The 115,343-nt window shown below is 55.1% G+C and carries 101 protein-coding genes and 1 pseudogene (2 of these 102 cut by a window edge); 68 read left to right on the top strand and 34 right to left on the bottom strand.

Translation table 11 applies throughout. The features are described from left to right. The 10 genes from SERS4_RS0113165 to SERS4_RS0113115 all read left to right on the top strand — a co-directional run. Positions 1-875: the 3' portion of an NADH-quinone oxidoreductase subunit C gene (locus SERS4_RS0113165; protein WP_017892850.1), read on the top strand. Its footprint begins 829 nt before the window's first position; 875 of the gene's 1,704 nt are visible here — the last part of the coding sequence; its start codon lies off the left edge, out of view; its stop codon occupies positions 873-875. 12 nt (positions 876-887) lie between these two features. Further along, positions 888-1,433: a formate hydrogenlyase complex iron-sulfur subunit gene (locus SERS4_RS0113160; RefSeq protein ID WP_017892849.1), complete on the top strand. Its 546-nt coding sequence runs from the start codon at positions 888-890 to the stop codon at positions 1,431-1,433. Continuing rightward, positions 1,430-2,227, top strand: coding sequence for an NADH-quinone oxidoreductase subunit B family protein (locus SERS4_RS0113155; protein ID WP_017892848.1), 798 nt, complete (start codon positions 1,430-1,432; stop codon positions 2,225-2,227). The genes SERS4_RS0113160 and SERS4_RS0113155 overlap by 4 nt, the downstream gene beginning before the upstream one ends. Continuing rightward, positions 2,224-2,640 (top strand): formate hydrogenlyase maturation HycH family protein, encoded by a 417-nt coding sequence (locus tag SERS4_RS0113150; RefSeq protein ID WP_012145155.1) that lies wholly within the window; start codon positions 2,224-2,226, stop codon positions 2,638-2,640. The genes SERS4_RS0113155 and SERS4_RS0113150 overlap by 4 nt, the downstream gene beginning before the upstream one ends. After that, complete coding sequence (gene hycI / locus SERS4_RS0113145) at positions 2,633-3,103, top strand: hydrogenase maturation peptidase HycI (RefSeq protein WP_017892847.1); 471 nt, start codon at positions 2,633-2,635, stop codon at positions 3,101-3,103. Before SERS4_RS0113150 ends, hycI begins: the two co-directional genes overlap by 8 nt. Positions 3,104-3,265: 162 nt before the next feature. Beyond that, complete coding sequence (hydN, locus tag SERS4_RS0113140) at positions 3,266-3,808, top strand: electron transport protein HydN (protein ID WP_012145153.1); 543 nt, start codon at positions 3,266-3,268, stop codon at positions 3,806-3,808. A gap of 11 nt (positions 3,809-3,819) precedes the next feature. Further along, on the top strand, positions 3,820-5,976 hold the full coding sequence (gene fdhF / locus SERS4_RS0113135; protein ID WP_017892846.1) for a formate dehydrogenase subunit alpha: 2,157 nt from the start codon (positions 3,820-3,822) through the stop codon (positions 5,974-5,976). A 98-nt stretch (positions 5,977-6,074) separates the two neighbouring features. Continuing rightward, positions 6,075-8,372, top strand: coding sequence for a carbamoyltransferase HypF (gene hypF, locus SERS4_RS0113130; RefSeq protein WP_017892845.1), 2,298 nt, complete (start codon positions 6,075-6,077; stop codon positions 8,370-8,372). 1 nt (position 8,373) lies between these two features. Further along, entirely contained in the window at positions 8,374-9,405 is a 1,032-nt protein-coding gene (locus SERS4_RS0113125; RefSeq protein ID WP_017892844.1) for a HoxN/HupN/NixA family nickel/cobalt transporter, read from the top strand. A 368-nt stretch (positions 9,406-9,773) separates the two neighbouring features. Further along, a complete protein-coding gene (locus tag SERS4_RS0113115) occupies positions 9,774-10,280 on the top strand; it encodes a hypothetical protein (protein ID WP_017892842.1) in 507 nt (168 codons plus the stop codon). 77 nt (positions 10,281-10,357) lie between these two features. On the opposite strand, the gene SERS4_RS0113110 is transcribed toward SERS4_RS0113115, so the two are convergent. After that, positions 10,358-12,232, bottom strand: coding sequence for a PAS domain S-box protein (locus tag SERS4_RS0113110; protein ID WP_017892841.1), 1,875 nt, complete (start codon positions 12,230-12,232; stop codon positions 10,358-10,360). Between the two features lie 609 nt (positions 12,233-12,841). On the opposite strand from SERS4_RS0113110, the gene SERS4_RS0113105 reads away from it, so the two are divergent. The 3 genes from SERS4_RS0113105 to SERS4_RS0113095 all read left to right on the top strand — a co-directional run bounded on the left by SERS4_RS0113105 (position 12,842) and on the right by SERS4_RS0113095 (position 16,733). Further along, positions 12,842-14,233, top strand: a complete 1,392-nt coding sequence (locus SERS4_RS0113105; protein WP_017892840.1) for a diaminobutyrate--2-oxoglutarate transaminase — start codon at positions 12,842-12,844, stop codon at positions 14,231-14,233. Positions 14,234-14,238: 5 nt separating this feature from the next. Beyond that, positions 14,239-15,711, top strand: coding sequence for an aspartate aminotransferase family protein (locus SERS4_RS0113100; protein WP_017892839.1), 1,473 nt, complete (start codon positions 14,239-14,241; stop codon positions 15,709-15,711). A 101-nt stretch (positions 15,712-15,812) separates the two neighbouring features. Continuing rightward, on the top strand, positions 15,813-16,733 hold the full coding sequence (locus tag SERS4_RS0113095) for a LysR family transcriptional regulator (RefSeq protein ID WP_017892838.1): 921 nt from the start codon (positions 15,813-15,815) through the stop codon (positions 16,731-16,733). Positions 16,734-17,005: 272 nt separating this feature from the next. Here SERS4_RS0113095 and SERS4_RS0113090 read toward each other — a convergent pair whose 3' ends face one another. Both SERS4_RS0113090 and SERS4_RS0113085 read right to left on the bottom strand, forming a co-directional pair. Continuing rightward, a complete protein-coding gene (locus tag SERS4_RS0113090) occupies positions 17,006-18,523 on the bottom strand; it encodes an alpha/beta hydrolase (RefSeq protein WP_253275388.1) in 1,518 nt (505 codons plus the stop codon). A gap of 92 nt (positions 18,524-18,615) precedes the next feature. Continuing rightward, complete coding sequence (locus tag SERS4_RS0113085) at positions 18,616-18,933, bottom strand: hypothetical protein (protein WP_017892836.1); 318 nt, start codon at positions 18,931-18,933, stop codon at positions 18,616-18,618. Here SERS4_RS0113085 and SERS4_RS0113080 point away from each other — a divergent pair. The 4 genes from SERS4_RS0113080 (at position 18,921) to SERS4_RS0113065 (ending at position 27,386) form a co-directional block, all read left to right on the top strand. After that, entirely contained in the window at positions 18,921-21,356 is a 2,436-nt protein-coding gene (locus SERS4_RS0113080; protein ID WP_026142370.1) for a glucose/quinate/shikimate family membrane-bound PQQ-dependent dehydrogenase, read from the top strand. The genes SERS4_RS0113085 and SERS4_RS0113080 overlap by 13 nt on opposite strands. Positions 21,357-21,634: 278 nt before the next feature. Then, on the top strand, positions 21,635-23,728 hold the full coding sequence (locus SERS4_RS0113075; RefSeq protein WP_017892834.1) for an EAL domain-containing protein: 2,094 nt from the start codon (positions 21,635-21,637) through the stop codon (positions 23,726-23,728). Between the two features lie 59 nt (positions 23,729-23,787). Next, positions 23,788-26,310, top strand: a complete 2,523-nt coding sequence (locus SERS4_RS0113070) for a heavy metal translocating P-type ATPase (protein ID WP_017892833.1) — start codon at positions 23,788-23,790, stop codon at positions 26,308-26,310. 149 nt (positions 26,311-26,459) lie between these two features. After that, complete coding sequence (locus SERS4_RS0113065; protein WP_012145140.1) at positions 26,460-27,386, top strand: ABC transporter substrate-binding protein; 927 nt, start codon at positions 26,460-26,462, stop codon at positions 27,384-27,386. A 43-nt stretch (positions 27,387-27,429) separates the two neighbouring features. Here the strand turns inward: SERS4_RS0113065 and SERS4_RS0113060 are convergent, their stop codons facing one another. Further along, positions 27,430-29,217: a sigma-54-dependent Fis family transcriptional regulator gene (locus SERS4_RS0113060; RefSeq protein ID WP_017892832.1), complete on the bottom strand. Its 1,788-nt coding sequence runs from the start codon at positions 29,215-29,217 to the stop codon at positions 27,430-27,432. A 279-nt stretch (positions 29,218-29,496) separates the two neighbouring features. Here SERS4_RS0113060 and SERS4_RS0113055 point away from each other — a divergent pair, with 279 nt between their 5' ends. The 8 genes from SERS4_RS0113055 (at position 29,497) to SERS4_RS0113020 (ending at position 37,964) form a co-directional block, all read left to right on the top strand. Then, on the top strand, positions 29,497-31,017 hold the full coding sequence (locus tag SERS4_RS0113055; protein ID WP_012145138.1) for an aldehyde dehydrogenase family protein: 1,521 nt from the start codon (positions 29,497-29,499) through the stop codon (positions 31,015-31,017). A 130-nt stretch (positions 31,018-31,147) separates the two neighbouring features. Then, positions 31,148-31,741 carry a tyrosine-type DNA invertase gene (locus SERS4_RS0113050; protein WP_017891817.1) on the top strand — a complete coding sequence of 198 codons (594 nt, stop codon included), beginning with the start codon at positions 31,148-31,150 and terminating at the stop codon, positions 31,739-31,741. A gap of 419 nt (positions 31,742-32,160) precedes the next feature. Then, the gene (locus tag SERS4_RS0113045) at positions 32,161-32,877 is read left to right on the top strand and encodes a DUF1120 domain-containing protein (RefSeq protein ID WP_017892831.1); all 717 of its coding nucleotides are present in this window, start codon (positions 32,161-32,163) and stop codon (positions 32,875-32,877) included. Positions 32,878-33,008: 131 nt separating this feature from the next. Next, positions 33,009-33,719, top strand: a complete 711-nt coding sequence (locus tag SERS4_RS0113040; protein ID WP_017892830.1) for a DUF1120 domain-containing protein — start codon at positions 33,009-33,011, stop codon at positions 33,717-33,719. A gap of 68 nt (positions 33,720-33,787) precedes the next feature. After that, positions 33,788-34,393 carry a fimbria/pilus chaperone family protein gene (locus SERS4_RS0113035; RefSeq protein ID WP_017892829.1) on the top strand — a complete coding sequence of 202 codons (606 nt, stop codon included), beginning with the start codon at positions 33,788-33,790 and terminating at the stop codon, positions 34,391-34,393. A gap of 59 nt (positions 34,394-34,452) precedes the next feature. Next, the gene (locus tag SERS4_RS0113030) at positions 34,453-36,828 is read left to right on the top strand and encodes a fimbria/pilus outer membrane usher protein (protein WP_017892828.1); all 2,376 of its coding nucleotides are present in this window, start codon (positions 34,453-34,455) and stop codon (positions 36,826-36,828) included. Between the two features lie 14 nt (positions 36,829-36,842). Then, a complete protein-coding gene (locus SERS4_RS0113025) occupies positions 36,843-37,418 on the top strand; it encodes a hypothetical protein (RefSeq protein ID WP_017892827.1) in 576 nt (191 codons plus the stop codon). A gap of 63 nt (positions 37,419-37,481) precedes the next feature. Continuing rightward, positions 37,482-37,964 (top strand): helix-turn-helix transcriptional regulator, encoded by a 483-nt coding sequence (locus SERS4_RS0113020; protein ID WP_017892826.1) that lies wholly within the window; start codon positions 37,482-37,484, stop codon positions 37,962-37,964. A gap of 56 nt (positions 37,965-38,020) precedes the next feature. On the opposite strand, the gene adhP is transcribed toward SERS4_RS0113020, so the two are convergent. From adhP to SERS4_RS0113005, 3 genes are all read right to left on the bottom strand, one after another. Further along, positions 38,021-39,034, bottom strand: a complete 1,014-nt coding sequence (gene adhP, locus SERS4_RS0113015) for an alcohol dehydrogenase AdhP (protein ID WP_017892825.1) — start codon at positions 39,032-39,034, stop codon at positions 38,021-38,023. Positions 39,035-39,187: 153 nt separating this feature from the next. After that, positions 39,188-39,388 carry a hypothetical protein gene (locus tag SERS4_RS0113010; protein ID WP_017892824.1) on the bottom strand — a complete coding sequence of 67 codons (201 nt, stop codon included), beginning with the start codon at positions 39,386-39,388 and terminating at the stop codon, positions 39,188-39,190. A 167-nt stretch (positions 39,389-39,555) separates the two neighbouring features. Further along, entirely contained in the window at positions 39,556-40,662 is a 1,107-nt protein-coding gene (locus SERS4_RS0113005; protein WP_017892823.1) for a succinylglutamate desuccinylase/aspartoacylase family protein, read from the bottom strand. Positions 40,663-40,676: 14 nt separating this feature from the next. Between SERS4_RS0113005 and SERS4_RS0113000 the strand changes: the two genes are divergently transcribed. Beyond that, the gene (locus tag SERS4_RS0113000) at positions 40,677-41,132 is read left to right on the top strand and encodes an Lrp/AsnC family transcriptional regulator (protein WP_012145128.1); all 456 of its coding nucleotides are present in this window, start codon (positions 40,677-40,679) and stop codon (positions 41,130-41,132) included. Between the two features lie 6 nt (positions 41,133-41,138). On the opposite strand, the gene SERS4_RS0112995 is transcribed toward SERS4_RS0113000, so the two are convergent. The 8 genes from SERS4_RS0112995 to SERS4_RS0112960 form a co-directional block, all read right to left on the bottom strand. Beyond that, positions 41,139-41,861 carry an ABC transporter permease gene (locus tag SERS4_RS0112995; RefSeq protein WP_012145127.1) on the bottom strand — a complete coding sequence of 241 codons (723 nt, stop codon included), beginning with the start codon at positions 41,859-41,861 and terminating at the stop codon, positions 41,139-41,141. Then, a complete protein-coding gene (locus tag SERS4_RS0112990) occupies positions 41,861-42,553 on the bottom strand; it encodes an ABC transporter permease (RefSeq protein ID WP_017892822.1) in 693 nt (230 codons plus the stop codon). The genes SERS4_RS0112995 and SERS4_RS0112990 overlap by 1 nt, the downstream gene beginning before the upstream one ends. A 36-nt stretch (positions 42,554-42,589) precedes the next feature. Beyond that, positions 42,590-43,363, bottom strand: a complete 774-nt coding sequence (locus tag SERS4_RS0112985) for an ABC transporter substrate-binding protein (protein ID WP_017892821.1) — start codon at positions 43,361-43,363, stop codon at positions 42,590-42,592. Positions 43,364-43,390: 27 nt separating this feature from the next. Continuing rightward, positions 43,391-44,152: a dimethylarginine dimethylaminohydrolase family protein gene (locus SERS4_RS0112980; RefSeq protein WP_017892820.1), complete on the bottom strand. Its 762-nt coding sequence runs from the start codon at positions 44,150-44,152 to the stop codon at positions 43,391-43,393. Between the two features lie 138 nt (positions 44,153-44,290). Continuing rightward, positions 44,291-45,484, bottom strand: coding sequence for an MFS transporter (locus SERS4_RS0112975; RefSeq protein ID WP_017892819.1), 1,194 nt, complete (start codon positions 45,482-45,484; stop codon positions 44,291-44,293). A gap of 201 nt (positions 45,485-45,685) precedes the next feature. Beyond that, positions 45,686-46,609: a substrate-binding domain-containing protein gene (locus SERS4_RS0112970; RefSeq protein ID WP_017892818.1), complete on the bottom strand. Its 924-nt coding sequence runs from the start codon at positions 46,607-46,609 to the stop codon at positions 45,686-45,688. Between the two features lie 93 nt (positions 46,610-46,702). Further along, entirely contained in the window at positions 46,703-47,482 is a 780-nt protein-coding gene (locus tag SERS4_RS0112965; RefSeq protein ID WP_017892817.1) for a TIM barrel protein, read from the bottom strand. Next, entirely contained in the window at positions 47,482-48,498 is a 1,017-nt protein-coding gene (locus SERS4_RS0112960; RefSeq protein WP_017892816.1) for a Gfo/Idh/MocA family oxidoreductase, read from the bottom strand. The genes SERS4_RS0112965 and SERS4_RS0112960 overlap by 1 nt, the downstream gene beginning before the upstream one ends. 192 nt (positions 48,499-48,690) lie before the next feature. On the opposite strand from SERS4_RS0112960, the gene SERS4_RS0112955 reads away from it, so the two are divergent. Continuing rightward, on the top strand, positions 48,691-50,649 hold the full coding sequence (locus tag SERS4_RS0112955; RefSeq protein ID WP_017892815.1) for a sigma-54-dependent Fis family transcriptional regulator: 1,959 nt from the start codon (positions 48,691-48,693) through the stop codon (positions 50,647-50,649). A gap of 44 nt (positions 50,650-50,693) precedes the next feature. Here the strand turns inward: SERS4_RS0112955 and arsH are convergent, their stop codons facing one another. Next, entirely contained in the window at positions 50,694-51,392 is a 699-nt protein-coding gene (gene arsH / locus SERS4_RS0112950) for an arsenical resistance protein ArsH (RefSeq protein ID WP_017892814.1), read from the bottom strand. An 88-nt stretch (positions 51,393-51,480) separates the two neighbouring features. Here arsH and SERS4_RS26325 point away from each other — a divergent pair, with 88 nt between their 5' ends. From SERS4_RS26325 to arsC, 3 genes are read left to right on the top strand one after another with little or no spacing between them, the layout of a single operon-like run. Next, positions 51,481-51,801 (top strand): transcriptional regulator, encoded by a 321-nt coding sequence (locus SERS4_RS26325; RefSeq protein ID WP_071593013.1) that lies wholly within the window; start codon positions 51,481-51,483, stop codon positions 51,799-51,801. A gap of 45 nt (positions 51,802-51,846) precedes the next feature. Then, positions 51,847-53,136, top strand: coding sequence for an arsenic transporter (locus SERS4_RS0112945; RefSeq protein WP_017892813.1), 1,290 nt, complete (start codon positions 51,847-51,849; stop codon positions 53,134-53,136). A 12-nt stretch (positions 53,137-53,148) separates the two neighbouring features. Beyond that, positions 53,149-53,580 carry a glutaredoxin-dependent arsenate reductase gene (gene arsC, locus SERS4_RS0112940; RefSeq protein ID WP_017892812.1) on the top strand — a complete coding sequence of 144 codons (432 nt, stop codon included), beginning with the start codon at positions 53,149-53,151 and terminating at the stop codon, positions 53,578-53,580. A gap of 39 nt (positions 53,581-53,619) precedes the next feature. On the opposite strand, the gene SERS4_RS0112935 is transcribed toward arsC, so the two are convergent. Continuing rightward, on the bottom strand, positions 53,620-55,092 hold the full coding sequence (locus SERS4_RS0112935; protein WP_017892811.1) for a serralysin family metalloprotease: 1,473 nt from the start codon (positions 55,090-55,092) through the stop codon (positions 53,620-53,622). A 309-nt stretch (positions 55,093-55,401) separates the two neighbouring features. On the opposite strand from SERS4_RS0112935, the gene SERS4_RS0112930 reads away from it, so the two are divergent. From SERS4_RS0112930 to SERS4_RS0112870, 13 genes are all read left to right on the top strand, one after another. Next, the gene (locus SERS4_RS0112930; RefSeq protein WP_012145114.1) at positions 55,402-55,896 is read left to right on the top strand and encodes a TIGR00645 family protein; all 495 of its coding nucleotides are present in this window, start codon (positions 55,402-55,404) and stop codon (positions 55,894-55,896) included. Positions 55,897-56,149: 253 nt separating this feature from the next. Next, positions 56,150-56,605, top strand: a complete 456-nt coding sequence (gene fabZ, locus SERS4_RS0112925) for a 3-hydroxyacyl-ACP dehydratase FabZ (protein ID WP_012145113.1) — start codon at positions 56,150-56,152, stop codon at positions 56,603-56,605. 36 nt (positions 56,606-56,641) lie between these two features. After that, entirely contained in the window at positions 56,642-57,430 is a 789-nt protein-coding gene (locus SERS4_RS0112920) for a spermidine synthase (protein ID WP_012145112.1), read from the top strand. A gap of 56 nt (positions 57,431-57,486) precedes the next feature. Continuing rightward, on the top strand, positions 57,487-57,681 hold the full coding sequence (locus SERS4_RS0112915) for a ribbon-helix-helix protein, CopG family (protein WP_012145111.1): 195 nt from the start codon (positions 57,487-57,489) through the stop codon (positions 57,679-57,681). Between the two features lie 585 nt (positions 57,682-58,266). Next, positions 58,267-58,791: a hypothetical protein gene (locus tag SERS4_RS0112910; RefSeq protein ID WP_017892809.1), complete on the top strand. Its 525-nt coding sequence runs from the start codon at positions 58,267-58,269 to the stop codon at positions 58,789-58,791. A gap of 89 nt (positions 58,792-58,880) precedes the next feature. Beyond that, the gene (locus SERS4_RS0112905) at positions 58,881-60,482 is read left to right on the top strand and encodes a Hint domain-containing protein (protein WP_026142367.1); all 1,602 of its coding nucleotides are present in this window, start codon (positions 58,881-58,883) and stop codon (positions 60,480-60,482) included. Positions 60,483-60,485: 3 nt separating this feature from the next. Beyond that, positions 60,486-62,237 (top strand): hypothetical protein, encoded by a 1,752-nt coding sequence (locus tag SERS4_RS0112900; RefSeq protein ID WP_017892807.1) that lies wholly within the window; start codon positions 60,486-60,488, stop codon positions 62,235-62,237. Next, a complete protein-coding gene (locus SERS4_RS0112895; protein WP_017892806.1) occupies positions 62,234-63,658 on the top strand; it encodes a hypothetical protein in 1,425 nt (474 codons plus the stop codon). Before SERS4_RS0112900 ends, SERS4_RS0112895 begins: the two co-directional genes overlap by 4 nt. A 21-nt stretch (positions 63,659-63,679) precedes the next feature. Further along, the gene (locus tag SERS4_RS0112890) at positions 63,680-65,821 is read left to right on the top strand and encodes a hypothetical protein (RefSeq protein WP_017892805.1); all 2,142 of its coding nucleotides are present in this window, start codon (positions 63,680-63,682) and stop codon (positions 65,819-65,821) included. 65 nt (positions 65,822-65,886) lie between these two features. Next, positions 65,887-67,722: a hypothetical protein gene (locus SERS4_RS0112885; protein ID WP_017892804.1), complete on the top strand. Its 1,836-nt coding sequence runs from the start codon at positions 65,887-65,889 to the stop codon at positions 67,720-67,722. A 9-nt stretch (positions 67,723-67,731) separates the two neighbouring features. Then, entirely contained in the window at positions 67,732-69,396 is a 1,665-nt protein-coding gene (locus tag SERS4_RS0112880; RefSeq protein WP_017892803.1) for a hypothetical protein, read from the top strand. 10 nt (positions 69,397-69,406) lie between these two features. Continuing rightward, positions 69,407-71,323, top strand: a complete 1,917-nt coding sequence (locus SERS4_RS0112875) for a hypothetical protein (RefSeq protein ID WP_017892802.1) — start codon at positions 69,407-69,409, stop codon at positions 71,321-71,323. Next, entirely contained in the window at positions 71,304-72,725 is a 1,422-nt protein-coding gene (locus tag SERS4_RS0112870; protein WP_012145102.1) for a hypothetical protein, read from the top strand. Before SERS4_RS0112875 ends, SERS4_RS0112870 begins: the two co-directional genes overlap by 20 nt. 7 nt (positions 72,726-72,732) lie before the next feature. Here the strand turns inward: SERS4_RS0112870 and SERS4_RS0112865 are convergent, their stop codons facing one another. Beyond that, the gene (locus tag SERS4_RS0112865) at positions 72,733-73,350 is read right to left on the bottom strand and encodes a TetR/AcrR family transcriptional regulator (protein WP_017892801.1); all 618 of its coding nucleotides are present in this window, start codon (positions 73,348-73,350) and stop codon (positions 72,733-72,735) included. 124 nt (positions 73,351-73,474) lie between these two features. Between SERS4_RS0112865 and SERS4_RS0112860 the strand changes: the two genes are divergently transcribed. Beyond that, positions 73,475-74,494, top strand: a complete 1,020-nt coding sequence (locus SERS4_RS0112860; RefSeq protein WP_017892800.1) for an SDR family oxidoreductase — start codon at positions 73,475-73,477, stop codon at positions 74,492-74,494. Positions 74,495-74,536: 42 nt separating this feature from the next. Here SERS4_RS0112860 and SERS4_RS0112855 read toward each other — a convergent pair whose 3' ends face one another. Further along, positions 74,537-75,625 carry an oxidoreductase gene (locus SERS4_RS0112855; RefSeq protein WP_017892799.1) on the bottom strand — a complete coding sequence of 363 codons (1,089 nt, stop codon included), beginning with the start codon at positions 75,623-75,625 and terminating at the stop codon, positions 74,537-74,539. Positions 75,626-75,848: 223 nt separating this feature from the next. On the opposite strand from SERS4_RS0112855, the gene SERS4_RS0112850 reads away from it, so the two are divergent. Further along, entirely contained in the window at positions 75,849-76,922 is a 1,074-nt protein-coding gene (locus tag SERS4_RS0112850; RefSeq protein ID WP_017892798.1) for a sugar ABC transporter substrate-binding protein, read from the top strand. Positions 76,923-76,934: 12 nt separating this feature from the next. Beyond that, positions 76,935-78,182 (top strand): LVIVD repeat-containing protein, encoded by a 1,248-nt coding sequence (locus tag SERS4_RS0112845; protein WP_017892797.1) that lies wholly within the window; start codon positions 76,935-76,937, stop codon positions 78,180-78,182. 64 nt (positions 78,183-78,246) lie between these two features. Here SERS4_RS0112845 and SERS4_RS0112840 read toward each other — a convergent pair whose 3' ends face one another. Continuing rightward, positions 78,247-79,683, bottom strand: a complete 1,437-nt coding sequence (locus tag SERS4_RS0112840) for an MFS transporter (protein WP_017892796.1) — start codon at positions 79,681-79,683, stop codon at positions 78,247-78,249. 180 nt (positions 79,684-79,863) lie between these two features. Here SERS4_RS0112840 and SERS4_RS0112830 point away from each other — a divergent pair, with 180 nt between their 5' ends. From SERS4_RS0112830 to SERS4_RS0112805, 6 genes are all read left to right on the top strand, one after another. After that, positions 79,864-80,727 (top strand): alpha/beta hydrolase, encoded by an 864-nt coding sequence (locus tag SERS4_RS0112830; protein ID WP_017892794.1) that lies wholly within the window; start codon positions 79,864-79,866, stop codon positions 80,725-80,727. 264 nt (positions 80,728-80,991) lie between these two features. Continuing rightward, the gene (locus SERS4_RS0112825; RefSeq protein WP_017892793.1) at positions 80,992-82,311 is read left to right on the top strand and encodes an MmgE/PrpD family protein; all 1,320 of its coding nucleotides are present in this window, start codon (positions 80,992-80,994) and stop codon (positions 82,309-82,311) included. A gap of 17 nt (positions 82,312-82,328) precedes the next feature. Then, entirely contained in the window at positions 82,329-83,666 is a 1,338-nt protein-coding gene (locus SERS4_RS0112820; RefSeq protein ID WP_017892792.1) for an LLM class flavin-dependent oxidoreductase, read from the top strand. 16 nt (positions 83,667-83,682) lie between these two features. Further along, the gene (locus SERS4_RS0112815) at positions 83,683-84,597 is read left to right on the top strand and encodes an ABC transporter substrate-binding protein (protein WP_017892791.1); all 915 of its coding nucleotides are present in this window, start codon (positions 83,683-83,685) and stop codon (positions 84,595-84,597) included. After that, entirely contained in the window at positions 84,594-85,511 is a 918-nt protein-coding gene (locus SERS4_RS0112810) for an amino acid ABC transporter permease (RefSeq protein ID WP_017892790.1), read from the top strand. Before SERS4_RS0112815 ends, SERS4_RS0112810 begins: the two co-directional genes overlap by 4 nt. Next, complete coding sequence (locus SERS4_RS0112805; RefSeq protein WP_017892789.1) at positions 85,508-86,269, top strand: amino acid ABC transporter ATP-binding protein; 762 nt, start codon at positions 85,508-85,510, stop codon at positions 86,267-86,269. The genes SERS4_RS0112810 and SERS4_RS0112805 overlap by 4 nt, the downstream gene beginning before the upstream one ends. A 37-nt stretch (positions 86,270-86,306) precedes the next feature. Here SERS4_RS0112805 and SERS4_RS26320 read toward each other — a convergent pair whose 3' ends face one another. After that, a complete protein-coding gene (locus SERS4_RS26320) occupies positions 86,307-86,441 on the bottom strand; it encodes an AcrZ family multidrug efflux pump-associated protein (protein WP_017892788.1) in 135 nt (44 codons plus the stop codon). A 547-nt stretch (positions 86,442-86,988) separates the two neighbouring features. Between SERS4_RS26320 and SERS4_RS0112795 the strand changes: the two genes are divergently transcribed. The 3 genes from SERS4_RS0112795 (at position 86,989) to SERS4_RS0112785 (ending at position 89,621) form a co-directional block, all read left to right on the top strand. Then, on the top strand, positions 86,989-87,282 hold the full coding sequence (locus tag SERS4_RS0112795) for a hypothetical protein (RefSeq protein ID WP_017892787.1): 294 nt from the start codon (positions 86,989-86,991) through the stop codon (positions 87,280-87,282). 446 nt (positions 87,283-87,728) lie between these two features. Further along, the gene (osmB, locus tag SERS4_RS0112790) at positions 87,729-87,941 is read left to right on the top strand and encodes an osmotically-inducible lipoprotein OsmB (protein ID WP_017892786.1); all 213 of its coding nucleotides are present in this window, start codon (positions 87,729-87,731) and stop codon (positions 87,939-87,941) included. A 441-nt stretch (positions 87,942-88,382) separates the two neighbouring features. Then, entirely contained in the window at positions 88,383-89,621 is a 1,239-nt protein-coding gene (locus tag SERS4_RS0112785) for a hypothetical protein (protein ID WP_017892785.1), read from the top strand. A gap of 35 nt (positions 89,622-89,656) precedes the next feature. Here SERS4_RS0112785 and SERS4_RS0112780 read toward each other — a convergent pair whose 3' ends face one another. Continuing rightward, positions 89,657-91,375 carry a penicillin-binding transpeptidase domain-containing protein gene (locus SERS4_RS0112780; protein WP_017892784.1) on the bottom strand — a complete coding sequence of 573 codons (1,719 nt, stop codon included), beginning with the start codon at positions 91,373-91,375 and terminating at the stop codon, positions 89,657-89,659. Positions 91,376-91,477: 102 nt separating this feature from the next. After that, positions 91,478-93,403 carry a penicillin-binding protein 2 gene (gene mrdA, locus SERS4_RS0112775; protein WP_012145084.1) on the bottom strand — a complete coding sequence of 642 codons (1,926 nt, stop codon included), beginning with the start codon at positions 93,401-93,403 and terminating at the stop codon, positions 91,478-91,480. Positions 93,404-93,687: 284 nt separating this feature from the next. On the opposite strand from mrdA, the gene SERS4_RS0112770 reads away from it, so the two are divergent. Together SERS4_RS0112770 and lpxA are read left to right on the top strand one after the other, a co-directional pair. Continuing rightward, positions 93,688-93,969 carry a YjcB family protein gene (locus tag SERS4_RS0112770; RefSeq protein ID WP_012145083.1) on the top strand — a complete coding sequence of 94 codons (282 nt, stop codon included), beginning with the start codon at positions 93,688-93,690 and terminating at the stop codon, positions 93,967-93,969. A gap of 294 nt (positions 93,970-94,263) precedes the next feature. Next, a complete protein-coding gene (gene lpxA, locus SERS4_RS0112765; protein WP_017892783.1) occupies positions 94,264-95,052 on the top strand; it encodes an acyl-ACP--UDP-N-acetylglucosamine O-acyltransferase in 789 nt (262 codons plus the stop codon). Positions 95,053-95,064: 12 nt separating this feature from the next. Here lpxA and SERS4_RS0112760 read toward each other — a convergent pair whose 3' ends face one another. The 8 genes from SERS4_RS0112760 to SERS4_RS0112725 all read right to left on the bottom strand — a co-directional run bounded on the left by SERS4_RS0112760 (position 95,065) and on the right by SERS4_RS0112725 (position 103,114). Beyond that, complete coding sequence (locus tag SERS4_RS0112760; protein WP_017892782.1) at positions 95,065-96,012, bottom strand: ABC transporter ATP-binding protein; 948 nt, start codon at positions 96,010-96,012, stop codon at positions 95,065-95,067. After that, entirely contained in the window at positions 96,002-97,006 is a 1,005-nt protein-coding gene (locus SERS4_RS0112755; RefSeq protein WP_017892781.1) for an ABC transporter ATP-binding protein, read from the bottom strand. Before SERS4_RS0112755 ends, SERS4_RS0112760 begins: the two co-directional genes overlap by 11 nt. Beyond that, the gene (ddpC, locus tag SERS4_RS0112750; protein WP_017892780.1) at positions 97,006-97,893 is read right to left on the bottom strand and encodes a D,D-dipeptide ABC transporter permease; all 888 of its coding nucleotides are present in this window, start codon (positions 97,891-97,893) and stop codon (positions 97,006-97,008) included. Before ddpC ends, SERS4_RS0112755 begins: the two co-directional genes overlap by 1 nt. A 5-nt stretch (positions 97,894-97,898) precedes the next feature. After that, complete coding sequence (locus SERS4_RS0112745; RefSeq protein ID WP_012145076.1) at positions 97,899-98,915, bottom strand: ABC transporter permease; 1,017 nt, start codon at positions 98,913-98,915, stop codon at positions 97,899-97,901. A 48-nt stretch (positions 98,916-98,963) separates the two neighbouring features. Next, entirely contained in the window at positions 98,964-100,514 is a 1,551-nt protein-coding gene (locus SERS4_RS0112740) for an ABC transporter substrate-binding protein (protein ID WP_017892779.1), read from the bottom strand. Between the two features lie 35 nt (positions 100,515-100,549). Then, positions 100,550-101,113 carry a D-alanyl-D-alanine dipeptidase gene (gene ddpX, locus SERS4_RS0112735; protein ID WP_017892778.1) on the bottom strand — a complete coding sequence of 188 codons (564 nt, stop codon included), beginning with the start codon at positions 101,111-101,113 and terminating at the stop codon, positions 100,550-100,552. Between the two features lie 18 nt (positions 101,114-101,131). Beyond that, positions 101,132-102,004, bottom strand: a complete 873-nt coding sequence (locus SERS4_RS0112730; protein ID WP_012145073.1) for a MurR/RpiR family transcriptional regulator — start codon at positions 102,002-102,004, stop codon at positions 101,132-101,134. A gap of 246 nt (positions 102,005-102,250) precedes the next feature. Beyond that, positions 102,251-103,114, bottom strand: a complete 864-nt coding sequence (locus SERS4_RS0112725) for a GNAT family N-acetyltransferase (RefSeq protein ID WP_017892777.1) — start codon at positions 103,112-103,114, stop codon at positions 102,251-102,253. 131 nt (positions 103,115-103,245) lie between these two features. Here SERS4_RS0112725 and SERS4_RS0112720 point away from each other — a divergent pair, with 131 nt between their 5' ends. The 5 genes from SERS4_RS0112720 to SERS4_RS0112695 all read left to right on the top strand — a co-directional run bounded on the left by SERS4_RS0112720 (position 103,246) and on the right by SERS4_RS0112695 (position 107,448). Beyond that, positions 103,246-103,479 (top strand): type II toxin-antitoxin system Phd/YefM family antitoxin, encoded by a 234-nt coding sequence (locus SERS4_RS0112720; RefSeq protein ID WP_012145071.1) that lies wholly within the window; start codon positions 103,246-103,248, stop codon positions 103,477-103,479. Between the two features lie 22 nt (positions 103,480-103,501). Next, the gene (locus SERS4_RS0112715) at positions 103,502-103,834 is read left to right on the top strand and encodes a type II toxin-antitoxin system RelE/ParE family toxin (RefSeq protein ID WP_017892776.1); all 333 of its coding nucleotides are present in this window, start codon (positions 103,502-103,504) and stop codon (positions 103,832-103,834) included. A 231-nt stretch (positions 103,835-104,065) separates the two neighbouring features. Further along, on the top strand, positions 104,066-104,896 hold the full coding sequence (locus SERS4_RS0112710; RefSeq protein WP_017892774.1) for a mannosyl-3-phosphoglycerate phosphatase-related protein: 831 nt from the start codon (positions 104,066-104,068) through the stop codon (positions 104,894-104,896). Next, positions 104,889-106,103 carry a glycosyl transferase gene (locus SERS4_RS0112705; protein ID WP_017892773.1) on the top strand — a complete coding sequence of 405 codons (1,215 nt, stop codon included), beginning with the start codon at positions 104,889-104,891 and terminating at the stop codon, positions 106,101-106,103. The genes SERS4_RS0112710 and SERS4_RS0112705 overlap by 8 nt, the downstream gene beginning before the upstream one ends. Before the next feature lie 124 nt (positions 106,104-106,227). After that, positions 106,228-107,448, top strand: coding sequence for a multidrug efflux MFS transporter (locus SERS4_RS0112695; RefSeq protein ID WP_017892772.1), 1,221 nt, complete (start codon positions 106,228-106,230; stop codon positions 107,446-107,448). Between the two features lie 7 nt (positions 107,449-107,455). Here SERS4_RS0112695 and SERS4_RS0112690 read toward each other — a convergent pair whose 3' ends face one another. Beyond that, positions 107,456-107,893: a glyoxalase/bleomycin resistance/dioxygenase family protein gene (locus SERS4_RS0112690; RefSeq protein WP_017892771.1), complete on the bottom strand. Its 438-nt coding sequence runs from the start codon at positions 107,891-107,893 to the stop codon at positions 107,456-107,458. 18 nt (positions 107,894-107,911) lie between these two features. Further along, a complete protein-coding gene (locus tag SERS4_RS0112685) occupies positions 107,912-108,781 on the bottom strand; it encodes a helix-turn-helix domain-containing protein (protein ID WP_017892770.1) in 870 nt (289 codons plus the stop codon). A gap of 177 nt (positions 108,782-108,958) precedes the next feature. Between SERS4_RS0112685 and SERS4_RS0112680 the strand changes: the two genes are divergently transcribed. The 6 genes from SERS4_RS0112680 (at position 108,959) to SERS4_RS0112655 (ending at position 115,284) form a co-directional block, all read left to right on the top strand. Next, positions 108,959-109,864 (top strand): DMT family transporter, encoded by a 906-nt coding sequence (locus SERS4_RS0112680; RefSeq protein ID WP_017892769.1) that lies wholly within the window; start codon positions 108,959-108,961, stop codon positions 109,862-109,864. A 222-nt stretch (positions 109,865-110,086) separates the two neighbouring features. Continuing rightward, the gene (locus SERS4_RS0112675) at positions 110,087-111,367 is read left to right on the top strand and encodes a cytochrome c (RefSeq protein ID WP_026142365.1); all 1,281 of its coding nucleotides are present in this window, start codon (positions 110,087-110,089) and stop codon (positions 111,365-111,367) included. Positions 111,368-111,377: 10 nt separating this feature from the next. Next, positions 111,378-111,896: a sugar dehydrogenase complex small subunit gene (locus SERS4_RS0112670; protein ID WP_017892767.1), complete on the top strand. Its 519-nt coding sequence runs from the start codon at positions 111,378-111,380 to the stop codon at positions 111,894-111,896. A 20-nt stretch (positions 111,897-111,916) separates the two neighbouring features. Continuing rightward, the gene (locus SERS4_RS0112665) at positions 111,917-113,521 is read left to right on the top strand and encodes a GMC family oxidoreductase (protein WP_017892766.1); all 1,605 of its coding nucleotides are present in this window, start codon (positions 111,917-111,919) and stop codon (positions 113,519-113,521) included. Positions 113,522-113,747: 226 nt separating this feature from the next. After that, positions 113,748-114,755, top strand: a complete 1,008-nt coding sequence (locus SERS4_RS0112660; RefSeq protein WP_017892765.1) for an alpha/beta fold hydrolase — start codon at positions 113,748-113,750, stop codon at positions 114,753-114,755. Between the two features lie 28 nt (positions 114,756-114,783). Next, the gene (locus SERS4_RS0112655; protein ID WP_012145059.1) at positions 114,784-115,284 is read left to right on the top strand and encodes a GNAT family N-acetyltransferase; all 501 of its coding nucleotides are present in this window, start codon (positions 114,784-114,786) and stop codon (positions 115,282-115,284) included. Here the strand turns inward: SERS4_RS0112655 and SERS4_RS25765 are convergent. Continuing rightward, positions 115,268-115,343 (bottom strand): annotated as a pseudogene (locus tag SERS4_RS25765) (2-phosphosulfolactate phosphatase) (it continues 647 nt past the right edge of the window). The gene SERS4_RS0112655 and the pseudogene SERS4_RS25765 overlap by 17 nt on opposite strands.

Below are 115,343 nucleotides of genomic sequence, written 5' to 3'. Positions count from 1 at the left end.
TGGAACGCCTGCACAGCCATCTGCTGAATCTGGGGCTGGCCTGCCATTTCGTCGGTTTCGACTCTGGTTTTATGCAGTTCTTCCGGGTGCGTGAACAGTCGATGAAGATGGCGGAGATCCTGACCGGTGCACGCAAAACCTATGGTTTGAACCTGATTGGCGGCATCCGTCGCGACATTATGAAAGACGACATGCTGCAAACCCTGCGGCTGGCGGCGCAAATGCGCAGTGAGTTGGTGGATCTGGTCGATATCTTGCTCAGCACGCCGAATACCGAACAGCGCAGCGTCGGGGTTGGCCGGCTCGATCCGCAGGTGGCTCGCGACTACAGCAACGTCGGCCCGATGATCCGCGGCAGCGGCCACCGCCGCGATACCCGTATCGACCATCCCTTTGCCGGTTACGCCAAACTGCCGGTGGAACTGTGCGTAGAGGACGGCTGCGACGTCTACTCCCGGCTTAAAGTGCGCATTCATGAAGTGTTCAACTCGCTCGGCATCATCGAGTTCGGCCTGCAAAGCCTGCCGAGCGGGCCGCTGGCGGTGGATGGGTTCACCTATATCCCACACCGCTTTGCCCTGGGCTTTGCCGAAGCCCCGCGCGGTGACGATATTCACTGGAGCATGACCGGCGACAACCAAAAACTGTTCCGCTGGCGCTGCCGTGCCGCGACCTACGCCAATTGGCCAACCCTGCGTTACATGCTGCGCGGCAACACGGTTTCCGACGCCCCGCTGATCATCGGCAGCCTGGATCCCTGTTATTCCTGTACCGATCGCATGACCATCGTCGACGTGCGCAAGCGCCAGTCCATCATAGTGCCGTACAAAGAGATTGAGCGTTATGGCATCGAACGGAAAAACAAACCGTTCTAACCGGAGCCCATCATGCTGAAACTGATTAAAAAAGTGCTGAAAACCGGCCCGGCCACCGTCGCCTATCCGAGCCAGCCGTTGGTTGTCGACCCGAACTTTCGTGGCAAGCCCGAATACAACCCGCAGCAATGTATTGCCTGCGGGGCCTGCGCCAACGCTTGCCCATCCAATGCGTTGAGTATGACCACCGATCTGGCCCGCGGCACGGTGCGCTGGCAGCTGTTTCTCGGGCGCTGCATCTTCTGCGCCCGCTGTGAAGAAGTTTGCCCCACCGCCGCCATCCGGCTTTCACAGCAGTTCGAGCTGGCAGTGTGGCGTAAAGAAGACTTATACGAGCAGGCCGACTTTGCCATCTGCCATTGCCGTCAATGCGGCAAAGCCTATGCGTCGCAGAAGGAAATTGACTATGCCATGGCGCTGCTCGGGCTAAGCAGTACAGAAACCGCCACGCGCCGTACGCAGTTTGAAACCTGCCCGGCGTGCAAACAGCAGCAAAACCTGACTCAGGCCGATCGCATTGACGTTGGCCGCCATTTGACCCGGGAGATCATCTCATGAATCCGCCACTGATTGGCCCACGCGACGAAAATGGCCTGCCGGTGCCGATCACCCTCGACGAAAGTATCGCCAAGCTGAAAACCACCTTACTGCAGGATATCCGCCGCTCGGCCTATGTTTATCGCGTGGACTGCGGCGGGTGCAATGGCTGCGAAATTGAGATTTTCGCCGCCGTTTCCCCGTTGTTCGACTCCGAACGCTTCGGTATCAAAGTGGTTCCTTCACCACGCCATGCCGATATTTTGCTGTTTACCGGGGCGGTCACCCGCGCCATGCGTATCCCGGCGATCCGCGCCTGGCAGGCCTCGCCCGATCCGAAAATCAGCATCTCTTACGGTGCCTGCGGCAACAGCGGTGGCATTTTCCACGATCTCTACTGCGTATGGGGCGGCACCGATCGCATCGTACCGGTTGATGTCTATATCCCCGGCTGCCCCCCGACGCCGGCCGCCACCATTTATGGCTTTGCCATGGCACTCGGCCTGTTGGATCAGAAAATCAAAGGCCGTCAGCATGACGAAACCCAGGGCGAGGCCACCCGCCTGTTGCACCCGGCATTACCTCAGCCGCTGCGGGTGCTGCTGGATCGCGAAGCCCGACGGATGGCCGGTTATCGCTATGGCCGCCAGATCGCCGACCAGTTTATGCAACTGTTGGCCGCAGACAGCCCATTGCCGGTCGAACAGCGCATTAGCGCCTACCTGCAACAGCAGGACGATATGCGCTTAAGCGAGATTGTCGGCAACCTGCTGGGGATCTATCAACGGGTATTGCGGGGGGAACTGCGACTATGAGCCACTCCCATGCCCAGGTGGTGTTCTACTCCCTGAGCCGCAAATTCGTGCAAGAGAAAAAGGCCCCGCCCAAAGCCCAGGAGGTGATCTATTACAGCCTGGCGATTGGCCACCATCTGGGGGTGATCGACTGTCTGGAAGCCAAACTCAGCTGCCCGCTGGCCGGTTTCCGCGCCTGGGTAGAACAACTGCCCGCGGCCAGCACTGCCCGGCGCAAGCTGGAAGGGGTCGATCGCTTCGGTGAAATCTGTATCGACAGTAGCCATACCCACCTGCTGGCCACCGCGTTAAGCGCTGCCGCCCCGCAAATGAACCCCCAACAGCAAGACTGGAGCCAACAGTTGATCGCCCTGCTGCAGTCGATTGAAAACGAACCCGCCATCTACCTGATGGTCCGGAGGCATGATGACTGACGTTTTATTGTGTGTAGGCAACTGCATGATGGGCGATGACGGCGCCGGCCCGCTACTGGCAGAGCTCTGTGCCGGCAATCCCCCCGCCGGCTGGACGGTGATCGACGGCGGAGCCGCACCGGAAAATGACATTGGGCATATCCGCGAACTGCGCCCTGAGCGGCTGGTGATTGTCGATGCCACCGATATGGGGCTGGCTGCGGGAGAAACCCGGGTGATCGATGAAAAAGACATTGCCGACATGTTCATCATGACCACCCATAACCTGCCGCTGAATTTCCTGATCGACCAACTGCGCGAAACGGTGCCGGAAATCACCTTTATCGGCATTCAGCCTGAGGTGGTGGCGTTTTACTACCCGATCGGCGCCGCGGTACGCAGTGCGGTGACCACCCTGCACCAACGGCTACATGACTGGCCAATAAATGGCGGTTACCCGCCACTGGTGGTGACGAAGGTCTGACGCCGCATCGTCATTTGTGTCGAGATGCCGTCGATCACTTCGTCAGCATCAGGCTAACCCTCTGCTTTTATTTGATTTTCAGGGTTGGCACGCTTTATGCGTAACCCAAGGCACAACCTATCCATAGTCATACCCGGATGAAGGGTAACTCAGGAGTTATTGATGAACCGGTTTATCATCGCCGATCCCAAGAAATGCATCGGCTGCCGTACCTGTGAAATTGCCTGCGTGATGGCACACAGCGAAAACCAGGATATTTCAGCGCTCAACGCCGCCAGCTTCGCCCCACGGCTGCATGTGATCAAAGGCGTTAACGTCAGCACTGCCGTGCTGTGCCGCCAGTGTGAGGACGCGCCTTGCTCCAACGTTTGCCCCAATGGGGCGATTAGCCGTACCAACGGCATGGTGCTGGTGATGCAGGAGCGCTGCATCGGCTGCAAAACCTGCGTGGTGGCCTGTCCCTATGGCGCGATGGAAGTGATCACCCGCCCGGTTGTCCGCCAGAACGGCGCCGTGATGAGTGCCACCACCGAGAAAGCCGAAGCCCATAAATGCGACCTGTGTATCGGTCGTGATAGCGGCCCGGCCTGTATGCAAACCTGCCCGACCAATGCGTTGCACTGTGTGGATCGCAACATGTTGCAAGAAATGAACGCCGAGAAACGCCGTCGCGCCGCGCTCGACACCCTGTCGTCACTGTTTTAGGAACTGAACCGATGAAAAAAATCACAACCGTCTGCCCATACTGCGGTGCAGGCTGCAAAATGAAACTGGTGGTCGACAACGGCAAAATCATCCGCGCCGAGGCGGCTGACGGCGTGACCAATCAGGGCGAACTGTGCCTGAAAGGCTATTACGGCTGGGACTTTCTCAACGACACCAAACTGCTGACCCCACGTCTGAGCCAGCCGCTGATCCGCCGTGAAAAAGGCGGCAAGTTTGAGGCCGTCAGTTGGGATGAGGCCATTAGCTACACCGCGCAACGGCTACAGCAGATCAAGGATAAGCACGGCGCCAGCGCCATCATGCACACCGGCTCTTCACGCGGTACCGGCAATGAAACCAACTACGTGATGCAGAAGTTTGCCCGTGCGGTCGTCGGCACCAACAACGTCGACTGCTGCGCCCGCGTCTGTCATGGCCCGTCGGTAGCGGGTTTGCAGGCCACGCTGGGCAACGGCGCGATGAGCAACTCGATTGGCGATATCGAAAACTCCAAATGCCTGCTGGTCATCGGTTACAACTGTGCCGATTCGCATCCTATCGTGGCTCGCCGGGTGCTGAAGGCCAAAGAGAAAGGCGCTCAAATTATCGTCTGCGACCCGCGCCGTATCGAAACCGCGCGCATTGCCGACCAGCATTTGCAGATCAAAAACGGCTGTAACATGGCGCTGGTGAATGCCTTCGCCTATACGCTGATTGAAGAAAACCTGTATGACCGCGACTACGTGGCGAAATACACCGAAGGTTTCGAGGTTTACCGCCAGCAGTTAGCGGATTACGCACCGGAAGCGGTAGAACAGCTGACCGGCGTCAGCGCCCAGCAAATTCGCCAGGCGATGCGCACCTACGCCAGTGCCCCTTCCGCCACCATCATGTGGGGCATGGGAGTCACCCAGTTCGGTCAGGCGGTCGACGTGGTCAAAGGGCTCGCCAGTCTGGCCTTGCTGACCGGTAATCTGGGCCGGCCCAACGTGGGGGTTGGCCCGGTGCGTGGGCAGAACAACGTTCAGGGTGCCTGTGATATGGGCGTGCTGCCCAATGAGTTCCCAGGTTATCAGGCGGTCACCGACGCCGCGGTACGCGCCAAGTTCGCCGCCGCCTGGGGCATTGACGCCGCCAGGATGGACCCGGAAGTCGGTTACCGCATCACCGAGATCCCGCATTTGGTGCACGAAGGCAAAGTGAAGGCCTACTACATCATGGGGGAAGATCCGTTACAGACCGAAGCCGATCTGAGCCTGGTGCGCGGCGCGTTCGAAGCGCTGGAGTTTGTGGTAGTGCAAGACATCTTTATGACCAAAACCGCTGAACAGGCGGACGTGATCCTGCCTGCCACCTCCTGGGGTGAGCATGGCGGCGTGTTCTCCTGTGCCGATCGCGGGTTCCAGCGTTTCGAGAAGGCCATTGAACCGCAGTACAACGTCAAACGCGACTGGGAGATTATCAGCCTGCTGGCCACCGAGATGGGCTATCCGATGCATTACGACGATAACCAGCAAATCTGGGATGAAATGCGTGAGCTTTGCCCGCTGTTTTATGGGGCCACCTACGAAAAAATGGGTGAGCTGGGCCATGTGCAATGGCCTTGTACCACGCTGGAAAGTCAGGGCACCCCTTACCTGTATCAGGGCAACCAGTTCACCACCCCGACCGGTAAAGGCCAGCTGTTCGCCACCACCTGGCGTGCTCCGGCGGAAGTGCCGGATGCAGACTATCCGCTGGTGCTCTGTACCGTGCGTGAAGTCGGCCACTACTCCTGCCGCTCGATGACCGGTAACTGTGCCGCGCTGCAAACCTTGGCGGATGAACCCGGCTTTGTGCAGATCAATCCGCAGGACGCCGAAGCGCTGGGTATTGCCGATCAGCAACTGGTGTGGGTCAGCTCACGCCGTGGCAAGGTGATCAGCCGTGCCAACTATAACGAGCGTATTAACCTGGGCGCGGTGTATATGACCTACCAGTGGTGGATCGGTGCCTGTAACGAGCTGACTCAGGAGAATTTGGATCCGATCTCCAAAACGCCGGAAACCAAATACTGCGCGGTAAAACTGGCGGCAATTAGCGATCAGCACTGGGCGGAAAACTACGCGCAACAGAGCTACAGCGATATGAAGGCCCGCCTGCGTCGCGCAGCAGAAGATGTGATGTAAAGTTGCACTGTCACTTTGTAGAGGGGCGAATAAATTCGCCCCGATTCACCCGGGCGCAGCATACAGCGCCCCTACAAAAACCACAGAGAGTCATAAAAGTGTCCCATTCAGGATTACTGCTGCGCATCAGCGGCAAGGTACAGGGCGTCGGCTTCCGGCCTTTTGTCTGGCAACTGGCCGAACAGCTCAACCTGCGTGGTGAAGTCTGGAACGACAGCGCCGGGGTGGAAATTCGCCTGGTGCAACCTGTCGATCTTGAGATACTCCTGCACGTGTTACATCACCAGGCGCCACCGTTGGCACAAATCGACCGCATTCAGCAGCGTTCGTTTACCTGGTTGCAAGCCCCTACCGATTTCAGTATCCGCCCCAGCCAAAGTGGCGCCATGGCAACCCAGATCGTGCCGGATGCCGCGACCTGCCCACAGTGTCTGCGGGAAATGAACGATCCGCAGGATCGGCGTTACCGTTATCCCTTTATCAACTGCACCCATTGCGGCCCGCGCTTTACCATTATTCGCGCCATGCCATACGACCGTCCGGCAACCAGCATGGCGCCCTTCACCCTCTGTCCGCACTGCGCCTGGGAATACCATTCTGCGCAGGACCGACGTTTTCATGCCCAACCGGTGGCCTGTAGCGATTGCGGCCCACAGCTGTTTAGCTGTCTGGCGCCAGGGCAGCCGCAGCATCAGGGGGATGAAGCGCTGCAACAGGCCGTTGCTGCGTTGGCTGCCGGGCAGATTGTGGCGATCAAAGGCCTGGGCGGTTTTCACCTGGCTTGCGATGCCACCAACACTCAGGCCGTCGAACGCCTGCGCCTGCGTAAACGGCGGCCGGGCAAACCACTGGCGGTGATGCTGCCGGATGCCGGCTGGCTGGTACGCTGCGTAAGTGGCGTTAGCCTGGCGCAATTACAGGCATTGTTAACTTCACCCGCCGCGCCTGTGGTGCTGGTCCCCCAATCCCCTTACTCGCCGCTGTCTGCCGCCGTGGCTCCGGGGTTGGATGAAGTCGGCCTGATGTTACCCGCCAACCCGATTCAACATTTATTGATGCAGGCGATACAGCGCCCCCTGGTGATGACCTCAGGCAATGCCGCTGGCCGTGCTCCGGCGTTAACCAATGAGCAGGCATTGGCTGATTTGGTCGACATTGCCGATCTGTGGCTAATGCACGATCGCGAGATCTTGCAACGCGCAGACGACTCGCTGGTGCGTTTGCTCCCCAAAGGCCATGAAATGCTGCGCCGAGCGCGCGGGTTCGTTCCCGACGCCCTGCCGCTACCGCCCGGTTTCCCTGCTCAGCAGGCCCTGCTGGCGGTAGGCGGCGATCGCAAAAATACCTTTTGCCTGGTTCAGGGAAATCAGGCCCTGCTCGGCCCGCACTTTGGCGATTTGGAGCAAGAGGATATTCAGCAACAGTGGCAACAGGCCATCAGGCACTTCACCGGGTTATACCATTGCCAGCCGCAGCGGCTGGCCAGCGATGCCCATCCCGGTTATGTCAGCCACCAATGGGCGGCCCGGCAGTCACTGCCGGTGACCCCGGTGCTGCATCATCATGCGCATCTGGCCACTTGCCTGGCCGAGCACCGTTGGCCACTGGAAGGCGGTGCCGTGATTGGCCTGGCGCTGGATGGTCTCGGTTATGGTCAGGGCGGCGCCCTGTGGGGCGGCGAGTGTCTGCTGGTTGATTATCGCCGCTGTCGTCATCTGGGGGGATTGCCCGCGGTGGCGCTGCCAGGTGGCGATCTTGCGGCTCAGCAACCCTGGCGCAATCAGTTGGCGCACTTCGCGCGCTTCGTACCGGACTGGCAAAGCTACCCTCAGGCCGAACGGCTGTTGGCTTCCCCATGGCGACCGTTGCTGCAAGCGATTAAGGCCGGTATTAATGCCCCGCTAGCCTCCTCCTGTGGCCGCTTGTTTGATGCTGCCGCCGCCACCCTGGGCTGTGCCCCGGCACAACAAAGTTGGGAAGGCGAAGCGGCCAGCCGGTTTGAAGCGCTGGCGCACCAAAGTGGACCTTGCCCACACCCGGTGACATTGTCACTGAAAGGCGAGCAATTTGATCTTGCCGCGTTCTGGCAACTCTGGCTGGCCTGGCAAGCGCCTGCCTCGCAACAAGCCTGGGCCTTTCACGATGCGCTGGCGCAGGGTTTTGCCAGTCTGGCCAAGCATTTTGCCCTGCAGTATGGCATTGGCCATGTGGCGTTGAGCGGCGGCGTGCTGCATAACCGCCTGCTGCGTCAACGCCTGCAGCACCATCTGGCCCCTTTGCAGATACTGCTGCCACAGCAACTGCCTGCAGGTGATGGCGGGCTGGCGCTTGGCCAGGCGCTGGTCGCTTGTGCCCAACACTCTCCGGCTTCTTCTTCCACCTTTGACAGGACCTGACATGGTAAACCGCGAGTTTTTCCGCACCCATACCCGCGCCTTTTGGCTATTACTGGCGCTGGTGGCGCTAAACCTGTTGGCCTGGGGAGCGGCTTTTGCCGCATTCCATCACTACCCGGCGTTAATCGCTGCCGCTTTGCTGGCTTACGGCTACGGGCTGCGTCATGCGGTAGATGCCGATCATATCGCCGCTATTGATAACGTCACCCGCAAACTGATGCAGCAAGGCCAGCGCCCGGTTTCCGTCGGCGCATTCTTCTCTTTGGGCCACTCCAGCATTGTGATCCTGGCCTGCATCGCCATTGCCGCCACTTCATTGGCATTTGGCGATCGTATTGGCTGGCTGCATCAGTACGGCGCGACACTGGGCACGCTGATCTCCTCGCTGTTCCTGTTGGCCATGGCACTATTGAACTGGCTGATTTTCCGCGATGTTTACCGAATTTTCCGCCAGGTGAAACGCGGGGAAAAACTGGTTGAACAAGATGTGGCCCTTCTGGTTAACGGTAGCGGCGGCGTGATGACACGTCTGTATCGCTTCGCTTTTAATCTGGTGAATAAAAGCTGGCATATGTATCTGGTCGGCTTTTTATTTGGCCTGGGTTTTGACACCGCCACCGAAGTCGGCCTGTTGGGCATCTCCGCGGCCGGTGCCACTTCCGGCCTGTCGGTCTGGTCGATTATGCTGTTCCCGTTGCTGTTCGCCAGCGGCATGGCGTTGATTGACTCGCTGGATAATTTTGTGATGGTCGGCGCTTATGGCTGGGCCTTCAATAAACCGATCCGCAAGCTGTATTACAACATGACCATTACCGCCACCAGCGTGGCTATTGCTCTGGTGATCGGTGGCCTGGAAGGTTTGGGGTTGTTGGTCGACAAACTTGGGTTACAAGGCGGGCTGTGGCGCGGTGTTGAAGTCCTCAATGACCATATGGGTAGCGTTGGTTACGCCGCTATCGCATTATTTGTGGTGCTGTGGGCGTTGTCCGCGCTGAATTACCGCCGCAAAAACTATGACTCGCTGACCCTCTAGTCCCCTTACCGGCAGCCACCGAGGCTGCCGGTAAAAAACACTGCATTGGTTATTAAATCCTTTCAGTTAATATTATAACCCAGGATATTAATCAACCTGCCACGCATATTATCTTTATCAACCAATAACAATGAGTTATTTAAATAACCAAAAATTACAATAAAAAACACTTAAGAAAAAATGACGTACCATTGAGATTCAGACTATGTTTATTACTGTTGCAATTCACTAGCGACTAAATAAAACTAAAGTTAGTCGCCATCTTTGTTAGCCATTATTATTCCAGTTTAAAACAGCATTCGCATGTTACTCGCCACGTCCGAGCTACAGGCAATATCCGACCCTAACTCATTAATACAGGTGATATTATGTCCATTGATAAAACACAGATGACTAATGCCATCAATGCGGCGTTAGAAGAACTTCACTCCGCAATAAGAATCGCTAATTTAAACTCTGATAAAACTACTGACGGGTCAATTGGTTGCGTCCCTTTTGCAGGAGCCGTTTATGAAAAGGCCGGAGGAAAAGACACGGATAAAATGTACAGAATCAACGTCAATAACCTGACCGGAGACGAACTTAAAAAATATAAGAATGGCGATCTGGTTAATATACTGCTCAACTACAATGACTGGGATTACACTCACGCATGCTGCATTTATTTCTCTTCAGACACCTCTTATGTTATTCAGACCTACCTTAACCACACCGTACGCATCGTCACCTCATTTGAACACGCTGTTTTAAATCAACGTTGGCATCAATACGCAGAGACCAAAGGCGGCAATGCCGACGTCTTTAATTCGCTTTTTTCAGTAAAACCCGTGAACCTGCCCAATGTGGTCGAGGTTATTATCACTGAATTACTTTGAAGACGGCTTGGCACATTGATTGCCTTTAACGGCAGCCCAGCTCTCCTTGGTTGGGCTGCCACCAGCGCAGGCTCGCATTAACGGATGGCATAGGTCCCTTTGCCGGCGGATTTGGCCTGATACATGGCATCGTCTGCTTTGGTCAGCAGGGCTTCGGCGCTCATATCGTCGCCAGAAGTAATGGCTGCACCGATACTGGCAGAAAGTCTCACGTTTTGATTACCGACCCGTTCCGTCGCCGCCAACCTGGCCAACACGCTCTCGCAAAACGCGCTGACCTGCAGCTGCGGATGCGCCAAAGGCCAGAGAATGACAGTAAACTCATCGCCGGCGAGGCGCGAAACGCTGTGATGAGGCCCGGCACAGACACTGAGCAATTCGGCGAAGGTTTTCAGGATAAGATCGCCGAAATCATGGCCAAAACTGTCGTTAAGCGTTTTGAAACCATCAAGATCGATAAACAGCAACGCCATCTGCTGTTGTGGGCAACAAGCCTGCAGCGTCGCGCCTAACCGGAGCAAGAAAGCCCGCCGATTGGTTAACCCGGTCAGCATGTCATGAGAAACGTCGTACTCTAACCGCCGCTGCAAACGTTTAAGCTCGGTAATATCCATGGAAAGAATATAAAAGCCCCGGGTTTCGCTGGGGACCAGGGTGTTATGAATGATCGCTGTCCCCTGGCGCGTTTGCAGTTCGTTCTCAAAACTGACGGTTTCCCCCTTTAACGCCCGCTCGATCATAGGCTTGGCTGCGGCATAAGCCTCGTCGCCCATAAATGCCTGTACGGTCATCGCGCTGAGGTGAGATTCATCCAGACCGAACCAGCTTTTGTAGGCGCTGTTGGCAAACAGATAACGCTCATTGGCGTCGATCTGACTGATCAAGGCCGGCATATTATCGGTAATGGCCCGCAGGCGTTCTTTTTCACTACTCAGTTGCAGCTCGGTGAGTGCCCGATTGGCAATCTCGTGATTGAGTTTATTAACGGCAAAATTCAACTCACGGGTACGTGTCACTACCCTGTCTTCGAGCTCATGTTGCAGAGTGTAGAGGTCGGCCTCTGCCGCTTTGCGCTCGCTGATATCGACAATAACCGAGATAAAATGATGGGGTTCACCATTGGGCAGGCGATTAAGCGACACGGTAAGCTGAACCCAAATCCTTGAGCCATCAGCGCGGATATAGCGCTTTTCCATCGAATAGGTGTCTATTTCATTGGCCAATAACTGGTGCAGCAGTCCGAGGTCGTTGTGCAGGTCTTCGCGATAGGTGATGTCCTGGAAGGTACGCTCCAACAGCTCGCGCTCAGAATACCCCAGCATTTCACAGATCCGCGGATTCACTCGCAGCCAATACCCCTCTAATGAGACCAGGGCCATGCCCACTGCCGCTTGTGAAAAGGTCTGTTCAAATAAGGCTTCGCTACGTTGCAGGTTTGATTTCAGAGCCTCGGTATAAATATCACGCTCAATACTGTGTAAATACTCTTCGATAACGGCGGCAAAATCGCGTAAATCATGCACCATCTCTGAAGAGAACGCCTGTGGGTGACCGTCGATAATGCACAGGGTACCCAGCGGCAGACCATCCAGAGACAACAAGGGTTGCCCGGCATAGAAACCGATTTTTGGCCCACCGGTGACCAAGGGGTTGTCGAAGAAACGTGGATCGGCCGCGGTATCCGGCACCACCAACGCATCACGTTGCAAAATGGCGTGTCCGCAAAACGAAATATTGCGTGGTGATTCCCGTGCCTCCAAACCCGAGCGAGAAAGGAACCATTGGCGCTCACGATCGATCAAGGAAATCAGGGCAATACTGACGCCAAAATATTTGGCGGCCAGGCGCGTGACCCGGTCTAATTTCTCTACCGAATTCGTGTCCAGTACGTTGAGTGAATGCAGAACCGACAGCCGTTCGGTTTCATTTTCTGGAAAACAGGGTTCGTACATAGGTTGCTCCGGCTTATCCTTTCTGGGCGATGCTGATTCACAACCTGCATGGCTAGCCGTTACCTTTAATGGCTTAACACCGCACCGTAAATGACTTATTTCATTCAGCTTAGACGGTTCTGCTGGTTTTACTGACCCTTGGGAGGAATTAAGCATGCCGACTAAACGTCAATAAAACCCTCGATTTTAAGTTCAACGACCATAGACCCTGCTTTTCTTCTGGGTATGCCAGCCTTAAGTCGGTTAATTTCTAAGCAACGATTTATTTATAATAAGTTGTTGCTTAAAAAACACCCAGACGTCAATCCGACGACAATCAGAAAATTGTCAGCAAAATAAATGCATTGGGCCAGTACCCCTACTTTTATTGCGGTAGCATTACGTGCCTTGTCAACTCCCCTGTCACGGCCATACGGCGGGATTATTGGCCAATAATCCAGCAATTTATTGTTTTTAATAGAAAAAACATTAAATTTCATGCGGCTAAATAACTATTGAGCCGGGGGGTAAAAAGCCATATATTGGGCGCGTTTTTTCACGGTAGTTACTTATTCATTTTAATAATTCAACTAGGGCGTTACTGATACCCCCAGTTGTAGGAGAGATATGATGACGGATAAAGTCCGTATTGATAATTTCGGTGTGAATTTAGAAAATGTAAACAACGAAACATATTTGGCGAGACAAGCCGAATTTGAATCGAATGTCAGGAGTTACCCCCGTAAATTGCCGTTGGCAATTGCGAAAGCCCAAGGCGTGTGGATCACCGATGTTGAGAATAATCAATATCTTGATTGCCTGGCTGGTGCGGGTACGCTGGCTCTGGGTCATAACCATCCTGACATCCTCCAAAGCATCCAAAATGTCATTACCAGCGGCTTGCCGTTACATACCCTCGATCTTACAACGCCGTTGAAAGATCAGTTCTCAGCTTATTTGCTCTCTTTATTGCCAGGACAGGGCCAGGAATACTGCCTGCAGTTCTGTGGCCCTTCGGGCGCAGACGCGGTTGAAGCCGCTTTGAAACTGGCGAAAAAGCACACCGGCCGTTCTGGCGTGATCAGCTTCTCCGGCGGCTATCATGGCATGACCCATGGCGCACTGGCGGTTACAGGCAACCTGTCACCGAAAGAAGCGATTAACGGCATGATGCCGGAAGTCCAGTTTATGCCTTACCCGCATGAGTACCGCTGCCCGCTGGGTATCGGCGGCGAAGCCGGCGTTAAGGCACTGACCTACTATTTTGAAAACCTGATTAATGACGTCGAAAGCGGCGTGCGCAAACCTGCGGCAGTCATCCTGGAAGCGGTTCAGGGTGAAGGCGGCGTCAACCCGGCGCCGGTCGAATGGTTGCAGCGCATTCGCAAGGTCACTCAGGAACACGGCATTCTGCTGATTATCGACGAAGTTCAAGCCGGCTTTGCCCGTACGGGTAAACTGTTCGCCTTCGAACACGCCGGTATTGAGCCGGACATCATCGTGATGTCCAAAGCGGTAGGCGGCGGCTTGCCGTTGGCCGTTCTGGGTATCAAGAAAGAATTTGACGCCTGGGAACCTGGCCACCATACCGGCACCTTCCGCGGTAACCAACTGGCGATGGCCACCGGCCTGACTACCCTGCAGCATCTTAAAGACCACAACGTGGCCGCTAAGGTCGCCGCACAAGGCGAATGGCTGAAAGCCAAACTGGCCGAGCTGCAAAAACGTTATCCGGCCATTGGCCACGTGCGCGGCCTGGGCTTGATGATCGGCATGGAAATCGTTAAACCAGGTGAAGCCCAGGATCATATGGGTTGTTACCCGGCGGACCCGCAATTGTCCGCCCTGCTGCAGAAGAAATGTTTCGAAGCCGGGTTGATCCTGGAGCGTGGCGGCCGTAACGGCAACGTACTGCGTCTGCTGCCTTCGCTGTTGATCACCAACGACGAACTGGGCATTTTCCTGGATAAATTTGAACAGGCCCTGTTAGCCGCCGGCGTCAAGCCTGTAGGTATGGAGTGAATTCGATGTCCCGGTCAAACCCGATTCTGGCCGCTTCGGCGCAAAGCACCGAAGCCTACCAGCAAGCGATCGAGCAAAGCAGCCAGGCGGTAGTGCAGTGGCTGCAACAACCCGAGATGTATCAGGGGAAAACCGTTGCCGAATTGCGTGAACGCATTACGCTTGATTTTAATCCGCAGGGCCTGGGCAACCAGGCAGCGATCGAACGCGCGATTGAGTACTTTTTAAAAGACAGCCTGTCGGTACATCACCCACAGTGCGTCGCGCATTTGCATTGCCCAAGCCTGGTGATTAGCCAGGCCGCGGAAGTGCTGATCAACGCCACCAACCAGAGCATGGACTCCTGGGATCAAAGCCCGTCAGCCACCATCATCGAGATGAAGCTGATCGAGTGGTTGCGTACCCAGGTCGGTTATCAGCCTGGCGATGCGGGCGTGTTCACCAGCGGCGGTACCCAGAGCAATCTGATGGGCCTGATGCTGGCACGCGATGCCTTCTTCGCCAAACAGGGCCACTCTGTGCAACAGGATGGCCTGGTCGGTAACCTGCGCAAGATTAAAGTCTTATGTTCTGAGAATGCCCATTTCTCGGTGCAAAAGAACATGGCGTTGCTCGGCCTGGGTTATCAATCCGTGACGCTGGTGAAAACCGATCAATTCGCACGAATGGATGTGAACGATCTGGCCGAAAAACTGGCGCAAGCCCAGGCCAATGGCGAACAGATCCTGGCGATTGTTGCCACCGCTGGCACCACCGATGCCGGAGCTATCGACCCGCTGCGTGCGATTGCGCAGTTGGCGGCAGAACACCAGATCTGGGTGCATGTTGATGCGGCATGGGGTGGCGCGTTGCTGCTTTCCGAGAAGTACCGTGACTATCTGGACGGCATTGAATTAGTGGATTCCATTACCCTGGACTTCCATAAACAGTTCTTCCAGACCATCAGTTGCGGTGCCTTCTTGCTGAAAGAAGCTCGTCACTATGAGCTGATGCGCTATCAGGCGGCTTACCTGAACTCCGAATTCGACGAAGCTCAGGGCGTGCCTAACCTGGTGTCCAAATCCTTGCAGACCACCCGCCGTTTTGATGCGTTAAAACTGTGGATGGGGCTGGAGGCATTAGGGCAACAGCAATATGCTGCGATCATCGATCACGGCGTGACGCTGGCGCAACAGGTTGCCCACTATATCGGCGACCAACCGGCGCTGGAACTGGTGATGCAGCCACAGTTGGCCAGCGTGCTGTTCCGCTACCGTCCGCAGTCATTAGCCGCCAGCAGCGATGCCGCAGTAGCACTGCTGAACCAGCGAATTGGTGATGCATTGCTGGAGTCAGGACGTGCCAACGTTGGGGTGACCGAATTTAATGGCGTAACCTGCCTGAAAATGACGTTGTTAAACCCAACAGTCAGCCTGGACGATATCAAAGTCCTGCTGGCACTGGTGGAAAAAACCGCGCAGCAGTTGCCTGCCGCCTAATCCACCTGCCCTGACCGGCAGCCAAAAGCCGATAGCCTTTACGGGTTATCGGCTTTTTTGCACCAGACGCCTTCCCTTATTGCCTGCTCAGGATGCCCGACATGACAGATCCCGATCTTAATTTACTGATTGCTCTCGATGCCCTGCTTTCCCTGGGCAGCGTCGCGGGTGCTGCCCGCCGTCTTAAATTAAGCGCCTCTGCGATGAGCCGCACGCTTAGCCGCCTGCGAGCGGTCACCGGCGATCCCTTATTGGTGCGCGCTGGTCGCAAAATGGTGTTGACGCCCTATGCCGAAGAGATACGCGAGCGGACGCAAAACGCCGTGTTTGAAGCCCGTGCGGTATTGCGCCCCTCGGTGTCAGAACTGAATTTAGCCACTCTGGAACGCACCTTTACCCTGCGCGCCAACGAAGGTTTTGTCGAAGCCTTTGGTGCCGTGCTGATCGCAGCGGCCGCAAAGGAAGCCCCTTTGGTACGCCTGTGTTTTGCCCCCAAGCCAGAGAAAAACTCCACCCATTTGCGCGAAGGATTGGTCGATCTTGAGATTGGCGTGCTGGGGGAAATGGGGCCGGAGATTCGATTACAGACCCTGTTCCGTGACCGATTTGTCGCGGTAGTCCGCAAAGGCCATCCGTTTGAGCAGCCGACCGAAATTACCGCCCAACAGTATGCCGCCTGTGGTCATGTGGTTGCCTCGCGCCGTGGGCTATTAACCGGGCCAGTAGACCAGGCGTTGGCCGAATTAGGACTGGAACGCAAGGTGGCCGCCGTAGTACCGAGTTTTCCCGCCGCGCTGGCGGTAGCTCAGGCCTCTGATTTAGTGGCATTGGTCCCCGCCTCTTTCCTGATCAACCAACCGGTCGGCACCACACTTTATGCGTTTGAACTGCCGGTAAAAACACAGGGCATTACCGTTTCGCAAATGTGGCATCCACGTTTAGAAGCCGATCCAGCCCATCGTTGGCTGCGACAGTGGGTGTTAGGCGTGGTTAAACAGCGTTTCGCGACGATAAATGATTGAGTTGTACTGAAAATTATTCATCGGTGCCGGGGGGATTATTGATTTATTACTTAAGAGTAAAGCCAGATTTAATAGTGCCCACTATGCAGTACATTAAAACGATGACGCCCAATCAACCGAAGCACTGCATAGCGGAATACTAATAATAACGTAACAAATTAAAACATTTAACCTTATGTAACTAAATAAACCGAAAAGGCCCGATTAACGGGCCAGAGATATCAATAACACCAAATACAACCTGGGTTTTGTATATGAGTTGCTCATTAAAATTAGCAGCTTTTATTTACCCTGATTTTCCCAGGGTTAATAAAGTAATCAATAACCTCATCATCAACACATTGATTCAGTCCGGTAAGTGCGAGGGTATGTCCGTCCCCTTCTACCTTAATGATCGGAGCATTAAATTCTTTTGCCATCTTTTTGGCCCCCTCATAAGGGGTAGCCGGGTCAAAACGCTGTGCGACAAATAATAATGGCGGCAGTTTGGATGAGGCTACCGGCGTATGCGGCTGTAGCTTTCCTTTAAAGGGCCAGGTGTCGCAAATATTACGTGGCCATTCTTGCTTGCCGGGATAGTTACTGAATGCCGAAGCCTCCTGCAATTTTTGCTCTTTTAACCGGCTCTTTTCCAGATCGCCACCCGGATTGGCGGAGTCCGCACAGGAAATGACCGTCAAATTGTCAGCTTCTTGATCTACCTGGCTTTTATCGTCCAATTCCCTGTTATTACCAGGCATGCGGGCGGCTCTTGGCTGGGGGACAGCCTCCGTACTCAGGGTATTATCCAATGATGCCAGCGTTTTGAAGTCGAATTTTTCGCTATCGATAGAGCGCAACAGTTTTGCCAACGCAGGCCAATCCTCGGATGAATACAGGGTGCTGGTGGTAACGCGCACGATATTATCCGCGTTGACCTCCCCGCCGTTTTTATCAGTCAGCGCCAGTTCATCCACCTTTTTAAGTAACCCGTGATAGATCTCCGTGGCATTGGCTTTATTTAACTGACATTGGTTTTTTTTCTCACAATAGAGCGCAAACTGCTCAAAGGTTCTTTGGAACGACAGGGCCTGTTTGTAATCACTGGTGTAAGCATCCTCCGTGATGTCGACGACGCCGTCCAATACCATGGCTTGCACTTTATCCGGGAAGCGTTCTGCATATATTTGCGCCACCTGGGTACCGTAGGATAAGCCGATAATACTCAGTTTGTCTTCCCCCAGCGCCGCCCGAAGCCTATCCACATCATTGACCGCTTCATCGGTACCCAGATGTTTTAATACATTAAGTCCGGTGTTAGTAATACAGCCTTTTACCCAATCGGCATTTTGTTGCTCAAGCGTCAGAGTATCAGGTTCAGCATCGGTATCATTATCCGGCTTTGCCGGGCAGGATATTTTGGGTCGGGACTGCCCTACACCGCGTGGGTCATAGCCAATAATATCGAAATTTTCATTTAACGTGTCCGCTTCGAAAGGAACTACTATCCCCGCCATTCCCGGGCCACCGGTAATAGACAGCAGGCTGCCCTGTTTTTCGCCGGTCGCGGGTAAACGCGTGACCGCTATTTTGACGGTTTCATTCTCTTCATCGCCCGCATAGGACAACGGGGCTTCCAGATAACCGCATTGCAGACGCTCGGGAATTTCTTGTCCGTCGAACCATGGATTAAATTGGCCATTATTACAGGATTGCCAATTTATCGGCTTAACCTGAGCTGGCCCCTCACTGGCAAAAGCCGCACAGGGGGAAAGCATGCCGACAATAAAAGCTATTTTCAACAACCTCACATCACCACCTCGGTCAGATAAAGCAGAATTAAGTCTGTAACTTGCTCACGACCTGGTTATATACCTAAACCATCAGCGGTAAATTTAAGAAACTAAATAAACACGTGTTTTTTGATCGGCAGGCGAAGCTTGAACAGCATCCCCCCCTCGGGATGGACTTCGGCTACCAGGCTCCCACCGTGTAGCTCACAGAGTTCCCCGCTGCATTTGTTGCAATTCGGGCTAATATTTACCGCAACAAGCAACATATCCTTAACCTCATAACGAATCAAATGGTACAATAGCGAAATCCCATCGTTTGATTTACGCTCTGCACCTTTATCCTGCCAGGGAACAGCAAGACCGCGATCACTCGAGGTAAACATGAAGAAAAACATTATCTTGGAGTCTGTCAGCCATGCCTGAATCAAATACCCGTCCGGGTATAAAACTTAAACTATGGTGTTGTTTATTGGGGATAATCCTGACCGTAGTCGGCTTATTCTTTGCCATTGCCGGCGGCAAATTAGTCTCGCTGGGGGGCAGCAGCTACTTCCTGGTTGCTGGTATCGTCACCCTGCTTGCCGCAGTGCAATTCTTCCGCCGTAAATCTTCCGCGGTAGTGCTGTTCCTGCTGGTGTTTATCGGCACGCTGATTTGGTCGGTGTACGATGCCGGTTTCGATTTCTGGCCACTGGTTTCACGTTTAATGGTTCCTACCGGTTTGATGCTACTGGCCTTGCTTGGCTGGCCAACGCTGCGTAAATCGGAAGGCAAGGCACCGCTGGCGAAGCTGTCCTACCTGCTCAGCGCGGTACTGGCGGTTGGCATGGTTGGCACCTTTGTGCAGATGTTCCAGCCACACCCTACCGTTGCTTTCAGCGGAAAACCCTTGCCGTTGATCCCGGTGGATAAAGCCAAACAGCAAAAAGACTGGGACAATTACGGCAACACCCCAGGTGGTAGCCGCTTTGTAGCGTTGGATCAAATCACCCGCGACAACGTGAAAGAGCTGAAAGTCGCCTGGACCTTCCACACTGGCGATACTCCACTAAGCCCGGACGGCAACGGTGCGGAAGATCAGCAAACGCCGCTGCAAATCGGCAACCGCGTCTTCCTGTGTACGCCGCATAACAATGTCATCGCCGTCGATGCCGACAGCGGCAAAGAAATTTGGCAGCGTGAGATCAACGCAAAATCTCAGGTCTGGAACCGTTGTCGCGGCCTGGCCTATTTTGATGTCACCAAGCCACTACCGGCACCGACGGTACCGGGTTCAACGCCGGCCATACCTGCTACTTTGGCGGCCGGTGACAGTTGCCAGCGCCGTATTCTGATGAACACCATCGACGCGCGCCTGGTGGCGATCAACGCCGATAACGGCGAGTTCTGTCAGAACTTTGGCAACCAGGGTGTGGTCGATCTTAAGGCCGGTCTGGGCGATGCTGCAGATCCCAAATACCAACTGACCTCGGCCCCTACACTGGCCGGCACCACCATCGTGGTCGGCGGCCGCGTGGCCGATAACGTGCAAACCGATATGCCCGGTGGCGTACTGCGTGGTTTCGACGTGATCACCGGTGAAATGCGCTGGGCGTTCGACCCGGGTAATCAAGAGCCGAATTCGGCATTGAAACCGGGCCAGACCTTCGTGCGCAGTACGCCGAACTCCTGGGCGCCAATGTCCTATGACCCGGCAATGAACACCGTGTTCCTGCCCATGGGCAGCTCTTCGGTTGACCTGTGGGGCGCTAACCGCAACGCACTGGATCACAAATACGGCGCCTCTATCCTGGCGCTGGATGCCACCACCGGTAAAGAAAAATGGGTTTATCAAACCGTTCATAACGACCTGTGGGACTTCGATCTGCCCATGCAGCCGAGCCTGATCGATTTCCCAATGAAGGATGGCACCAGCAAACCGGCGCTGGTGATTGGTGCCAAAACCGGGCAGCTCTTCGTGCTGGATCGCCATACCGGTAAACCTTTGACCGAAGTTAAAGAGCTGCCGGTGAAAACCCGCACCATCCCAGGCGAGCAATACTCGGCCACTCAACCCTTCTCTGTCGGCATGCCGCAGATCGGCAATCAAAAACTCACCGAATCCGACATGTGGGGGGCAACGCCGTTCGATCAACTGATGTGCCGCATCAGCTTTAAATCGATGCGTTATGACGGGCTGTTCACCGCTCCAGACACGGATATCTCGCTCAGCTTCCCCGGCTCGCTGGGTGGCATGAACTGGGGCGGCCTGTCGACCGATCCAAACAACCACTATATCTTTGCCAATGATATGCGTCTGGGCCTGTGGGTACAGATGATCCCGCAGAAAACCGATGCCAATGCCCCGGCCAGCAACGGCGGTGAGTCGGTCAACGCCGGGATGGGTGCCGTGCCGCTGAAAGGTACCCCTTACGGCGTGAACAAGAACCGCTTTATGTCACCGCTGGGCATCCCATGCCAGAAACCGCCTTTCGGCACCCTGTCCGCTATCGATCTGAAAACGCAGAAAGTGGTGTGGCAAGTCCCTGCCGGTACGGTGCAGGATACCGGGCCATTCGGCATCAAAATGCGCGCACCTATGCCGGTGGGCATGCCAACGCTGGGCGGCACGCTGGCGACTCAGGGCGGCCTGGTGTTCATTGCCGGCACTCAGGATTACTACCTGCGAGCATTTGACTCTTCCACCGGTGAAGAAGTCTGGAAAGCACGCTTGCCTGTCGGCAGCGGCGGCACACCAATGAGCTATATTTCACCGGTCACCGGCAAACAATACATTGTGATCTCCGCCGGTGGCGCGCGCCAGTCACCAGACCGTGGCGACTACGTTATTGCCTATGCGCTTGATAGATAAATCTTCCCATAAGCTATAATTAATCAGCCCCCGCTTAATCACGGGGGCTTTTTTATATCTGTCGGCATAACGGTTTAATGATATTTAACAGTGAGAACCGCCGGAGAAAACCGGAAGAGTTAAAAAACATCAATACAAGAGTATTCTTAATGTGTTACCCGGGATTATATCTCATTCTCTCTGGTGTTTTTTATTGCGCAGGCCAGGTTATATAATGATTGCCGCTGGCAAAATATTTTTTGGCATGAATGTCCGGCGGTTTTCAGAGGAAATGACAAATGAGTGTTTTACCCGAGTGCAATGATGGCAACCATCCTTTTGATATAGCTAATGAAATATTTGACGGTTTGCCGAATCTCATTGGCGTAGGTAATAGCCTCGGGGGACATTTCAATAAATTGTGGTGTGAGTATTCCGGCCTGTCTTCATATGATAACCGGAACACCGGCTGGTTGAAGGCCTTGCACCCGGATGACTATGCCCTGGTTGATTCGTTGTGTCAGCAAGCGATGACCACCGCAACTTCTTTCGTTAAACAAGCCCGTCTGCGCCATTGCAGCGGTGAGTATCATTGGTTTCTGCTGTCGTTCGGTGTAAAAAAAGCCCCGAATTCCGCGCATAACCATTGGTTTCTCAGCTGTACCGATATCCATCATCAAATGCTGGAAAAACAAATCATTGCCGAAAAACTGGCGGCGCAGAAAAATATGCTTGATGCCAGTGTCGACTGTATCAAAGTGATTAATAATGATGGTTCATTGCTGCATATGAACAAAGCGGGCAGCATCGCTTTGGGTGTAGATGAGAACCAGCAACAGTTTGGCATGCCCTGGTTGGGTCTGCTGCAGCCAGAAGTTCGCCAGCGTGGCCAAAAAGCGCTCCGCAAGGTGCTGAGCGGGAAAAATGCCAGATTCGCCGGCCTTAGCGCCACCCCGGATGGCAGACTGCTGCATTGGGATAATATCCTTAGCCCGGTGTTCGACAAGGACGCCCGGATACAAAATATATTGTGCGTTTCGCGCGATGTCAGCTCTCAACGGATAGCGGAAAAACGCTTACTGATCGCCAGTGAATATGACGAACTGACCGGTTTGCCCAACCGGCGATTATTCAAGAAAAGATTAAAACAGGAAATGAAACGCTCGCGGGCCAATAATAAATCGCTTGGGCTGATTTTGCTGGATCTCGATCACTTTAAGTTGGTCAATGACACCCTGGGGCACGATGCCGGCGATCATCTGTTGCGTGTATTGGCCCGGCGGCTCAAGGCCGATTTGAACGCTAACTCATTTGTTTCCCGATTGGGCGGCGATGAGTTTGCGGTAGTGATCAGCGACGTCGAAAACGAACAGGATATCTTCAAAATCGCCAATAACTTTCTTCTGCAGCTTGAAACGCCGATTACCCATGGCGGTAAAGCACTTCATTGCGGCATGAGCATTGGTGGAGCCCTCTACCCGCAGGATGCCCGTGATGCGTCAGAATTGATGAAATGCGCCGATACCGCCCTGTACGAGCTTAAGGACGGCGGCCGTGGCGGCGTTTATATGTTTAATCCGCAGATGATGGATAAGGCCAGGGAACGTGCGACACAGCTTAATCACGCACGTCAGATTGTGCGTAACAACCAGATCCGCCCCAGCTATCAGCCCAAGGTCAATCTGGCAACCGGTGCCATTGTCGGCTTTGAGGCCCTGCTGCGCTGGTATTGCCCGCAAAATGGCATCCAGACGCCGGATAGCGTCTGCGAAGCGTTTAACGATTACGAACTGGCAACCAAAATCGGCGAAACCATGCAGTTGAAAGTGTTTGCCGATATCTCGGCCTGGCTTGCTTCTGGTGCCGAAGTTTTGCCAGTGTCGCTGAACGCTTCCCCTATCGAATTTTTACGTGATAGCTACGCCGAAACATTCCTTCAGCGCTTGCAGATGTTTAATATCCCTCACCATCTGATTGAGCTGGAAGTGACCGAACATGCCTTTAATAAGCATGGCTCGAAGTATGTGCTGCGGGCTTTGCAAATGCTCAAGGAAATGGGGATACGAATTGCGCTTGATGATTTTGGCACCGGGCATTCTTCCTTTACCCACCTGATGAACTACCCACTGGACTGCATCAAACTGGATCGCGACTTTATCCGCCGTATGAATAACGAGACGGCTATTCTAGGCATTGTGGAAAGCATGGGCATTTTGGGACAAAAATTATCCATCGATATCATTGCCGAAGGAATTGAAACCGAACAGCAGCGGCAAACGCTGTGCAACTCCGGCTATCATTTAGGCCAGGGTTTTCTGTTTAGCCAGGCCGTTGAGGCGCCCCGTGCGCTCAGTATGTTGTTAAAGAGACCCGCCCCCAAAATAACCGCTTGACCTTCCCGTGGTGGGAAGCTTTAAGCTTTCCGCCAACAGACACTATAAGGGACAGTTCAATGACTTCCGTTTCTCTCAAACCCGACTCCACCCCGGCGATGGCCCCGGTCACCCGACTGAGCCTGCCGGTCGAAGGCATGACCTGCGCCTCTTGTGTAGGCCGTGTCGAACGTGCGCTGAAGGCGGTACCCGGCGTGGATAGCGCTTCGGTCAATCTGGCCACCGAACGCGCCGATCTCACCTTCAGCGGCACGGCTGACCCGCAGGTAGCGGTTCACGCCATTGAGAACGCCGGATATAGCGTGCGTGAGGAAACTACCGAGCTGGCGATAGAGGAAATGACCTGCGCGTCCTGCGTCGGCCGGGTAGAAAAGGCACTGAACCAAATACCCGGCGTGCTCGAGGCCAATGTCAATCTGGCGACCGAGCGTGCGCGGGTGCGTCATCTTGCCGGTGTTGTCTCTATAACAGACCTTGAGGCCGCGGTTGAAAAAGCAGGCTACCGACCACGACGCCTGTCCACCGCCACCGTCAGCACAGAGGATCAGGATACCGAGCGACGTGAGCATGAGGCCCGGGGATTACGGCGCTCGTTGCTGATTGCCGCCATCCTCACCCTGCCGGTGTTTATTCTCGAAATGGGGTCGCACCTGATCCCCGCCGTGCATCACTGGGTGCTGGGCGTGCTGGGTGAACAAACCAGCTGGTATCTGCAATTTGTTCTCACCACCCTGGTGCTGTTTGGGCCGGGGCTGCGTTTCTTCCGCAAAGGGATCCCGGCGCTATTGCGCGGCGCTCCCGACATGAACTCGCTGGTGTCGGTCGGCACGGTGGCGGCGTATGGCTATTCGGTGGTGACGACTTTCATTCCCGAGGTGCTGCCGCAGGGTACCGCCAACGTCTATTACGAAGCCGCTGCGGTCATCGTCACCCTGATCCTGCTTGGCCGGACTTTAGAGGCTCGCGCCAAGGGGCGTACCTCACAGGCCATCAAGCGGCTGGTCGGCCTGCAGGCCAAGACTGCACGCGTCGAGCGCAATGGCGAAACCGTCGAAATCCCGCTCGATCAGGTGGCCCCCGGTGACATCGTGCTGGTTCGTCCAGGCGAAAAGGTGCCGGTTGACGGCGAAGTCGTCGAAGGAACCTCTTACGTAGACGAAAGCATGATCACCGGTGAGCCGGTGCCGGTACAAAAAGGCGTGGGTGCCGATGTTGTCGGTGGCACCATCAATAAAACCGGGGCTTTCAGTTTCCGCGTCACCAAAATCGGTGCCAATACGGTGCTTGCGCAGATCATTCGTCTGGTCGAGGAAGCTCAGGGCTCCAAACTGCCGATCCAGGCGCTGGTCGATAAAGTCACCATGTGGTTCGTGCCGGCAGTGATGGCCGCCGCCGCGCTGACTTTCCTGGTTTGGCTGGTGTTCGGCCCGTCCCCGGCACTGACTTTTGCGCTGATTAATGCGGTGGCGGTGCTGATTATCGCCTGCCCTTGTGCCATGGGGCTGGCTACGCCAACCTCCATTATGGTCGGAACCGGCCGCGCCGCTGAGCTTGGCGTGTTGTTCCGCAAGGGCGAGGCCTTACAGGCGCTGCGCGATGTCAGCGTGATTGCGCTCGACAAGACGGGCACCCTGACCAAAGGTCGCCCTGAACTGACTGACCTGGTGCCCGCCGAAGGCTTTGAATACGATGAGGTTCTGGCTCTGGTGGCGGCAGTGGAAACTCGCTCCGAACACCCGATCGCCGAAGCGATTGTGGCGGCGGCCAGGCAGCGGAACATGACGCTCGCCGCGATAGAAAGCTTTGATGCCACACCGGGCTTCGGCGTCTCTGCCGGTGTCGCTGGGCGCACCGTCGCCGTGGGTGCGGACCGCTTTATGACCCAGCTCGGCCTCGATGTGAGTCAATTCCAGCAGGCTGCCCAGCGCCTCGGTGAACAGGGTAAAAGCCCTCTTTATGCGGCCATCGATGGCCGTCTGGCGGCGGTGATCGCGGTCGCTGACCCGATCAAGGAAAGCACCCCGGAGGCAATCAAGGCGCTGCATGCGCTTGGCCTTAAGGTGGCGATGATCACCGGTGACAACGCGGCCACCGCTGCGGCGATCGCCAAACAGCTTGGTATTGATGAAGTCGCCGCCGAGGTTCTGCCCGACGGTAAGGTTGCGGCGCTGAAAAAATTCCGCAGCGGCGGTGCCCGGGTGGCCTTTGTGGGCGATGGCATCAACGACGCACCGGCACTTGCCGAAGCCGACGTTGGTCTGGCCATCGGCACCGGAACCGATGTGGCCATTGAGGCGGCCGACGTGGTGTTGATGTCGGGCGACCTGCGCGGCGTACCTAATGCCATCGCCCTCAGCCAGGCGACGATCCGCAACATCAAGCAGAACCTGTTCTGGGCCTTCGCTTACAACGTGGTGCTGATCCCGGTCGCGGCCGGCGCGCTCTACCCGCTGAACGGCACATTGCTTTCACCGATCTTCGCCGCGGCGGCGATGGCGCTCTCCAGCGTCTTTGTGCTCGGCAACGCGCTGCGGCTCAAAGGCTTTCAGGCGCCCATGAAGGTCGAAACCAAACAGCGCTGATTATCCGCGGTCGGCGGGTCCCGTTCCCGCCTGCCGCGCAACCACCCCATTTTTAAAATTAGTTAGCCATTTTTGTTCGTTCACAGATTTAGCGGCATAAAGGATAGTGAGTTGACCGCCTCAACCACATAATAATGCAGGTAATAATAATGATGTATAGCGCAAAACTCACCGCAGCGGCGGCACTCCTGAGCCTTTCCGCCCTGGCCCATGCCGCGCCGGGCATTGACCTGGTTGCCAATGAAACACCGATCAATACGCAAAAAAATCCTGAAGCGGCCGCCAAAATCCCGGCCGGATTCAAATTCGTCGAACCGGGCACATTGACCGTAGCCGTGTCGATACTGGGCAGCGGCCCGCCGTTTGGGCTTTACGCCCGTGATAATAAAACGGTGATCGGCAGTGAGTCGGATATTGCCCGCTTGGTGGCCGATGGCCTGGGGCTGAAACTCAAGCTGGTACCCACCTCGTGGGAAGACTGGCCGCTGGGCGTCACTTCCGGCAAATACGACGCGGCGATTTATAACATTACCGTCACCCGAGAGCGTAAGACCAAGTTCGACTTCGCCACTTATCGCCAGGATACGCTGGGGTTCTACGTTAAGACCGGCAGTAAAATCACCTCGATAAAATCGGCGCCGGATATCGCCGGCAAGAAGATTATCGTCGATTCCGGCACCAATCAGGAGGCGGTGTTGCTGGCCTGGGACAAAGAGAATCAGGCCAAGGGGCTACCCGCCCTACAGCCGATCTACGTGACCGACAAGGCGGCCGCCACGCTGGCGATTCAGTCCGGCCGGGCTGACGCAACCTTTGGGCCGAACGTCGCCGGCGCATACCAGGCAAAATTGAACGGTAAAACTACGTTGGTCGGTATCGTGCCGGGCGGCTGGCCACGCAGCGCCAACATTGCCGTTACGGTGAAAAAAGGCAATGGCCTGGTGGATGCGGTGCAGGCTTCGCTTAATAGCGCTATCGCCAATGGCAGCTACCTGAAAGTGTTGGATCGTTGGGCGGAAAGCGACGAGAAAATCGAACATTCTGAAATTAATCCACAGGGGCTGGGCGACAACTAACCCCCCGGCCCTGGCCCTGAAAAGGGCCTTGGCTATTGGGCGGTCATTCTACTGCCCGCCCACGGCGTTTCTCCATCTTGCGATAAAGCGTACTGCGTGAAACACCCAGCCGTTTCGCCGCCAGGCTGATATTGCCATTAGCGCTTCGGATAGCGTCCAGCATCTCCTGCGGTGCGGCGTGGGGATCAGCGGGCAGCGGTAAGACGCAAAATTGTTCGGGGAGTGCGTCAGGCGTAATCAGCTCGCCATCATCCGCCAGGGCCAACAGCACCTTCAGCGTACTCAACAACTGCCGAACGTTACCGGGCCACGGATAGCGAGCCAGCACCGCGACGGTCTCCGGCGCCAGCCGGATACTCCGAGACTCGGCACCCAATTCTCGCCACAGATTAAGGATAAAACGATCGACGTGCGCCCGTTGGCGCAGCGGTAAAATACGCAGGTTGAATTCCTGAATGCGGTACATCAAATCTTCACGGAACGCCCCCGCCGCCACCTGCTGCGCCAAATCCTGATGGGTCGCGCAAATAAGCGAAAAGTCGACGGCATAGCTGAGACGGCTGCCGAGCGGTGTGACCGTTTTTTCCTGCAGCACCCGCAGCAGCCGGGTCTGTAAACTCAATGGCATATCGCCGATTTCATCCAAAAACAGTACGCCACCGTCGGCCTCTCTGATCTTGCCGAGGTACCCTTTTGGGTTGGCACCGGTAAAGGCACCGGGCGCATAGCCAAAAAGCTCTGATTCGATCAGGTTTTCCGGCAGCGCGGCACAGTTGATCGCCACAAAATTACCCTGCCGCCGATGACTTTCCTCGAACAGCCGTTGGCTGAAATACTCTTTGCCACAGCCGGTTTCCCCACTGATGCACAGCGCCAGCCCGGCATTCAAAATACGTAATGCTTTTTGTCTGTCGGCACCGTCCCGATCAAAGGGCAATTCCCGAGGCCGGACGACCTGCGAATGCCGTTCCGGCATCTGCAACAGCGAATAATAGTGGCGATTATTGACCGCCAGCGTTTGGCGTGGCGCGTTCAGCGTCTGACGCTGCATTTCCGGGAACAGCGTGGCGAAGTCAAGGGTGCCAAAAGAAGCGGCGGAGAGATTAAATTCCTGCATTGCCAGCCGGTTGGCGGCGGTGAGAACCTCGTCGCGAAACACCAGTATCAGCTCATGGGCGCTGCCGAGCACCCGCGCATCGCTGTGCAGGCGTAACGTCCAGTGCTGAGGCGTCACGCAGCCCATCACCCACTGGTGTTCTATGTGCCTGACAGCCTGCAGGATCAATGAGCGCGCGTCATCAAAAGGCCGTTGCGCGGGCGTCGAGATGTCCAGTACCCCGGCAATCAGGCCGTCTGGCCGGTAAATCGGCGCGGCTGAGCAGTAAAGCCCGGCATTTTGATTGAGAAAGTGCTCGTCGCCATTAACTTCACACAAACCGCCCAATGCCAGCGCAGTGCCGATGGCATTAGTCCCACGCGCCTGTTCACCCCATAAATTGCCCGGGGCCAGCGAGATACGCGACGCCTTACGTAAAAAATGGCTATTGCCACAGGTTTCCAGCACCAGTCCCTTGGCATCAGAGACCACCACTATTGAGGGTTGCCGGTTAATTTCGCCGCCCAAACGCTCGATCAGCGGCCGCGCCAGTTGCGCCACCCAGCCGTTTTGCCCACGTACCTCATTGAGCAACGCAGGCCGAACAAAAGGGACAAGATCGTCGGTCCGATCAAGGCCGTAATGCCGACTGCGCAGCCATGATTCTGACAAGGGGCCAGGGAGAGACAGGTTATCGCTATCAGAGACAAACCCGGTCTGGTCTTTCTGCAACATGCCCGACTCCCGTCAATAAAGTGTTGCATTTTTGTATCACGAATGTGTCGCATGCGTTGCGACGTGGGACACAAAAAATAATAGAAATGAATAATAAGCCAGGGGTTTTATTGCCATCGACAGGCATTTTTATTCTTTAATAACTTGATATTAAACATTTTGTATTTTTATCAGCCTGGCGCTGACGCAATGTGGCACAGGCAATGCTTAGGGTTACTGTGATGGTGCCACGCAGTCGGGCACAACCCTACACAGTCTGTTCCCCTGAGAGGTGTTTACATGAAATACGTTCATCCCGGTTTACCTGGTTCGCTGGTTTCTTTCAAACAACGTTATGGCAACTATATTGGCGGCAAATTTGTCGAACCCGTTTCAGGCAACTACTTCACCGATACCTCCCCAATGACCGGTCAGACTGTCGCCGAGTTTCCGCGCTCCGACGCGAAAGATATCGAACTGGCGCTGGATGCCGCCCATGCCGCGGCCGAAACCTGGGGAAAGGCCAGCGTACAGGAGCGTTCCAACGTATTGCTGGCGATCGCCGATCGTATGGAGTCAAAACTGGAGCTGCTGGCGCTGACCGAAAGCTGGGACAACGGTAAGCCGATCCGCGAAACGCTGAACGCGGATATCCCACTGGCGATTGACCATTTCCGCTACTTTGCCGGTTGCCTGCGTGCACAGGAAGGCACCGCCGCAGAGATCGACCAGAACACCGTCGCCTACCATATTTACGAGCCGTTGGGCGTGGTTGGGCAGATTATCCCCTGGAACTTCCCGCTGTTGATGGCGGCCTGGAAACTGGCTCCAGCGCTGGCTGCCGGTAACTGCGTGGTGCTTAAACCGGCCGAGCAAACGCCGCTCAGCATCTGCGTGTTGCTGGAAATGATTGGCGACCTGCTGCCACCCGGAGTACTCAATGTGGTTCAGGGCTTTGGTAAAGAAGCCGGAGAGGCACTGGCGACCAGCAAGCGCATCGATAAAATCGCCTTCACCGGCTCAACCCCGGTCGGCCGACATATCCTGGCCTGCGCGGCGGAGAATATCATCCCGAGCACCGTGGAGCTGGGCGGCAAATCACCGAATATTTTCTTTGAAGACATCATGCAGGCCGAACCGGAGTTTATCGACAAGGCGGTTGAGGGGCTGATCCTCGGCTTCTTCAACCAGGGTGAAGTCTGTACCTGCCCTTCACGCGCCCTGATCCAGGAGTCTATCTACCCGCAATTTATGGAAAAAGTGCTGGCGCGTATCACCACCATTCGGCAGGGCGACCCCTTTGATACCGACACCATGATTGGTGCGCAGGCGTCCCAGCAGCAGTTCGACAAGATCCTGTCTTATATCGAGATCGCCAAAAACGAGGGTGGCAAAATCATTGCCGGCGGCGAGCGCGCCAGTCATGAGCAGCAGTTGCAGAGCGGTTTTTATCTGCAGCCCACGCTGATCACCGGTAACAACAGCATGCGTTTCTTCCGCGAAGAGATCTTCGGGCCGGTGATTGGCGTCACCACCTTCAAAGATGAAGCCGAAGCCCTGGCATTGGCCAACGACAGCGAATTCGGGCTGGGTGCCGGCCTGTGGACCCGCGACGTTAACCGCGCTTATCGCATGGGGCGCGCCATCAAGGCCGGACGCGTTTGGACCAACTGTTATCACCTCTACCCGGCGCATGCCGCCTTCGGTGGTTATAAAAATTCCGGCGTTGGTCGCGAAACCCACAAAGTGGCGTTGTCACATTACCAACAGGTGAAAAACCTGTTGGTCAGTTACGATGCCAAACCGCTTGGGCTGTTTTAAGCGCTTGCCGTGAACGCCAATACCCCGCTACCGGGGTAAAGCACGCCAAGGTTAGGCTATACTCCTCCCGCTCTGTCTGTGACAGACCACGGTCGGCACCCGCCGGCCGTTTCTTTTTGAGGAGAATACCGTGATCAAATCACAACAGCACCGCAAGCACCTCACCCGGGGCGAAGTCGGGCGCCTGCTGCTGCAAGCCGCCGCCGGCCGGGCGCCCGAGCGTGACACCTGCCTGATTTGGATGGGCTTTATTCATGGCTGTCGCGTCAGCGAACTCACCGGCCTGCGCCTCGCCGACCTCGACATGGACGACGGCTGCCTCTACATCAGCCGCCTTAAAAACGGCCTGTCCACCACCCACCCGCTGGAAGCCACCGAGAAACACCTGTTGCAACGTTGGCTGGAAAAACGCCAGTTCTGCCGCAACCTGGACGACCAGGACTGGCTGTTTCTGTCACAAAAGGGCCATCGCCTGTCGCGTCAGCGTATCTTTCGTATGTTGCGTGAGTATGGCCGTCGGGCCGGGCTGGAGGTCGAGGCGCACCCGCACATGCTGCGTCATGCCTGTGGCTATGCGCTGGCGGATAACGGCGCCGATACGCGGGTGATTCAGGATTATCTGGGGCATCGCAACATTCAGCACACGGTGCTGTATACCGCCGCCAATGCCGGGAGATTCAGGTACTTATGGGAGGAAAAAAGCCGAAAAAATGTAACACTTTGAGCCAAACTGACACATAAACTAAGAATTCCCCGAAAAGAAGTCAATACCGCCGTCGTATTTTTTTTATCCATCGAATAAACATCACATTATCAGTAAGATATATCCCGCGCCGTTAAAACGTTCCTTTCCTGATAAAAACCCGGTTTCGCCCAGCACCCAGTGTGTTTTTTATTCACCTCGTTCATTGACCACTATTCACCCAGATAAACACATCATTAAAACACCGTCCCTGGTGTTATCTCCTGACAATCCCCCTTCTTAGCCTGACGTTTAGAACAATATGTAAAATGTAACACTTTGGCTCAAAATGTTACCTTTTTTCCAGTAAACCAATGCAACCCAAAAAAAGATAAAAATCAATATTATCAGTCGGTTATTACATGATTTTGTATGGAGCACCTGTTGAAAGGAATTTATCAATGAAAAAAGTACGACTCGCTACCCTTTTGGCTGCTAGCGCCGTTTTCTCGGCCTCATCTTCCTTCGCTGCCGACAGCGTAGACCTTAAGGTTATCGGGACTATTACGCCGGTGGCCTGTACTCCAACCCTGAGCGGCGGCGGCACCGTGGACTACGGCACCATCAAGGCCGATACGCTGAAGGCAGACGATTACACCCTGCTGCCGATGAGAACGCTGGATTTCTCCATTACCTGTGATGGCAATGCCAAGGTGTCCGTCAGTGCGTCCAGTGGCCGTCCGGGCACTACGCTGGGCGCTGACGAATCCAGCAACGGAGCCGCCACCGTTCCGGCCGGAGTCACGCTCTTCGGTCTGGACTCAGCCACCCAGAGCGTTCAGGCGTTTGGGTTGGGGCTGGACGGTACAAACAAAATCGGCGGCTATGGCGTAAAAATGGCGCTGTCGAACGCGAAGGCTGACTCCGTGGTTGTGGATACTTTATACCGCAAAGACAATCCCAACAGTGCCTGGACCAAAGCAGCAAGTGGCTTGATTTCGGTACAACCCTATCAGCATATCAGTTGGGCAACCACCGGCACCCTGACGCCACTGGCGTTCAAAACGCTGGCCACCACGCTGGACGTGCAGGCCTACCTCAACAAAACCTCGGAGCTGGATATCACCAAACCGATCCAGCTGGACGGTCTGGCCACTATTGAGCTGACCTATCTGTAACCCGGCCTGAATGGCCGCCGCAACCGCGTTGGAAAAAGATTTTGCCTGTTAGCAGGCAAATACAAAGGAACCCTCTCTCAAGGGGGGAATGGATATTTATGTGTGGAACACATGATGAAAGGAATATATCAATGAAAAAAACTCTACTCGCCACCGCACTGGCCGCAGGCACCGTTGTCTGCGCCTCATCCGCCTTCGCTGCCGACAGCGTAGACCTCAAGGTTATCGGGACCATTACGCCGGTGGCCTGTACCCCAACCCTGAGCGGTGGCGGCACCGTGGACTACGGCACCATCAAGGCCGATACCCTGAAGGCGGACGATTACACCGTGCTGCCGGAAAAATCACTGGATTTTTCCATTACCTGTGACGGCAAGGCCAAGGTCGCCGTCAATGCGTTCAGTGGGCGCATGGACAGTACGGTGGGCGATGCCGAAGCCACCAACGGAGCATCCACTATTCCGGCCGGGATCACGCTTTTAGGAAAAGACACAACCGTACAGGCGTTTGGGTTGGGGCTGGACGGCACGAAAAAAATCGGCGGGTATCGAATGAGGTTCAATAATGCAAACGCAAAGGCTGACGGTGTGGCAGTAGACACCATCACCCGTGCTGGCCCAACGGGCACATGGGATGCGATAGATAGAAAAACTGCCACTCTTGTATCTAAAAGTTTTTGGCAACCCTCTTGGGCTGCCACCGGCACCCTGACCCCGGTGGCGTTCAAAACTCTGGCCACCACGCTGGAAGTTCAGGCCTTTATCAATAAGGCCTCAGAGCTGGATATCACCAAGCCGATCCAGCTGGACGGCCTGGCCACCCTTGAACTGATCTATCTGTAACCCGGCCTGAAGCCCCGTCATTGACGGGGCCTACTTACCCCACAGCCCTACCGGGCAGGTTACAAGGGTTGCCTGCCCGGTCCAAGAAAGAGTCAATTTATGCCACACATTCCTTTTGTTCGTTATCGGTGCTGCTGCTGACCACCCTGGTGCCCCTGCCTCAGGACAAGGCCGCGTTACTGACCGTCACCCCACCGGCCGCCCGGGTTGAACCCGGCAAGAGCCAGAGCGTGCGCTTCTTGCTGACCGACAAAACGCCGTTAAGCACCGAGCGCCTGATGCGGGTGATCTTCGAAGGGGTACCGCCCCAGCAAAAAGATAAAAGTGAAGTCCGCATGACGGTGCGCCAAAACCTGCCGCTGATTATTCGCCCGGCCGGTCTGGCGCGCGATCTGGCACCGTGGAAACGGCTGGTCTGGCAGCGCACCGGCAACACCCTGAAAGTGAGCAATCCCTCGCCCTATGTGGTGCGCCTGGGTGAAGGGGTTCAGACCCTGCCGGGCAACGGCGTCTGGACACTGCCGCACAGCTATGTCCTGCCGGGGCAAATACTCACCCTGACCCAGAACGGGACTAAACCGCTGGGTACGGAGACGCAGGTGCGCATTGCCCCGGCCACCACCTGGGGGTTCAGCGTCGCCCATTATGATGCGCCTCTGACACCGTTGCCGTGAGGAGTCTGTTCTGCTTTCCCCCCGCTCGCCCGCTGAGCTGGCAGGCACTGGCGATAAGAGTGGCCCTGGCTCCGCTGTTCCTGGTGTCGCCGGCAAACGCAGAGGGTTCCCCTTCTCGGCCGGAAGAAACCCTGTTTGACCCGGCCATGCTGCAGTCCCGGGGTATCGACCGCACTGTGGCGGACAGTTTCCGCCACGGGCCGCGCTTTTTACCCGGCGAAAATGCGCTGATGCTAAACGTTAACGGACGCGGCCGGGGGCGCATCACCGCGCGCTTTAACGAACAGGGGCAACTTTGTGCCGATGCTGCCTTCCAAAAACAGGCCGGTCTGGAGACGCCGCCGGGCTTTACCGGCCGGGAACCCTGTTTTGACCTGCGCAGCGCCTGGCCACAAACCGAACTGCATCTGGACCCCGCTGAACGTCGGGCAGATCTGGTGGTGCCTGCGCAGGCAGTTTCCGCCCCTGGTTCGGCCGAGGGCAATTGGCAGCACGGCGGCATCGCGGGCCTGTTCAACTACGATGCGCAATACATGGACAGCGCCGGGAATAGCGGTGGGGTCAGTTTTGTCCAACTGGACAGTGAGGCCGGTTTCAACGCCGGGGACTGGATCGTGCGTAGCCGCCAGACCCTCTCGCGCTTTGATGGCGAAGACAGCCTGCAACATCAGGCGGCCTATGCCCAGCGCAGCTTTGCCGGCATTAAGAAGGTGTTTCAGACCGGGCAAATTAGCCTGGGCAACTCGCTGTTCGGTACCGGGCAGGTGATTGGTGCCCAGCTGTTTCCGGAAACCGCCCTGACCGGCAATTCGGGCGGAGCCGGTCTGGTGGAAGGGATTGCCGACACTCAGTCGGTGGTGGAAGTCCGCCAGTCCGGCGTGCTGCTCTACAGCACCACCGTCCCCGCCGGGCCGTTCCGCCTGCAAGGGTTCTCGCTGCTCAATACCCGTAGCGATCTGGCGGTCAGCCTGAGCGGCAGCAACGGCGAAAAACGCCAGTTTACCGTCCCGGCCAGCGCACTGCTGCTCAACGGCAACAGCGTCGCACCCGGTCTGTCCGTCGGCGTGGGCAAGATGGATCAACAGGGCAGCAGCGAAGCGCCCTGGCTGGGCACCCTTGCCAGCGGCTGGGCACTGACGCCGCGCACCACGCTTAACACCGGCCTGCTGGTTTCGGTGCCGTACCGGGCGGTGGCGGCAGCAGTGGACAACCAGCTTCCCGGCGCGGGTCAACTCTCATTGCAGAGCAATGTGGCGCAGGATGAGCGCCATAACAACACCGGCACGCTGGTTTCGGTTTCGCTCGGCTATCCGCTGACGGAACGGCTGGGGGTCAGCCTCAACAGCCGTCAACAGACCCGTCAATACCGGGAATTGAGCGATGCCTTGCAGCGGGACACTCAAGATAGTCAGGGTCGTTCCCGCAGCCAGTACGGTGCGGGTATCAGTTGGGGGATGCCGTCAGTCGGTAATTTCGCCCTCTCCTGGGCGCAGGGCACCACCTTTGGCGGCGACGACACCCGTTACTTGCGCGCCGGCTGGAGCGCTCAGATTGTTCAGGCCTATGTCGGACTAAGCCTGGAACGCAACACCGGTAGCGGCGACAACGGCAATGAGGATCGCGCCTACCTGACCGTCAGTATCCCGTTCGGCGCACGCAGCCTCAGCAGTTATATCAATACGGCCCGTCACAACAGCCGTGCCGGGGTGCGCTACAGCGACCGCAGCAGTCAGGACCGGGGCTGGAGCCTATCTACCGAGCATGATACCGGCAGCAGCCGGACCAGCGGTACCGGCACCCTGGACTGGGTCACGCCGGTCAGCCAACTCAGCGGCAGCCTGACCCGTGACTCGAACGACTACACCAGTTGGAATGTCCGGGCATCCGGCGGCGTGGTGGCGCACGGCGGCGGGGTCACGCTCACGCCGTACTCCGTCGGGGACACTTTCGCCATTGCCCGGGTCGGTCAGGAAGGCGGGATCCGGCTGGAAACACCGGCAGGCCCGACCTGGACCGATGCCCGGGGTTACGCGGTATTGCCGTCGTTGAGTGGCTATCACCGCTCGACCGTCCAGGTCGATACGCGCAGCCTGCCGAAAAATGTGGATATCAGCAACGCCTGGCTGGAGACGGAACTGGCGCGCGGCGCGGTGGGACGGATGGATTTTGACGTGGTGCGAACCCGCCGGGTCCTGGTCAGCGTTAAGGATGCCCAGGGTGCGCCATTGCCCCACGGCGCGGCCGTTTTCAATACCGAGGGGCAATTTGTCACCGTGGTCGGTTCGGCCGGGGTGGTATTCCTGCCGGACGCGGCACCGGGAATGCAACTGGAGGTGCAGAATGCCGGACGGCCACTGTGTTCGCTGACGCTCTCTCTGCCGGAACAGGCTGACAGCAGTGGTTTATATGAAACCAGCGCGGCAGTTTGCCGCTGAACAAGGAGTGTGAAATGAAAAAATTCATGGCGCTGGCGGGGCTGCTGGCCAGCCTGACGGCGCAAAGTGCCGAGCTGGAACCTGCGCAACTCATCCCGCATCCAGCGGAAAGCCGCTGCAGCGTATCGGCCAGTACCTCCCAGATTGATTATGGCCGGCAGACCCGCTGGCAACTGCGGACTACGCCGGGTACGGCATTGTTATCACCCGGGGAACGCCCAGTGACCATCAGGGTAGCCTGCCCGTACCGCCAGAAGCTACGCCTGAAGTTACAAGGGGAAACTGGCCCGAGTGGGCGGCTGCGCTACGGTGATCGCGGTTATCTCCAGGTCCGGCTGGATAGCGCGCAAATAGACGGCCATCCGGCAAATTTAACGCTGAGTCCTGCAGGAGAAGCGGAAACCACCGTAACGCTGCCCGCCATGATGCCAACCAATGCGGTGCTGACAGCCGGGGAGCCGGGGCGGGCTGAGATCGGCCGCAGTTTAAGCCTGCAAATATCGCTCACGCCACTGCTGACCGAACAAGATAGCCGGGTCAGCGCTCAGACCGACAGCCGGGGTGCATTGTCGTTTGTACTGCTGGATTAATCCCCTCGCCCACCGGGCAAGGACAGTTCGCCGGAAAGGCGTTTAATCGGACAGGAGAGTCCCATGATGACCGTATTGTTGCCCCCGCATCTGGCAGAGAAATTAACGCCGAACGAACGCCTGGTGCTGCAGGCCCTGCTCAACGGGCAGGACCTGACTACCATTGCCCAACGGCGTAACCGCAATATCCGCACCGTCAGCAACCACAAGCAACGGGCGATGGAAAAACTGGGCCTGAACAACAACGCCATGCTGTATGCGTTGGCCGCCCTGCTGAGTCCGCCCTTGCCGCAGGCCTCCCCTCAGCAAATGCAGTCGCTCTCTCCACGGGAGCATCGGGTGCTGGCGGGCCTGCTGCAGGGTAAAACGGTGGGCGCAATTGCCCGCGAGCAGCATAAAAGCATCAAAACCATCAGCCTGCAAAAGCAGCGGCTGATGGAGAAACTGAGGTTATGCAGCGCGGTAGACTTGTTCAGGTCTGCGCCCGGACAGGCGCAGACGCTGTTGGCCAACTGGGGGCAGGTTTTTAAAGCGTCGGCTAATTAAATCCGGAATTCCCTCTTCCAGAGAAGAGGGAAATACGTCGTCTCAACAGAGCAGAATTATGACGCGGAAAGATCGATAACCATACGGCCACGAATGGTGCCGGATTTCATCTCTTCAAAGATGGCGTTTATATCCCGTAGCGGCCTTTTGGTGACTTTCGGCGTCACTTTGCCTTCGGCGGCAAACTGGAAGGCTTCTTTCAGATCTTCCCGGGTCCCAACCAGCGACCCCACTACCTGGATCCCGTCCAGTACCAAACGCGGAATGCTCAGGTCCATACTCTCTGGCGGCAGGCCCACGGCCACGACCTTGCCCCCGGCACGCACGGCATTCACCGCAGAGTTAAAGGCCGAACGCGCCACGGCGGTAACCACGGCGGCATGTGCGCCACCGACTTTTTGCTGAATAATTTCTTCGGCGTTTTCAGTTTTAGAGTTGATAACCAGATCCGCACCAATTTCTTTGGCGAAATCCAACTGGCCCTGATTAACGTCAATGGCGATCACTTTGGCATTAAACACGTTCTTGGCGTACTGCAACGCCAGATTGCCCAATCCGCCCAGGCCATAAATCGCGATCCATTGCCCCGGTTTGATGTCGGAAATTTTAACCGCCTTATAGGTGGTGACCCCGGCGCAGGTGATGCTGCTGGCAGCAAACGAGTCCAGGCCGTCAGGCACCTTGACCGCATAGTCCGCCACCACGATGCACTCTTCCGCCATGCCGCCGTCCACGCTGAAACCGGCATTTTTAACCGAACGGCACAGGGTTTCGTTACCGTTGACGCAATATTCGCAATGGCCACAGCCCTGATAGAACCAGGCGACGCTGGCACGGTCCCCGACTTTTAACGAGGTTACGCCCTCGCCGACGGCAGTGACCACCCCGACCCCTTCATGGCCCAGGGTGATGCCGGGGACTTCGCCAAAATCGCCGTTTTTGACGTGAAGATCGGTGTGACAAACCCCACAACACTCCATTTTGAGTGCCGCTTCGCCATATTTCAGTGGGCGAAGCTGCTTTTCCTGAATATCTACACTGTGGTTTTTAGTGACTACGGCAGCTTTCATAGGATGTCTCTCCTCAGGTGAGTTGAAGTACAGCTGTTAATGTAGTTACTGTACCCCCTGAGGGCAAGAAGTCTGGCGTTTTCTTTAAAAACAGAAAGTTAATAATTATTTCTTGCGAAATAATCAAACAAAATTCTTCAGCCGAAATAATGATTAACGCTTGGTTTTAGTGATTTTTGTTGCCTTGGCGGGGTTACCGGCAACAAATTCCAGGGTGGGCGAGTAGTAAAACGGCAACCAGGCGTGGTAACTGCTCTCCCACTCCCACTTGACCGGGCAAGGCCACAGAATATCTTCGTGCAGAATATAGTAGACCCATCGCCCATGCGGACGGCGTGGTTTGGCTGTGCGCATAGACCCTGACTTCTTTGGCACGGGTAGCCGTTGTTCCATATGAAATTCTCTTTGTCATCAGGGGCTACGGAGTGGCAAAGGTCAAATTTAACATGGACGGCGGTCGGCAAGCCATCTTTCCCGTAGGGACATTCATTCGCGACTTTTAGCCTCAGGCAAAACCCACATCAGGACGCCAGCCCGCCGCCGCCTGCGTAGGGGGTCTTACCGGCAATCTTCATCACTTCGGCCCCCAGGGTGACAAAAGGAGTCTGGCGGCTGGCATAAATCAGTCCACCCGCTTTAGCGCGCACCGCTGTTATCGTATCGGTGATCGGGTCGATAATTTCAGCTACCGCTTCATCAGCCTCTACCCACTCCCCCGGCTGGCGGAGTAACAACAGGATGCCGCTGGCGGGCGCGGTAACAATCTCCCCGGCAGTAAATGGCAACATGGCGACCTCAAGCTGTGGTATCACCGGGGAAGCACCGGCAACGGCACCGCGGTATTGCAAGTATCGATAGAGGCGCTCGGCATCGCCGCTGGCCAGTTCGTGGCTAATATCCCGCTGACCGCGTAACTCCAGCGTGACCGCCATGCAACCCGGTGGCATCCCATCCAGGGCGGGATGCTCTGCAGCCAGCCGGTGCCAAGGCAGGCCGCAGGCTTCATCAAAGGAACCGCCGCCGCTGTCTTGCGAAAGCAGCACCGCGCCCATACCCATAAAACGGGCCAATGTTTCTGCCTGTTCGCCCCAGGCCGGGTCGGCGTACATGTGCAGGATCGCCCGGTCGTCGCAGTGCAGATCCAGCACCACATCCGCATCACAGGCCAATAGCAACAGCTGCCTGCGCAGTGCCGTGACTTCGCTGGTGTCTGGCGCCGCCTGTAAAACATTGCGCATTGCGATGCGCACCTGCTGATGCAGGGGTTCTGTGGTACTGAAATCCTGCTGCCGTAACAAACGGGCCAAATCGGGAAAATCACGGTTAAAATTGCGGCCACTGACCAGATCAAAGCGCCCTACACCCGCATTGAGCAGCACCTGCGCCAGCCCCGGCGGGTTGGCTACCGGGACAAGAATTATTTCACTTTGCAGTTCACCCCGCCGTTCCGCCTGGCTGAGCAATCTTTTAAGATAGTGCAGCACCAGCATGCCGGGCAGTTCATCGGCATGCAGACCGGCCTGCAGGTAAATTTTTTCGCCTTTACCCGGCTGGCCGAAATGAAAACTGGTGAATTGGCGCTGCCCACCCAGAGCATGTTCAGGTAACTTATGATGATTAGTTTTCATTGGACGCCCTATCTGTGGAAAAGAAAGCCCGGCTTGATCGCATTGACAAAAAAATCCTTGAAATACTGTGCCGGGATGGCCGCATTTCGTTTCAGAAACTGTCCGAACAGGTCAATCTGACCGCCCGCCCTTGCCTGGAGCGGGTTCGCGGGCTGGAGCGCGACGGAATTATTCGTGGCTACAGCGCCATAATCGAACTGCCGGAGCCGGAACATGCGTTTGTGATCCAGGCGCAGATCGCGCTGGCCGATCACGGCCACTCCCAACCGGCCTTCGAGCAGGAAATGCGTAATACCCCCGAGGTATTGGACTGCTGGCTGGTCAGCGGCAACTTCGATTTTCTGGTGCGCATCGGCTGCCGCAGCATGGAAAACTATCGCTTGCTGGCCGATACCTGGCTGACCAGCAAAAAATTTCGGGTGGATAAAATCGTCACCCTGACCGAGCTACAGTCGATCAAACGCTCCTGAACTGCATCAATCGCGGCGGATAAACGCCAGCCAGCGACGCTCTGCCCGCGAAAACATGAAGATCAGCAGGAAAGTGCACAGCAAATACAGTGCCGCCGCCATCAGGAACGGAATAAAGGGTGAATAGGTGGCGGCATAAAAAGCGCGTGCCACACCGGTAATATCCAGCAGCGTGACGGTACTGGCCAGCGAGGTAGCATGCAGCAGGAAGACCATCTCATTATTCAGCGCCGGAATGCCACGCCGCAGCGTTGCCGGCAGCACCAGGCGGCGGATAATCTGCCACTGGCTCATGCCATAGGCCTCACCGGCAATCCACTCCTGACGCGGGAAGGTTTCCATCATGCCTGCCAACAGTTGGGCAACGTAAGCGCTGGTATTGAGTACCAACGCCAGCGTGGCGCAGAAAGTGGCGTCGCGAAACAGCAGCCAGAAAGGCTGGTCGTTCTGCCAGCCCAATTGCACCACGTCAAACTGTGACAGGCCGTAGTAAATCAGCATTAATTGCAGGTAGAGCGGCGTACTACGGAAAAAGTAAGTCACGCTGCGGATCAGCCACGACAGCGGGCGCGGGCCGTATACCTGGCCGATCGCCATCAGCGCTGCCAGCAGTAATCCCGGCACCACCGATAACAAGAACAGTTTGGCGGTCATCGCCAGCCCGGTGACGTCGGAACCGTCGCTCCACAGAAAGCTCGGTGCCGCATCCAGCATATTTTGCAGATTCATCAGCGTGCTCCTGCCGAATGGGAGGAAGCCAACGCGTAACGCCGCGCCAACCGGCTAAACCCCCAACTGGAGACGGCGGTAATCACCATATAAATCAGCGCCACCAGGAAATAAAACAGGAAAGGTTTTTGCGTGGCCCGCCCGGCCTGCTCTGCCAGCCAGACCATGTCCTCCAGCCCGAGGATCGACACCAGCGCCGAGGCTTTCATCAGCCCCAGCCAGTTATTGTTGATGCCGGGAATGGCGAAGCTCAGCATCTGCGGCAACAGTACGCGGCGAAACACCTGGCCCGGCCGCATGCCATAAGCCATCGCCGCCTCGAGCTGACCGCGCTCCACGGTGAGAAACGCCCCGCGAAAGGTTTCGGTGTAGTAAGCACCAAACACAAAACCAATGGCCAGCACGCCAGAGATGAAGGTGTTAAAGCGTAGCGGCCCCAATCCCACCAGGCCAAGCAAGCCGTTGACCAGCATTTCGCCGCCAAAGAACAGCAACAGCATGATCACCAGCTCGGGAATGCCGCGCACCAGCGTGGTGTAACCCGTCGATACCCAGCGCAACCAGCGCGGACCAAAGAGTTTGATCAGCGCATTGATCATGCCGAGCGTCAACGCCACCGCCAGTGAAACCAGCATCACGCACAGCGACAGCAACGCGCCATGAGCCAGCAACGGCAAATACTCTATGACCATTCCCGGCCTCCCCTGGATGACTGGATCCGAGCCGGTTTAGTTGCCATATATGTCGAAGCTAAAATATTTTTTCTGGATGGCTTCATAAGTCCCGTCGGCACGGATCGCCTTGATGGCCCCGTTTAGCGCATCGCGCAGCGCCGGATTGTCTTTACCCACCGCAATGCCAACGTCAGAGGAGATACTGCTGTCTTCAATCACCGGTCCGGCGAAGGCAAACTTCTGCCCGCGTGGGGTATCGATAAAGCTGCTGGCGGCCTGAGTGTTGTCCTGCAGTGACGCGTTAATGCGCCCGGACAGCAGGTCCAGATAGACGTTATCCTGGTTGGCGTAAGAGACAATTTTCACCCCTTTCCCGCCCCAGTGCTGTTTGGCGTAGGCCTCATGGATCGAGCCGGTCTGCACGCCAACGGTTTTGCCTTTCAGGCTGGCGACGTCCGGCAGCAGCGCGCTACCTTTACGCGCCACTAACTGGGCAGAACTGCGGTAATAGCGGTCGGTGAAATCCACCTCTTTCTTGCGTTCATCGGTAATGGTTAACGACGCAATAATGGCATCGAACTTATGGGCGTTAAGCGCCGCGATCATGCTCTCGAAAGGCTGTTTGACGAACACGCATTTGGCATGCAGCTGGGTGCACAGCGCGTTGGCGATATCGATATCAAAACCGGTGATCTCACCGCTGGGTGCCAGCACGTCAAACGGCGGATAGCCGCCGTCCACGCCAAAGCTGATGGTGTCGAAGGTCTGAGCCGCCGCAGGGCCGCTTAATGCCAGACTGGTCAGTAAAACCGCTAATGTTTTTTTCATGGCTGAGATCCCCGGTAAAAGAAAGTGTCAGAAACGCAGTGACAGGCAGGTCAGGCCGCCGTCCATTTTTTTAAATTCGCTGGTGTCGAGCTGAACGATCGGCATGCCTAATTTTTCGATTTGCGCCAGCGTTTGCGGGTAACCCTGTGGGGTGATCAGCGTATCGTTGATCCACAGCGTATTACCGGCGTAGGACTCCGCTTCCGGAATGACGATGCTGTTAAAACCGCTAAAGGCAGCATGGTGCTGGTAGTCTTCCGTCAACAACAGGGTATTGCGACCCACGTAATTGACGATTGATTTCAGGTGCAGCCCGGCGCTCACCTCAATGGCCGTGACCCGATAGCCATAAGGATCTACCGCCGCGGCAAATTCGCCGATACCGGCCTCATCGGTGCGAGACGTCAGGCCGACAAAAAACTGGCGGTCGACCAGCAGCACATCCCCACCATCAAGATGACCGCGTTGGCTCATGCGTACCACCGGGCGTTCTCCTTCGAACAGCGGTGCAATGGTGGCCACTTCGCCCTGGCGGCTTGGCGCGCCCGGATGGGTGATCACCGCCAGCTCCGGCATCACTACCGCGGTGTCTTCAACAAAGTGGGCGTCAGGAAATGCCGGGGCAGCCGGTAACACTGTCACTTTTAGCCCCAGGCGAAGCAAGGTGTCCACATAGGCCAAAAACTGGTGGCCGGTGACGGCAATATCCGGCGCCCCCAATTGGGCGGTGGTCTGGCCGCTGGCGCAGCTATCGGCAGGGAGTCTGGCAATGGCTTGAGTAAAGTGCATGGGCGATTCTCTCGGTTGAAAAAGACGGTCACTGTTGCTTCGATTATCAAACAGATACCCGTACCAATCAGGCTGAATCCACTCACCGGCACTCTACATTTGCGCTGTTTATTATCTCAGCGACGACCTATTCTGCTGTCAGGCGCTCTTGTACACCACAGGAGCCAGACGCATGCCCACCAGGGTGATCACACAGATGGCGGCACCGAAGTAAAAGGTCGAGGCTGCGCCCCAGGTTTGCCACAGTACACCCGCCCCCAGACTCGCCAACAGCAGCGCCACTCCACTCATCAGGTTGAACATCCCGTAAGCTGTTCCGCGCAGGTCGGCTGGGGCAGTATTAGCGATCATGGCGGCCAGCAGGCCCTGAGTCATCCCCATATGCACACCCCACAACGCCACACCGATCAGGAGACCTATCCAATGGTGACTGACGGCCAATACGATATCCGCCACAATCAACACCACTAAACCGGCTTGCAGCATGTTGCTGTGGCTCATACGATCAGAAAGTTTGCCAAAGGGATAGGCGGATAACGCATAGAGTACATTCATCGCCACCATCACCAGAGGGATTAAGGCCAGTGGAATATCCATTTGCTGCGCACGCAATACCAGAAATGCTTCACTGAATCGGGCCAGCGTAAATACCGCCCCCAGACCGACCACCCACCAATAGGCTTGCCCCAGCCGCCGCAGGTTTTCACGCTTAATAGGATTGGTGCGTTTATGTTCAATCGGTGATTTAGGCTCCTGAAGGCCAAAAAACAACAGCGCGATGGCTAAGACTCCCGGGATCACCGCTATCCAAAAAATGGCCCTGAAGTCATCGTGCCACAGCAACATTAACCCGACGGCCAATAGCGGCCCCAAAAAAGCCCCTATGGTATCCAGCGATTGCCGTAACCCAAAAGCGGCACCGCGGATCTCCGCAGGGGTAACATCAGCCACCAGAGCATCGCGGGGCGCACCACGGATCCCCTTGCCCACCCGGTCTAACAGACGGGCACCAAGAATGACGCCGGATGAACCGGCAACAGCAAATAAAGGCTTGCTGACGGCACCCAACCCATACCCTAACAGCGCCAGCCCTTTCCGCTTGCCGAGATAGTCACTGAGTACGCCAGAAAATACCTTGATGATTAGCGCGGTGGCTTCGGCCAGCCCTTCAATCAAGCCAATCACCACCACACTGACCCCCAGGGTGGTCACCATAAACAAAGGCAGCAAACTGTGGATCATTTCCGAAGAGACATCCATTAACAAACTGACGCCACCCAGTACCCAAACCCCCTTGGGGATGCGGCTTAACGTTGAAAAGCGTGAGAACATCGTGTTACTCCGTCAACCACGAACCTGAATTCAGTCCATTATTAAAGCAGTCGTTTAGGTCATTGATAAGATGCAAAAGAAAATAATTATCAATCAAGTTCACGCGGAAAGATGACGGGGCATTATTTTGACAATGACGTAACGGCCGATAAATGAGAAAGCAACGCTTATTCACTCTACCGGCCGCCAGGATTTCTTCGCTTATTTCGAGTTAGCCGCCATAAACTCGGCCAGATTATCCCGGGTGATAACTTTATAAGGCACCCAGTTGTACGGCTCGGTTTTTTGCTTTTCCAGCAGCGCTTTGGTCACCTGCACCGCCCCGGTGGCCTGCCCCTTGGCGTCCTGGAAGATGGTCAGGGTCATACCGCCATTTTTGACAAACTGCTGACCGTCCGGCGTGCCGTCAATTCCCGCCACCAGAATGTTTTTATTTTTGGCCTGGTTCAACGCCATGATGGCACCAATCGCCATTTCGTCATTGTTGGCGGCGATAGCGTCAATCGGGCGGCCGTTCAGCAACCAGCCGGACACCACATCCACCGCCTCATTGCGCTGCCATTTGGCAGTCTGTTTCTCCAGCACCTTCATGTCTTTATACTTGGCGATCACCGCTTCCACCGCCCGCGTGCGTTCGCGAGCCTCTTCGTTGGACAGCGCTCCCATCAGGATCGCCACGTTGCCGCGATAGTTCATCTGTTTCGCCAGGGCTTCCATCTGCATTTCACCGCCCGCCGCCGAGTCGGACCCAACATAGGCCATCGCCTTGCCCAGTTTCACCTCTGGCTTGCGGTTGACGAAAATCAGTGGAATGTTGGCGCGTTCGGCCGCATCCATCATCGGCTTCACGCCCTGGGTATCAACCGGATTGAGGATAATCGCGTCCACCCCAAGGTTGATAAAGTCATCCACCTGCTGCACCTGCAGCGCTACGTCCCCTTTGGCATCGACAAACTGCCCGTCCATATTCAACAGCTTTAGCTCACTGACCATCTGCGAGCGCAAAATAGAGACAAAGTTAAGATCGAAATTGGCCAGTGCTACGCCGACCTTATAGGTTTTCGCCTGGGCGCTGAAGGCCATGACCAGGCTCAGCAGTATCAATAACAAGGTTTTGGTTTTCATGGTGATATCCCGTAGGTTGAGGTTTATTTATTATTAAAATCAACGCATCACTAATTATTCCGGGCAACAGGCCAATACCCGGTTTGTTGTGGTTTATAGGGTGAAATGGTCGCGGAACTGGTGCAGCGCCTCGGTGCTGTCACCGGATGCCCAGCCTTCCATCGCCACCACTCCCTGATAGCCCATTTCGTCCAACGCGCGGGCAATGGCGCGGTAGTTGATTTCGCCGGTACCGGGTTGTTTTCGCCCCGGCACGTCCGCCACCTGAATTTCACCGATTGCCGGGCCGCAGCGGCGCATCAGCTCAATCAGGTTGCCCTCGCCAATTTGCGCATGGTAAAGATCGAGGTTCATCTTCAACCCCGGTCGATTAACCGCCTCCACCAAAGCCAAAGTGTCGTCGGCTTTGGCAAAAGGCGTACCCGGGTGATCCAGCGGCAGGTTGAGGTTTTCCAGCGTGAAAACCTTCCCCACGCGCTCTGCCATTTCTGCCAGCCGGGTCAGCGTATTGGCCGCCTTCAGCCACATTGCGCCCGTCACCACCGCCACCGGTTTCACCGGCAGCCCTTGCGAGTCCAGGCCGGTACCGTGCAGATTCAGGCTCGGGCAGCTCAAGCGTTGCGCCACCGCCAGCGACTGTTCGGCGCTTTGCAACAGTTGAGCGATCTCCACATCGTCGGTCAGATTGCCGCTGAGATAGCCGGTCATCGAAGTCAAGCGCGCTCCGGTAGCCACCAAAGCATCAAGGTCTTTATTGGCCCAGTTCCAGATTTCGACGCCGAAACCCAGCGCATCAATACGCGCTACACGTTCTGCAAACGGCAGGTCGAGAAACACCATTTCGGCGCAAACGGACAGTTGAAAACTCGCCATTATTGCTCCCCCAACCTGATCGGTTTGCCCTGCTGTACCGACGAAATACAGGCCAGTGCGATTTCCAGGGCATTGCGCGCATCCTGCCCCGTCGCCCGAGGCTTTTGTCCTTGCTGAATGCATTGGGCGAATTCGGTCAGCTCCGCCACATAGGCGTCATGCAGCAGATCGGTATCCTGGCGCGAAGTCTCAATGGCGATACCCCCGGCGTGATAACGCACGCAGTTATTCAAATTGATATTGCCCGCCTGCAACATGCCTTTACTGCCAAACACTTCACCGCGTACGTCATAGCCGTAGACCGCCTGGAAATTAGCCTCGGCCGTCGCGATGGCGCCGTTATCAAAGCGAATAGTGACTACTGCGGTATCCAGCAACCCCTTGTCCTTGAAGTCCGGACGCACCAGCGCATCCGCCAGGGCGTAAATCTCTACCGGCCTGGCTCCGGGGTTGAAGTGCAGCAAGGTGTCAAAATCATGGATCAGGGTTTCCAGAAAGATGGTCCACGCCGGGATCGGCGCCGGATCGCGCAACTGTGGGTCACGGGTGACCGAGCGGGACAACTGGGTGGTGCCATTTTCGCCCGACTTGACGGCGGCAATGGCCGCTGCGAAACCGCTGACAAAACGGCGGTTAAACCCCACCTGTAGCACCACACCCGCCTGATTGGCGGCGGCGATGGCGCAGTCTGCCTCCTCCAGCGTGACGGCCATCGGTTTTTCACAGAAGACGTGTTTACCCGCCCCGGCTGCCGCTATCACCCACTGCGCATGGGTGCGCGCCGGAGAAGCGATGACTACGGCATCAATGGCCGGGTCATCCAGCATCGCCTGCAGATCGCTATGGGCCTTGACGCCCAGACGTTCCGCCAGCCGCTGCGCGGCCCCTGGTAACGGATCGGCCACCGCGGCCAGTACCGCGCCCGGCACACGCCGCGCCAGAGACTCTGCATGGAAACTGCCCATTCGTCCGGCACCAATCAGACCAACACGCAGGGTTGGGGGTAAATGGCTCATCGTGATTCCTCATGTGGGTAACGCCCTTGCGGGCAACAAGTTCACTGAGGGTATTGCAAAGGGGATGCCAGCTTAAAACGCGGGGAATTTGTGAGGCGTTGCACAGATAGCCATAACAAAGTGACAACTAAGTTGACATGTAAATTTCACATGCCAATAAAATGGACATTACATTCCAAAATGGAGTTGCCGATGCCTACCGCCGCAGACCTGCTGCCAATCAAAGATGAGAGCGATCCGATCTTCAGCCTGCCGGAAGGGCCGGAGGCCGGTGAATGGGACAGTCTGTTTTGGCAAGGCTGGCAGGCATTTAACGAAGGGAGTCAGCCGGGCTGGATACGCAAGTCAATCCTGCAATCCTGGCGGCGCTCGCGTGAGTACGGTATTGATCCTAATGAGTTTGTCTATCACGCTCCCCCGGCAGAACAACTACAGGCCATCCTGTTGCACAACGCCGGGCTGATTAGCGTGGCGCGCAGCATCATGGAAAATCTGTTGGCCTACAATCCCGACGGCCATATCAATCTGACCGATGCCCACGGCGTTACCCTTCACTATTGCGGTGCGGACATGACGCCGGTCGGCAGTATTCTGCGTGAAGAGGTTCAGGGCACCAATTGCACCGCACGCTGCCTGCTGGAACAGCGACTGGTGTATGTGTTAAGCGGCGAAAACTGGAAGATGGGGCTGCGCCAACGTCATCGCCAGTGCGCCGCCGCACCGGTACGTAACGCCGAGGGAGCGATGATTGGCGTGCTGACCCTCACCGCTACGCCGGATAATTTCAATGCCCACACGCTGGGCACCGTGCAGGCAGCGGCGGAGGCCGTCGGTCAACAGCTCAAGCTGCAGCAACTCCTGGCAGAACAGCAGTCCATTCTGGAAACCCTGAATGAAGGCGTGATGGTTTGCGATCGCCAGGGCCGCCTGAAAACCGTTAATCGCTATGCGCGCCAGATTTTTGACGGTCTGGAGCCGGGCAACAAATCAATCGATGAGCTGCTGCGCCCGCAGTCCGGCTCGCTGCTGACCATGCCATTTTGTAACGATCGTGAAATGGTGTTTATGCCAGCCGGTAAACCGGCCCTCTCCTGCGTCATTTCATTGATGCCCGCGCCGGATGACGGTCGGGTGCTTTCAGTGCGTGAGAATCAGCGCATCCGTGCCATTACCCGCCGCGTAATGGGGGTTAGCGCCAGCTATACCTTTGAGATGATATATGGCCACTCCAGCCGTATGCGCGAGGCGATCATGCAGGCGCGCACCTGCAGTCGCAGTGACAGCACGGTATTGTTGACCGGCGAAAGCGGCACCGGCAAGGAGCTGTTTGCCCAGGCAATCCACAATGCTGGCGGACGTTGCAACGAACCCTTTGTCGCCGTCAACTGCGGTGCCTTACCGCGTGATTTGGTGCAGAGCGAGCTGTTTGGTTATGTGGACGGTGCCTTTACCGGTTCGCGCCGAGGGGGAGCCGCCGGCAAGTTCGAACTGGCGGACGGGGGCACCCTGTTGCTTGATGAAATTGGTGAAATGCCGCTGGAAGCCCAAACCAGCCTGCTGCGCGTGCTGCAGGAAAGCGAAGTGTTGCGCATTGGTGCGGCGCAGCCGGTAAAAGTGAATGTGCGCATCATTGCCGCCACCCATTGCGACCTGGTGCAGGCGGTGGAAACAGGCGCCTTTCGTCGCGATCTCTATTACCGTTTGAACGTGCTCTCTATCCCGGTTCCGCCGCTGCGCGAACGCCGGGACGACATCGCCGGTCTGGTTAACGGCTTTATTCACAAACTTAGTGCGCGGATGAAAAAAATCCCACCGCAGGTTTCACCAACGGCGATGGCCTGCCTCAACGCCTGGCATTGGCCGGGCAACGTGCGCGAACTGGAAAACCTGGTGGAGCGGATGGTAAACCTGTGTGAAGGATTACTGATCGACGTTGACGACCTGCCCGAGGATATCCGCCGCATTGCGCCTGAACCGGCCCCGCTCCCCTCCAGCCGGCTGGAAGACCATGAGCGTATACATATCATTCAGGTCATTGCAGCCAACGGCGGCAATTTGAGGCAGGCCGCCCAGACGCTCGGGCTGTCGCGCACCACGCTGTACAACAAAATCAATAAGTGGCAGATCGATTTGACGCTTTTGCGCCCCTGAGCGCTCTGGAGATAGGCAATTTTGCGCTCAGGCAACAGACCCGGTTATATTTTTTTCTGATTAACGCGTGCGGACAACTCCTGATGGCTTTCCTTCCGCTCGCTGTATCTGTCTGCAAGATAGTCAGTCTGTCCCTTCAGCAGCAGGGTTATTTTGAACAACTCCTCGGTGACATCGACGATGCGATCGTACCAGGACGAGGGTTTCATCCGTCCGTTATCATCAAACTCCTGCCAGGCTTTCGCCACTGAGGATTGGTTGGGAATAGTGAACATCCGCATCCATCGGCCAAGAATGCGCATCTGATTCACGGCGTTGAATGACTGCGAACCACCACAGACCTGCATCACTGCCAATGTTTTCCCCTGGGATGGACGAACAGCGCCTTCGCTTAACGGGATCCAGTCAATTTGGGCCTTCATCACTGAACTCATCGCACCATGTCTCTCTGGAGAACTCCAGACCATACCATCACACCACCTGACCAGTTCGCGCAGCTCAGCGACTTTCGGATGTGTTTCTGGCGCATCGTCAGGCAGCGGCAAACCCGATGGATTAAAGGTTTTGACTTCAGCCCCCAACGCGCTCAGCAGGCGACCCGCTTCCTCAGCAGCAAAGCGGCTGTATGAGCGTTCTCTTACCGAACCATACAGGATCAGGATACGCGGTGGCTCTTGCAGAGGCAGACGCTCGGCAATTTTATTATCAAAGCACTCAGCGTTCAGGGCTGGAAATTTCTCCACTTTTTTGTTCCTCATTTTGCACTCGGTGATTCAAAAGCCTACACATATGAATTATCATATATGTAGTTTAAGCGCATTGAGGTTCAAAATGCTACAACCCGTTCAGCTTTTCAAAATTTTGTCGGATGAAACTCGACTGGCCATCATTATGCTTCTCAGAGAGTCGGGGGAGTTATGCGTTTGTGATATCTGCGGGGCCACTTCGGAGTCACAGCCTAAAATATCCCGCCACATGGCGATACTACGCAATGCAGGGCTGGTCATTGATCGTCGTGAGGGGAAATGGATCCACTATCGACTCTCGCCACATATCCCTGCCTGGGCGGCAGAGACCATCACGGCATCCTGGCAGTGCCTGCGTGAAGATGTTCGCAGATGGCTGGCACAATCAGCGACATCCTCCTGTTAAGCCATAGGTTACACATTGCTTTAATCATATATAACGGAGTCTGATATGTTACTGGCAGGGAGTCTCTTTTTACTGACGCTGATTCTGGTCATCTGGCAGCCCAGAGGACTCAGCATTGGCTGGAGTGCGAGTCTGGGTGCCGTGCTGGCATTGGTCTGTGGTGTTATCCAGCTTGATGACATTCCTGTCGTCTGGAATATCGTCTGGAATGCCACGGCAACCTTTATCGCGGTGATCATCATCAGCCTGCTGCTCGACGAGTCGGGCTTCTTTGAATGGGCCGCACTGCATGTTTCCCGCTGGGGCAAGGGACGAGGACGTTTACTTTTCACCTGGATTATATTGCTGGGTGCGACGGTCGCCGCCTTGTTCGCCAACGATGGCGCCGCGCTTATCCTGACGCCAATCGTCATTGCCATGTTGCTCGCGCTGGGTTTCAGCCAAGGAACAACGCTGGCCTTCGTGATGGCAGCCGGATTTATCGCGGATACGGCCAGTTTGCCGCTTATCGTTTCAAACCTGGTGAATATTGTCTCTGCTGACTTTTTCCAGCTCGGTTTTACGCAATACGCATCGGTGATGATCCCGGTGGATATTGCCGCTATAGCCGCTACGCTGGTCATGCTGCACCTGTTTTTCCGCAAGGACATCCCGGCGACCTACGACGTAGCGCTATTGAAAACACCTGCCAGCGCCATTAAAGATCCGGCAACGTTTAAAGCCGGCTGGATTGTCCTTGTGCTGCTGCTGGTGGGTTTTTTCGTTCTTGAACCGTTAGGGCTCCCCGTCAGTGCCATTGCCGCTGCTGGCGCTGTCGTCCTGTTTGCCGTAGCAAAAAGAGGCCATGCCATTAATACCGGGAAAGTGTTGCGAGGGGCACCCTGGCAGATCGTTGTCTTCTCGCTGGGGATGTACCTGGTGGTCTACGGACTGCGGAATGCTGGGCTGACAGATTACCTTTCCGGTGTTCTCAATATACTGGCAGATAAAGGACTATGGGCTGCAACATTGGGCACCGGCTTCCTGACGGCATTGTTGTCGTCGGTCATGAATAATATGCCTACCGTACTGATTGGCGCATTGTCGATTGACGGCAGCACGGCCTCCGGTGTCATCAAAGAGGCGATGGTTTATGCCAACATCATAGGCTGCGATTTAGGTCCAAAAATCACGCCTATTGGCAGCCTCGCCACACTTTTGTGGCTCCATGTGCTTTCACAAAAAAATATGACGATTACCTGGGGATATTACTTCCGTACCGGCATCGTCATGACCCTGCCCGTTCTGTTTGTCACTCTGGCCGCGCTGGCGTTGCGGCTCTCCGTTACTTTCTAATGAGATACTGATATGAGCAACATTGTCATCTATCACAACCCGGCCTGTGGCACCTCACGTAACACGCTGGAGATGATCCGCAACAGCGGTAACGAACCGACGATTATTTATTATCTCGACACACCACCATCGCATGATGAACTGGTTCACCTTATTGCGGATATGGGAATTAGCGTCCGTGCGTTGCTGCGCAAAAACGTTGAACCCTATGAGCAGCTTGGCCTGGATAATGGAGTATTGACTGACGAGCAGCTGATTGAATTTATGCTTCAGTATCCGATCCTGATCAACCGCCCCATCGTCGTCACCCCCATGGGAACCCGATTGTGTCGCCCTTCCGAAGTGGTGTTGGAGATCCTTCCAGATCCGCAACAAACCGCATTCACCAAAGAAGACGGTGAAAAGGTAACCGACCACGCAGGCGATAGAATCAAGCCGGAGTAAAAACTTTAAAAACGGTGGGTATAACCCACCGTGACTGATTTAAACAATAAAGTCAGTGGCAGTATTTGCTTGCCCGACAATATTAACCAGAAAATCCGGAGCCGCCTGGCCATTTATATTTAGCGCCAACTCACTTAAATTACTTTGTGAGTCATAGGTTAGCAATGCCTCCCCCGCCTGCCCGCTAAACGAGTCGACGAAATGAATAAAGCCTGCGCCATTGTCGCCATGATTAAAGAAGGACAGATCGATTTTGTCGATGCCGGTTTCAAAGTCCAGGATTTTATCCGGTGATTTGAACGACGAATCACTCACCGCAGAGAAGACAAAGATATCTTTACCGCTGCCACCGAATAACTGATCCTGCCCGCCGCCACCGTAGATAACGTCATTACCCGCACCACCATGGATAATATTGGCCACATCATTGCCGACAATCACATCATTACCTGAACCACCAATGGCATTTTCAATCACAGCACCAACGGCGATGGAAACGTTGCCCTTCAACCCGCCGACGTCAGAGAAAGAGCCTTCCGTCAGATTGATGCGTTGGTTTTGCGTATAGCCCGAGAAATCAAGCGTATCATTGCCGCCGGCATCCCAGACAGAGAACACCAGCTTCTGGTTACTGTCCGTCAGCGTGTAGAAATCCCGCCCGGTATTAGAATTGAACCCGTACACCGTATCCCCGGTGCGCGTAGTGGTATTGGCGCCATAGAGATATTGAATAGCGGCAATATCGTCAACCAGCGGTGCGGCGGCAAAATGACCGCCGTTATCACCACCGGTAAGGGATTCATCCCAATAGCTCATTACGCTGAATTGGCGCGTATCCTCGGCGTAATTCGCCATGCTGTAGTTGGGTGGATTGTTTGCATCAGCATTATATTTTCCTGGATGATCCAGTCCCAACGTATGCCCCAGTTCATGGGTGATGCTCAAACGGCCATAGTTACCCAACTCCGGGTGCAGATTGGCGTAAACCCCATCCCGGGGATCCGCGTAATCGTAATTGATGTTGAACCAGCTTTGACCATCGGTATTATGCCCTCGATAGTCGTTACCCGCCCCGCTGAATGGCTTAATTGCATAAGCCTGGCCGGAACCCTCATAATTTCCGAAGGTAATATTGGACTTTTGATCCGGGGCAACTTCAACAAACGTAAGGTTAGCTACATCAGCCCAGGATTGCAGCGAAAGCTTGGCCTGGGCCTTTTGCTCTGCGGTAAAGGCGCTAAGGCCGGTATCTTGATTATTGGAGCCAAATCGGAAGTTTAAATTACTCTGATTATAATCCCAGTCAGGGAACGAATAAGTGACGGTAGCACCTTTGCCGGTGACATGAACGCCATTCCAGGTCTGCTCACTACGCGCTATTTGCTTGCCAGCCTCTTCCACACCAAAAGAAGGCTTATTATTGAGGGTTAAACCATTTCCTCTATTATGATAATTCAGCAAATCATTAACATCATCCCAACCGCTGGTCTTTCCATTTAGGGAATTGTCCATATCCATCTCCAGTAGGTTAATTCATTTCCGTTATATAGAAATAAAATTTCGATATATAGAATTACCGCAACATCATATCGCAGCATTTAAATGCTAGTATGATTTCCAGATACCTCAATATATTTTGACAAAATAATTTATGGCGGAGTAATCATCTTTCAAATATCTAATTATCAGGGTGAACAACCCAATGACACCGACCAGTGATAATCCAGGGCTGCTCCCCTCAATCGAGCCAAGTCCACTTGCCATTTTCCGTGCCGGTTGCGCTATACTGTGGCCCACTTTTTGTAACGAACTCAGTTGACTATGGAACGCTTTCTAGAAAATGCCATGTACGCCTCTCGCTGGCTACTTGCCCCGGTTTACTTCGGCCTGTCGCTGGCCTTGCTGGCGCTGTCGATAAAATTCTTCCAGGAGATCATCCATGTTCTGCCTAACATTTTCGCCATAGCCGAGGCGGATTTGGTTCTGACGCTGCTGTCGTTGATCGATATGGCGCTGGTAGGCGGACTTCTGGTAATGGTGATGTTCTCTGGCTACGAGAACTTTGTTTCGCAACTGGATATCAGCGACGACAAAGAAAAGTTGAGCTGGTTGGGCAAAATGGACTCCACATCGTTGAAGAGCAAAGTGGCCGCGTCAATTGTCGCCATCTCTTCCATCCATCTGCTGCGGGTGTTTATGGATGCCAAAAACGTGCCGGACAATAAGCTGATGTGGTATGTGATCATCCACCTCACCTTTGTGCTCTCCGCCTTTGTGATGGGCTACCTCGATAAACTGACACGCGATAAAAAATGATCCTCCGTTAGCCGTCACCCTCTGCTGACGGCTAACCACTCCCCCGTTTAAACCTGCTATTAATCAATGAATTGAGTCGAATTTTAAACCTCTTCTTTTAGTGACGCCGTCACCATTTGATTTTTATCCACTCATCTGCACAATTTCACTTGATGCATCCAATGATAATAACATTATAATGTTATTACACTTCGACAGGCACAGATGCCGGCACAAGCTGAGCTTTGTCCCGCTGACAGGACCCTAATCAATCATGCCGCTCAATGGTAAACCACTACAGTTTCAGGATGTTCAATCTATCCTGCCGCACCGCTTCCCCTGTCTGCTGGTTGACCGCATTCTGCCTGACGGCACCTCCGTTGCCGAAGGCCGCTTAAGTGCCATCAAAAATATCACTGCCAACGAACCGACCTTCTGGACTGGCCACCACCAGACCACGGTGTTTCCCGGCATATTAATGGTGGAGGCACTGGCACAAACCACCGGCTTGTTGGCGCATTACTTTCTCAGCCCGCTATTACCCGGCGAACATTACTATTTTGCCGCCATTCATCACGCTCGCTTCTATCGCTCGGCCCGGCCTGGCGATCAGCTTCGCATGGATGTCGCCTTTGTCCGACAGCGCTCCGGCCTTGCCCGCTTTACCGGTCGTGCTACGGTAAATGGCCGCCGCATCTGTACCGCCGAGTTTATGTGCGCTCGTAAGTAGAACCGCCGTTTTTGATGGAGGCTTAAAGAAATAACTATGTCTATGGTTGATAAATTGCTCAATAGCCTGGATTTTTCTCCTCGCGGTCAGGTGATTGCTCGCGAGCAAGACCACTGCGGTGAAATTATTGTCTCTGACCACAAGGGCTACCGAACCCTGCGTTTTGACGGTATTTGCGAACAAAGCAAAATGTGCATCGATGCGCCACAGGTTCCGGTTCACAACTACATCAAAACCATGCTGATGGCCGTGGCCTGGCAGCCGCCTTCGGCGGTGCTGATCCTGGGATTGGGCGGCGGCGGTCTGGTACGGGCATTACATGCCTATGACCCCAATATGCTGCTGGAAGTGGTGGAACTGCGCGAAGCGGTGGTCTCTGTTGCGCAAAGTTATTTCACCTTGCCCAGCGACGATACGGTTATCTTGCGCGTTGCTGACGCGGGCGACTTTTTACGTGCCCCCATAACCCGGCAGTATGATCTGATTTTTTCCGATCTCTACAGCGCCTTCAGCATGGATCCGCAACAGGGTACGCAAAGCTTTCTTCAGCGGTGTGCCGGACGGCTTTCACCACAAGGTTGGTTGGTGCTGAACTACCATGAAGTGCCCGATGAAGATTCACTGCTGTACCACAGTTTGCACCGGGTGTTTAACAGCGTGTTGTATTGTGTTGCCCCCAGCGGCAACGTGATTATCTATGCCGCATTAGCTGAAATCGAGACGCCGCTAAATCTGCTGCGTCGTCTTAGTGCCGAAGTCGGGCCGAGTTTTAACTGTGACCTCGGCTACCTGTCACGCAAGATTGAACGCTTGCACTTTAGCTAAGTCGGCATGGTCATTTCACTATTATCATTTGATTATTATTCTCTGGAGTCACCATCATGGAAAAGAAAACGGCGCGCCTGACCGTACTCATTGATCCTGACAAGAAAAAAGCGTTGGAAGAGCTGTGTTTGCAACAGGACGTCACCCCCTCCCAGGTGATCCGCCAACTGATACGTGACTATCTGCACAAACACCAGGTGGAATATCCGAGCCAGCCGACGCATTCCAATCCGCGTGTGGATAATGCCTGAAGTCAGATGGCGCAAGACTCGCGCCATCTGTAATCGCTTCACTAATGCCAGGCATGAGTGATACCTGATGGCAACGATTTTGGAGTGTTCACCGGCACCCATCTGGCGAGCACTTTGGCAAATCAGCGCCCCTTCATATCATTAGCAAGGTATAAATATCATTACCTAACTATTATGATGACTATTTCAACTGTTTAATTAGTTATTCACAACCTTTATGATTAAAGAAATTCCTACTGTGAAACTAATTTCACAGCTAATGATATGACCTATTTTAACAATACCTTCCTAACCCACATAACCTCTATGTGCAATTCATTGATTTGTTTTGTTTTATAAGTTCCATTAACAAAATAAATACAATTGGCTGTTGTTTATTTTATTCTTTAAATAATTTTTCCATGGTTTTGTTAACGCCGTGATTTGCTTGATTATCTCGATCGCAACAAAAAAATACTTCATTTATTTTTAAGTGTCAGTTGATTTTTTAGTCGCCATTGCTATTGTTGAAGTTGAGTAATTCATCGCTCCCGACCCGAAAAGTAAATTCTATTTTTATACTCACAAATGTATAAGGATCAGATCATGCCCATTAAAAAATACGTCATTCTTGACAGCAATCCGGCTGCTGTTGGGAATGATGACTTTATTCTATTAGGTTTGAAAAATGAAGGTTTTGCCAGAGGTTGTCCGATGTTATTTGGCGGAACTGCTGATGCAAAAGACGGCCCGGTCGATGGCAAGAACTTTGCCTTAAACGTAATTAAAAGAGAAACCTGGGAAGAGACCCTGCACAATATCGAAGTTGAACAAGTAGTTCGCTATAAAGTTTTCCCCAATGATATTACTTTCTATACCAGCAAGGTATTTACCTTCAACGGAACAGTGAAGCTTGGTGGCGAATTCGCCTGGATACGTAAAGTCAGCAAAGGTAAACTAAAAGCCTATTTTAAAAGCAAACCTTCTGCCACTAAAGACATGTTTGCTCAGGAACTGTATGCCATGACGGAAGATCCGAAAATCATTCCTACCGATGGTGAATTCGAAGAATATCTTGGCTCCGACACTCTGAGCGCCATTTACGCTTATTGCAAAGAAACCTGTAAATAAATAATTAACCCTTTAATCAGCTATGGTTTGGTTCATTGCCACCATCGCTTGTGCACGCTTATGTCTGAAACTTATTGGGTACTGATATTATGATCACTCAAGGTTATACGTCAGATGAGAAGACTATTGTTAAAAATGTCATCAGCAAATATAGCAATGCCGGCCTGTTTATTATTGAACCCGGCGATCCCTTGCTGGTCAGTTTTTACGATATTCAATTAAAACTTGCCGGTCTTACCCCGGGTAATACTCCGCAGTTTACTCAATGCTGGCAACAGGCAAAACGGCTTAAACTCAGTGCCGGCCGGTTGAGCGATGCCGGTAATGGCTCTGCTCAACCGGTATACAGCATTGTCCGGCTGGACTCTACCGACGGTCGAAATTATCGTGCCAATGCCATAGGTTCCCTGCCTGTCTCGGCGACTAATGTAACGCAGACCCTTGGGCTGTTTGACGGCGAAGCCGGCAATGTAGGGCCGGTTAACTACAACCAGGCCTATGTCTACGCCGCAGACTGCGCCCTGAGTGCCGACGGGGTTTATCCGGGTAGCCAGATTGCTGCGGATTATCCGGTCACGGTGATTTATACCTTTGCACAGACTATCGGTAACCAGACGGTGTACGGGGCAGAGATCATTACCAGCCAGAGTTATCCAAAAAATATCTATAATGAGTCACCGCGGAGTCTTATTAATCCAAATGAAATCAAGATCTGCCTGACCCGCGATGAGGCCGACTGTGATTACCGCAATAATTATGACGGTTCGGTCAGGGTGCCAATTAAAGGCAATATTACCTACCTGGGGCAAATTGAGCTCAACGGTGGTCAGCCTGTTAAAGCCAGCAATACCATTTATTTGATACGTACTCGTGCCGGCGGCGATCCTGTCACCCCTTTCGGTAACTACAATATTTTCAATTCTGCCAACACCAGAATTATTGGTGACAATATTTCCTGGGATCTGGATTGGCTAAGGTTCAATCAGGTTGACTTTGACTCCGGCGAGTGGATTTATTATGTATTCAAAGTTATTCTCAATGTCGATGGAAAAAGCATTGCGACCTTTATCACCAACGCACCTAAAAGCCTTGAGCCAGATCAGCGTTTTTTAAATACAGAACTATTAAAACCCATGCGTATTGTTTATGGCTGCCTGGCTGAGAACACAAAAATTCTGATGCCGGATGGTGGTGAAAAATCAATTTCCGACCTGGCTATCGGTGAGTACGTATTATCGAGAAACAATACTCCGCTCAAAATTGAAGCTATCACTAATGGCCAGGAGCGCAATTCCATCGAAATAACCACCAATAACAGCAAAGGTAAAATAAGAACCATCACCAGCAGTCTTGGCCACCCTTTTATTACCTCGGCCGGCGTGGTGATTGCTCGCGAATTGAATCACTCATCAAAATTAATCACCCTGGAGGGTGAATGCGAAATTATAAGCATCGTGCAACAGCAAGGAGAACTGAAGGTATATAACCTGCAACTGACGGCTGAAGCGCCCGTTGACAAAACTCTGTACGATGACAACACCCTGTATGCCAACGGTATATTGGTCGGTGACATCCAGATGCAACGTATTTATGAGGACGAATATTACCAGCGCCCGGCGAATATCCTGAGCAAACTGCCAAAAGAATGGCACCAGGATTATCAAAACCATCTCAACGCGGCGGGTAAATAACTCATGTATCAGGGCTACCCGGATTTTCAGCAGATTATCATTAGCGATCGGCTTAGGTTTATCGCTACCTATCAACAAAATGACAGCTATTTCTTATACCCGGACTCCGTCAGCATTCTGGTCGCGGAACCACTGGCTTTCTCGCTGGATATTGTTCGCAGCCCCAGCACCGACAGTATCTACGGCTGGCTGAATTTCACTACCGAACTGCAGTATGCCGCAGGCCAAAGTCTGGTGGATTTCAAGCAGCAACACCCGGATAAAGCGGTGAAGGTGTTACCCATATTACCAGGCAGCCTGGGGTTTGACGTCCCTATTGAGTATCACAGTGCCCTGCGCGGACAAAGCTATGACGCCACCTGGTATTCGGCTCAGTGTATCCAGTTTATTATTTTGCTGAACTCGGCCAGCACCCAACTGATTGAGAAAACCCTGCTCGACGATACCATCGGCTTTAATGCCCGGCTGGACGGTTTTGTTGAGGGGGTATCGCCGCGCATGGCGTATTCCGTCGAGTTTGATCCCCGCGCGCTGATGCTGGTGCTGGCCGACGGGGCCAAAGGCACGCATCTGGTTGACGATGACCGGGTCGCTTTTGACTATGGCCTGCTGACGCAATATATCTACCAAAATCTCGCGCGGCTGCCGCTGCAAATCAGTCCCCCCTTGCCGGAGAATCATCCCGAGGAGAATCTGCTTTTCAGCCAGACATTGCTCGATCGGCTCTATAATTCGCTGGGTTCGCCCTACGCAGGCCCCGCATCCAGCAATACGGCGATGATCGCCCTGCGGGTACCGGCGCAAGGCGGCCGGGTGATCTTTAAACTCGACTCGGTGGTGCTGAGCCAGCGCCCGCTGTGCTTTATTCTGGATCCTTTTGCCGCCGCACAGCAAATCGCCAGGGTCTCGCCCGACAGCATTATTCACCGCACTACCGCCCCGCCAATTCCACAGGGTGAACGGGAGATAGACGTTTTCTACGCCTTCCCGCTGGGGTTGAAAAGCAATGTTTCTATCGATATCCAGCTTATCGTGCCGGCGGGGGATATTTACCCGCTGGAACAAAGCCAAACTCAGTTGCTGCGCCCCGACCAGAGCCGGTTGACCTTCCGTTTTGATACCAGCTCACTGGAGACCGAACCCTTCTTCTACCAAATACGGGTTAATTATCCGCAGGATGGTGGCTGGCGCATCCTGTACGGTGAACGACAATCGTGCGAACAACAGGCTCTGGTGCTCGATTACGCCGCGTTACCCTGCCAGTTCCTGACCATCAATATTGATCCGGGTTTTGCCCGGGAAAGCAGAATTGGCGGGCTTTATCATTCTGCCGGCTGGCAGCAGGATTTAGCCTTAACCGCCGCCGCACCCTACTTCAGTTGCCCGATCCTCGGTGATGAAACCTATGCCGAAGCAACCGCCTATCAACTTGCCGGCAGCGGCGTCGTGCCGCTGCCGATGCCGATTACCCAGCCCACCACCATCGGGGCTTACAGCTTCCCGCAGTTTGGCTCACAGCGAGCGCGGATCACCGTCATTCTGCCCACTGAAATGCTCAAAGCCACGGTGCTCTTTCAACCCCAGAACACCGACCGCACTACGGAGCATACCTTCACCCACCAACAAAACTGTTTCGATTACTCGTGGACTGTCACTTCTATCTTTGCCTGCGGATTCCGCTACCAGACCCCTTCGGGCCAATGGTCGGCATATGTGACCGGCGATCAAACGATTGATATCAAAGGTGAAAAATGAACGCTGAAGATTTGAACCCTCAACAAACGCTACAGAACTTTTTCCTGCTTGGCCGAGCCTTCGCTTTCCACGACCAGACGCAACCGTCGGAGTGCTACACCTACGGCAGTTTTACTCCGCAGGTGGTGCTGGAGGGTAAGGTCAGCGCGCTGCATTTGCTGACCAGCCCCGGTGGCGGTCTGGCGACCTTTATCGCGCCCAATCTGCCGGTGGATACCGCGGCGATTGAAGCCTATATCCGCCAGCATTTCATCCCGGCTCCGGGAAAAATAGTGCTGCAACAGGGCGACATTCGCCAGTCGCTGTTTCTGCGCTTTGTCCACCAGCCGGAGTCCGGCAGTTATAACGTCGAATTCGAACAGTCAAAAATGCCGCTGACCCATGCCGAAGCCGGTCTGCTGGACAACGCCATTCGCGGAGCAAAGAGCCAGGTTTATCTGGTGACCCACAGTCGGTTTAGCGTTAGCAGCCGCGTTGCAGCCAGGTTGGAAACCGACTGGGTGGCTTTTTTAACCCTGGCCTTTAACCAACAGGCGCGGCAACCGGAAGTTATCGCCGTTTTGCTTAATCAGCAGATCGACGCCGGGGTCATAACCCTGCTGGAACAGTTCGATAACGATCCTTCGCAACAGACCCGCGACCTGGTCAGAAACGCACTGGTGAATACCGCAGCGCTACTGGTCAGCAATACGCTGCGTAACATCCATTCCATCGATGAGATCCCCAGCAAGATCAGCTACGACGTCAGCTACAGCAATAGCGTGCCGCAGCGCTATTTGCTGGTTCAGCAGCAGGATATTGCCGCCTTGCTTGGCCAACTGCCCGCCGACGGCATTATCACTTTTACGCCGACGCCGTTGCCCGAACCTACCCGGCCGGATAAGCCGATAAAACACCGCGAATGCGTGGTGAGTCTGGGGTTCAACCCCAAGAGTTTTAACATCATGTCGATCGAGCTGCGTTATGCCCAGTCGCAAACGCCGATGCAGTGGCCCAGCTTCCCCCCGGTCACCTTGAAAACCACAGAGGAGGTCAGCGTTATCACCCTCAAAGTGACGTTTTCCGATTACACCAGCTATGAAAGCCAACTCGGCTGGCAAGACACCCTGGCGCTCACCCCGCAAGACCTGGGTTTCTATAGCCTGCTGTTCGAGGCCGAACAACTGAAGGCAAAATTTAAGTCAATTAGCGGCACCGCCACTTATCAGCCGGCAGGTCAGGCCAAAAAACAAAACTTCAGCTTTTCGTTTGCCACCCAGCAGTGGCAGGCCAACTGGTGGATTAATGCCCATGCCAGCGGGTTAAACGGCCGCGTTGACTACCAATGGCAAGGCAAACTCGACTCGATATTCCCCAAAACCTACGACTCTGGCCCGCTACAGGCCAGCGCCAGCCCCGTCAAACTGCAATACAACAAGTGACATAAACAAGAGGAACGCCCTATGTTAACCACCGCTTTGCAGCAATCGGTCAAGATCGCCACGGATAAGTATCTGGGTATTAAGGAATATGCCTTTACCTGTTATGGCGACAGCATTGATAAGAATATTTACTATGTGGTGCCGGAGATCCCGGTGTTTGTCGCCAGGGATACCAAAAGCCCCTATTTCATGTTCTACAAGTATCGTAGTGAAGACACACAGGGCGGCTATGCGCAATTTACCGTAATGCTGCCGCAGCCTGATTCGGAGATGAAGAAAAAGATCAGCATCGAGTTGCTCGGCAAGCTTAAAGATCCGCTGATCGCCAAATCCACCCTGATCGTCAAGTATGTTCAAGCCGAGCAGGCCTCGGTGGCCGATCCTGAAAATGCGACCAAAAAAACAGCCATGGATACCGCGTTGCGCAATACCGGTTTAAATGACGATCAGGCTGCCAGATTTGTCGCGTTATATGACAGCAACCAAGGCAATGACCAATTCGTGCCTGAATTGACGCCAATAGAAATCAAGCTGGAAGTCCCAAGACTCACCTCGGCACATGCTTCATTGATTCTGGACAGCAACGAGAAATTCTATCGCCAAATCCCCACCACGGTGTCGCCATCAGGCCTGGGGGATAACAACACCGTTTTCAGCCTTTCACTCACAGGCGAAGGCGCCACCCTGTTCGAACAGGTGTTGAAAGGCACCGATACCAACTCCAGCGTAGGCATTCGCTTCGATTTCAGTCTGGATGCCTCCCTGCCGGCGGCCAAAGTTACGGTCAGCTACGACAGTGAAATCACCAAATCGGTGACGCAAAACATCACCTACCACACCTGGTCGGCCGATGAGAAAAAGATTGAACGCGAATATATCGAAAAAGGCGCGATCAAGGTCGATGTTCAGACCGGGCTCTCTTACGAAGAAATGGGCATGACCGAGGACCAATACCTCAAATGGAAAGAGGGGCTGACCGCCTGGGGGCAAAAACAGGTAGAGCAGATTTTGAGTAGCCAAACCGGGCTGGACATGAGCCTCGAATTGCTTAACGACGCCGACGGCTTTGATAAATTCAAATCCAGCCTCAGCGAAACCAAAAGTTTTACCCGCGTCTATGAGGAAAACTCGGTGGTCTCTTTCTCCATCGCCCCTCAGACCCAGTTGCCGTCTATCCAATCCATCGTCGGCGAAGACAATCTGAAAGATTACTTTAAAGAGTACGATCTCAACGATCCTTTCTATCAATACATTCAGCCCGAGTTTTTTGTCACTCAGGATCTGGCGAAATACAACGTGGCCAATATCGTGGTGACCGCCATCTACGACAAAGACAATCAGAGCACTCTGCAGTTTTCCCCTGGCGACAGCGAACCGAAGAAAACCGGCAAATGGTTTATCAACCCCGAGCTGGGCCGGGCATTTAAATACTCCTATACCGTCAACTTCACCGGCATGCAGGCCAAGCCCTATCACTCTGGCGAACTTCAGAGCGATCAGGATCTGGTTATCTCCATCAACGTGGCCGAATGCGGCATCGTTTATGCCGACATTTCCACGCTGCTCGATCCTATGGGATGGAAAGTCTTCAGCCAGGTGGTGATCAAAACGCAATATTCCGATCCGGATAAGGGCGTCAAAATCAAAACCGACAGCCAGGTAGTCAGCGAGTCGACGCCTCCTCACCCCTTTATTTACCCGATTGGTGTTGATGTGGATAAGCCGATTTATTTCTCCACCGATTACTATGCTCTGGATGGTGACAGCCTGACCTATATCCCCGACGGCGTTGAGACCAGCCCGCAGCTACCGGGTTATGGGCTGATCCGTGGCCACCAGATCCTGGTCGCCAATGCCCTGCCGAAAGCGCAGAAGTACACCATTATCTTCAAGCCAAGCCAGAAGGAGATCACGCTGATCACCTATGAAATGGTGGTGTATTACCCGAAATGGGACTTTACGCAATCCCAATCCCTTGCCCTGACCGAGTTTGATTCTAAATCTCTCACCCAGTATCTGACCTTCAATCTGATGCAGGCTGAAAAAGACAACAAGGTGGAGATCCATTACGTCGCTACGGTGTATTACGGCGAAGATAACCAGGAAAAAACCGTTGAGAAGGAAGTGACAGGAACCAGCACCATTGTGGTGGTGACTTTCTGATGCGTTGAGCCCCCAGGGCAAAGCTTCTTTGCCCTGGATCACCTTCATCAATTGGGAAGGTCGCTATGAACACTCAGGTCGTAGTGCAAAACATCTGTTTTATCCGGGCCGACCCGGACAGGCCCATTTATTATTATTGCGCAGCCGCGCCGGGCATTAGCGTTATTAACGGTGACCAACCGGCAGTCCAGCTACAGATATTCAGGAACAGCAGCCAACCGGCCACGGTTTACTATGCCATGCTGTCGTTGCAAACCCAGTTAACCAGCAGCCCCGAGGCGGCACGGGTGGCGGCAGCGGCCAGCCCCGACATGCCGCGCGACGCGGTGTTATTACCCATGCAGGCGATCGCTTGCAGCGCCACGCTGAACATTCCCGGCTTTATCGATGGCCAAACCAGCAAGACCTCACTGAGCGACCAGCAAAACTGCTATCTGTTGGCTAAATTACCGGCTGACGCGGATATCGCTCTGCTGGCCAGCCTGATGGCGACCCCCGCCACTGCGCCCATCACCATCAGCTACAAAATTGACTATCTGCTGCAGTTGCCGCCAGCCACCTTTGAGCTGGAAGCCCGTTGGGATCAGGTTTATCAATTTCTGCAACAGTCGGTCGGTTTCAATCTGCTGATTTTTTCCGTCGATATCGAGGAAACCTCATCGCAGTTAATCAGCAAGAAAGTGGTGACCATTAAAGTCAGGGACACCGACCCCGATGGGCACTTCAAGCAGGCGGTGGCCGAGTTGACGCAGATCCTGACCGGCGAGTTCTTTACCCCGGTGTTTGCCGAAGTGCCGCAGCAAGACAAGCCCAGGGCCGGTTTTTATCTGCAAAGACTGTCGGTAGAAGATATTGATCAGCGGCGTTTAAGCGGCAAGCTGAGCGAAACTACGGTGGTCAAACGTTCGCTTTATCCGCAGGCACTGTTTGCCGAACTGGTCGCCGGCACCGACTATCAGGCCGACCGGGTGATCAGCCAAAGTGACCTGCAGGATGACTTTTTCGCTCACCGTGAAGTTCGGGTCAGCCTGCTGTCAGACGAGCTGGACGTTAACGTCCAATTGGTCATGGTGCGCCTGCGCTATGGCTCGGACAGCAAGCAATACACCTTTCGCCTGGGCGATATCGGGCCGAAGTTATTCAGGTCACCGAGTATTACCGATCCTGAAACCGGCAAAATGCTGTGGCCGGTCGAATACAGCTTCACCGTCTATCTCAATCAGGCCGTGGGCGGCGTGAGATCGGTCAGTTCCAGCGTAATGCAAACCGAACTGAACGATGTCTATCTGGATATTGAGTCGGTCTACGGCCGCTACGATTTTGTCATTGAGGCCGCCAGCCTGTTCGACTGGCGTTGGTACCAGTCGGTGTTGGTCACCCTGCGCTGCCGCCATATTGGGCAGCCGGTAGCCAGCCTGACGAAAAGCTTTCAGATTAGCCAGACGACGCAGCAGGACAGCTACCCGGTGATGCTGCCCAACCCGGATCAGTATTTGTTTGACGTCACCAAGGAATACAGCAGCGCCGTTAACTCGCCCCATATCTCCGTGCTGTTAAACGAGCCGACCAGCCAGGATGTGTACCTGGTCTCCAGCCTGTATCACCAGCGGGTGTTGATGATTGCCGCCAACATGGACTGGCAACAGGTGGCGTCGGTGCTGGTTTCTGCCAATTATGCCTATTTGCCCGGCGATGACGCCCCACCTCTGCAGCAAATTTTTCAGTTTACCGCAGCCGATGCCGCCCCTCAGCGTTTTAGTGCCGACCAAATCGACCCCGAACGACGTAGTGTCGATCTGGAGATTTGGTTTACCTACCAACCGGACCAAGGCGGGGATAAGCCCGATTACGTCCAAACCGCAACCGTTCAAGACGATATCGATATCGCCAACCTCATTTAAGGAACCATCATGTTATTACTCAGAGCAAGAACTGCCACAATCAACAACATCACCTTCTTTGCCGACGACTCCGATGACAAGCAGTTCTGGTATTTGCCCGGTGATATCCATATCGCAGAAAAAGACGGGAAACCCGTTTTTTCATTGATCAAATACACCGGCGACGGCAGCGGTCAGCAAGGGGGTTACATCAACTTCGAGGTCAATACCTCGATCGATGCCGCCGAGCTGGACGCCGCATTTAACGAATACCTGCGTAAACTCAAAGTTGACCCGAAAACCGCCCGCAAGGCTCAGGTGCCGTATGACAAAGGTACGGTAAATTTCTTCGTGCTTGACGTCGGCAGCAATGCCAACGGTGAGTTGATCAGCGCGCAGTGCCCCAGCCTGTTTGGCAACAATAGTGCCATTTTCAGCGCCAAACTGACGCCACAGCAGGCGGTGATCCTGGAGGCGGCCTTTAACCAGGCGCAGGCACCGGCGGCCGTGGCCTATAACCTCAGCTTTACCGGTATCACCCCGGCGTTAAAAGTTGAAGTCGAGGCCAAGTTTGAAAGCATCTACAAAGAGTTCGATGTTAAATTTGGCGCCAATATCCCGATCCCGGTGGAAACCCCGGCCAGTTTTTGGCTGGGCTTTGACAGCGTAATCAAAAAACTGCAGCAGGATCAGAAGTTGATCATCAAGGTCACCGAGAGCATGCCGAGCGAGGAGGAAGCCAAAGAGAAAGAATGGGCGCTGCAGTTTGTCAAAGAGGAGATCCTGAAAAGCTTCTTCACCGCATCGCTCAAACCCAATGATGACAGCAATACCCAGGCCAAATCAGCCAGCGACTCCATCCTGGAGTCTCTGCTCGCCAGCGGCAAAGAAGACGGCGAAGAAGGCGGCAAAGGCGGGCTGTTCCCCAGCGCCTCGCTGGAAATAAAACTGGTGCGCATCGAAGAAACCAAAAGCCTGAACTTCAACTACACCTCATCAAAAGCCCTCAGTCAGTCGGCGGTGCCGCAAAACTTTATCGGCAGCGACATTCTGCGTGCCAAAAAAGAGCCGCCTTATTTTATTGAAGTTAACGTTAACGATCCCTTCTTCCAGAAAATCGACTTTACCGTGCTGGGGCCGGACGGTTTTGCCGAATACGGCATTAAGGCCGCTACCTTCAAAATCGAATATAACAAACAGATTTATACGCCGACCGAGGCGTTCACGGCTGATGATGAGAAATGGGGCAAGGTCATCTCCCGCAGCCCGGATATCAATGAACGCTTTGTGATCCACAGCGAGTATGCCTTCAAGTCTGCAGCCACCACCGGCTGGGAAGGCAGCAGCAGCTACCAGCCGCGGTCGGTTTCGGCTTCGACCCTGCTGAATTTGGATCCCGGCGCGGTGCTGACCTTCAACGAGATCTCCATCTTCCTCGACCGAAAATTCTCCTGGGAGAATTACAACCAGGTGATCGTCGAACTGACCTACCTGGACGACAAAAAGAGCCGAAAAATCAAGAAATACTCGTTTAATCCGGATAAAACCGAGGAACAGACCTTTAAGTATCGCTGTCTGACCGAGCAGCCCTGGACGGTCGATTACAAAATCACTTATCTGCTGGTCGGTGGTGACAGCGTCACGCGTGATGGCAGCGAGAATCCGCCGGCCATTGTTATTCCTGCCGTGGCATAGGTCATTGACGATGGCCGAACGCAATACGATATTACCAGCGGCATGGAACGCCCTGGTAAGCGCCCTGTGTCAAGAGGCGCCCTATTTACGCCGCTCACTGGTGCCCGAAATCACCCGTTTTAGCCAGGCACGCCAGGCTTCAGGCTGCTTGTCCGCGGCCTTTAACACCAGCCTGTTGGGGTATAACGGCTGTCCGCTGGAGTTCACCGTCTCATCGTCAAAACCGCAGGCACTTTCCTGCACGCTGGACCCTTTTTTGCCACGCTATGCCGAAAATCGTGGGATCGAGGCTTTTTATCGGCACTACCAACAGATCACGGATTCACCCGCGCAGGACGATGCAGAGGCCTGTTTGGCCAGCGTCAGCCAGATGCAGCGCCAGGCGGTCCACCCCCTGCGGTTTGGCTCTTGGCTGGGACGCAAATATAGCCCGGAGACGGTTAAAACCAAGGTCTACTCCGAGGTACCGCCCGACGGTGCGGTGGAGGTGGTCTGGCCTGATTACCCTGCCGCGGCCTGCCAGCAGGCCGGTTTGTCACTACTGATGCTGGGTTATTACCCACAACAGGTCGACTCGCCGCGTGAATATTACTTTCAGTGGCACAGTGCGCTAATCACTGAGGCTGATATTGCGGCAGTCATGGCCTTTTTTGACTGTGAAGGGCTATTTCCGGCGTTGGCACCCCTGCTGGAGCGCGCCCGGCAACAAACTCTGAGTCGCGAAGGTTTTCCACCCACCACCTACGGTTTTAGCCTGGTCTATGGCCCCGGAGGTGAACTGGAAAGCTTCACGCTGTTTTCCATGGCGGCCAGTTTCTTTGGTGATAACCTGCGGGTGTTCCCCGCGGTACAAGCCTTGTTGACGCAAAGTGGCCAAGCCATGCCCTTGTTGCAAGGCGTCATGACCGCGCAGGTTCCCCTGCAATTCAACGTGGTGGGTTTTTCGGTGGATATGCAGGGCCGTCATGCCATCAGCTGTACTTTCAGCCCGCAAAATACCCACTTCGAAGTGCAGCCGCAGCAACCGATTTCATCCGCCAGCAATAATAATGAGGGTGCCAGTTTAAGCGCATTACTGAGTCAACAGTGTGCCAGCGGAGCCTTTGCCGCCCATGTCAGAACCCCGGACGGACGCTGGCATCTGGATGAAAACGCCTTTGTGACCGCGCAGGTGCTACGCACCCTGGATCACACCCCGCAGACCGAGCCTTATATCGAGAAAGCGCTCGATTTTTTAATCGCCTGTGAAACCCGCCCGTGCCATTTCAGCTTTTGGCCGCGTACTGCCCATCCGCAATGGATGGCGAACCAGAGTATCTGCGCCGACATTGACGACACCGCGATTATCACCGAATTGCTGTACAAGTTTGGGCGCATTTCACTGTCACAGGTCGGGGAGACGATTTCGCACATGAACGGCTATCAGCTACGCCGGGTCGATCCCCGTCAGGCCGCCGAGCAGCACCAATGGGCGGAGTGCCAAAGTTTTCACACCTGGATGAAAGATGACAATGACATCCGTCAGTTGGATTGCTGCGTGAACACCAACGCGCTGATCCTACTCCACGCCCTGGTGAGCGACAGCAACGCCGTATTACCGGCTTACCGACGCATTATTCAGATGCTGAATCAGGCGCTGCAGTGGAGTGACCACCGTTACGATCGGCTCAGTTCGCTAACGCCCTATTACGCTCACCCCAACGAATGGCGCATTGCCCTGGAGTACGCCAGGCTGGCGGGGATCCCGCAACTCACGCCGCTGATTGACGCATTGGCCCACTGGCAGTGGCCCGCCGGCCAGTTGGAAAGCCCGCTGTACCGTCGGCACGACGGGCGCTTTCTCTGGACCTCCTCCTGCCTGAACCAATTCAGAACTCTGGCCCAAACCGAACCCACTGAGGATAGCCATGAATACCTTTCTCAATGACCTGGTGACACTGAACCAAATTATTCTGCTCAATGCCCGTGAGCAATTTCCTGACGTTGAGGGCAAACAGCTACGCTACCGGGCGGCAGCGCCAATGCGAGAGGATGACCTGACCGCGGAGGTCTGCACCGAAATCGTTTCAGGGGAAACCCGCTACCAGATTGCCACCAGCACCGACGGCACCAGTTGGCGCATGCAACTGGACTTTGCCCTGAATCACTCTATCCCGCAAATTCCCTATGTGGTGCTGAGCTACACCCGCTTTGGCAGCGTCGAAGAGATGATTTTTGACCAGGTATTGCTGACCCCACAGGAGAATCGCTATCAGGCACAGCTGGATCTGTACAAGCTGGAGCAACGCGACGCCTTGCTGCAGGCCTTGTCGGATTACGATGCGCAAACCACGCTGGTGGTGGCAGTCAAAACCGAGCACGGCCTCACCAACACCGTCACCGACCCAAAAGTATTCTATTTTGCCGAAAACTATTATCCGTATATTTATCAGGGCATTGTGCCGCCACCGCCGCGCCTGCAGCTGATCCTCACGCCATTGCAGTACCAGCAACTCTGGTATAACTACTATCAGGACTACGTGCGCAAGAATTACCTTTATTACCTGCCGGATACCTTCCTGCTGGGCACGGATACCGATGGCAAGCCAATGCTGTCGATATCCTTCTCCGCCGACGATCACGCTACCTCGTTGGGGGATATCAAAGTGACCTTTGACTACTTCCTGTCGCCCAAGGTGAACCAGGGCCGTATTGCCGATGCCACTGCACAGTTTTCACAAATGCAGCCGGACGCCCGGCTGGCGCCCTTCGCCAATGCAGACTCACTGGTGTTGCAGTTGGCGTTACCCGAAGGCAAAACCGAGGAGAAAAATGCGCTGATCAACCTGCAAAGCGGCATAGTCGATTCATTCACGCTGCCCGCCCAGCAGTTCGCGTTGATCTGGGACGCGTTATTCGATCGTTCGCCGCAAAACCTGTTGCTGAAAGGCTATCTGGCGGTGCAGTTTATCGGTTTTAACCCGGATAACCTGCCGGTGATACTGGCGCTGGATGCCAAATATCAGAGTAAGGTACGTGACTTTATCAAACAGACGGCACCGGTCGACATCTACAAAACCATTGAATTCAGAAGCGACAGCGGAGCTTACGATCCCTCTGGGCCGCGACCTATCAAACGCATTTTGGTGAATATCGATAACCAAACCGTTGAGTTAAACAGGGAGCACCCTAATCATGACGTCACGGTCAAGGTCTCGGCATTGGATCTGATCCTCAACCCGGATAAAAAGCTGATTTATCATTACGACCTGCAGGTTTTCTACGTCGATGGCGGCATGACGCCCTACTACGATAAAACCTCCAGCTTTGAGATCATTTACGTGCCGTGAAGAGCGCTCAGTCTGCTGTTGGCATCCACAGCAGACTGCGCAAAAACAACATAATCAACCGGCCCGAGGGATCAGCCCCCCCATGGGTACGTTGCAAAGCCAACCCGTGCGCCATCGCCATGAATGCCGCCGCCAGCTCATGGGGTTCCGCGGGCGGCGTCTTACCCAGCTGCTGAAACAGCGAGGCTATCACCACGCCAATTTTTGCCTGATGAGTATCCCAGACCCTTTGATACTCGATGGCGAAGGCCGGGCTGCGCTGCGCATGCAGTTGCAGCTCTATCGACAGCATGCACCAGTCCACCTCCAGATTCAGGGTCGCCGACCAGGTCTCCAGCGCCGCAACGACCTGCTCCGGACTGCCCATATCACTCTGGGTCAGGCGGGTGAGCTGTGCCGCCTCGGTTTCCATATGCCGCTGCAACAGTTGCAACAGCAGATCCTCCTTGGAGGCGAAATTGGAATAGAACGCCCCCTGTGAATAGCCAGCCTCGCTGGCAATATCACGAATCGAAGTGCCGTCATAACCACCGACAATAAATAATTGGCGAGCGGTTTCAATCAGCCGTTCTCTGGTCTGATGTTGGCTCTCCTCACGGGTTAATCGTTTTTTTATCGTTTTCATCTGTATCAACTTTACGCGGATTGTCACTACTCTATAAGCATTCAAGATATCACTTGATATTTTAAACCTCTACAACTAGATTTGGATATCACTTGAACTTTGAAATTCACTTAAGATGTTAATCATGATGAAAATAGAAACGGCATTTGTCACCGGCGCGACCGGTCTGCTCGGTAATAATCTGGTGCGTGAGTTGATCTCTCGGGGTGCCAGGGTCAAAGCTCTGGTTCGTTTCATGGAAAAAGGTCGCCAGCAGTTCGGGGAGATTGAAGGCGTTGAATTAATCGCAGGCGATATGGCTGACGTCGCCGCCTTCGCTGAACACCTGCAAGGCTGCGACATCTTGTTCCATACCGCGGCCTACTTCCGTGATAATTACAAGGGCGGTAGCCATTGGCCGAAGCTGAAAGCCATCAACGTCGAGGGTACCAGACATCTGCTGGAACAGGCTTACCATGCAGGGTTACGTCGTTTTATCCATACCTCATCTATCGCCGTGCTCAACGGCGAACCGGGCCAGTCGATCGATGAAACCTGTTTACGGCGGCCCGAAGATGCCGACGATTACTACCACAGTAAAATACTGGCGGATGACGTGGTTTTGGAATTCCTGCGGCAGCATCCAGAAATGAACGGCAGCCTGATCTTGCCGGGCTGGATGTGGGGGCCGGGCGATCTTGGCCCCACCTCTTCCGGTCAGTTGGCCAATGACGTGATGCAGGGGAAATTACCGGGACTGGTGACCGGCAGTTTTTCTGTGGTTGATGCACGAGATGTGGCACTGGCCATGATACTGGCGGCAGAGCGAGGCCAAGGAGGTGAGCGTTATTTGGCCGCAGGACAACACATGACCATGCAGCAGTTGGTCCCCATGCTGGGGAGTATTGCCGGTGTCAAAACTCCCACCCGCACGTTGCCACTGCCATTTCTCTACCTGTTGGCGACGCTACAGGAGGCCTACGCCCGCCTCAGTGGCAAACCGGTGTTGCTCAGCCTGGCCACGGTGCGTCTGATGGTAAAAGAGGCCAACCGTTCTCATTTCAATCACGCCAAAAGTGAACGTGACCTGGGGCTGACATTCCGACCACTGGAACAAACGCTTCAGGATACCGTTGCCTGGCTGCGTAATAACAGGCCAACCTAATCCCCCGGGCAAGGGGAAACAGGGTTCCCCAGCCGTTGTCAGTTACGCCGTCTGCGACTCCACATAGCCCAGGGCCGAGCGCAATGTGGTTTCGTTAAGCGCCAGCGGCAGCAGATGAATCGACTCTCCCGCTTGCAGGGTACGCTCAATCAACCGTTTGATTTGCTCCTCATCGTGAATATCCACCTTCAAGGCAGCCAGACTCACCGGCAAATCCAGACGGTGATAAAGCGCTTTCAACTGCGCCACGGTTTCCGTCTGCCCCAACAACGCGCTTTGCACCAAAATGCCATACGCGACTTTGGTGCCATGCAGGAAGGCATCGGTCTGCGGCAATGCGGTCAGGCCGTTATGCACCGAATGCGCCGCGGCGATGCGGGTATAACGATCGCCCAGTCCGCCCACCAAACCGCCGCCGGCAATAATCGCCTCCAGCACATTAAGGAAAGCCTGACTCGATTGCCCTTCTGCCTGGGCTTTTAGCGCCGCTTCGCTTTCGTTGAGCAATACATCGCGCAGCGTCAGCGCGGTATTAAGACCCAGCTGGACGGTGAGCGGCAAACGTTCCGGTTGTGGACTGAGTACCACGGCTTCGTACCATTTCGCCAGGGTGTCGCCGATACCGGCCAGCAAATACTCTTTTGGCGCACGCAGGATAATTTCCGGCTCCACCAACACCAGATGATTGGCATCGTCGAAGATCTCATAGCGCAGGGCCTGCCCCTGATCGTTATACCAGACCGAAAGCGGCGTCCAGGCGGCACAGGTCGCGGCAATGGTCGGGATCGCCACCAACGGCAATCCCAGCCGACGCGCCACCACCTTGGCGGTGTCCAGCACCGCACCGCCGCCAACGCCAATCACCACCTGCCGGTCTGTTCCCGCCTGACGCACGATGTCTTGTACCGTGCTTTCACTGCAGTGGCTGTTAAACAACACCCGACGGGCATCGACGGCATCAAACACCGCTGGCAGCCAGGGTTTGGCCGCGGCCAGCGCACGTTCGCCATACAACCACAGCGCGTTGTTCAGCTGTTGCGGGGAATAAAATTGCGTCAGTTGGTCAATGGCCCCGGGGTAAGCAAAATAGTTGGCGGGGCCGGCGACCACGCGAATGTGGCTATCACTCATGTTCAAGTCCTTATTTTGTCTGATCTTGCCATCATAAAGGCGAGTTTAGCGTTGCCTAATACTCTTTAGCATTAGCTTATGATTTTTCGTTCATTGTCATCCGTTCAGCCCGCGTGGAAACTGACGGCTTCAATTCATTCTTTGAATAAACAACCATCCCAATGGTGACGATGAATTGTCCTCCCGTTTTTTAATGATGCTTAACCATGCAGGGTAAAACTTAATGAAACTGTTCAACACCTCATTACTGGCGTTAAGCCTGTTCGCCGTGTTTCCCGCGTTCTCCGCCTCAACAACCGCCCCCGTCCCGGCGGCGATCGCCAATCATCAGGGGCCAATCCGCATCGCGGTGATCCGCAATCTGGGTTCAGACGACAATACCACGCAGTTTGTCTCCGGGGCGGTGCAGGAAGGCCGCAAATTGGGTTTCCAGGTCAATACCTTCCTGACAAACGGTGACGACGCCAAGTTCCAGGATTTCGTTAATCAGGCTATCAGCCAGAAGTACGACGGCATTATTCTGTCCCAGGGGCGCGATCCCTATTCCACCGCCCTGCTGAAACGCATTGCCGACAGCGGCATTGCGGTTGCGGCCTTTGATACCGCAGTACAGGGCGAGATCCCAGGCGTTACCGTCAGCCAACAGGATGATGCTTCGTTGACCGATCTTTCATTCGGCCAACTGGTGAAAGACTTCGACGGCAAAGCCAATATCGTCAAGCTATGGGTGGCGGGTTTCCCACCGATGGAGCGGCGTCAGGCGCAGTATCAGAAACTGCTGAAAGATCAGCCCGGCATCAAAGAGCTGGAGTCAATCGGCGCGGTATCCTCCGACGTACAAGGCGACACGGCCAACAAGATCGGCGCTATTCTGGCCAAATATCCAAAGGGTAAAATCGACGCTATCTGGGGAACCTGGGATGCCTTCAGCCAGGGGGCTTATAAAGCCCTGCAGGAAAATGGCCGCACCGAAATCAAACTCTACAGCATTGATATCTCTAACCAGGATTTGGCGCTAATGCGTGCCAAGGGCAGCGCCTGGAAACTCAGTGTGGCCGTAGATCCCAAGCTGATTGGCGCCGTTAACCTGCGTTTGGTCGCCAATAAGATTGCCGGTGAGAAAACCCCGGCAACCTATGAATTTAAAGCCGCCGCCATCCCGCAAGACCTGTTGCTCAGCCACCCGGAGGCCACCAATGTCGCTTCTTTGGTAAAAGTCATTCCTGGCTGGGGCAAATCGGACGATTTTATTGCGCCGTGGTTCGCCACGCTTGAAGCGCAACAGGCTAAAAAATAAGGAGCGATGATAATGGCATCGCCAGCGCTTCCCCAACCCGAATACAGCCGCAACATGCGGCTGATCGGTCACAGCGATCAGGGCGGTAAGCCTGACGGTGTGCAGGTTATAGTTCACCGAGGCTATGCCTATGTCGGGCATATGGTTTCGCAGGGGTTTTCTATCGTCGACGTGCGTGACGTGAAAAATCCGCGCGCTGCCGGTTTTTTCCCCGCGCCACCGGGCACCTGGAACGTACATTTGCAGGCGCATGATGATTTGTTGCTGGTGATCAACGCCCGCGATCTGTTTGCCGACACCCGTTTTGCCGATGAAAAGGTCTACTACACCCGAGCCATCAGCCAGACGGTGTCAGGCAATGATGCCCGCGGCTGGAGCGCCGGGGTGCGCATTTTCGATATTTCAACGCCGGACCAGCCGCAAGAGATCGGTTTTTTGGCGCTGGAGGGGATCGGTGTCCACCGCATCTGGTATGTCGGTGGCCGCTGGGCCTATGTTTCCGCCCTGATTGACGGCTACAGCGATTACATTTTTCTGACCGTCGATTTGGCCGATCCACGTAATCCGCAGATCGCCGGACGCTGGTGGCTGCCAGGCATGCACAGCGCCGGGGGGGAAACGCCCAACTGGCCGGAAGGCAAACGCTACGCCCTGCACCATGCGATTATCAGCGGCGACACCGCCTATGCCAGTTGGCGTGACGGTGGGTTAACCCTGTTGGACATTAACGATCGCAGCCAACCGCAGTTAATTGCCCATCGCAACTGGAGCCCGCCGTTTGGCGGCGGCACCCACACCGCACTACCGCTGCCGGATCGGGATCTGCTGGTGGTGCTGGATGAGGCGGTACTCGACAATCAGCAGGACGGCGAAAAGCTGATTTGGCTGTTTGATATTCGCCAACCGGCCAACCCGGTGAGCATCGCCACTTTTCCGCAACCGGATGAGCGCGACTATGTCAGTAAAGGCGCGCACTTCGGCCCGCATAATCTGCATGAGAATCGCCCCGGCAGCTTTGTCAGCTCAACGCTCATTTTCGCTACCTACCAAAATGCCGGTGTCCGCGCCTACGACATCAGCAACCCGTATCAGCCAAAAGAAACCGGCGCGTTGGTGCCCGCTGCACCGGAAAGGATGATGGATAAACGCCCTGACCGACCACGGGTGATCCAGTCCTGCGACGTGTTTGTCGACGCACAAGGGATTATCTACAGCACGGATTACAACGGTGGTTTGTCGATTATCGAATATTTGGGTTGAATACATTTCGTTGCCGCCAGGGTTAAAACAACGCCCGACCCCGCCGCACGTTGATCCATATCGCCTACCGGGGTGACCTGCTGTAATCAGCGTCGCGTTTAATGGCGGCACGGCTCCTGATGGTCATTACCAGCGCAATGGCCACCAATACGCCAGCCGCCAGATAGGTCACTCGCATGCCATTGGATATCGCCTCTGCGGTCGCCAATTTGATATCGTCGGCGTTCGCCGCCAGCATAAACAACGCGCCCATGGCGGAAGCACCGGTGATCAAACCCAGATTGCGTGAGAGATTGATCATGCCGGAGATCACTCCGCGCTGCTCAGGGGCCGCATGCTTCATCAGCGCGGTATTATTGGCCACCTGAAATAGCGAGTAACCCAGGGTAATCAGGCAAAGAGGGGCCACGTAGCCGAAAACACCCTGCCTGATTGACATCATCGACATTACTCCCGCGCCGACGACCATGATCGCCAGCCCCACGGCAGTTGTTCTTGCCGCTCCCAGGCGATCCACCAGTCGGCCGGCAGGCACACCGAACAAAGCGGCCACCAGCGGCCCGGCTGACATCGCCAACCCGGCCTGTCCCACCGTCAAGCCCAAACCGCGCGTCAGGTAAAACGGTCCCACTACCAGCGACGTCATCATCACCGTCATCACCAGTGCGCTCATCATTAACCCACTGCTCAGCCCTGGCTGGCGGAACAGTGCCGGCTGTATCAAAGGCGATGCCGTGGTATTTTCCAGCCGCACAAACAGTCCGATCCCCAGCCCCGCGCACAGCAACAACAGCAAATTGATGGCACCGAAATCACCATGCCCCAGCGTCATCGACAGTGCATAGCAGGCCAGTGTCACACCAAGCAGCAAAGTGCCGGGTAAATCAAACCTGCCGCTCTCCGATTGCGGTTGCGGCCGACCGTGCGGCAGATAACGGTAAGCCAGCAGCAAGGCCAGCAGGCCCAGCGGAAAGGTAACCAAAAACACCGCACGCCAGCCAAAACCAAAAATCAATGCGCCACCAAGCGAAGGGCCCAGCGCCGTGCCAATCGCCGACATGCTGCCAAGCAGCCCCATGGCACGGCCGGTATTTTCTTTCCCCAACGTCTCACCGACCAGCGCCATGGTCATCGCCATCATCACTGCCGCTCCCAGCCCTTGTGCAATACGGGCGGAGAGCAGCAGCCAGATATCAGGTGCCATGGCACAGAGTGCGGAAGCGACGCTGAACAGGCCAATCCCCAGCAGCAACAGGCGACGTCGGCCAATGCGGTCGCCCAGACGCCCGACCGCGATGATGGAGGTGGTAATGGTCAGCAGATAGACGATCATTACCCACTGCACCGCCTGAAACGAGGTGTTAAACGCCAGCGCCAGCGAGGGCAAACCGATGTTGGCGATACTGGCACCCAGTGAGGAAACCAGCATGGACAAGGAAAGGCTGGCGAGGATCCCACCGATATGGGGGCTGGGGGCGGTATGCTGAGTAATTGGCTTCATAGTCTGACTCCTGAAAGAACCTGTCAGTAGCCTATGCCAGCCAATAACCTGGCGGAAGACGCAGCAGATGCAGTTTATTAGTGCACCCAGCGCCATGTTATGGCTGATATCGACCAGCATTAAGCAGCAAACTTTTAATCCGCTTCAGGCAGATGATGAGGAACTACTCAAGGAGACAAAATGAAAATCGACCTGCTGTTTGATGATTTGTCAGTACGCGCGGTGCAATACAATGCCCGCAACTCGGTAGAGGATTTTGACGCCTGTATGACGCAATATGCGGCGTTGGCCAGCCAGGCCAAGGCGCAAACGCCGGGGATTTATGACATCCACTACGGCATGGGCATTGCCGAACGTCTGGATCTGTTCCCGGCCGCCAACCAACCTGCGCCACTGTTGGTCTTTATTCACGGTGGATATTGGCACTCCCAACGCAAGGAAGAAGCCTGTTCGATGGCCGCCAGCTTCACCCGCCACGGCGTAGCGGTGGCCACGCTGGAATATACCCTGCAGCCGGAAGCCACACTGGCGGAAATCGTTCGTGAGGTGCGCAGCGCGATAGCCTGGCTTTACCACCATGCCGGCCAATATGGCATCGATCCCGAGCGTATTTTTGTCAGTGGCAGTTCAGCCGGTGGTCACCTGAGCGGCATGCTGATCGCCGATGACTGGCAGCATCTTTATCAGGTACCGGTCAATGTGATTAAAGGGGCGCTGGCGCTCAGTGGCTTGTACGATATTCGCCCGCTGTGCGATATCTACGTGAATGACTGGATGCGTCTGACGTCTGAACAGGCGGCAACGCTCAGCCCGCTGTTTATGCTGCCGGAAAAGGCCAATGCGCCGCAGATCCTGCTCGACGTAGGAGCCAAAGAAACCCAGGGCTTTAAAAACCAGACGTTGGCCTACTATGCCGCCTGCCGCGAAAAAGGGCTTAATGTCACGCTGCTGGAAGACCGACACTGCAACCATTTCACCCTGGTGAACGAGTTGGCTAATTCTGACAGTGCCATGTTCAAACGCGTCATGGCGATGATTATGTAACGCCGCCCAAACGGCAGAATAGTGCCCGGCTATTCTGCCAAGGTCATTTTATTAAGATCAATTGTGCCTTTGCTATGCACAAAATTGACTAAGGCGAAGGCAACTTCGTAATTCTTTGGTCTCTCTGGGTTACCTGTTCCTTTCAATATTCCATTTGGAAATATGAAAGTCCCGTTCGTTCTTTCGGCCCCCGCAAAATCGCCACACAATGAAGTCTGAATTGCAGCCCCATGCATAACCGCATAAAAAATCAGGTTTTATATCTTGTCATCGCTCATAACCGCTCAATTTGCCCGACTGGTGCTGGATAGCCGGCCCGAAGCCTCCGCCCTGTTGGCCGCCCGTGTTGGGGTGATGGATTATTTCGCCTGCGCATTGCCTATTGCCCAGGGCGCAATCACCGACAGCGGGCTGGCGGCGGTGAAAACGGTATTCCCAGCTGTCGGGCCAGAGAACCGCGCGCTGTATTTTGGCTATGTCAGCCACTCGCTGGATTTTGATGATTATCACCCCGCGCTACGCGGTCACCCAACCACGGTGGTGCTGTCTGCGCTGTTGGCGCTGACCGACGATAAACCCGACGTTAATACGCTGCTGAACGCCTATGCCGTCGGCGTAGAAGCCGCCGGGCGACTGGGACTGGCTGCGGGAACCCAGCATTATCAGTTGGGTTTTCACAGTACTGCGACCCTGGGAGCGGTGGCGGCCAGTGCGGCTGCGGCGCGCTATTTACAACTGACACCACAACAAACCCAGATCGCACTCGGGCTGGCCGCCACCCAGGCCGCCGGGTTGCGCAGCCAGTTTGGTTCGGCCGCCAAACCGTTGCATGCGGGACTGGCGGCACGCGCGGCGGTAAATGCGGTGCTGCTGGCTCAGGCGGGTTTTATCGGTCAGTCGGAGGGCGTGATAGACAGCCTGTTGCGCTCGCACGGTGACGGACGGCAGCGGCCGGAACTGCTGACCGCCGACTGGGGCGCACCCTGGCGCATTCTGCAACCGGGCCTGGAGTTTAAACGCTACCCGACCTGCGGCGGTACCCACAGCGCCGCCGAAGCGGCATTCATCCTGCGTGAGCGCCTGCTCGAACAAGGCATTACCGCCGCCGATATCCCTGCGGCAATCCGCCACATTCAGGTCAGCTTTCCGCCTGGCGCCGATACCGCACCCTATATTCGTCGCCCGTCAAACGGGGTCGAAGCACGTTTCAGCCTGGAGTATGTCATCGCCGATGCGCTGTACAGCGGTAGCGTGCCGCTGATGCACTACGGCGAAAACCCGGTTGATCCGCTGATTGCTGCACTGGCGGCACGGGTTGAGCGCCACGCCGACCTGACGGCTCCACCGGATGAACTGGATGCAGAGTTACGCTTCCACTGCGTGACCTTAACCCTGCATGACGGCCGCCAGTTAAGTGACATTGTCACAAGAAAGCAAACTGCCGCCCGCCAAACCGACGTCAACGCCAAGCTGCGCAGCATTCTGCAACTGTTGCCGCATCTGGACAGTGACCGCGTGATCGGCGACTGCGCATTAGCGCATCCCGAGGCGCTGCTACGTTTAATCAAATTATTAAATCAATAATAAATATAGGAATAATTATGAGTACTTCACCTTCAACACCATCGCGTCAATTACGTCTCGGCCTGTTTGTTCAGGCGCTGGGCCACCACGTCGGCGGCTGGCGTGCCGCCGGTGCCAGTGGGTCTCCTACGGACATTGACTGGTTCACCTGGATCGCTCAAAAGGCCGAAGAAGGCACCTTTGACATGTTCTTCGTCGGCGATGCGCTGGCAACCAGCGTACACCGTTTGCCCTCTACGATGTCGCGCCTGGAGCCGCTGACACTGTTGGCTGCGCTGGCGGTGAATACCCGTCATATCGGGCTGGCGGCTACCGCCTCCACCACCTTCGATCAACCCTTCCATCTGGCACGCGCCATGGCCTCCATCGACCATATCAGCCACGGTCGTGCCGCCTGGAACGTGGTGACCTCATTCTCCAGCGATGCCGCTCGCAACTTCAGCCGTGACGATCTGCCCTCACACGCCGAGCGTTATGAAGTGGCACGCGAGTTCCTGGAGGCCAGCTACAAGCTGTGGGACGGCTGGGAAGAAGATGCCATCGTGCGTGACAAAGAAAACGGTGTGTACGCCATTGACGAGAAAATTCATGCCGCCAATCACAAAGGCAAACATTTCTCGGTACAGGGGCCGCTGAATATTTCACGCTCTCCGCAGGGTCGCCCGGTGATAATCGAAGCCGGCTCCTCACCGGCCGGGCAGCAGTTGGCGGCAGAAACCGCCGAGGTGGTGTTTACCGCCGCCGCCACGCTGGAAGAAGGCCTGGCTTTCTACCGCAGCCAGAAGAAATTTGTCGCCGATGCCGGTCGCAACCCGGATCACTTGCTGATCCTGCCGGGCGTGATGCCGATCATCGGCCGTACCAAAGCCGAGGCGCAGGAAACCTGGTATCAACTCAATCAGTTGGTGGATATCGATAACGGCATCGAACAACTTTCTGCCCGTTTTGGCTTCGATTTGAGCGGCTTGCCGCTTGACGGCCCGGTGCCTGACGTTGGCGCGACCGAAGGCGGCCAAAGCCGGGTGAAACTGCTGACCGATCTGGCAGCGCGTGAAAACCTGACGCTGCGAGAATTGGCTGCCGTGGCCGCCGGTTCTCGCGGGCATCGCGTGGTGGTGGGCACCGCCGAAGAGATCGCCGATGACTTCCAGCTGTGGCTGGAACAGCAAGGCGCCGACGGCTTTAACATTATGCCTGCGGTACTGCCGAACCAATTGGAACTGTTCGTCGAACTGGTGATCCCGGAGCTGCGCCGCCGTGGTCTGTTCCGCGAGGAGTATCAATACTCAACCCTGCGTGAAAACCTGGGCCTGCCGCAACCGGCAATCAACTTCGCCAACGTTAAATCGGCTTAATTCGCAGGGAAACATCATGAAAATCACCATTAAACGCACCGCTCTGTCCCTGCTGCTGGCCTCCGCTGCACTGGCACCGTTGGCCAGCGGTTTCGCCGCCGAAGGCGATGTGCCCTTCCGTGCCGCCGTGAAAGCCAGCGCCGATCCGGCGCTGCACGACAGCCTGCCTGAAGCCATCAAAAAGGCCGGTTACATTGTGGCGGGCACCAACCCGAATACCCCACCCACCACCTTCTATGAAGCGGATAACAAAACGCTGGCCGGACGTGAAATTGATGTGATGAGCGCGATTGCCGATCGTCTGGGCGTGGCCATTCACTGGAAAGATACCGGCGGTTTCGACAATATCATTCCCGGCCTGAAATCCGGCCGCTATGACGTGGCGCTGGCCAATATCGATGCCAACAAAAAACGCTTCCAGCAGGTTGATTTTGTCGGCTATTACAACGCCTCCAAACTGGCACTGATTGCCCGTAAAGATGCGGCACTGGGGCCATATACCGATCTGGCGCAGCTTTGTGGCCAGACCGTCGGTGCGGGTGCAGGCACTTCGCAAATTACCCGTTTGCAGCAGGCCAGCGAACAATGCGTCAGCGGCGGCAAACCGGCCATTACCATTCCGATTTTCCCAGACCGCCCGGCCGGGGTTCAGGCGGTGATCAGCGGCCGGGTGCCGATGTTCTTCGGCCCTTATGAAGGCTTGCGTTACCAGGCGACTCACGTTAAACCGCTGGCGCTGGCCGGTGATATCAACATTGAAGGCACTACGGTGGCCATCGCCTTGCCGAAAGGCTCTGAGCTGGTGAAACCGGTACAGGCGGCGCTGAACTCGCTGATTGCCGATGGCAGCTATCAGAAAATCCTCGACGGATGGGATATCGGTTTTGGCGCGGTGAAAACAGCCGGTATCAACGAAGAGATCGCAAAATGAGTGGGCAATACCCTACCGACGATGCCGAGCTGCGCATTGTCGGTCATCGGCATTACGGCCGCTGGTTCAGCGCACTGCTGGTGCTGCTGATCGTTGGCATTATCGCCCATTCGATGCTGCATAACCCGCGTTTCGAATGGGCCGTGGTGGCGGAAAACTTCACCGAAGAGTCGATTATCAACGGCGTGATCATGACGCTGAAGCTGACGGTGATTTCAGTGATCTTCGGCTTCGCCGGCGGCGTGCTGCTGGCATTGATGCGCCTGTCTGCTAATCCGGTGCTGGTGGCGGTGAGCTGGTTCTATACCTGGTTCTTTCGCGCGGTACCGATGCTGGTGCAGCTTTTCCTGTGGTACAACATCGCCGCGCTCTATCCGCGCATCAGCCTGTGGATCCCATTCCTTGGGGAAGTTGCCAGCGCGCCGACCAATACCATTATCAGCACCTTCAGCGCGGCGGTGATCGCCCTGGTAATGCATCAATCGGCTTACGCGGCAGAGATTGTGCGCGCCGGTATCCAAAGCGTCGGCAGCGGTCAGTTGGAAGCCGCCAAGGCCCTGGGCTATCGTCGTGGGCAAATTCTGTGGCGGGTGGTTTTGCCGCAGGCGATGCGCACTATTTTGCCACCGGCCGGTAATGAGGTGATCGGGCAGCTTAAAACCACCGCGGTGGTGTCGGTGATTGCCCTGCAGGACGTGCTGTATTCGGCGCAGATCATCTACCAGCGCACCTACGAAGTCATTCCGCTGCTGCTGGTGGCCACGCTGTGGTACCTGGTGATGACCTCAATTTTGTCGATCGGCCAGCACTACGTTGAACGCTACTTTGGTCGAGGTAGCCAGGCCAGCCGCAGCAACTGGCTGTTTCGCCGCCGCAAGGTGCCGGTTAGCCAGCCACAGGGAGCTGAATCATGAGCGCTGCCATTCACATTAATCAGGTTCGCAAGTCCTTCTCCGGCACCGAAGTGTTGAAGAATATCAGCCTGCAGATCCCGGCCGGCTCGGTCACGGTGATCCTTGGCCCTTCCGGCTCGGGTAAATCGACCTTGCTGCGCTGCATCAACCACCTGGAGAAACTCGATGGCGGCACCATTCGCGTAGGCGAACAGCTCATCGGCTATCGCCAGAAAGGCAATCACCTGTATGAACTGAAGGAGCGTGAAGTCGCCGAACAGCGTAAAAGCATCGGCATGGTGTTCCAGCAGTTCAACCTGTTCCCCCACCGCACGGTGCTGGAAAACGTGACGGAAGCCCCGCTCCTGGTTAAAAAGGAAAAGAAAACCGTGGTGCTGGAGCGCGCAAAAGCATTGCTGACCCGCGTCGGGCTGGAACATCGCATTCACGCCTGGCCACGCGAGCTTTCTGGCGGTCAGCAACAGCGGGTAGCGATTGCCCGCGCGCTGGCGATGAACCCGGAGGTACTGTTATTCGATGAGCCAACCTCTGCGCTCGATCCCGAGTTGGTGGGTGAAGTGCTGCAGGTGATGAAAGGCCTGACGCATTCCGGCATCACCATGGTGGTTGTGACGCACGAAATCGGCTTTGCGCGCGAAGTGGCGGATCAAATCATCTTTATGGATCAGGGGAAAGTGGTGGAAACGGGGACGGCACAACAGGTGCTGGATGCACCACAGCACCAAAGAACGCGGGACTTCCTGGCAACGGTACTCTAAAACTGCATCGGGGGCATTGCGCCCCCGATCATTAAATTCAGTCTTTTTTTCGGCCAATGGCAGAGAAAAGATTACACAGCTCACCCAGACCATAAATCGAGCCAAGCAGTACGGCTATCATTACCGGCACCAGGATCACCACGGTTGCCAAACTCTCAATCATTTCTAACATCGTCGTTTCCTGGTTTTAAACAGAGAACCCTCTTCCGAACCCGAGGTTTCCCCTTATTTATCTTGAGGTTATTTTTTTGGTTGGTTCCAATCTGTGATACAGATCACACCACCATTTGGCTAATGTAACTGACACAGTTGCATTACCGCAATACAAAAAAATGCTCTCTCCCGGAGGCCAGAACACGTGCCTTTCCGTAGGGGCATCTTCAAGCAGCGAACAAGGGTATGCCCGGCAGCTTGGGTTAACTCAATCCTCAGCGTTATCCGTCAGCACCTCAATAAATACGATTAGCATTGTATTAATTCAAAATTTAATTTTATTTAACAGGCGGGCATTCTATCTCCATCCAATTGTTTTTGATGGGAATACCTATTTTTAATTTCCACAAAAAGCAATTATAAGGAATCAACAGCAAGAATGAAGTAGTTGATGCTATCCAGATTATGCAAAAATAATAGATGTGGCTTATAGCTACCTCTACAAGCATTATTAAATTCAGATGTAAAACGTCATATTGTTAAATTTTTGTTTCAGGGAGAGACTAATGAAATTAAAAGAAAAGAAACGTTTAGGAGCTTCAGCGATAAAAATCCCGTTCGCAAATATTAATAGAATACAAGTCGTTAGCCGCCACAATCGCCAGCAAAAGCCTAAGCCAGGGATAATCACCAAACTGGCCTCCATGGCCGTCAATCATCGGACATCGGCGTCACCGGTAAAAATGAAAAAAACGGCCATTCAATGGATGGAAAATTATGCCTGGCATGGCGTATTTATAATCAGCGGTTTATTTTGGCTGGCAGTTATGGGGCTTATTTGGTTTTTAACTTCACTTTAGAAACCGGTATGGTATTTCATCTCCAGTCTAACCAGATGAAATACCCTACGTATAAGTAACACGATTATGTTTTATATTCACATCCATGTTTATCAGTCATGTGTAAATGTGTTGGATACATGTTGCACCGCGGTGCCCATCCGCAACATCTTGCTGCTTTGCACCAGCACCTCACCCAATGTCCCCTGACCGGAAACCATAATGTGCGGATGGCCCTTCGGATTTTTCACGGTTCCGAACGATGAGCGGTCCAGTCGTCGTACAAACTGGTGATTTAATCAACAACCCAGCGTATGACTGCAACGAGATAAAATCTGGCCTCTCAAAATTAAGAATATTTACCTATTCTAATTTCCTGCGCAGGAATACATTCATCTCAACTTTTACCGGCCGATTAACCTGTGCTTTCTTTGTCGGTTAATTAGGCAATTTACCAGGAAACTCTTATGAACTTTAAACGTGCCGCAGGTGTGATGGTTGTTGTTATGGCAACCCTTTCCGTAACTGCATGTGGGAATATGTCTCACCGCGATCGCAACACCGCGATCGGTGCCGGCGTCGGTGCATTGGGTGGCGCAGTATTGACCGACGGTAGCACGCTGGGGACCTTGGGCGGCGCAGCGTTGGGCGGCATCATCGGTCACCAGACCAGTCGCTGATCCCAGCAGCAAAAAATATCAGTTTCAGATCGGTTATTATCTATTTAAAATAATCGATCTGAAATTCACACCATTCTATTACTTTTTCATCTGAGCTAAAAACTTAATACTCCCCACATCATTTCATCCCAATAAAATAAAACCCACTTATAATAGAAACACTGGCACTACCGCCACTCACTCTCTCTTTTCAACGACGCCACGACGGATGTTGCAGCTGTTCTTACTCGGACATTTTTATTTCTTGACTTACACAATCTCAGGATTATAGTTTTCAAATAAAATTTGAAACAAAGTTTCGCATTTGAAACTTTACCAAACTTAAAATAATAAACACTTAACTAAAACTTGTCTCATATATAAAACCCAGCGAGAAATTCCATTATTTTATGGCGGAATAGGCTCGTTTTTTAAAACGTCAGCTTTCATCAGGGGAAAGTCATGCGCAAAGCCTTTATCGCATTTTTACTATTTTCACCAATGAGTTACGCTAACACTCTCACCCCCGTCAGTGAGAAGCCTGCCACGAAACCTGAGGCAAAAAAGAGTAGTCCGGCATTCCCGCATCTGCATTGGCAAAATGAGGAAAATAATAAAAACATTGATATCGGTGGTGCATTACGCGCCAACTATCGTTATGAAGACTGGGGCAGCAGTAATTACCGCAACCCACCCCACTTGCGTTTTGATACCTTTCGCATCGATGCCAGTGGCAATTATAATGACGCCTTCTTTGATTCCGGCTTTTGGTTTCAGGATCGCCGAAAATACGCCATCGACCGTGCCTATGTCGGCTATCACCTGAGCGGGAATTCTGACCTGCAGCTAGGCGCACCTTTCAAACCCTTTGGTTTGCAGCCTTATCCCCAGTTCGGCTGGTCCTACGGCATCCCGTTTTATCTCGGTTTCGGGGTCAATAACGGGCTGGGCGCCAAATACCAATTCCATGACCATGGCTGGGCGCTGGATGCCGCCTATTTCCCCCGCATGATGCCGGCAGGCGTGCGCTATGCACCGGAAGTGGGCAATTTCGACGATCTGAAAAATACCAACTACGGTTCGCAACATTTGCAAGCTAACGAGAAGCGCGACCAGGTGAACCTGCGCCTGGCGCGTGAATTCCATCAGGGTGACTGGAACAACGAACTCGGCGCTTCGCTGGCGGTTTCCCGGCTCTATAATCATGACACCGGGGATAATGGCACCTACTGGGCGACAGGTCTGCATGCTTTGGCGAACTACGATCCGTGGCATCTGTCGTCACAAGTAATCCGTTATTCTTATGACGCCAAGGGACCTGAGGGAGCCAACAACTCGGTAATCTTAATGGGCGGTAACGGCCTGACGCCGGCCTATTTAATTCCGGCGCAGGCCACCACGGCGTCAATCAACCTGGCGCGTGATGTCGAGGTGCCCTGGGGGCCAGTGAAAAAACTGCGTTTTTATAACGACTACAGCGTGCTGTGGAAGGATAAGGACGGCGGTTCTGATTCTAAAATGAATACCCTTGGGGTGCAGATCTTTGCCCTGCCGGTGATGGTGTGGGTTGATCTGACCTGGGCGCAAAACGCCAATCCCTGGGGCGGAGCCGAAAACGCCACCGGCTGGACCAGTACTCAGTCTTCCGGCAGCAATAAATGGTATTTCCGCACTAACCTGAACATTGGCTATTACTTCTGATCCTTTTCCCCCTCCATCGAGGGGGAAAGATGGTGTTAGCCCTTAACCTGAGACACCACATTCAACGGTTGGGCATCGGGCAGGATATTCATATGTTCCAGCACCTGAGCCATGATTTTGCCAAACACCGGGCCGGCTACCGAACCACCGAAGTGTTTGCCGGCTTTCGGGTTGTTAACCATTACCACCAGCGCTACCTGCGGATCGCTGGCCGGGGCGACACCGGCGGTGTAGTTGATGTAACCGCCGTCGTATTTGCCATTAGGCCCCATCTTCTCTGCGGTACCGGTTTTAATCGCCAACCGATACCCCGGCACTGCGGCGCTGAGCCCGCTGCCGCCCGGTAAAGCATCGCTTTCCATCATATGCACCACGGTTTTTACCGTATCCTCCGGCAGGATGCGCTGCCCCATTACCGGTGGCGTGACTTTGGTTATCGACAATGGACGATAAACGCCGTAGGAACCGATGGTCGCATATTCACGCGCCATCTGTAGCGGCGTTACCCGCAGGCCATAGCCGAAGGAGAAGGTCGCCCGTTCGATATCCGCCCAGCGCTCACGGTGTTGCGGCAGGTAGCCGCTGCTCTCGTTACCAATCCCCAGGTCAGTCGGCAGCCCCAGGCCAAAGCTTTTGTAAACGGCCGGCAACACGGTGGCAGGCAGTGCCAGCGCGATATGTGAAACGGCGATGTCACTGGATTTTTGCAGTACCCCGGTAATGGTCAGTTTCGACCAGTGGCCCACGTCCTTGATTAAATGACCATTGACCCGGTAAGGCGTGGTATCCAGCACGGTATCCGGCCTGATTAAGTGGTGCTCCAGCCCAACCATCACCACCACGGGTTTTACCGTGGAGCCTGGCTCGAAACTGTCGCTGCTGCATACGTTGCGAATGTCTTTTGACGGCGTATCCGCATAGTTGTTTGGGTTAAATGACGGGTAGCTGGCCATGCCCAGCACCTCGCCGGTGTTCACCTTCACCAGCACGGCGCAACCGGAGTCTGCCTGGTTGGCGACCACGCCGTCGCGGATCTGCGCATACAGCACGTACTGGATAAATTTGTCGATGCTCAGCGTGACGTTCGGCGGCGGCACAGGATCGACGTTCTTGATCACGCCAATCACCGCCCCGCTGCCATCCTTCTGGTATACGCGCAATCCGTTCTTGCCTTGCAGCAGGTGGTTAAAGCCCAGCTCGATGCCTTCCAGCCCCTGATTATCCTGTCCGACAATACCGATCAGCCCGGCGGCATCCTGGCTCATCGGATAAAAGCGGCTGAAGTCCTGCTCGGTGCTGACGCCGGTCAAATGCAGCTTACTGATATAGCTGGCATTATCATCTTCAACCTTACGGGCCAGATAGACAAAACGCTTATGGGCGTTGGTCTGGATCTGCTTTTGCACCTCGGTCAGAGGCATTTTCAGCACGTTGGCCAGGCTCTGCCAACGTTCATTGGTGAGGTCGGTATGGCTATCGAGAATATGTTTGGGATCCAGCACGATATCGCGTGAAGACACGCTCACGGCCAGCGCTTCTCCATTGCGATCGGTGATCATCCCCCGGTTGGTCGGCAACACCTGGGTGCGGATCGAACGCTGATCCGCCTGGTCAGTCAGTTGTTGATGCTCCAACAGTTGTAAATAGCCCACTCGAAACGCCAGCAGGAAAAAGCAAACCAGTATCCCGGCGCAAATCCAGCCAAAGCGAAGGGTTGAATAATTTTTACCGCTTTTTTTTATTAATGGCGCCACTGTTAACCCTGCGTTTTTATTAAGGTTATGTAATGATTTCAGTCTAACCTGACGAAAATCTTTAGAAGATTGCAGTTTGTAAGAAAGTAAAAACAAACGCGTTTACTGTTGCACATCCGCGCTGTCGTTTAACTCCGGTTTAACTTCTTGCCCTTGTTCAGGCTGCGGGGCGTTGGCCGGGTCAAATATATGGTCGAGGATCGCCCGCGCCGTCGGCCCTGCCACCACACCGTCACCACCGCCGTTTTCCAGAATCAGCGCCATCGCCACCCGTGGATTTTTATAGGGGGCAAACAGCGTATAGAAAATATGGTCACGCAGCCGCACCGGGATCATTTTGGCGTTATAGGTCTGATTCTCTTTCAGCCCAAACACCTGCGAAGTCCCGGACTTGGCGGCAATTTGGTACGGCGCGGTGTGGAACAGCTTGTAGCCGGTCCCGTTTGGCAGGTTGGCCATGCCATACATGCCGTTGCGCACAATGCCCCAATACGGCGATTTGGCATCGCCAATCTGCGCGGCCTGCTTCGGCGGTTGATAGAGGTTCACCTGGCGCCCCTGACGCATGGAATACAACAGATGAGGCGTCTTCACCTTGCCGTTATTGATAAGCGTGGTGAGTGCCTTCACCATCTGGATTGGCGTGGCGACCCAATAACCCTGGCCGATGCCCACCGAGATAGTGTCCCCCTGGTACCAGGTTTTTTTATGCACCCGCTGCTTCCATTCGCGGCTTGGCAAGACACCGCGATATTCTTCGTTAAGGTCAATTCCGGTAGCCTGGCCGTAACCAAATTTGCTCAGCCAGCTATGAATGCGGTCAATGCCCATTTCATAGGCCACCTGATAGAAGAAGGTATCGGCGGACTCTTCAATCGCCTTGGTCACGTTCAGCATCCCATGACCGGTTTTAAGCCAGTCGCGATAACGGCGTTGGGTACCCGGCAACGTCCAGGTCGGGGCGCCAAAGAAGGTGGTATTGGGGGTGATCACCCCGGCGAACAGTGCAGAGGTCGCCATGTAGGGTTTCACTGTGGATGCCGGTGGGTACAGCCCCTGAGTTACGCGGTTTATCAGCGGCAGGTCGGGGTTGGCCAAGAGAGATTTATAGGCGGAATAACTGATGCCCTTCACGAAAGGGTTGGGATCGTAGCTGGGGCTGGAAACCATCGCCAGAATACCGCCGTCACGCGGATCCTCAACCACTACTGCCGCACGCTGCCCTTTCAGCACCGATTCGATATATTGCTGCAGCGGCAGATCGAGCGTCAGGTAAATGTTTTTGCCCGCCTGTGGCGGTTGTTCTTTCAGCAGGCGTATCACCCGGCCGTGGTTATCCACCTCCACTTCCTGATAGCCGGTGGTGCCGTGCAGTTCAGACTCATAATAAGCCTCAATGCCCTGCTTGCCGATATTGTGGTCGGCGGCATAGTTCTCACTCAGACCGGCTTTATCCAGCCGCTTCAAGTCACTATCATTGATTTTCGATACGTAGCCCACCACATGAGCCAACTCGGCACCGTACGGATATTCCCGTTGCTGGTAGGTATCGATGGTTACCCCATCAAAGCGGTACTGATTGACCGCAAAGCGCGCCACCTCGGTCTCGGTCAGCCCGCTTTTCAGCGTCACCGGCTTGTAGCGACCGTTATGGTGCATATCATCGCGAAAGGCGGTGATATCTTCCGGGGTCAGATCGACAATCGGCGTCAGCTCTTGCAGCAACGCGGTCATGTTTTCGATTTTGCTGGGAATGATCTGGATTTGGTACAGCGTGATGTTACGCACCAGCGGGGTGCCATTGCGGTCGAAGATCAGCCCACGACTCGGGGCAATCGGCACCATTTTAATGTCGTTCTGATTGGAGCGAGTTTGGTAGAACCCATGTTGTTTGACCTGTAATCGATACAGGTTGGCGACCAGCACGCCAAAACAGGCGACGACCAGCACCATTGCCACGCCGGCACGGCGAATAAACAGCATTTCCTCTGCGGAATGGTCACGAATTTTATCTTTTAATAGGGCCATGCGTGGCGAGTTACCTGTCAGACGTCACAATTTCCCAAGATAAATCAGGATCGTGAAAAGTCGGCAAGCATAGCGTTATTGAGAAAGGCTCCCCATTAAAAGGTTGCTAATGAAATGGCATAAATGTTTCAACATGTTGGAATGTTACCAAATGCCGATTTTTCTGCCGCTCAGGGATTGAGCCGCGATTTATGCCGATGCTACAATGTGACGCAGATCACACTAATTCATTTTTGCCCGCACGGCCCCCCGCCGACTGCGGCTTTTTCCAAGGACCATGTTCGATGAGTGCCATTGCCACAGGTTTTATCATGATGCGCTGGGAGTTACTGAGCGCCGTTATGATGTTTATGTCCAGCCAGCTAAACGTCGTTTGCCGCAAGACCAGCCGCAACGGCATGGCATTTATGTTCAGCAGCCTGGGACTGTTCACCACCTGCTGGTTCGTCATGGGCCTGATGGGCATCAGTTTCAGCCAGGAAGGCTTTACGCAGTTCTGGTCACACGCCTGGGATATGTATGTCGAAGTCGTCAGCAACACCCCCACCGACTGGCCACTGCCCTGAGCCAGAAGACAGGCAAGGCGTGACGCGTTTTGCCTGTCGTCTTTATTGCGTTTGAGCGTCGTTGGTAACATCCCGTTATTACCCAAAGGTTCATAAAATAAATAAAATATAAAGTAGCCGTCTGAAACGCATACCGGCTTATGCTGACCCCAGACAACCTTGTCACACTGACGGGAAGGCAAACTTCCTGCCCACCTTTCCTGTTCCCCCTTAATTAATCCAGAATCCGGCTTAATACCTAACCGATGACTGGCCTGGCTGATGGATAGCCACGCGCCGCCATCAGGAAGCGTCATGATTTCTCCCTCTGCTCGTATTGCAGACAGCAGCCTGATCGAGCCCGGCGCGATGATCGGTGCGCGCGTGCGCATCGGACCTTTTTGCGTCATTTCTGCCGGCGTTGAGATAGGTGAAGGCACCACTATCGCCTCGCATACGGTGATTAATGGCCTGACGCGCATCGGCCGCGACAACGTTTTCGGCCAGTTTTCCTCGATCGGCGAAGCCGGCCAGGATTTGAAATATGCCGATGAGGCGACTTCGTTAACCATCGGCGATCGCAACAGAATCGGCAAATACGCCACCCTGCATCGTGGCACGGTACAAGGCAGCAGACGCACCGTCATCGGTCATGACAACGACCTGCGCGACAATGTGCATGTTGCCCATGACTGCATCATCGGTGACGGCGCTTACCTTGGCGATCACAGCGGTTTGGCCGGTCATGTTGAGCTGGGCGATGCTGCCTGGGTCGGTGCTCGCTGCGCGATACATCAATTTTGCCTTATCGGCGCCCATGCGCGATTAGCCGACGGCGCTCTGGCCGTGCAAGACCTGCCTCCCTTTGTGCAGGCTGGCGGTCATCGCGCCAAGCCTGATGGTCTGCATCTGGCGGCACCGGCTTTTCTGGCCGTCGATCCGCAACAGCAACGGGTGATTCACTCGCTGTATGACATGCTCTACCACCGGGCGATGCCGCTGGAGGAGGTTCGGCAGGAAGTGACTCACCTCAGCGTGGAATACCCGCTACTGAGCCTGTTCAAGGATTTCTTTACCCGCTCGACGCGCGGCATTATCCGCTGAGCAACCTGGCCGCTATGCCACCTTATGGCAACGTACCGCGGTTCCCCCCAGATTGACCCGCAAGTTTTGCGGCAGTTGGCAGCCTTCTCCGGCATAAGGGCAACGTTCGCGGAAGAAACACCCCTGCGGCAACTGGCGGTTGCCCGGCAGTTCGCCCTTGCGGTCTTCAATCGCGCTGTCAGTCAATGAGCGCCCTGCTCGAGGCACCGAATCCAGCAGCAACCGGGTATAGGGATGCTGCGGCTGGCGCAGTACCTGCGCGGTCGGGCCCAGTTCCACAATTTGCCCCAGATACATCACGGCGACACGGTCACTCATGTGCTGAATCACCGAGACGTTATGCGAAATCAGCACATAGGTCAGATTGCGTTGGCGCTGCAATTCCACCAATAAATTGAGGATCTGCGCCTGCACCGAGATATCCAGCGCCGAGGTCGGTTCATCCAACACAATGATATCCGGTTGCGAAGATAGCGCGCGAGCAATGGAGATACGCTGACGCTGCCCGCCGGAAAACTCGTGTGGCAAGCGGTCAATCGCCTCCGGCCGCAGGCCGACCTGTTGCGCCAGTTCCGCCGCCTGTACCCGCCGCTGCGCCACGCTGGTATGTCGCTGCACGTACACCGGTTCAGTAATAATGCGCCACACCGGCAGGCGGGGATCGAGTGACGACTGCGGATCCTGAAACACCATCTGCATACCGCTGCCAAACCAGGATCCATCGTTGCGCGCCCGCAGCAACTCACCGCTACTCGGTTTCAACAATCCCATCAGCAACTGCGCCAGCGTACTCTTGCCGCAGCCGGATTCGCCAACGATACCCAGGGTTTCCCCGCGCATGATGTTGAGATCCAACCCGTTGAGCGCGTGGACATACTCACGCGGCTTGCCACGCCAGTTATAACTGGCGGGAAAGCGTAGCCGCACGTCGCGCAGTTCCAGCAGCGCTTCAAGGTTCAATTCGCACCTCCAAATCAATAGACTGCGGATGCCAGCAGGCCACCCGCTGGGCCGGTTCTGCGGCTAAGGGCATTAGCGGCGGTGTTTGTCGGCACTGGCCGTCGGCGTGGCTGCAACGGTTGCTGAAGGCGCAGCCCGGCGGCAGCGCACTGAGATTAGGCACCGTGCCGGGAATGGCCTGCAGCAGGCTGCGCGGCTCGGCGCGTTCCGGTGCCGCCAGTAACAGCCCAATGGAATACGGGTGGCTTGGGTGTTCGATCACCCGCTCTGTAGTACCACTTTCAATCACGTGCCCGGCATACATCACATACACCCGGTCGCAAAGCTGCGATACCACCGCCATATCATGGGTGATAAACAGCACCGCCGTGCCGCTGGCACGCGCTTTTTGTTGCAACAACCTCAGCACCTGGCGCTGCACCGTAACGTCCAGCGCGGTGGTTGGCTCGTCGGCGATAATCAGTTCCGGCTCGCAGGAAAACGCCATGGCAATCAACACCCGCTGGCGCATACCGCCGGACAGCTCGAACGGATAACGTTCCATCACGCGTTCCGCATCGGCAATTTGCATCTCCTGCAACAGTTGGATCGCCTTGTCACGCGCTGCCCGAGCCGAGAGCCGCTGATGCAGGCGGATCACTTCACACATCTGGCGACCAATCTTGCGCGTTGGATTCAGTGCGCTCATCGGTTCCTGGAAAATCATCGATACCCGCGCGCCGCGCAGTTGACGCATTTGCCGCTCACTGGCATTGAGGACGTCGGTGCCCAGCATCTGCAGCGCTCCGCCGGTCACACTGTAGCCGTCCTCCGCCAGCAGCCGCAGGGTCATCATCGCCGTCACCGACTTGCCGGAACCGGACTCACCCACCACGCCGACAATTTCGCCGGCCTTAACCTGCAGCGAAACGCGGTTAAGTGCCTTGACGCTGCCGCCGTAGACCGGGAATTCCAGTTGCAGCTCTTCGATAGATAAAACGGTAACTTCACTCATCAGCGCCCCCGGGTTTTAGGATCCAGCAGGTCGCGCAGACCGTCGCCGAACAGGTTAAAGCCGGTGGCGGTGATCAGGATCGCCGTACCGGGAAAGGCCGAATACCACCACTGGTCGAGCACATAGTTGCGCCCGTTGGCCACCATCGCTCCCCACTCGGCGGTCGGCTGTTGGGCACCCAGACCGATAAAGCCCAGCGTGGCCGCCATCAGGATCGCCGTGCCAATATCCAGCGACGCCTGCACCACCAACGGCGGCATGACGTTACGCAGTACATGCCAACCGATCAGGTGCCAACGCGAGGCACCAAAGGTACGTGCTGCCTGCATATACGCCTGATGGCGTAGCGTTAAGGTTTGGCCACGGGCCAGCCGCACATAAAACGGAATGCGCACCACCGCGATAGCCAACATGGCATTGAACAGGCTGGGGCCGAGCGCCGCCGCCAGCGCCATGGTCAGCACCAGCGAGGGCACCGACAGCATAATATCCATGCAACGCATAATCAGCGCATCCACCGTGCCGCCCATCACGCCGGAGAAGCAGCCAAGCAGCGAGCCAATGCCCCCCGCCAGCACCACCACCGCCAGCCCGGCGGCCACCGACTGACGGCTGCCGACCAGTACCCGGCTGAACAGATCGCGGCCTACTTCATCAGTACCGAACCAGTGTTCTGCCGAAGGCGGCAGCAGGCGTGCGGTAAGATCAATCGCATCCGGGTTGTGCGGTACCAGCCACGGCGAGAACAGCATCAGGAACAGTACGGCAACCATGATAGCGGCACCCAGCAACGTCAGCGGGCTACGCCGCACGCGGTACCAGGCACGGCGCAGGCTGGCAAAACGCAAGGCCGGTTGCGCCGCCGGCGGTTGTTCGATTTGAGTCATTGTCATTATCCCTCGCGCCCCATTCGCGGGTCGATCCACAGATAAAGCAGATCGACGATCAAATTCACCATCACGTAGGCGAAGGACACCACCACGGCAAACCCCATTACTGCCGGGAAGTCCAGTGCCTGAATGGAGTCCACCACATAGGCACCCATGCCCGGCCAGGCGAATACCGTTTCGGTCAGTACCGCGCCATACAGTAAATCCCCCAGCGCCAGCCCCAACACCGTCACCGACGGGATCAGGGCGTTGGGCAGCGCATGCCCGAGCACCACTCGCCAATGCGAAAGGCCGTTGGCGCGCGCAGTGCGGATGTAATCTTCTCCCAACTGTTCCAGCATCGCCGATCGAATTTGCCGCGCCACCACCCCGAGGTGAACAAAGGCCAGGGTCAGCGCCGGCAAAATCAGGTGCTGCAGGCTGTTCCAGAAGGCTTCGCCATTGCCGGTCAGCAGGGAATCGAGCAGGTAGAAGCCGGTGATATGGGTTGGTGGATCCAGCCAGTCGTCCAGCCTGCCGCCACCGGGTAACAGATTGAGTTGGCCGTAAAAAAGGATAATGACGCCCAGCCCCAGCCAGAATGCCGGAGTGGAGATACCGGTCACCGACAGTAACCGCACCAGATGATCGGGCCATTTATTGCGATAAACCGCCGATACCACGCCGAGCGGCACACCCAGCGCTATTGCCAGTAACAAGGCGCAAAAAGCCAGCTCCAGCGTGGCGGGAAAGAAGGCTCGCAGATCTTCCAGTACCGGTCGCCCGGTGCGAATGGAAGTTCCCAGATCGCCATGCAACAGATCCAGCACATAGCGGCCAAATTGCACATATAACGGCTGATCCAACCCCAGCTGCTGGCGAATATGCTGGACAATTTCTTCGCTGGCGCGGTCACCGGCCAGCAGCCGCGCCGGATCGCCGGGGATCAGGTGAGAAATGGTAAAGGTGATAACGCACACCCCGAACATCACCAGCACCAACCCCCAGCAACGCTGACGGATAAGGCTCCAAACGTTCATAGCGATTTCCCATGGTGCAGGGGCAGCCAAACGGCTACCCGAAGAAGATTACTTGCTCATCTGCCCAACGTTGAACACCTGCTCCAGCATCGGGTTATATACAAAGCCCTTCACCTCTTTGTTCATCGCCACCTGATAGTTTTTCTGGAACAGATAAACATAGGCCGCCTGGTCGATGACGATTTTCTGCGCCGCCTGGTAATCGGCAGTACGCACCTGCTGATCGGACACCGATACCGCTTTCTTCAGCAGCGCGTCCACCTGCGGATCGCTGTAGAACGAACGGTTGCCCGGTAGTCCTTTCTTGTCGGATTCGAACCAGTAGTTCATGAACATGTAGGGGTCGGCGAAGTCCGGGCTCCAGTTGCCGATGGCGATGTCGTAGTTACCCTGGCCAATACGGTCACGCATGGTGGCGTTGGCCAGTTTCTCCAGCTTGACGTTGATGCCCACCGTCGCCAGGCTGGCCTGTACCGACAGCGCTATCGCCTCCCAGTTGGGGTCGCTTACCGAATACAGGAAATTGAGCGAAGCCGGTTTGTCCTTCACCGCCGCCAGTGCTGCTTTGGCCTTGTCCGCATTCTGGCTATATTGCTGCGCGGTGGCGTCGTATCCCCACATGCCTTCCGGGATCGGGCCACGCATCTGTTTGCCGTTACCGCCGAGAATGCCCTTCACCATGCCCTGGTAATCTACCGCGTAAGAAATGGCGCGGCGCAGATCAACCTGATTCAGCGGTGCTTTGCCGTTGTTGAGATATAAGTAGGTCACCCGCAGCGACGGATACTCATTGACCGCCACCTTGTTTTCGCTCTTCAACGCCGTAAGCTGGTCGATCGGCAAGGATTCGGCAATATCCAGGTCACCACGGGTCAGTTGCAAACGACGGGTGGCGCTTTCGCCGATGATTTTCACCGTTACCCGCTTAAAGGCCGGTTTCGCGCCGCTGTAATGCGGATTCGGCACCAGCACCAGCTGCTGGCCTTTTTGCCAACGATCCAATTTGTACGGGCCGGAACCGGCGCTGTGGTTCGCCAGCCAGGCTTTACCTTCGTCCGCCGGATTGGCCTTGGCGATGGCCGGGTTAACAATACCGGCCCCGTCGTTGGCCAGGGTGTACAGGAACGGTGCAAACGGGGTTTTCAGGGTGAACCGCACGGTTAGCGGATCCACCGCCGTCACCTGCAAGTCTTTCGGGAAAGCTTCGGAAGGCCCCTGACCAATTTTCATCAGGCGTTCGAACGACCACTTCACCGCCTCGGCATTAACGTCCGAACCATCATCAAACTTGTTGCCGGGTTTAAGTTTAAAGGTCCACACCAGCTGATCGTCAGAAGCCGTCCAGCTTTCTGCCAGTTCGCCTTCCACCTGAGTCGAGCCTTTGCCGCCCTCGGTTTTGTACTGCACCAGTCGTTGGTAGGCCGGATAGGTCACCGTCCAGTCGTTGTTATCTATGGTCACCGCCGGATCCAGCGTTTGCGGGTCGGCCGCCTTGCCAATCACCAGCATGTCTTTGGGTACAGCGGCCTGCGCCTGACCCATTACCGCCATGCCCAACGTCACTGCAGCCGCCAGAGCGGCGTATTTGATCTGATTCATAAACAAAGCTCCTGATGCGTTGAATGTGTGTTGTTTTAATCGTAAGAAAAACAGCCGAAGCGATCGGCCAAAAGCGGATACTCGCCCGCGTTGGGCAGCTCAAAATGCCACCATTCGCTGGCGATAGCGCGAAAACCTCCGGCGGCCATCACCGCATTCAGCAGCAGCCGGTTGCGCTGCACCTCCGGAGGGAAATCAGGGTAAAACGGGTGGGATCTTTCGCTCATCTCATCAAAAGCGGTGCCCATGTCCAGCGCCACACCGGCGGCATCCAGCAGCGTCACGTCGATCGCCACGCCCCGGCTGTGGTGTGAACCGGTTAGCGTGCTGGTGACATATTGCGGATCCGGACACGCCTGCCACAACAATGCCTGCGCCTGCTGTGGCCGATAAGCGTCGAACACCAGCAGGGAAAAACCGGCCAACCGCGCCGCCAGCAAACAGCGCCCTAGTCCCTGCACCGCGTCGGGATGCAGCAGGCAGCGGCTCTCAAGATAAATCGCCCGGCCGGTCAGGTTGTCGGCGCTGGCGTATTTCAAGTCGATCGGCAGCCCGGGAAAGGCCTCAGCCAGATCGATTAAAGTTACATTGTCACTCATTACGTTTTCCCATAGCGGTTAAGATTCAAATTGCCCCAGCTCTTTTTGCAGGCTGCGGTTATTGGCCAGCCGTTGTTCCACCGCCGCGCCGCCCTGTTCCAGCACCGAAGACAACAGCAGATTGAACAGACAGCTCAGCGGTGCCAATGAGTCCCAAAACTGGCCGGTGTCGGTTTTCACCTGCAGCAGATCAATCGGGTAATCCCTTGCCCACGGACAGTAAATATCGGTGATCAGCGCCAGCCGCAGCCCACGTGCGCAGGCAGCCTGACAATATTTTTGGGCGATAGTGGAATAGGCGCGGGTGTCGGTCAGCACCAGATAAGGTGCGCTGAATTCCGAATTGAGTGATTCCACGTAAGTGCCGGACAGTCCGTCGGCGTAATAGACTTTGGGCCGCAGATATTCCAGATGGCTGTAGAAGGCGTTGGCGATGCCGCGCGTGGATTGAATACCGACCACGAACACCGCTTCCGCCTGCGCCAACTGTCGGCTGACCTGGGCAAAGGCATCACCGCCGGCCAATTGGTAAACATGCTCGACAGCCTCCAGTTCCAGCGTTAACGACTGGCGCAGTTTTTGCGGCTGTGGCTGTTCGCGACGTTGGCGATAAGCGCCCAGGCGGTCGGTCACGCCCCAGGGCTGATACAGCGCCGTCCCCTGTTCACGCAGCGTGCGTTTCAAATCGTCAAGATTGCGGTAACCCAGACTACGCAGGTAGCGGCCAACCGAGATACCGCTGGTGGCGGTGCTGCGGGCGATGCTGTCTGCCGTTTCAAACGGCACCTGCGCCAAGTTGGCCAGCAGATATCCGGCGATACGTTTCCCGGTCGGGGTCTGTACCGCAAATGACGCTTCTATTTGTGCGATCACATCTGGATGCTCAGCCATAGTTCGCCCGCTGTTGTTGAGTTGTCATTACGCCACCCTCTGTTACTCAGGTAACAAAGACTGATGATGACAATGCATGGCCCGTGCCAATGGCGAACTGCTGGGGGAAAATTATCGCGTGGCGGCGTATGGCGCTGCAGGAGCGGTAGCGCCTGCGATTACAACATAGTCATCAGTTGATAACTATTGCACAACAATTGGGCAATGCATCTGGCAATGCACCGCCGTGAACCCTTAATTTCAATTTTATGACCAGGCTTGCGAAACCAGTGCAAAAGTCTGTGCAAGATGGCAATCCGGTCTATGAGGTTTACCACGAACCATGATGGTGGGCGTATCCACGCAAGGCAGGCCGCGCTGATTCAGCCATTCGCCAAGACCGGTGGCCAGCGGCGTATCTACCCGCACGAACTGGCCGCTGCAGGGTTGGCATAAGGCATCAATCAGGATAACCGCGTCGGCAAGTTCAGGCGCCACCACCGGGCCGATCATGCTGCCATAACCAAAACGACGCCGCAGGGCAAAACCGACGGCAATCCCCCGCCGCTCCAGCACCAGCGCCTGCCCGGCACCTGCCAATAACTCTACCAACAGCGGTTGACGCTGCATGCCACTGGCAAGTAAATCCAACTCACTCAGTAAGGCAATATCCGCAGGCAAAGCCGGACGAAGACTTAATCCGTTTGGCAAAGGTGCGGCATCGCGTAGCGGCAACTCCCGGCATTGATGCTGCGCCAGGGGGCCTTGTTCGACAAACCCCAATTGCTGATACAGCGGCTTGCCCTGATCGCTTGCCACCAATTGCAGCTGATAAGTGCTCAATGGCGCCATCAACTGCTGCATCATTGCCCTGGCGATACCTTGCCCGCGGTGCTGCTCGGCAACAATCACCAACCCCAGCGTGGCACGCTGTTCACCCCACAGCCAGCGTAGCGCACACCCCACCACCTGCCCTTCGGCCTCGGCTATCACACCGGCACCCAACGACCACGACTGCTGCCAATCCTCCAGCCGGTGGGGCCACTGTATCTGTTGCGACAGTTCGAACGCGGCCGGAAGATCCGTGTCGATCATTGGGCGCAGAATAATGCTCGGTTTTTCCTGGGGCACCTTTACCTCCTGATTCATTTAGCGGCGAAAATCGCCCTGTCACAAAGTAGCAAATTCGGTTGTGTCTGGCACATTGCTTATGGTCTTAATATGGACTAAATTTGACACATTCGTTCAGCGAGGAGAGCAGTATGAAAGTTGAAACCATTAGCTATGTAAAGAAACACGCCGCCGCGCTCGATTTGTCTGAACCTATTTTGGTTACGCAAAATGGCACACCGGCTTATGTGATCGAGTCTTATGAAGAGCGCAAGCAACGGGATGACGCTATTGCCTTGCTTAAATTGCTAACGCTGTCTGAAAAAGACAAAAAAGAAGGGAAAGTTTATACCCGCGACCAGTTACTGGCTGATATAGATAACTAATGCGGTAAAAAGGAGATGTCGCATGAAGGAACAGCTTGATATTGAGTATACCGCAACGGCAAAAAGCACCCTGGTCGAGATTATCCGTCATCTTAAAGCCAATAATGTCCCTCCGATGCCTGTCGTGGGCGAGATCATCACCGCGTTTGAAGCAAGGGTAAGTCAGTTCTCAACCGGTTGTCAGATATGCCCTGAACTTTTAAAGCTTGGCTGCGATAAATACCGTGAATGTAATACGGTAAATGGTTATCGCGTCATCTATTCGCTCGAAGATTCACTCATTACCGTGCACGCTTTTCTTGCACAAAAGCAGGATATTCAGCAAATATTATTTAATCGACTGATAGCGCCCTAAGCCCGCAGGGCTCCCTGATGCTTCCTCATTTTGCCGCGCAAAAGCAAAGGTTCCCTGTCACCCGCGTTGGCCAAAACTTGCGCCCCCGCCGATAACCCGTTAGGGTTAATTGTGATTTGCATCACAGTTTTAAGGTGCGTGCGGCGATAAATCTCCCTCTCGGTCTCCCGCGTTAAAACAAAGTAATCCGCCTATTTATCAGCGAATTGTGCACGATAGAATGGAGATGAAATGCTGAAACTGAGTCCCGACCTGTTGATTTTTACCGATCTGGACGGTTCACTGCTGGATCACCACAGCTACCGCTGGCACGCGGCGCAGCCCTGGCTGGATCGTCTGGCACAGGCCCAGACGCCGCTGATCATCACCACCAGTAAAACCGCCGCCGAGGTCTGCACGTTGCAACAGCAACTGGGGCTGAGCCACTGGCCCTTTATTGCCGAAAACGGCGCGCAGATTGTTTTTCCCGAGGGATGGCACGACCAACCCGACTACCCGGCGAAAACCCTGGGGGCCGATTACCACAGCCTGACGGCAACCTTGCGGGCATTGCGCCACCAGACCGGTTTCGCCTTCCAGGGATTTGCCGATGTGGATGCCGCGACGGTGGCAAACTGGACCGGCTTAACCCTGCCCCAAGCCCGCCAGGCACGGCAACGTGCCGGTTCTGAACCGCTTCGTTGGGCAGGCACCGATCGCCAACTTGAACACTTTCGCACCCTGCTGGCGCAACACGACCTGCATCTGACTCAGGGGGGACGCTTTTATCACCTGATGAGCCGAGAGGTCAGCAAGGGCAATGCCGCCCGCTGGCTGGCCGCGCGTTATCAATTAACCCGGCGTCAGCCTTTAACCACCCTCAGTCTGGGCGATGGCCCCAATGACCTCTCCCTGCTGCACGCCAGCAATCTGGCGGTATTGATCCGTGGCCAGCAGGCCCAGCCGCTTACTTTACCGAACGATTTCTCCGGCCGGCTGTACCGCACGCAACAGCAAGGCCCACAGGGCTGGTGCGAAGGATTGGATCATTTTCTGCTTAACGGGAGATCTCAACATGAGTGAATTTTACCAGGACGGCATCATCACCAACTTCCACAATCTGGCCCAACGTGACTTGGCCGAGCTGGAATATGAGCTGCAAGTGTTCTCCGGCCGCAACACCATGGGGTTGATTTTGCCTTCACTCTATTCCGAGCTGGAGGGCCCCGCGCTGGACAAGATCGTCGATACGCTGGCACAGGTGCCCTATCTGGAGGAAATCGTGATTGGCCTGGATCGCGCCAACCATCAGCAATTTCTGCACGCCAAAGCCTTCTTCTCGCGCCTGCCACAGCGCCACCGGATTTTGTGGAATGATGGGCCGCGCCTGACGGCGATTGCCGAACAGCTCAGCGCCGAAGGACTGGCACCCAACGAGCCGGGCAAAGGCCGCAACGTATGGTTCTGCGTCGGTTATACCCTGGCATCGCGCCGCAGCAGCTGTGTGGCGCTGCACGACTGCGACATTGTCACCTATGATCGTCGCATGCTGGCGCGTCTGCTGTACCCGGTGGCCAACCCGCAGTTTCATTACGACTTCTGCAAGGGCTATTACGCCCGGGTGGCTGGCGACAAGCTGAATGGCCGCGTGGGTCGGTTGCTGGTGTTTCCGCTATTGAAATCACTGCAAAAGGTCTATGGCAACTCGGATTTTCTCGACTATCTGCGCAGCTACCGCTACCCGCTCTCCGGTGAGTTCGCCATGCGCACCCATATCCTCAATGACTTGCGGATTCCCAGCGATTGGGGACTGGAGATTGGCGTACTGTCGGAAATCCACCGGAACACCGCCACCAACCGAATTTGTCAGGTCGATATCGCCGACCATTACGACCACAAGCATCAGCCAATGTCGGAGGATGATCCGAACACCGGCCTGCAACGTATGGCGAGCGACATTACCAAGGCGTTGTATCGCAAGCTGGCGATCCAGGGGGTGCCGATCACCAGTGATTCTTTCCGCGTGCTGCGCGCCACTTATTACCGCACCGCATTGGATATGATCGACGCCTTCGAGCACGACGCCAAAATGAACGGCCTGGGTTTCGATCGTCACAGCGAAGAATCGGCGGTCGAACTGTTCTCCCGAGTCATTTCTCAGGCGGGCCACGCCTTTAGCGAAAATCCCGGTGACAAACCCTTTGTGCCTAGCTGGAACCGCGTACAGTCCGCCTTCCCGGACATCCTGCAACGGCTGTATGACGCAGTGGAGCAGGATAACCAGCAGTAAACGCCCCCGCCGCCCGGCGGGTTTTACTTTTGTTCACCGATTTCGCCCAGCAACACCTGATAACCGGTGTTATTATTACTCTGCTCAATAAATTCCTCCCAATTCAAAGTGGTACGACAAGCTGATGGAAGCGTGGAAACTCAATCTGATCTCAGTCTGGCTCGGCTGTTTCTTTACCGGGCTGGCGATGAGCCAAATCCTGCCTTTTCTACCGCTGTACGTCGAACAGCTCGGCGTCAGTGGCCACCAGTCGCTGAGTATCTGGTCCGGACTGGTGTTCAGCGGCACCTTTTTGGTTTCGGCGCTGGTATCACCGCTGTGGGGCAGCCTGGCAGACCGCAAGGGCCGCAAGCTCATGCTGCTGCGTGCTTCGTTGGGAATGGCCGTCGTGATTGCGCTGCAGGGTATGGTCACCAACGTTTATCAGCTGTTTGCACTGCGCGCACTGATGGGGCTGACCTCCGGCTATATCCCCAATGCCATGGCGTTGGTCGCTTCGCAGGTACCGCGTGACAAAAGCGGCTGGGCTTTGGGCACTTTGTCTACTGGCCCGGTGACCGGGGTGATCGTTGGCCCACTATTGGGTGGCCTGATGGCCGACCATCTGGGGCTACGCGTGGTGTTCTTCGTCACCGCCGGGCTGATGTTTGTCAGTTTCCTGATTACCCTGTTCCTGATAAAAGAACGCCATATCGAGGTAAAAAAAGCCGATCGATTAAGCGGCAAAGCGGTATTCCAGTCGCTGCCCTATCCGGCGCTGATTGTGACCTTGTTTGTCAGCACTCTGATGATCCAATTGGCCAACTCATCGATCAGTCCGATACTGACGCTGTTTATCAAGGATTTGTCCGGTGATAGTGGCAATCTGGCCTTTATTAGCGGCATGATCGCCGCCGTTCCTGGCGTTGCCGCATTGATGTCTGCCCCGCGTCTCGGCCGGCTTGGCGACCGTATCGGCACCGCACGCATTTTGTTGGCCGCATTGGGATTGACTACGGTGCTGTTCGCCATCATGGCCTGGGTGGAAACGCCGCTCCAGTTGGGGATCCTGCGTTTTCTGTTGGGGTTTGCCGATGGTGCCTTGATGCCTGCGGTGCAGACGCTGCTGCTGAAGTACTCTTCCGATCAGGTCACCGGACGCATCTTCGGCTATAACCAGTCGTTTATGTATCTCGGTAATGTGGTGGGGCCGCTGATTGGCTCTGGCGTTTCGGCGCTGATGGGCTTCCGCTGGGTGTTTGTGGTCACGGCGGTGCTGGTGCTGATTAACTGCCTGCAACTGCGCAGCCAGTTTAACAAGGTCGAAGCGAAGTCCTCTCCCTCCGGCCAAGAGGGAGAGCGTTGATTAACGGTTAATCACGCAGCCAGGGGGTAAAGGTCACGCCGATCAACAGCCCTTCCGGGCTGAGCAACCGGGTAACGCTCTGGCCCCAGGGTTCTTCGCGGTTGGCGATCAACAGACGATAACCGCGATCGATCAACCCCTGAGTTGCCAGTGCCATATCGGCAACGTCAAATTCCATCCAGGCCTGCGGCACCGGCAAATCGGCCGGCCATTGATCGCTGCCGAAGCAGGACTGTGCGGCCTGCGCCAACGGCCACAGGGCGAAGTGTTTAACCCCCTCCAGTGCGCCATGTTCGGTCAGCAAATAATCGGCATTGCCGTCCATGGGCTTCAGCGGCAGCCCCAGCGCGTCAGCGTAGAACGCCTTGCTTTGTTCCGTATGCTGGGTAATCGGCCCAAATCCGGCGATAAACAACACGCCCAGTCCTGCGAACTGCTGTTCCATGTTCTCTCCTGTTGGCTATCAACGCCCCTGACGCATTTGCGTTGGGGAAAATCCATAGGCCGCCTTGAAGCGGTTGCTGAAATGGCTGGAGGAACTAAAACCGCACTCCAGCGCAATTTGCGTCAGTGGCAGCAGGCTGTGGCGCAGCAGTTTTTCTGCCTGCTGCAGCCGCGCACGCATCACAAACTGGTGTGGTGCCAGGCCCGTGTCATGTTTGAACATCCGGGCAAAATGGAACTCACTCAGCCCTGCCTGTGCCGCCAGGTCTGCCAGCAACAACGGCTGGTCGAGATGCTGCTCAATATACCCTTTCACCCGTTTGGCGACCGCCGGAGCCAGACCGCCGCGGACCTGCGGTAACGCCCATTGCAATTGGCTGTAACGCTGGATCAGGTGTGACATCAGCAGGGTTGTGGCGCTGCTGAGTGCCAGTTGATTGGCGCGCTCATGCCAGTCGCAGTTGAGTAAAAACTGGCGATACAGCAGTGTGATCTGCGGATCCTCGCCAAAAGCGTAGGGTTCGAGATTGATCGCCGCCGGGCTGCGATCCCAGGTTTGCTCTGCCACCTGACGCAAATGCTGGTCGGTGCAGTAAAGGTGCACGAAAGACAAATCGCTGCGCACGTCCCAGGTAGATTCATACTGACGCGGCATAATGCAAAAGCGATCCGGCCCGCCGCCGTTCTTCCAGCCACCGGGCACTTTTTGATAGCACTCATAACCGTCGGCGACATACAGGCTCAGAGTATGGTGATCGGCGCTTTCCTGGGTAATACGGTCATTGCAGTTGGACCAGGCAGCCAGTTCCACGCCGGAGCCCAGCTGCACGCTGTTGTGCAACCGCGCTTTATGTTCCCGCAGTGTTTCAAACGCCTTGTAACTGGACATTGCCGCCCTCGCATTCCTCAATCCCTCCAGTGTAGAGAGTGGCGCAGCGCCACACCAGCCGTCAGCCCGCGCTTTTGCCAAAAAAAGCGCAAGAATATGCAATTGTACGCAAAGCGCTGAAAGCACGCCGACAGGCAACGACGGATACTGAGCCAGTCTATTTTGCTGGAGTCTATTATGAATACGCTGCTGTACCTTGCCGTAGTGCTGATTTGGGGCACCACCTGGATTGCGATTACCCTGCAGCAAGAAGGCCCGGTGGCTATTCCCGTGTCCATCAGTTACCGCTTTGTGGTCGCCGCTGGGGTGATGTTGGTTATTTTGCTACTGGCGCGCCGCCTGCGCCGCATTACGCTGCGTGACCATCTGTTTTGCATCCTGCAAGGCTGCTGTGTGTTCGGGTTCAACTTTTACTGCTTCTACCATGCGGCGGCCTATATCAGCAGCGGGCTGGAATCGGTGATTTTCTCAATGGCAGTGCTGTTCAACGCGGTCAACGGGTTGATTTTCTTCCGGCAACGTCCCAGCCCGAACCTGCTGCCGGCGGCGGTGCTGGGTATCACCGGGATCGTCGCCCTGTTCTGGCAAGATCTGGTCGCCACGCAAATGGCGCCGGAGCTGTTGAAAGGCATCGGGCTGAGCGCGCTGGGCACTTTCGGTTTCTCTTTGGGCAATATGATCAGTTCCCGTCACCAGCGGCGCGGTCTGGATATTCTGTCTACCAATACCTATGCCATGAGCTACGGTGCGATCCTGATGGCGCTGATCGCCCTGGCTCAGGGGGCGTCGTTCCAGATTGAGTTCAGCACCCGCTATATCGGTTCGCTGCTGTACCTGGCGATTTTCGGCTCGGTGATCGCCTTTGCGGCCTATTTCAGCCTGCTGGGTCGTATCGGTGCCGGTGCAGCGGCCTACAGCACCCTGCTGTTCCCCCTGGTGGCGCTGAGCATTTCGACCCTTTATGAAGGCTATCAGTGGCATCTCAATGCGGTGATTGGCCTGTGCCTGATCCTGTTGGGTAACCTGGTGATGTTCGCCAAACCGGGCCGGTTCACTGGGTTATGGCGACGCCGGGCGGTGTAAAATAAGTAAATAACGCCTTCTGGAAGGCGTTTTATCCTGCTCTAAACGATCACAAGTGAATCCCCCTCTTTATTATAACCAATAAAAAATTAACAATTAATGCTGAAAGCCTGAGATCAGCATTGACATTCATGCCATCAAATCAATACATTCAATACTAAACCGTTACAGTATTATGGTAATTTTTTGTATTTTATTAACCAATTGGTTTGGGAAATAAAGATGAGCAATAAGACCCCTCATTTAATGATAAAACTCCTCGCCGGTTTTATCGTCACGGCAATCTCTTTATCTACTTCTCTGAGTTACGCTGAAGTTGTCGATGCAGGTAAGGATCTCAGGCTGATAAAAGGCCGCTATTTAGCTATCGCCTCTGACTGTGTAGCCTGTCACACGGCATCCGGAGGCAAACCTTTCAGTGGCGGCTTAGCCATGCCTCTGCCGATGGGGAATATCTATTCTACCAACATCACGCCAGATAAAACCTACGGCATTGGCGAATATTCACTGGACGACTTCAAGAAAGTGTTGCGTGAAGGTATCAGGCGCGACGGCTCGAATCTTTATCCGGCAATGCCATTCCCGTCTTATACCAAGCTGACTGATGATGATATTGCCAGCCTTTATGCCTATTTTATGCATGGCGTTGAACCTGTTAATCAAGAAAATAAGGAGCCCGACTTCCCGTGGCCACTCACTATGCGCTGGCCGCTGATCGCATGGAATACCCTGTTCCTGGAAAAAGGCGCTTATCAATACAAATCTGACCGGAGCCCAGAGTGGAACCGTGGCGCTTATTTGGTACAGGGCGCGGCGCACTGCGGCTCCTGTCATACCCCCCGCGGGCTAGGCATGCAGGAAAAAGCCTATGACGAAAGCCAGAAAGGTTTCCTGGCCGGTGCGAAGATTGGCGGCTGGGAAGCTTTTAACATCACCAGCAACACGGCCTCGGGAATCGGTAGCTGGTCACAGCCGGAAATCGTGCAATATCTTAAAACCGGCAATGTGCCGTTTAAAGCTCAGGCTGCCGGTTCAATGGCTGAAGCGGTCACCCATAGTTTTAGCAAAATGGACGATGCGGACCTACAGGCTATCGCTTTGTATTTAAGAGATATCCCGTCCATAGGTGATAACCAAACGCGACCTCGCTCATCAAAGATTCAGCCAATAGAAAATAACGAGCCCACCGGAGCCAACGTTTACCTAAACAACTGTGCCAGTTGCCATGGCAAAACAGGCAGCGGAACAACGGACGGCTATTACCCTTCAATGGTTGGCAACAGCGTTGTCGGTGCCATGGACACCAACAATCTGATCAAAGTCATCTTACAAGGTGCCGAGGTGAACAATGGCAAGGAACACTACTTCATGCCCGCGTTTGCCGACCAATTAAGCAATGAGCAAGTGGCACAACTGGCTGAATACCTGGTGGAAAGTTTTGCGGGGCACAAGCTCACCGTGGACGCCGATCAGGTTAAAAAGCTCCGTGATTCCAGCAATTAGGACGTCGTATATGAAAAATAAATCGAGCTATGGCTTATCCCGACGTCACCTGCTGAAAAGCAGCGCTATCGTGGGCGCCACCTTGCTGTCTATCAATGTCGTTTCAGCCCCGCTCAAGTTGGTGGATGATAGACCTGGTGTGGATGCCTTTTTGAATCTGGCCCGGTTGCTGACCAACAGGCCGACACTCGAACCCGCATTTTCCGCCGCTATGTATTCGGCCCTGGTCTCCCATACGGAGCAGTTTAATCACCGCCTCAACACCCTGGAAAAAGCGCTTTCTATCAGCGGCGCGCAAGACGTTCAATCCTTCATTTCTGCCCTTCCCTCCGAGGATGAAAACCGAAAACTGGCGTTGCTTATTATAGAAAGTTTTTACACCGGCAATGTTGGGCGCGGTCGCCAGGCGGTAGTGGTGAGTTATGAAAAGGCATTGATGTTCCAAAAGACCATTGATGTCACCGTGATCCCTACTTATATCCGCGCCCAGCCTAATTACTGGGTGGCTACGCCAAATTTAGACAATTAAAAATTTATAGTGAGCAAACTATGGCCATTGAATATGATTGCGACATTCTCGTCGTGGGTGCCGGTATTCTGGGCGGAGCCGTCGCCAACAGTCTTGCCAAACAGGGACGATCAGTCACCATTTTAGAGGCTGGCCCTCGCGTTAAGCGTTCGGAAATCCTTGAAGCATTTCGCCAATATGGCAATAAATCGGACTATAACGGTCCTTACCCTGATGTACCCTGGGCGCCCAAATCCGCTTCGGGTAAATATTCTGACGACTATATCGAGAGCGTCGGCAATATCACCCAAAAGCCTGCTTTCTTGCGTTTGGTCGGTGGAACCACCTGGCACTGGGGCGGTGCAACCTGGCGGAATCTGCCCAGCGATTTCAAATTAAAAACGCTGTATGGTCATGGCCGTGACTGGCCGCTTGACTACGACATGTTAGAAACCTGGTATCAACAGGCTGAAGAAGAGATTGGCGTGAGTGGTTCAAACACCGACGATCAGCGAGGTCTGGGGCAACAACCTTATCCCCCGCGCTCTAAACCTTATCCCATGGCAATGCAGCCCTGGAGCTATTTGACGCAGCAAGTGGCCGAAAAGGTATCAACAGTCAATCACCACTTTGTTGATGAACCTAATGCACGCGCGACGCGCCCCTATCAAGGGCGACCGATCTGCGCGGGCAATAATAACTGTGCGCCTATCTGCCCAATTGGTGCACAGTTCTCCGGCGATAAACCTGTTGTATGGGCCGAACAGAATGGCGCTAAACTGTTAGTCAATGCAGTGGCTTACCGCATTGAAAAAGGACCGGATAACAAGATTGTCGCTATCCACTATAAAAATCCGCAGGGTGAAAGCACACGCCTTACTGCACGTTACTTCGTATTGGCCGCACATGGGGTAGAAACGCCGAAACTGATGCTGATGTCGGACATCGGTAATTCATCCGATCAGGTAGGTCGTAACATGATGGGGCACACCGGGCGGTCTATCTCTATGCTGGCGAAAGATCCCGTTTGGGCGGGACGTGGTCCGACTCAACAAGGAAGCATCAACACCTGGCGCGACACGCCGCTGCGGCACCAGCATGCGGCTATTCGCCACTTCCTGGATAATACCGTTCCTAACGAACTGATTACCCGCCGATTGCTGAGTCAAGGTATTGTAGGCCCGGAGCTTGATCGTTTGATCCGCCACAATTCCGCGCGCTACCTGAAGATTGCATCTTACGTCGAGGTATTGCCCGATCCGACCAACAGGGTCACCCTGAGCAATAAGCGCGATGCACTGGGTCTTCCTACGCCACGCATCAACTATGACATTGCCCATGAATACACCATGAACGCCATGGCTTTGCTCTATAAAGACTATGACCAATTCAGGAGTCTGTTCGGTGCGACTGAGGTACTGAATGATATTCAGGCTTGGGTACCAAGTTCCCATATCATGGGCACCACCATTATGGGGAGTGACCCACGGGACTCCGTGGTCAACCATGAATGCCGCTCTTTCGATCATGCCAACCTCTTTATCACCAGTACCAGCGTACACCCCAGTTCCACCGTGGTTAACCCAACCCTGACCGGGTATGCGATTGCGCTGCGCGTCGCTGAAATTATTAATAAAGAGATTTAAAAACGCATCGCCGTTGCGCTGGCAGGGCTGAACCGCAGCGCACTGGCCGATGTCACGTCTGGCAATGCGCCATTCGTCGCTCCAACCGCAGATAATCCGATCTGCATCAGCTTCAACGAAAACCCGCTCGGCATGTCACCCAAGGCACAAGCGGCGGCGTCGCCCTGAAAACTCAACCATTAGGGCTATACTCAGACTCTTGCCGATTTTTCATAAGGACATCAGGATGCTGAGATTTCCCCGCCTCTGGCTGCTATCCGCCGCCCTCACCGCTTTTACCGCCACAGCAGCGACCGAATCGCCAAAATACGGCCAAGAGCTGCAGGGTTTTCACTACCCTTACCCCTTGCAGCAGTTTAGCTTCACCTCTCAGGGGCAGCAGTTAAGCATGGGGTATATGGACGTGCCGCCAGAAGGTGAAGCCAACGGTCACACTGCGGTGCTGATGCACGGTAAGAACTTCTGCGCCGCCACCTGGCAAGACACTATCAAAGCGCTGAGCAAAGCCGGTTACCGGGTGATCGCGCCGGACCAAATCGGCTTTTGCAGTTCGACCAAACCGCAACATTACCAATACAGCTTCCAACAGTTGGCACAGAACACCCACGCGTTGCTCAATAACCTGAAAATCAGTAAAGCGGTGATCGTCGGCCACTCTACCGGCGGCATGCTGGCGACGCGTTACAGCCTGATGTATCCGCAGGCGGTTGAGCGACTGGTGATGGTGAACCCGATTGGGTTGGAAGACTGGAAGGCCAAGGGTGTGCCCTGGCGCAGCGTCGATCAATGGTTCGAGCGTGAGCTGAAAACTTCCGCGGCAGGTATCAGGCAATATGAGTTGAATACCTACTACGTCGGCCGCTGGAAACCAGAGTATGACCGCTGGGTCGATATGCTCGCCGGGCTGAACAACGGGCCGGGGCATCGCCTGGTGGCCTGGAACTCGGCGCTGATTTACGACATGATTTTTACCCAGCCGGTGTACTACGAATTTAAGGATCTGCAAACGCCAACCACGCTGATGATTGGTACCGCCGACACCACCGCCATCGGCAGTGACATTGCCCCGCCGGCGGTCAAGGCTACACTTGGTCATTACAATGTGTTGGGCAAACAGGTGGCAAAACTGATCCCGCACGCCCGCCTGATCGAGTTTCCGGGGCTGGGCCATGCGCCGCAAATGGAAGAACCCGCACAGTTTAATCAGGCGTTGATTAAGGCATTGCGCCCCTAACGATTCGATACAGGACAGGAAACCACCAATGCTTGATATAAAAATTCGCCGGCTCCAGGCAGAAAACGCAGAGGATTTTCGGGCTATTCGGCTTGCCGCCTTAAAAAAATCCCCCGAAATGTTCGGCTCCTTTTACGCGCTTGAGGCTGAGAAACCGCTACAATTTTTTGCTGACAGGCTCACCAACTGTGCCGTATTCGGCGCCTATTCTAACGGCAGGATAGTTGGGGTCATGGTATTCAAGCAGGCCGAAGGCATTAAAGATGCGCATAAGGCCTCGCTGACCGGGGTATTTGTTGAACCCGAATTCAGAGGCCAGGGGATCGCCAATGCATTGCTAAAAGCGGTTATTGACCATGGTTCCAACCAGGTCGAACAGATACTGCTTACCGTTGTGGCGGACAACGATGCCGCAATCAGTCTCTACAAAAAATACGGTTTCGAGCCCTATGGTATGGAGCCTCGCGCCTTGAAAACCGAACAGGGTTATCTCGACGAAATGCTGATGGTGCTTATTTTTCAGCACTAAAGTGATCGTTCTGCAACCTACATGCCCTGCCGTCGACATCAGTTGTCAGACAGAGATCA

This window comes from Serratia sp. S4 (assembly GCF_000347995.1).
Lineage (GTDB): Bacteria > Pseudomonadota > Gammaproteobacteria > Enterobacterales > Enterobacteriaceae > Serratia > Serratia quinivorans.
Note: the sequence above shows the minus strand (reverse complement) of the source record. Positions and strands in the feature narration are given on the sequence as shown.

What these genes read in the sequence shown, in the direction of transcription:
- SERS4_RS0113160 (WP_017892849.1), top strand. Translation starts at nt 888, where the DNA reads ATGCTGAAACTGATTAAAAAAGTGCTGAAAACCGGCCCGGCCACCGTC.
- SERS4_RS0113155 (WP_017892848.1), top strand. Translation starts at nt 1,430, where the DNA reads ATGAATCCGCCACTGATTGGCCCACGCGACGAAAATGGCCTGCCGGTG.
- SERS4_RS0113150 (WP_012145155.1), top strand. Translation starts at nt 2,224, where the DNA reads ATGAGCCACTCCCATGCCCAGGTGGTGTTCTACTCCCTGAGCCGCAAA.
- hycI (WP_017892847.1), top strand. Translation starts at nt 2,633, where the DNA reads ATGACTGACGTTTTATTGTGTGTAGGCAACTGCATGATGGGCGATGAC.
- hydN (WP_012145153.1), top strand. Translation starts at nt 3,266, where the DNA reads ATGAACCGGTTTATCATCGCCGATCCCAAGAAATGCATCGGCTGCCGT.
- fdhF (WP_017892846.1), top strand. Translation starts at nt 3,820, where the DNA reads ATGAAAAAAATCACAACCGTCTGCCCATACTGCGGTGCAGGCTGCAAA.
- SERS4_RS0113125 (WP_017892844.1), top strand. Translation starts at nt 8,374, where the DNA reads ATGGTAAACCGCGAGTTTTTCCGCACCCATACCCGCGCCTTTTGGCTA.
- SERS4_RS0113115 (WP_017892842.1), top strand. Translation starts at nt 9,774, where the DNA reads ATGTCCATTGATAAAACACAGATGACTAATGCCATCAATGCGGCGTTA.
- SERS4_RS0113110 (WP_017892841.1), bottom strand. Translation starts at nt 12,232, where the DNA reads ATGTACGAACCCTGTTTTCCAGAAAATGAAACCGAACGGCTGTCGGTT.
- SERS4_RS0113105 (WP_017892840.1), top strand. Translation starts at nt 12,842, where the DNA reads ATGACGGATAAAGTCCGTATTGATAATTTCGGTGTGAATTTAGAAAAT.
- SERS4_RS0113100 (WP_017892839.1), top strand. Translation starts at nt 14,239, where the DNA reads ATGTCCCGGTCAAACCCGATTCTGGCCGCTTCGGCGCAAAGCACCGAA.
- SERS4_RS0113095 (WP_017892838.1), top strand. Translation starts at nt 15,813, where the DNA reads ATGACAGATCCCGATCTTAATTTACTGATTGCTCTCGATGCCCTGCTT.
- SERS4_RS0113080 (WP_026142370.1), top strand. Translation starts at nt 18,921, where the DNA reads ATGCCTGAATCAAATACCCGTCCGGGTATAAAACTTAAACTATGGTGT.
- SERS4_RS0113075 (WP_017892834.1), top strand. Translation starts at nt 21,635, where the DNA reads ATGAGTGTTTTACCCGAGTGCAATGATGGCAACCATCCTTTTGATATA.
- SERS4_RS0113070 (WP_017892833.1), top strand. Translation starts at nt 23,788, where the DNA reads ATGACTTCCGTTTCTCTCAAACCCGACTCCACCCCGGCGATGGCCCCG.
- SERS4_RS0113065 (WP_012145140.1), top strand. Translation starts at nt 26,460, where the DNA reads ATGATGTATAGCGCAAAACTCACCGCAGCGGCGGCACTCCTGAGCCTT.
- SERS4_RS0113060 (WP_017892832.1), bottom strand. Translation starts at nt 29,217, where the DNA reads ATGTTGCAGAAAGACCAGACCGGGTTTGTCTCTGATAGCGATAACCTG.
- SERS4_RS0113055 (WP_012145138.1), top strand. Translation starts at nt 29,497, where the DNA reads ATGAAATACGTTCATCCCGGTTTACCTGGTTCGCTGGTTTCTTTCAAA.
- SERS4_RS0113045 (WP_017892831.1), top strand. Translation starts at nt 32,161, where the DNA reads ATGAAAAAAGTACGACTCGCTACCCTTTTGGCTGCTAGCGCCGTTTTC.
- SERS4_RS0113040 (WP_017892830.1), top strand. Translation starts at nt 33,009, where the DNA reads ATGAAAAAAACTCTACTCGCCACCGCACTGGCCGCAGGCACCGTTGTC.
- SERS4_RS0113025 (WP_017892827.1), top strand. Translation starts at nt 36,843, where the DNA reads ATGAAAAAATTCATGGCGCTGGCGGGGCTGCTGGCCAGCCTGACGGCG.
- SERS4_RS0113020 (WP_017892826.1), top strand. Translation starts at nt 37,482, where the DNA reads ATGATGACCGTATTGTTGCCCCCGCATCTGGCAGAGAAATTAACGCCG.
- adhP (WP_017892825.1), bottom strand. Translation starts at nt 39,034, where the DNA reads ATGAAAGCTGCCGTAGTCACTAAAAACCACAGTGTAGATATTCAGGAA.
- SERS4_RS0113010 (WP_017892824.1), bottom strand. Translation starts at nt 39,388, where the DNA reads ATGCGCACAGCCAAACCACGCCGTCCGCATGGGCGATGGGTCTACTAT.
- SERS4_RS0113005 (WP_017892823.1), bottom strand. Translation starts at nt 40,662, where the DNA reads ATGAAAACTAATCATCATAAGTTACCTGAACATGCTCTGGGTGGGCAG.
- SERS4_RS0112995 (WP_012145127.1), bottom strand. Translation starts at nt 41,861, where the DNA reads ATGAATCTGCAAAATATGCTGGATGCGGCACCGAGCTTTCTGTGGAGC.
- SERS4_RS0112990 (WP_017892822.1), bottom strand. Translation starts at nt 42,553, where the DNA reads ATGGTCATAGAGTATTTGCCGTTGCTGGCTCATGGCGCGTTGCTGTCG.
- SERS4_RS0112985 (WP_017892821.1), bottom strand. Translation starts at nt 43,363, where the DNA reads ATGAAAAAAACATTAGCGGTTTTACTGACCAGTCTGGCATTAAGCGGC.
- SERS4_RS0112980 (WP_017892820.1), bottom strand. Translation starts at nt 44,152, where the DNA reads ATGCACTTTACTCAAGCCATTGCCAGACTCCCTGCCGATAGCTGCGCC.
- SERS4_RS0112975 (WP_017892819.1), bottom strand. Translation starts at nt 45,484, where the DNA reads ATGTTCTCACGCTTTTCAACGTTAAGCCGCATCCCCAAGGGGGTTTGG.
- SERS4_RS0112970 (WP_017892818.1), bottom strand. Translation starts at nt 46,609, where the DNA reads ATGAAAACCAAAACCTTGTTATTGATACTGCTGAGCCTGGTCATGGCC.
- SERS4_RS0112965 (WP_017892817.1), bottom strand. Translation starts at nt 47,482, where the DNA reads ATGGCGAGTTTTCAACTGTCCGTTTGCGCCGAAATGGTGTTTCTCGAC.
- SERS4_RS0112960 (WP_017892816.1), bottom strand. Translation starts at nt 48,498, where the DNA reads ATGAGCCATTTACCCCCAACCCTGCGTGTTGGTCTGATTGGTGCCGGA.
- SERS4_RS0112955 (WP_017892815.1), top strand. Translation starts at nt 48,691, where the DNA reads ATGCCTACCGCCGCAGACCTGCTGCCAATCAAAGATGAGAGCGATCCG.
- SERS4_RS26325 (WP_071593013.1), top strand. Translation starts at nt 51,481, where the DNA reads ATGCTACAACCCGTTCAGCTTTTCAAAATTTTGTCGGATGAAACTCGA.
- SERS4_RS0112945 (WP_017892813.1), top strand. Translation starts at nt 51,847, where the DNA reads ATGTTACTGGCAGGGAGTCTCTTTTTACTGACGCTGATTCTGGTCATC.
- arsC (WP_017892812.1), top strand. Translation starts at nt 53,149, where the DNA reads ATGAGCAACATTGTCATCTATCACAACCCGGCCTGTGGCACCTCACGT.
- SERS4_RS0112935 (WP_017892811.1), bottom strand. Translation starts at nt 55,092, where the DNA reads ATGGACAATTCCCTAAATGGAAAGACCAGCGGTTGGGATGATGTTAAT.
- SERS4_RS0112930 (WP_012145114.1), top strand. Translation starts at nt 55,402, where the DNA reads ATGGAACGCTTTCTAGAAAATGCCATGTACGCCTCTCGCTGGCTACTT.
- fabZ (WP_012145113.1), top strand. Translation starts at nt 56,150, where the DNA reads ATGCCGCTCAATGGTAAACCACTACAGTTTCAGGATGTTCAATCTATC.
- SERS4_RS0112920 (WP_012145112.1), top strand. Translation starts at nt 56,642, where the DNA reads ATGTCTATGGTTGATAAATTGCTCAATAGCCTGGATTTTTCTCCTCGC.
- SERS4_RS0112915 (WP_012145111.1), top strand. Translation starts at nt 57,487, where the DNA reads ATGGAAAAGAAAACGGCGCGCCTGACCGTACTCATTGATCCTGACAAG.
- SERS4_RS0112910 (WP_017892809.1), top strand. Translation starts at nt 58,267, where the DNA reads ATGCCCATTAAAAAATACGTCATTCTTGACAGCAATCCGGCTGCTGTT.
- SERS4_RS0112905 (WP_026142367.1), top strand. Translation starts at nt 58,881, where the DNA reads ATGATCACTCAAGGTTATACGTCAGATGAGAAGACTATTGTTAAAAAT.
- SERS4_RS0112900 (WP_017892807.1), top strand. Translation starts at nt 60,486, where the DNA reads ATGTATCAGGGCTACCCGGATTTTCAGCAGATTATCATTAGCGATCGG.
- SERS4_RS0112895 (WP_017892806.1), top strand. Translation starts at nt 62,234, where the DNA reads ATGAACGCTGAAGATTTGAACCCTCAACAAACGCTACAGAACTTTTTC.
- SERS4_RS0112890 (WP_017892805.1), top strand. Translation starts at nt 63,680, where the DNA reads ATGTTAACCACCGCTTTGCAGCAATCGGTCAAGATCGCCACGGATAAG.
- SERS4_RS0112885 (WP_017892804.1), top strand. Translation starts at nt 65,887, where the DNA reads ATGAACACTCAGGTCGTAGTGCAAAACATCTGTTTTATCCGGGCCGAC.
- SERS4_RS0112880 (WP_017892803.1), top strand. Translation starts at nt 67,732, where the DNA reads ATGTTATTACTCAGAGCAAGAACTGCCACAATCAACAACATCACCTTC.
- SERS4_RS0112875 (WP_017892802.1), top strand. Translation starts at nt 69,407, where the DNA reads ATGGCCGAACGCAATACGATATTACCAGCGGCATGGAACGCCCTGGTA.
- SERS4_RS0112870 (WP_012145102.1), top strand. Translation starts at nt 71,304, where the DNA reads ATGAATACCTTTCTCAATGACCTGGTGACACTGAACCAAATTATTCTG.
- SERS4_RS0112865 (WP_017892801.1), bottom strand. Translation starts at nt 73,350, where the DNA reads ATGAAAACGATAAAAAAACGATTAACCCGTGAGGAGAGCCAACATCAG.
- SERS4_RS0112860 (WP_017892800.1), top strand. Translation starts at nt 73,475, where the DNA reads ATGATGAAAATAGAAACGGCATTTGTCACCGGCGCGACCGGTCTGCTC.
- SERS4_RS0112855 (WP_017892799.1), bottom strand. Translation starts at nt 75,625, where the DNA reads ATGAGTGATAGCCACATTCGCGTGGTCGCCGGCCCCGCCAACTATTTT.
- SERS4_RS0112850 (WP_017892798.1), top strand. Translation starts at nt 75,849, where the DNA reads ATGAAACTGTTCAACACCTCATTACTGGCGTTAAGCCTGTTCGCCGTG.
- SERS4_RS0112845 (WP_017892797.1), top strand. Translation starts at nt 76,935, where the DNA reads ATGGCATCGCCAGCGCTTCCCCAACCCGAATACAGCCGCAACATGCGG.
- SERS4_RS0112840 (WP_017892796.1), bottom strand. Translation starts at nt 79,683, where the DNA reads ATGAAGCCAATTACTCAGCATACCGCCCCCAGCCCCCATATCGGTGGG.
- SERS4_RS0112830 (WP_017892794.1), top strand. Translation starts at nt 79,864, where the DNA reads ATGAAAATCGACCTGCTGTTTGATGATTTGTCAGTACGCGCGGTGCAA.
- SERS4_RS0112820 (WP_017892792.1), top strand. Translation starts at nt 82,329, where the DNA reads ATGAGTACTTCACCTTCAACACCATCGCGTCAATTACGTCTCGGCCTG.
- SERS4_RS0112815 (WP_017892791.1), top strand. Translation starts at nt 83,683, where the DNA reads ATGAAAATCACCATTAAACGCACCGCTCTGTCCCTGCTGCTGGCCTCC.
- SERS4_RS0112810 (WP_017892790.1), top strand. Translation starts at nt 84,594, where the DNA reads ATGAGTGGGCAATACCCTACCGACGATGCCGAGCTGCGCATTGTCGGT.
- SERS4_RS0112805 (WP_017892789.1), top strand. Translation starts at nt 85,508, where the DNA reads ATGAGCGCTGCCATTCACATTAATCAGGTTCGCAAGTCCTTCTCCGGC.
- SERS4_RS26320 (WP_017892788.1), bottom strand. Translation starts at nt 86,441, where the DNA reads ATGTTAGAAATGATTGAGAGTTTGGCAACCGTGGTGATCCTGGTGCCG.
- SERS4_RS0112795 (WP_017892787.1), top strand. Translation starts at nt 86,989, where the DNA reads ATGAAATTAAAAGAAAAGAAACGTTTAGGAGCTTCAGCGATAAAAATC.
- osmB (WP_017892786.1), top strand. Translation starts at nt 87,729, where the DNA reads ATGAACTTTAAACGTGCCGCAGGTGTGATGGTTGTTGTTATGGCAACC.
- SERS4_RS0112785 (WP_017892785.1), top strand. Translation starts at nt 88,383, where the DNA reads ATGCGCAAAGCCTTTATCGCATTTTTACTATTTTCACCAATGAGTTAC.
- mrdA (WP_012145084.1), bottom strand. Translation starts at nt 93,403, where the DNA reads ATGGCCCTATTAAAAGATAAAATTCGTGACCATTCCGCAGAGGAAATG.
- SERS4_RS0112770 (WP_012145083.1), top strand. Translation starts at nt 93,688, where the DNA reads ATGAGTGCCATTGCCACAGGTTTTATCATGATGCGCTGGGAGTTACTG.
- lpxA (WP_017892783.1), top strand. Translation starts at nt 94,264, where the DNA reads ATGATTTCTCCCTCTGCTCGTATTGCAGACAGCAGCCTGATCGAGCCC.
- SERS4_RS0112755 (WP_017892781.1), bottom strand. Translation starts at nt 97,006, where the DNA reads ATGAGTGAAGTTACCGTTTTATCTATCGAAGAGCTGCAACTGGAATTC.
- ddpC (WP_017892780.1), bottom strand. Translation starts at nt 97,893, where the DNA reads ATGACTCAAATCGAACAACCGCCGGCGGCGCAACCGGCCTTGCGTTTT.
- SERS4_RS0112745 (WP_012145076.1), bottom strand. Translation starts at nt 98,915, where the DNA reads ATGAACGTTTGGAGCCTTATCCGTCAGCGTTGCTGGGGGTTGGTGCTG.
- SERS4_RS0112740 (WP_017892779.1), bottom strand. Translation starts at nt 100,514, where the DNA reads ATGAATCAGATCAAATACGCCGCTCTGGCGGCTGCAGTGACGTTGGGC.
- ddpX (WP_017892778.1), bottom strand. Translation starts at nt 101,113, where the DNA reads ATGAGTGACAATGTAACTTTAATCGATCTGGCTGAGGCCTTTCCCGGG.
- SERS4_RS0112730 (WP_012145073.1), bottom strand. Translation starts at nt 102,004, where the DNA reads ATGGCTGAGCATCCAGATGTGATCGCACAAATAGAAGCGTCATTTGCG.
- SERS4_RS0112720 (WP_012145071.1), top strand. Translation starts at nt 103,246, where the DNA reads ATGAAAGTTGAAACCATTAGCTATGTAAAGAAACACGCCGCCGCGCTC.
- SERS4_RS0112715 (WP_017892776.1), top strand. Translation starts at nt 103,502, where the DNA reads ATGAAGGAACAGCTTGATATTGAGTATACCGCAACGGCAAAAAGCACC.
- SERS4_RS0112710 (WP_017892774.1), top strand. Translation starts at nt 104,066, where the DNA reads ATGCTGAAACTGAGTCCCGACCTGTTGATTTTTACCGATCTGGACGGT.
- SERS4_RS0112705 (WP_017892773.1), top strand. Translation starts at nt 104,889, where the DNA reads ATGAGTGAATTTTACCAGGACGGCATCATCACCAACTTCCACAATCTG.
- SERS4_RS0112695 (WP_017892772.1), top strand. Translation starts at nt 106,228, where the DNA reads ATGGAAGCGTGGAAACTCAATCTGATCTCAGTCTGGCTCGGCTGTTTC.
- SERS4_RS0112690 (WP_017892771.1), bottom strand. Translation starts at nt 107,893, where the DNA reads ATGGAACAGCAGTTCGCAGGACTGGGCGTGTTGTTTATCGCCGGATTT.
- SERS4_RS0112685 (WP_017892770.1), bottom strand. Translation starts at nt 108,781, where the DNA reads ATGTCCAGTTACAAGGCGTTTGAAACACTGCGGGAACATAAAGCGCGG.
- SERS4_RS0112680 (WP_017892769.1), top strand. Translation starts at nt 108,959, where the DNA reads ATGAATACGCTGCTGTACCTTGCCGTAGTGCTGATTTGGGGCACCACC.
- SERS4_RS0112675 (WP_026142365.1), top strand. Translation starts at nt 110,087, where the DNA reads ATGAGCAATAAGACCCCTCATTTAATGATAAAACTCCTCGCCGGTTTT.
- SERS4_RS0112670 (WP_017892767.1), top strand. Translation starts at nt 111,378, where the DNA reads ATGAAAAATAAATCGAGCTATGGCTTATCCCGACGTCACCTGCTGAAA.
- SERS4_RS0112665 (WP_017892766.1), top strand. Translation starts at nt 111,917, where the DNA reads ATGGCCATTGAATATGATTGCGACATTCTCGTCGTGGGTGCCGGTATT.
- SERS4_RS0112660 (WP_017892765.1), top strand. Translation starts at nt 113,748, where the DNA reads ATGCTGAGATTTCCCCGCCTCTGGCTGCTATCCGCCGCCCTCACCGCT.
- SERS4_RS0112655 (WP_012145059.1), top strand. Translation starts at nt 114,784, where the DNA reads ATGCTTGATATAAAAATTCGCCGGCTCCAGGCAGAAAACGCAGAGGAT.